This window comes from Pseudoalteromonas sp. S2721, from assembly GCF_005887425.1.
Classification (GTDB): domain Bacteria; phylum Pseudomonadota; class Gammaproteobacteria; order Enterobacterales; family Alteromonadaceae; genus Pseudoalteromonas; species Pseudoalteromonas simplex.
Map to the genome: position 1 here is coordinate 1 of NZ_PNCZ01000027.1, position 105,478 is coordinate 105,478.

The following is a 105,478-nucleotide window of genomic DNA, read 5'->3' on the forward strand; positions in this document are numbered from 1 at the left end:
CAACAATTTGGTTGAGTCACCACGTATGCAGTGACTCGGTATATAAAAAAGCCCAGAGAACACACAAGCTAGACTTTTTGTGACAACAATTCGGTTAGCGCAAACACGCTCAATGGTGTGAAGCTGTTTAGCTTAAAAGCGCTGATGAGTTAACTTTAGAGTAATCCTTCTAATTCGACAAACGATTAAAATAAACCTGATAGATGAATTTTTTTAATCTATTAGCATGTGAAGTACTTTTTATTGCCACAACAATGCCTTAGTGATTAAATAGGGTTTTTTTTAAACATAATAATTATTTAAAATGGATTTTTATGAAACGCTTGACGCTTTACTTATCACTCATCTTTACAGCTCTAAACTTTAGCCCTTTTGGTGTTAATCTATGTCGCGCCGATGAGGGGCGTACAGTCACTCACTCTGAAATTAATTGGTCTGAACTTGCTATAAAAGATGTTGAAGCGGCTTATCAATTATCGGTTATCAATCACCCAGGGATGCATGATGTACGAAATCCAGGCTTTGCTAAACAGCTTGAAAAAGCAAAGCAAGAAGGCTTAAAGCTGGCTGTAAAAGCGCATAGTTCACAAGGTTTTGCTGCGGCTATTGCACGTTTTAGAACTGTACTACAAGATGGTCATGCGGGAGCGATTGATACCTTACCAAGTGAATTAAAACCCCAAAGAAGTTGGCCGGGCTTTTCAACTGTATGGTGCGGTGATGCGTTAAAAGTGTATTACAGCGAATTAGATACAGTTGCCAAGGGCGATAAGCTCGTAAGCTGTGATAATACAGCAATTAATACTTTGCTCGTTGAACGTGTTTTTCGCTATTACGGCGAAGTTGAGCAACCTGGTAGTTGGTGGAATCATGGCTGGCGACTAACTATTGATGACGGAAACCCGTTTTTATCGCCACTTGAAAGCTGCACATTTGAAAAAGCCGACGGCTCTGTTTACAGCTTAAAGTTAAATTGGCGTATTAGGCCTGATGATGTCAGTGGTAAACTTAAACATGCTTACAACGGCGACAAGTTACCAATTGAGCTTAATTGGCCTTTAAAGGATATTGCGTGGATCAGTATGCCAACGTATGCACCCAATGAGCAGCAGCAAGCAGATTACCAAACGATGCTGAGCGCCATTGAACAGCAACATGATAAGTTAATGCAAGCTAAAGCTGTGGTGCTTGATCTTCGCCATAATCAAGGTGGCTCATCGATGTGGAGTGAGCAAATAGCCTCAGCACTTTGGGGTAGCGAACAATTTAAATATGGCCGCTATGAGTTACACAAAAATACCCAAGTGTGGTGGCGTGCTTCTAAAGGCAATACTGACTATTTTGGCGATGTAGTCGCAAGCTATGATAAAGCTAGCCCGTGGTATCAATGGTTAAAGACGACTCACGAAAGTATGCAGTCGGCTTATGAAAAAGGTGAACACTTTTATGTTGAGATACCTGCAGCAGAGCAGCCAGCATTGCCAAAAAACGCCAGCAAGTTTACTACACCGGTTTATGTGATTGTGCCAGGGCAATGTGCCAGCGCCTGTTTAGACGCACTTGATAGTTTTAAATTATTTGCAAACACACAGTTAGTTGGCGCACCAAGTAGTACCGATTCTACCTATATGGAAGTGAGGCTCGAAACCCTACCTTCAGGTTTTGCTAAAGTCATTCTGCCGATAAAGGTCTATGTGAACAGACCCCGAGAAAAAGGCTTTTATTATCAACCTGATATTCAATTCAATGAGCTTGAATGGACAACGCAAGCGCTTGTTAAAATGATTGTTGAGTTGTAATTAAACAAGTTCTTCTTGCTTTTTTATATTATATGAATACGATCTATATACGTTTCATATATAGGTCACATGATGGGTATTGTTAAAATAAGCGATGAGCTACACGAAGAAATCCGTAAAGCAAGCACAGCGATGGTGCGCTCAATCAACTCACAATCTGAGTATTGGATTAAAATAGGGATGCTTGCAGAGCTTAACCCCACCATGACTTACAGCGATATTATCAAAGAGCAACTTCGTCAAGCTGATGTGAAGGCTAAGGATATGAGTGATGAGTAAAGTTGTAATTAAAAATGCAGACGAAATTGCTTTGATGCGAGAGTCTGGTCGATTACTTGCTGATGTATTTGCTTATCTCGACCCTTTTGTAAAAGAGGGAGTGACTACAATGGAAATAAACGATCTCGTTGAGCGCTACATCGTTGAACAGTTACAAGCAAGGCCATCAAGTAAAGGGCAGTACGGCTACCCTTATGTACTAAATGCCTCTGTGAACGAGGTGGTATGTCATGGTTTTCCAAGCGAGAAGGGTATTTTAAAAGCAGGCGATATTGTGAATATTGATATCACTCTTGAGAAAAATGGCTATTTAGCTGACTCGAGCAAAATGTACTTAATTGGAGATATATCGCCTTTAGCAAAGCGTTTGGTAGACACCACTCAGCAAGCTCTTTGGCACGCAATTAAAATGGTTAAGCCGGGTGTGAGGCTCGGAGACATAGGTAATGCGATTGCAAATTTTGCTCATCAACATGGTTATAGTGTGGTTAAAGAGTACTGTGGTCATGGCATCGGCCAGCAAATGCACGAAGAGCCACAAGTATTGCATTATGGCAAGAAAAATACCGGGCTGGTATTAAAAGAGGGGATGACCTTTACAATTGAGCCAATGATCAATCAAGGGGCTGCTAAAGTAAAAACCAAGCCCGATGGCTGGACTGTGGTTACAAGAGATAAAAAGCTTTCTGCGCAATGGGAGCACACTTTAGCAGTAACAGCTGAGGGAGTTGAAGTGTTAACCTTACGCGAAGAAGAGCAACACTTTTTAAAATAAATTGTGTGTTAACAGGCTAATTCAGCAACGGGCTCTTCTGCTAACCAGTTAAGGGCCGCTGTTTTTGACTTAAATACATTCATTATCAAGCCTGCGCGTTTATACAAATTGCAGTAGGTATCACTCAGCAAGCTACCGCCTTCAAGCCCATCTTTTATGACTAAGGCTGTTTTGGCCGGTGCAATGCCCTTACGCTTGAGTTCAACAAAATACACCATTAACTTTTCAAGTGCATCAGGGGTTGCCATACACGAATTTTTAAATTCAACTAATTCAAACCACTGGCCGTAATCAGCGTTGAGCTTATTGATGTAATCCTTTTGCATAAAAGAGTGCGCGTCAATAATCTCTTCATTGAAAGGACCTGTTGCGGTTGTTAAAAGTGTATTTTCACGTTGATAAAACTCAACAAGGCCGTGAGGTTTAAAGTTTTTGAATGGATAATGGTTTGTTGATACTTTTTTATGCATCCGTTCAATCCCTGAATATTTATTGAGCTTTTGATAATAGCAGTGAAATCAACGAATTCAATCTTTTGGTTTGGATTTTCTTGAAAACTAGTGAAAAAGCACTGGTTTTGCTACCAGGTAGAACCTGCTTGAATGTATATAGCATTTTGTTCAGGACCATGGGCTACATCTAAACCAATGCTGATACCGTAATGTTCATCAATCAAATAGCGAAACCCTGCACCCACAGTATCAATGGTTTCAGCCTTTGATAAGTCAGAAAAGCTATCGGCTGCCCAGCCCATACCAGTAAACACATTGAGTTTTATTTTATGTGTGACTTTATAGCTTGCTTCAGCTTCAGTAACAAATACATCTAGGCCTTGATAACGCGTTGCTGACACCCCACGCAAGCTAATACTTGGCGGAATGTAAACCGGTAAGCGTTTCTCACCTCGATTATTAACCGAGTCATACTGCATGCGTAAAGCAAAATTAAACTTATCGGTGTAACGCCAATAGTTTAAGGCGGTTAGCTTTAGACTGGTGTAATCAACCTTACTGCCAATAGCCTCATCAAAATATAAATATTCGGCCTTGTAATTAAAGCCACGTTCAGGGTTAAGCGGGTTATCTCGGCTATCGTATTCCAGTAGCGGACCGATACCTGACGTATTTACATCAAGTGAAAGGTGCTCCTTGATAATGTCGTTTTCAAGTAAAAAATCTTCGATAGGGTTATCGGCTAAGCTAATATCAACTTGGCGATAAATCTGTTTAAAACCGTAAAAGAAGTTACTATCGTCATAGCGTAACTTAAGATTTTGGAACACAGCAGGACCTTCAATATTTAACGATAATGGCGTGAGAAGCTTTATTTCATCGAAGGTATAAAAATCAAGATTGATACTCGCCCAGCCAACAATCCCTTGATAGCGAATTCGGTCTTCATCCCAAAACGTAATGTGGCCAACAGCGCCGCCTTTGGTGCCATTTTTAGTGCCCATAAGGCCAACTAAACTAATGCTTTGTGGTAGGGTAGAGCCCTCTTTTTTCTTCTTTTTAGCCTTCTTCTCGTTGTCATGAAAAAAAAGGCCTACAACACCAAGGCCAGGCCCTACAGCTGGCTCTGTAATAAACGTCGGGATGGGCAAAAATGAAATAGGTTCATCAACTTTTTGTTGTTGATTGCTTAATTGTTGCTCGGCAGGTTTTATTGCATATTCATCGTAACTTGATGCAAAGCTTTCACTGCTTAGTAAACTCACCGCCAACATATTTATTAGTACTACTTTTTTCACTTAATCCCTTACCCTGTAGTTTATTTTTCTTCAAATCTTAATTTATAGTTGATAATTAAACTCGAGACGGTGGTCGCCATCCACAAAGTCAACGTTTTCATTCCAATTTGCAAAATAGCGGAGATTCATTCGCGGGTTTATTTGGTAACTTGCGGCGAATTCATGAGTTAAAATATGGCTTTGGTTTAACCCATAGTAATGGTCTTTGTAGTTATCACTACCGCCGATAGTGGTTAGCCAAAATGGATTGTAGTTAAGCCATATTTTATCGTTAATTGTCACTTTAGCGTACATACCCACTAAACCATAAGCACCCATAATGGAATAACCACTGTCACGACTGCCGTCATCTTCTAGGGTATTTTCACCAAGCGATGCACCCACACCAGCTAACGGATAGAACGTGAAACGTCCCATAGGTTTTAAAGCTTTAATAAAGCTGTACGAAACATCCATACTTTCGTCAGCAACAAGATTGGCATTAAGGTTATAGTTAGCATCAATTTGCGTTGCACTCATAGAGCTCAAATCAACAGAGAAGTTTCGAAAGCGAAACGAGTCGATAGAATCTGTTGTTTTGCTGTCGCTTTCCCAGCCTAGTGCATCGCCATATATGCCTTTTACTTCAATAACATTCATTCCGGCAGTTGTTGCGATACCTGTGTCGTATGCTTGGCCTACTTTTAAGTTTAGCCCTTTGTTAGTGGTACCAAAGCCTATTTGAGTATAAACAGCCAGAGGATCTGACATGTCTTGTACTTCTTTTTGATTATCCGCATAACTGGAAAATGAAACCCCAATACTAATTAGTGTGATGAGGTGATATGAAGTCATGTGTTGTCCTTACACAGAGATAAAAAGGCTTTTTCATTAGTTAGTTATAGTCTATTTTTTGTTCTTGTTCAATCCTAATTGAGGGCGAAAATATGGGGATCCAGTAGTTAAAATTTATGGGGTATTAGTTTTTTAGTATAGCTAAAAAGTTCACTAAGTATTTGTTGTTAGGTATTAATTATTAATTTCAAAAGCGGTTTATAGAAAATAGGTGGTTTTATTGATAGAGGCCAATGTATATAAAGGTAAGTGCTAGAATCGACCGTTTTTTCATCTATACTGATGAAAGCTCATTGTGAGTGAAAGGTATTGCTTTAACTAATAAAGGATGATTTATGAAAAAACTAATAGCGGCAGCTATTTGCGGTTTGGTTTCAACGGTAAGCCTTGCAGCTGATAAGCCAAACGTATTGGCCATAATGGTTGATGACGTTGCGCCAATCTCACTCAGTGCATATTCGCACGGTATGACCTACCCAACCCCTAATATTGATCGCATTGCTAACGAAGGTGCATTGTTTACTGATCATTATGCACAACCTAGCTGTACTGCGGGCCGTGCAGCATTTTTAATGGGGCAGTTGCCTGTGCGGACAGGCTTAACCACGGTAGGTCAACCTGGTAACCCTCTTGGTATAAAAGAAGCCGATCCTACCTTAGCCGAATTTTTAAAAGCTCGCGGTTATATGACGGCTCAATATGGTAAAAATCATTTAGGTGATTTAGATGAGCACTTACCAACAAAGCATGGCTTTGATGAATTTTACGGAAATTTGTACCACTTAAATGTGTCTGAAGAACCCGAGCAGGCTGATTACCCTAAAGATCCTAAGTTTGTTAAAAAGTTTGGCCCGCGTGGTGTGATTGAATCTTACGCCAATGGCAAAATCACTGATACTGGCCCACTTACTCGCAAACGAATGGAAACGTTTGATGAAGAAGTGTTAGAGCGCTCACTTAACTTTATGGAACGCGCAGTTAAAGCGAAAAAACCATTCTTTATTTGGCATGCCACAAGTCGTATGCATGTTTACACACACCTAAAACCTGAAAGCCGAAATTTAGCGACAGGCATTAGTTCTGAAGAAGATATTTTTGGTAGTGGCTTGATGGAGCATGATGGTCATGTTGGCAAGCTACTAGATAAACTTGATGAGCTAAAAATTGCCGATAACACCATTGTTATTTACACCAGCGATAATGGTCCTGAGCAATCAAGCTGGCCTGATGCAGGAACCACTGAGTTCCGTGGTGAAAAAATGACAACCTGGGAAGGGGGCGTGCGCGTGCCTTTCTTGGTACGCTGGCCTGATGAAATACCAAAAGGCTTAAAGCTCAATGGCATTTCATCACATGAAGATGTTTTCCCTACAGTTGCGGCTGCATTAGGTGAAAAGAACTTACGTGAAAAGCTTAAAAAGTCAGACAAAGTGTATATTGATGGTGAAAACAACCTAGCTTATTGGACTGGTAAAGCTGATAAATCTGCACGTAACTATTTCTTTTATTACTATGAGTCACAACTTACGGCGGTACGTTTTGGTCCATGGAAAATGCACTTCGCAACCAAACCAAATGGCTTATATTACGAAGATATGGTAACTCACAGTATGCCTAAATTATTTAATTTACGTAAAGATCCATTAGAACACTATGATGGGGTAACTGGTTTTCATCAAATCATGCGTAAGAGTTGGTTGATGCAGCCGATTATTGCTAAGTTAAATGAACATGTTCAAACCTTTGTTGAATTCCCTCCACGTCAAGAAGCGGCGTCACTTAACGTGAATGAAGCAATCGAAAAAGCAAAATCACTAAACTATGGGCATTAATTATTAACCATAAGTTGAAAAGGGCCGATTAGGCCCTTTTTTAATGATTAATGCTATTCATCATTTCGAGCTGTTTCACAAACTGCTCAACTTGCTGGTTGCCCGGTACCAAGCGGGCTAGGTTTCTGGCATAAAACAGCGCTTGGCTGTAGTTCTCTTCTGCCACATACCACTGTGCCAAACTGTAGCTGATATCTGGGTTATTCGGTGTTAAATTAAATGCGCGCTCAAGGGCTGAGATGGCCGCTGGCATGTTGCCTAAATCTTGTAACAGCAGGGCGTAGGTAAACTGATAGTTTGCATTTTCTTGTGCAAACTGCGCTGCTTTTTGTAAATGGTTAAGAGCGGTGTTTTTTTGTTTTGCGCGAATAAGGCTCATTGCCAGGGCATAATGTATGTCGGCGCTTTCTAGGTTAACGTCTAAGCCTTGTTTTAAGATGGCTTGCGCTGCTTTTTCATCGCCTTGATTACGGTATAAATCTGCTAAATTGACATAAGCGGGAGCAAAAATAGGCTCAACACTGATTGCTTGCAGGTAATGTGCTTTGGCTTGCTCAGGCTTTTGTAATGTGAGCGCCAAATTGCCTAAATTGGTGTGTGAATAGCCACGCTCTGCTTGGTACTCTTGAATGCCTTTGTATTCATCAAGGGCTGCATTTAAACGTTTGCTGTCTTGCTCATTGAGCCCCGCTGGAAATGGTTGAGTTAACATACCTGCAAGTGCTCGTGCAGCTTCGGCTCTGATAGGCAAATTTTCATCATCTAAAAGCGGGTTCAATAGGCGCCAGCGCTGGTTGATATCAAACGGCATCGCCGCCTCAATGGTTGCTTGGCGTTTTAATGGTTCGCTGTCTTTTACTGAACGAGCAATCGCGACGACAGCATTGTTATCTGGGCTTGCGGCTAAGCGGCTTAATGCTGATGCACGGATGATCTCAGGAAAGCCTTTATCTTGCACGATTTTGGTCAGCATGGTTGATGCATTAGGCAAACGGTTATCCGCGGCATAAAACGCCTCAGAAAAATGCGCAGTGCCAAGGTGCTTTGAATGTGGATGCCAGCCTTTTATTTTAGCAACCGCCCACTGCGGCGTCTTATCTTCATGGCAGCTATTACAAGCATTTGGGGCATTGGTTTTTAATGTTAAGTCTGGGCGTGGTACCCGAAAGCTGTGGTCGCGCCTTGCATCAACTTGCATATAGGTGGTGGCAGGCATATGACAATCAACACATTGGCTACCTTCACTTGCCACTTTATGACCGTGATGTTTCGGCGTGTCGAACACCTCTTGGCTATGACATTGCGTACAGGTTTGATTACCCGGTAGCTTTAATTTACCCGAATGAGGGTTATGACAGTTACTACAGGTAACCCCCGCATTGAACATTTTACTTTGTAAAAATGAACCCCATACATAGTCTTCATCCCACACTTGACCATCAACGTGATAAAGCTCTGGAGTGAGTAATGAGCCTTGAAAGTGTTGTAAAAAGCTATGTGGGTCTTTGCGGTCATCAAGCTGTGAGCGGCGAGCATGGCATGTTGCACACACTTGCACTTGCTCGCTTTTTACCAGAGGCTGCACGCTTTGCATACTGCCATCGATTTCTTGGGTAAACAGCGGGGTTTGCTTTTTAATATTATGCGTAAAGCCCTTATCAGCAATACTACTATCGCCATCAGCCCATTTTAAATGCGCTTGTGTGTCGCCATGACACGCTTTACAGCTCACGTTAATGCTTGAATAAGTTGAGTCAAAGCTATTCGTTTTAAGGTCAAATTGCTTTTTGAAATCAGTTGAGTGGCAATCGGCACACATATGATTCCAGTTTTGGCCTTTTTGCGACCAATGAAAAAGGTCGTGTTGTTTCTGCTCAGGATGCAGTACAAACCAGCGCTGACCGCCGTCTGTTTTAGTGCGTGAGTCCCACGCAAATGGAAACAGTTGTATGTGGCCTTTGCCCATTTCAAACATGTATTGCTGCAATGGCTCATAGCCAAATGTGTATAAAACAGGGTAGTCAGTCAACTTGCCATCAAGGTTTGGCATGCTTATAAAAAGTTGTTGGTCTTTTTGAAAAAAGCGCGCTTGCTGGCCTTGATAGTCGAGGGTTTGTTCGTTGAAATTGCCAAGCACTGAAGCGGGAGTGGCTTTTTCCATAGCATGAAAATGATGGGAGGTTTGCCAGTCTGCAACTTGGCTTTGATGACAGTTAACACACTGGGACTCTGCAAACACACTAAATGCGAAAAAGCTACATAACAGCCAAGCCAATCTCATCACAGAATAAATCCTTTTTATTTTTACCACATGCACTTATGAGTTATATCAGTTTGTTACAGATAAGCAAAGTCGGCTTGTTAAAACGGGGATATAAAAAAGCCCGAGAAGCTCGGGCTTAGTAAGTTATAGACTTTTCTTCGGTGGCAGCGCAACGTTAGCGAAGATAAGCCCCGCCACTAATGACATAAATATCAAGAAGGTTTGTTGGCCTATATGCTCCGCATAAACGAAATCTTGACCTTCAATTAACGAGTTCAAACCGATATAGGTTTTACTTCCAGGTACTAAAACAATTAAACCTTGCATGGCTACAATAGAGGCGGGTGCATTAGCAACACGGTTAAACAAGTTACTGAATACCCCAACAGATAAAGCACCAACAAAAGTACCTAAAGTGTAATCTAGATACATGGCCGAACCAATACTTGTACCATACGCGATAAAGCCAGAAGCGATTGACCAAACAGCATGCTTTAGCTTGGTTCTAAAAATAACGATTAGGCTGCTACATAACATGAAGATAGCAAGCCAGGCTGTCCACTTTGGTAATGGTTCCGGTTGCACAAAATCACTTTGTCCAAAAATAGCAAAACCAATACCGATACCAATAAAAGCACCAAAATACAGTTTAAACAGCAGCATGAATGAGTCCATCACCCGAGCTGTACCAGATACTAAATGCCTTGCCGCTAACTCTGCTAAACCGAGGGCTAATGCTAAGCCGGGTATAAATACAATGATGGCTGAAAGTACCACCAGTCGTATGTTTATTTGGGCATCAAGGTATACGCTTACAGCGCAGGCAATCATCGCAGAAACAATGGCAACTAATGGTTCAAGCATATGCGCAACACGCTTAGAGCGTGTTGACCAAAGTACAAATAAATACACCACTAAGGTGATCAGTGCTGACCAAAATACATCATTCCAGCTAGTCCCCATCAACATGGCAAATGCCCCACCTGAGGTCGCAAATGCAACGCCAGTCATAAATTTATTATATGGGTTTGGCATGGTGTAAATAATATCGAGCTGTTTATCGACTTCTTGTAGCGTCAGCTCGCCATTAAGCATTTTGTTTACTAAGTCATCGGTATCTGCCAGCGAGCCTAAGTCATGATCGCCCGGATCAACACGCGCCACATGGGTATACTCTTCTTCGTGACCATCTGTCCAGATCACAAAAGTCACGGATGTTGGCGACATAACAAAAGATGATTTTAAACCGAGGTAAGTCGCAACTTCCATTAAGTGCGCTTCTAGTCGGTATGCAGGTGTACCGTATTTATGAAGCATTTTGCCAAGCTTCACGATAAATTTTCGTTTTTCAGTAAACGTTGCGGTTTTCAAAGGCGTTTTGAACCAAAGGTTAAATTGTTCAGTTAAGGATAGACCAAAATTCAATAAGATATAGTCTAATAGCTAGACTATATCGCTTAAATTGACCAGCGCGATTTTAGCGACAAAAGCCGCTATGTCTAGTGTTATTTACGGCAAAATTACTTATTTTTTGCTTCAATCCACTGCGCCATGTACTGGGTCGAACGCATGGTGTGATGTTTAAGCATTTGGCCGGTAAAATTTTGCTGTCTATGCTGCGCTAATGACTCACTAATGGCGGTGATTTTAGCGATTAACTGCGACTGAAGTTTTGATTTATCATAATATTTTTGCAATAACTGCTGGCCATTTTGCTGTGCCTCATTAAATAACGCTTCATCTTGATAAAGTGCTACTGCAGCACCTGCAAATTGCTGTGCATCTTCACAGATTGCGCCTGACCATGGCTCATCTTGATGCATGCCTTCACTACCAATAGGGGTTGTTACGCTCGGCGTTTGCATGATCATCGCTTCGAGTAACTTACCCTTAATACCAGCCCCAAAACGCAGTGGCGATAAACATACTCGGGCATCTTCCATAACTTGATAAGCATCATCTGCCCAGCCTTTGATTAAGAAGCCGGTTTTTGGATTGTTAAGCGCTGTCGCCTTAGGTGGCGGGTAGGAGCCATAAATATGGAGTTCAGCATCGGGTAATTGTTTGCGGATCAGCGGCCAAATCTGTTGCAAGTACAACACAGCATCCCAGTTTGGCGCATGACGAAAATTACCAATGGTCATAAAGTGCTTACGCTCAGCAAATGCTTTGGTGCTGGTAGGAATATGCTGTAAATCAACCAAAAATGGTAAATGGTGAAGTAGGGCGCTATCAACTTTGTAAACGTCATTGAGTAGCTGCATCTCGTAATGCGAGATAATTAAGCTGATGTCTGAGCGTAAAATTGCCGCGATTTCTCGCTTTGCAATATCGCTGTGTAAATCACTATGGCTGAATTCTCGGCCTGCTTTGTGAGCTTCGTGACGGGCATTTCTTAGGCACTGTAAATCTTCGGTATCAAGAATTTTAAGTGCTTTAGGGCAGTATTTATCGACTCGCCAACCAAACTGTTCTTCCATCATAAAGCGATCAAACATCACAATATCAGGGTTATACGCTTGCACGTACTCATCAAAGCTTGAGCAGTTTAATGCAATGACCTGTGTGGTAATGCCATCTTCGCTGAGATCCACCATGTGTTCGGTTTTTTGCGCTGGGCTTGCAAATTCAACTTGCCAGTTTTCTGCACGAAAGGCGCGCAAGAGTGACATCATGTGGGTGCCGGCTGCCGACGAATTAGGCTCAGGCCATACATAACCGATCACTAACACTTTTTTCATTGACTTGAATCTCGTATTTTTAAGTTAACATCCACCAAGGTGCGAACGGGTGGCGTTGATTTATCTAATAGTTCTTTTAACACCTGGCAGGTGCGTTTACCGATTTCATCGGCATTAATGGCGATGGTTGAAAGAGAGGGCAGCATTAAGCGTGAATCTTCTAGGTCATCAAAGCCAATAACTTTAATGTCTTTACCCGGCTCAAGGCCGTGTTGGCGCATAGCTTCAATCGCGCCGTAAGCAATCACATCATTAAAACAGACAATGGCCTTGGTATTTGGCGCTTGTTTTATAAGGGTATTAAAGGCTTCTCGGCCACCTTGGCGGTTTGTCGGCGCTTGAATAACGGGTTTTTCGTCAGTGATATTAAATTGCTCAAGCGCAGCTAAAAAACCACTTAAACGTTCATGGTAGTCAGATATTTCTGCCGTGCCGCCTAAAAATGCAACTTCTTCTATGCCTTGCGATAAAATATGGCTAGTCGAAATATGTGTGCCTTTTTTGTTATCAGGCAAAATACACGGCGCAGCTGAAAACGGAATTTCACGCATGATATTAATAACCGGAAAACCACTATTTATTAAATCATCTTGCCACTGTTGCTCAGTCCCCGGTGCTGGACACATAATAAACGCCGATACGTTGTATTCTTTTAGGGTTTTCACCACTTGAGTTTGCCTTTCGACACACTCTGCAATATTCACCAGCATTGGCAGCATGCCAAGCTCAAAGATGTGTTTTTCGAGACCAACAGCAAGCTGAGCTGAATACGGGTTGGTTAAGTCATTTATAACCAACGCGACTAGGTTTGATCGCTTGCTGCGTAGGGCTGCAGCATCGCGGTTATACACATAGCCAAGCTTATCAATGGCAGCCAGTACTTTTTCTTTACTTTTTTTACTGACCTTATCACTGTTGGTAAGGACCAAAGACACGGTTGATTTTGAAACCTGTGCTTGTTCAGCAACATCCCAAATTGTGACTTTGCCTGTCGATTTTTTCATTTTTATTAGCAAAAAGTGGCGAATAGAGTGCTCTTATTTTAGCGTAATTTAGCTGTTTAAGTCACTGATTGGCTGCCAAAAGGGTCGAAACTCTTTATGAAATGCTGCAAACATGTTCTACTTGTTTACAGAATCGAAAATAAAAACGAAAAAGGAACGAACATGAAAGCATTTAAACTGCTTTTTGCGCTAGTCATTGGCGCAGCTGTTTGCACACCCAGTTTTGCTAATCAAGGTTATCAAACTCCATCGCCGGCACTGGCTGCTGTGGTTGACGCTAAGCTCGCACCAAGTAGTTATTTATCTAATGATGGCCAGTGGCTGGCGCTATTCGATAGAAAACGCATCGATACCTTACAAGACTTAGCCAAAGAAGAGTTAAAACTTGCGGGCATTAAGCTTAATCCTGCTAATTTTTCGCGCTCACGAGTGCGTAATAAATTTACATCTTTAGTGCTTAAGCATGTTGAAACAGGCTCTGAAATTGTTGTATCTGGTTTGCCTAATGGCATTTTACGCTCACCAAGTTGGTCAAGCGACAGTCAATACTTGGCGTTTGTGGTTGAACAAGCATCGAGTGCTAACTTATGGGTCTATAATGTAAGTACTAAGCAAGCCCGCCAGTTAAGTGATACGCCTCTTAATTCTGTGCTAACGCGCACGCCTTATACTTGGTTGCCAGATAGCAGCGCTATTGTCGCTAATGCAGCGGTCAATATTGGTAAAGCACGTATCAGCAACGACAGCTCGCAGGTTGTGCCTGTTATTCAGCAAAGTAGTGGTGAAAAAGCGCCTGCGCGTACTTATCAAAACCTGCTAACTAGCCCATACGATGAAGCACAATTTAAGTTCTTTGCCCAAAGCCAGCTGACTTATATTCCGCTCAGTGGTCAAGGCCAACCGATTGGTCAACCGGGCTTAATTAAATCGTTTTCGGTCTCGCCTGATTCAACCAATATTTTGGTTGGCATGATTGATGAGCCTTTTTCGTATCAAGTACCTTACAGCCGATTTGCTGCGACTTGGCAAATTTGGGGCATGCGTGGCTATACGTTAGCAGAGCTTGCGAAGCAGCCTTTAGCAGATAACATTCCACAAGGTTATGACAGTGTGCGTACTGGTCGCCGCGAATTTCAATGGCGAGCAGATCAAGGCGCTGAGATCATTTGGGCAGAAGCACAAGACGGCGGTGATATGAAAACCGACGTGCCTTATCACGATCACCTTTATAGCCTAAGAGCACCATTTAAACGTGATGCTAAGTTATTTGCGAAAGTTGAACGCCGTTTTGACTCAATTACTTGGGGCAACGGTAATGTTGCTCTGTTATCTGAATGGCGCTTTAGCGACCGACAAGTTCGCACATTTGTTATTCAACCACGTAATGCAGATAAAAACCGCGTGCTATTTTCTGAGCGCAGCTATAACGATGCGTATAAAGATCCAGGTTACCCAATTTATGAAAAGAATGATTTAGGTGCTGACGTATTAAAAGTTGTTGGTGGGCGTTATCTTTTCTTACGCGGTAACGGTGCCTCTGAACAAGGTAATATTCCGTTTTTAGACCGTTATGATGTAAAAACCAATACCACAACACGCGTTTGGCAATCAGAAGCGCCATATTATGAGCGTGTGCGTGCCATGCTTGATGACGAAGGCGAGCGTTTAATTACGATTCGCGAATCTAAAACTGAGCAACCTAACTTTTTTATTCGCGACCTAGACGATAAAACCCTGACTCAACTTACGACTTTTGAGCACCCTTACCCAGAATTTAAAGGGGTGACTAAAGAGCTAATTCGATACAAGCGTGTTGATGGCGTTGAGCTTAGTGGCACGCTTTATTTACCGCCTGGTTATGATTCGACTCAAGGCCCGTCACCGGTTCTAATGTGGGCTTATCCGCTTGAATATAAAGATAAAGCCGTTGCGTCACAAATGCGCGAGTCGCCTTATGAGTTCACTTATATCGGTTATTGGGGGCCAATGCCTTATCTTGCAAAAGGTATTGCCGTATTTGACGACCCGAAAATGCCAATTGTGGGTGTTGACGGTAAAGAGCCAAACGACTTATTCCGTAAGCAGCTGGTGGCAAGTGCTAAGGCTGCGGTAGATGTACTTGTTGAAAAAGGTGTGGCAGATAAAGATAACATTGCCATTGCTGGTCACTCTTATGGTGCCTTTATGGTGGCGAATTTATTAGCGCACAGCGATTTATTTAAAACCGGTATTGCCCGCAGTGGTGCTTACAACCGCACCCTAACGCCATTTGGTTTCCAAGGTGAAGAGCGTGACTTTTGGCAAGCGCAAGATGTGTACGCGGCGATGTCACCGTTTTTCCATGCTGAGAAAATCAATGAGCCAATGCTGATGATCCACGGTCAAGAAGATCCAAACTCGGGTACCTTCCCAATGCAAAGTGAGCGTATGTACGCTGCATTAAAAGGCCTAGGTAAAGAAGCCCGCTTAGTGATGTTACCTTATGAGGCGCATGGCTATCGCGCTCGTAAGAGCTTGCTGCATGTACTTTGGGAGCAAGAGCAGTGGTTAGAAAAATACTTATTAAGTGACGAAAAACCCGTAGAGCCAGTTGCCGCTGACGGTGTCACTCAGTAGTTAGTTAAATGGTTATATTAGGAATCCCCGCCCATTAAGCGGGGATTTTTGTATTGCCTACTTGCATATTCTTATTCGTAGATAAGCGGTTAGCAAATAAGAGGAAATGTTGTTCATGTTTATAATTCCAGATACCGACAAGAAAATTCGCGCAAAGATATCTAGCTATAAATCTGCTTTTAACCGAGAGATTAGAGATTATGGCTGTATCTCAGATGGTTATGGTAAGCGATATTTAATATTTCCTTTGTTGCTCGTACTCAATGATATGAAAAAAGCTGAGCAACATATACAGTGGCATGATTCACACTTTCCTGATGATATGGGTGAGCCAGTGCAAATGTTGTGTCGTTCGATACTAACGTTTCGTATTGGTAATATTAATAAGGCGTCTTACGAACTAGCTGAAACTATGTTTTCGAATGTATATTTATTGCCATGGCTACTTGATGAAAAAGTAGAACCTATTGATATGTGCCATCTAACAAACTTCTCACTGTTAGAGTATTGTGAGGAAGTACCACACAGAGTTCTCGAAAGCATATCAGAGCAAGAGCTGGAGTGGATTTACAGCTGCTATCATTCAGAGGCTTTTGTAAAAGCAAGAACACGTTATATTGAAATCTACACGCGCTTAAAGCATGTTTCAGAAATGGATGAACGCGTTAAGCTATCTGATGAAGCTGAGAAGTTACTATCAGCTCTAAAAGTTTAGCAGGCAATAGCTTAAGGGAAGGTCCTAAGTGCTTGGTTTCTGCTTTGAATGCTATTTTAGTCAATTAAATTAGGCCTTTGATGCGGTCGTTATAAAACAAGGATGCTCATGAATAAGTTTATAATTCTAATATTATTTTTAATATCGTCTTGCTCATTACATGCAAAACAAACCAAAAGTTTAGAATTTTCTAAAGTGCTAGATAAGGAGATCCCGTTAATTCTTGAAAAAAGCAAAGCGCGTGGTATTGCTATATCGATTGTTCAAGGGAATGAGGTGCTTGGTTCATATTCTTATGGCCATGCTGACGCTGAAAATAGAACCCCAATCACACACAAAACTTTATTCAATGTTGGCTCCATTTCTAAAGTGATTACAGCTTGGGGCGAAATGAAACTAGTTGAACAAGGTAAAGTTGAACTTGATAAACCAATTAATGACTATTTAAAAAGCTGGAAAATACCGAATTCTCAGTTTAATGCTAACAAAGTAACTTTACGTAATATTCTCTCTCATACTGCAGGGCTTTCATTAAGTGGCTACAATGGATGGAGTGCTGAAGATCCATTACCTACTCTTGTAGAGTCATTAGAAGGCAATAACACGGGTGATGGAGCCGTTAAAATTATTCATGAACCTGACACTAAATGGTCATACTCAGGTGGTGGTTACACGATAGTTCAGCTGTTAATTGAAGACCTGACTAATCAATCTTTCAGTAATTATATGACTGAAAACGTTCTTTTACCCCTCGGAATGACAAATTCTTCGTTTGATATCAACCGTATTTCTCCAGCAAAGCTGGCTAGTCCTTACGATGAGAATGGCAACAAAACAGCTATGGTGTACTTTACAGAAACAGCTGCAGCTGGCTTTATAACAACGGCAGATGATTTAGCTAAGTTTAATCAGGCAGTGCTAAAAAATGAGCAAGGTAATTACATTGGTTCAAATATTTTATCAAATCAGCTTATTGCAAATATGATTCAAGCTCAGCCTCACACAGGAGGGCGATGGAGTATGAGTTATGTCGTAGACTCTGAGAATAAGAGTCTAGGTTTTGCAGGGTTTAATAGAGGCTGGACATCCTTAACTCGCTCTGTGACAGATAAAAATATTGGTTATGTAATATTAAACAATAGTAGCGTTGGTGGAGTGAATAATGAAATTGATCAACTCCTGCTGTCTGTAATTAAAGGTAGTTAAACTGAAGCGCACATAGCAAGCATCTTAGCTATGTGTAATCGGTTTTAATTGCTCGCTTAACCAATCAATAAACACTCGGGTACGCCTTGGTAAATGGCGTCGATTTGGGTAGACGATATTCATAGGCATGGGCGGCAAATTATAGTCAGGCAAAACTTGGATAAGTTCACCACGACTAAGCTCGTCAAGAACTCCATGACGAGGCACTTGAATAAGGCCAAGCCCAGCTAAACACGCTGCTTTATAGGCATCAGTATTGTTGACTGTGAGCTGTGATTTCATGGTCAGGGTTTGCCAATCGCCTTGCGTATCTTGGTATTCAAAGCCGGGGTCAAGTTGGCCGAGTGTTTGGCTATAGCGAACAATGTAATGCTCGGCTAAATCGCTAAGTTCAGTGATGTTGCCATAGTTTTTAATATAACCTGGGCTTACACAGTTAATCATAGGGCAGTGGCCAATTTTTTTCGCAATCAGCGATGAGTCTTCTAAATTACCGACTCGCACTACACAATCAAAGCCTTCTTCAATTAGGTTAACTCGTCTGTCAGAACTACTCAGTTCAATCTCTAATTGCGGGTGTGCAGATAAAAAGCTGTCTAGATTCGGCAGCACTAAACGTCTGCTAATTGGCTGTGGCATATCTACTCTAAGACGCCCTGATAACGCTTCGTCTTTTTTATGAAATAGGGTTTGTAGTTCGTCTAAATCAGCAAGCATATCTTTGCAGCGCTGATAAAAAACCGTGCCTTCATTGGTCAGCGTAACTCGCCTTGTTGTGCGGTTTAGAAGCCGAGCACCTAGCGTATCTTCGAGTTGTTTGACCAACTGCGAGACGGATGATTTAGGCATGCTCAGTGCAAGTGCTGCAGTCGAAAAGCTTTTTAGCTCTGCAACCTGAACAAAGGTTTTCATGGCATTTAGTTCATTCATGATTGTTTGTTATTTGCGAATAGTTAATTCAATTCTACATGGTTTATCTGGTTTTGCAGTGTAAATATACTGGTTGCTCACAATTACTTCAAAGCAAAAGGGTAAGCACGATGAGCAACAAAATTGCAGTGATCACAGGTGGTAATCGCGGTTTAGGTAAAAATACAGTTTTAAGTTTGGCACGTAAGAACATTGATTGTGTATTTACTTACAGAAGCCATAAAGATGAAGCGCAGCAAGTTGTAGAAGAAGTATTAGCGCTAGGGGCAAAAGCTGTCGCCATTCAACTTGATGTGAGCGATATTTTAGGTTTTGCTGAATTTAAACAAACACTTGAAAGTACCTTGGCAACACAATGGCAAACATCTCGATTTGATTATTTAATTAATAACGCAGGCCATGGCAGTGATAGTGCATTTGCTGATACCAGCGAAGCTATGTTTGATAATTTGATGAATGTACATGTAAAAGGGGTGTTTTTCTTAACGCAAACACTGCATGAGATGATCAATGATGGCGGGCGTATTATTAACTTATCTTCAGGGCTGACACGTTTTGCATTACCAGGAAAAGCGGCCTACGCCACCATGAAAGGGGCCGTTGAGGTATTAACCAAATATATGGCAAAGGAACTTGCTGGTCGCAATATTGCCGTGAATGTCGTCGCGCCTGGCGCAATTGCCACTGATTTTGGTGGCGGTGCTGTCCGTGATAATGAGCATGTTGCTCAATTGGTCAGTTCATTTACAGCCATGGGACGCGTTGGCCAAGCTGATGATATTGGCCCTATGATTGCGCAGCTACTCGGTGATGAAAACCGTTGGGTGACCGGGCAACGCATTGAAGCATCAGGCGGTATGTTTTTATAACCCTGTTAGCAATCGCGTGTTTGTTTGCTTATTTAAGTGAATGTGATTTAATCGCTTTCTCTTTTTAAGCAATAAACATGTGATTGCATTTATGCTCGATTTAGCAGTACTCGCGGTTTTTATTCCGACCTTTTTCTTTGTTTCTATTACACCTGGTATGTGTATGACGCTCGCCATGACGTTAGGCATGAGTGTAGGCGTTAGACGTACGCTGTGGATGATGGTCGGTGAGGTGTTAGGGGTTGCCACGGTAGCCATTGCTGCGGTGATTGGGGTTGCCAGTATTATGTTTAATTACCCTGACTTATTTGCCTTTTTAAAATACCTAGGTGGCGCGTACTTAATATACTTAGGTGTTAATATGTGGCGCGCTAAAACCAGCTTTAAACCTAACGATGCTACACAGCAACAAATTGGTCGTGGGCAATTGTTTTCGCAGGGTTATATTACTGCCATTGCAAACCCAAAAGGGTGGGCATTTATGATTTCTTTACTCCCTCCGTTTATTAATGTTGATTTAGCAGTTGCTCCTCAGCTTGCGGTATTAGTGAGCATTATTATGCTGAGCGAATTTATCTGTATGTTGATTTACGCAACAGGCGGTAAAAGCTTAAGGCTGTTTTTAGATAAAGGCGATAATGTGAAGTGGTTAAACCGTATTGCTGGCGCGCTTATGATGGGTGTAGGCGTTTGGCTGGCGCTAGGTTAACGCTAAGTTGGATAATACCCATCTGCATATTGCAAATGGCTATTATCCTTTATGAGTCTTAATCAACTAATTCAACTTGCTTAGACACATGGTTAAAGCATAGTTTTAAAGTGTCAATGGCAGTCCTTGTCTTTGCCGCTAAACTGTCTCTGGCTGGTGTTACAGCATAAACAGTATAGTTTGGCATTGCCCATTCAGGTGCTATTTCAACCAGTTCTTTCGATTTTAGTAAATGCCTAACTTCTGGTTCGGGTAACACGCCATAGCCAACACCATCAATCACAAGTTTGATTAAACTTTGCATGTTGTTCACTGTAATTTTAGCCTTTGGCAGTGGTTTGCTTTCTAATGTAGAAGGGTTAAATGCGTTGCTGTCAGCATTACTGTGTCCAATTCTGGCAAACTGGTTAAGATCTTGCCAACGAGCCTGTTTTATTTGACTAATTGGATGATCTTTATGGGCGCATAACTTTAGTGGCCACGTTGCTAATTGCCTTGCTACTAGGTTGGAATCTGTTAATGGGCCAATAGCGATTGCTAAGTCAGCGCCGCATTTAATCATATCAATTGGCTCGTCAGTCAAAATTAACTGAATACGTAAATCATCAAATTCGTTAATTAAGCGCTCCAACGGCTCGCTTAATAATCCTCCACCAAAACCCACTGGCGCCACTAATTTAAGCTCGCCACTGGGCTTATTTTGCAAATGTTGTAATTGCGTACTGGCTTGATCAGCTAGTGCCAGCATTTTTAAACAGCTTTGATAATACAGGTGGCCGGCTTCGGTTAAGGTAAGTTCGCGTGGGCTGCGGTTAAATAGGCTTAATCCGATTTCTTGTTCTAATTGCTTAATGTGTTGACTCACAGCCGATGTGGTCATCGATAACTCTGCAGCTGCACCGCTCATATTGCCTGTCTCTACAGTACGAGAAAAAACGCGTAGTGTTTTTATCAGCTTGGAATTCATAGTTCAGGCCTTCTTAATTCAGTTTTAAGAAATCGTAAATTGTGAAAATCGGGACTTCTCATTAGTATGCAAACGCTAATTATTATCATTAATAAACAAAATGTCACGGAGTATTATTATGACGAGGGTTGTTACGAACATTTTACCATTAACGGCAGCTATACTGGCTAGTTTGTCTTATTCTGCAAATGCAGATGATAAAAAGCAAGACATGGAAGTGATTGTAGTTTCTGCTTCAGGTTATGAGCAGATGCTTAAAGAGGCACCAGCCAGCATCAGTGTTATTGATCGTGAGCAACTCGAAAAGCGTTTTTATCGTGATCTAACCGATGCAATGACAGATGTTCCTGGTGTGGTTGTCACAGGTGGTGGCGACAGAAAAGATATCAGTCTTCGTGGTATGGCAAGTCAATATACTTTGATTTTAATTGATGGTCAGCGTCAAACCTCTCGTGAAACCCGCCCAAATAGTGATGGCCCTGGTGTTGAAGGAGCATGGACTCCGCCTATCTCAGCGATTGAACGCATCGAGGTTATCCGTGGCCCTATGTCGTCATTATATGGCTCAGATGCAATCGGTGGGGTTATCAATATTATTACCCGTAAAACACCAGAAAAATGGTACGGTGAGCTACGCTTAGATAGCACCATTCAAGAATCAAGTGAATCGGGCAATATCAATCAAGGTAGCTTTTTCACAGCGGGTGGCTTAATTCCTGAGTTATTAGGTATGCAGTTATCTGGTCAATTCTCAAAGCGTGACGAAGACGATTTTGAAGCAGGTTTTCGTGGCAAAGAGCAAAGTAATATCAAAGCTAAGTTCATCTTAACGCCTTCTGATAACCACGAAATCATGCTTGAAGTAGGCTCTGCAAAACAAAAACTCGACGAAACATTAGGCAAAACGGTTGCTCCTTTAGCTGAAGGCGAAAGCTGTGGTCGAAATGGCTGTCCTGAGTCATCAACCACAGAGTATGACCAAGAGAGCTATTCACTAAGCCATAATGGTTTTTATGATTTTGGCTCATCACGCAGTTACCTAAAGTACGATAAATTCGATAATACCTCTCGCGAAATGTATGTCGAAAATACCGATGCGCAAACCAGCTGGACTTTACCTTTTACCAATCATAATGCTGCATTTGGTGCATCATATTTAAAAGAAGAGCTGGACGATTACACCAGTAACCGCATTAGTGACTTAACCCATGTTGAGAACGAGCAGTGGTCGGTGTTTGCCGAAGATGAGTGGGCAGCAACCAAGCAGTTTAAACTCACAACAGGTCTTCGTTATGACCATGATGGCAATTTTTCAGGCCATTTCAGCCCGCGTTTATATGGTGTGTATACAGCAACTAAGTTGTTGACGGTAAAAGGCGGTATCTCTACAGGTTTTAGAGCGCCGAATATTCGTCAATCTACCGCAGCGTGGGGGCAAGTGAGCCGTGGTGGTAATATTTACGGTAACCCAGATTTAAGCCCTGAAAAATCTGTAAACTACGAAATGGGTATCTATTACGATGCAAACCGTGATTTATCACTTTCAAGCACCGTATTTTACAACGAATTTGAAGACAAAATTACCCGTATTTCGTGCCCACTCACCCAGTGTACTGATGGACCAAACCAGTTTGGTTCGATGCCAACGACCTATGTCAATGTGGATGAGGCCGTTACACAAGGTTTTGAGTTATCAGTATCTTACGACATTACCAGTGAGCTTGATGTTAGTGCCAATTACACCTACACCGATTCTGAGCAAAAAACCGGTGAATACAAAGGCAGCCCACTTAATCAATTACCTAAACACATTTTACAAACATCAGTTAATTGGCGCCCGGTTGATAAACTAGGCACCTGGTTGCGTGTACATTACCGCGGCGAAGAAAGCCAGCCGACAACAGGTCCGTCACAAGACAGCTTAATTGCGCCAGATTACACCTTGGCTGATATCGGTGGTAACTATGATTTAAGCCGCAGCATTAAGTTAGGGTTTGGTGTTTATAATCTGTTTGACAAAGAAATCACCGAAGCTGAATACGGATATGTTGAAGATGGTCGACGTTATTGGCTATCAGTTGGGTTTAATTTTTAAGCCTACTCCTTAGCAAAAGCAAAGCCAACGAGTTACGTTGGCTTTGTTAATGAAACTGGTTTAAGTTTCGTAAATGACAATAAATCAGGTTGTGGTGCTTTTGGTTTTTTTTGCAATAGATGTATAGCACTATAGTTATAGGTCGCTTTTTGAATAGTTCTACTACATTGAGTTAGTCATCAACTGACAGACAACAATGATAACAACTATAAAGGCGATATATGCAAAAAGTAACACAACTATGTAAACGGAAATCAGCGTCGTTTACTCCGCTCGCAGTGCTCTGTGCTGCTATTTTCTCACAGCCAAGTTTTGCAGGGAGTTGGCAGCAAAATGTCAGCATTGGCGGTTTTAATAATGTTCATATTTACACTCCTGATACACAATCAAGCATAGGCAATGGCCATTCTTTGATGCTGGTACTGCATGGCTGCGTACAACCCATTAATAACTACTTAACTGCGAATCTTGAAGATGCAGCCGAAGCCCATGGCATGGTAATCGCCGTTCCTGATTCGATGAATAAAGCAGGCTATAGCTGCTGGTCATATTGGCAAGGAGCAATCAATCGCAGCTCTGGCGATTATAAGAACTTGATTAATTTAGCTAATGCATTAAGTTCTGACGTGGCGCGAAAAATTGACCCCAAACAAGTGTATATTGCAGGCTTATCATCTGGGGCTGCAATGGCTGCACAAACGGCTTGTGTAGCGCCTGATGTATTTGCTGGGGTTGCACCAAGCGCTGGGCCAACCATCGGCACAAGTTCAAGTGGGGCAATTTCGACCTGTGAAACAGTGTCTGAAAACACCTTTGTATCCCGCTGTGAAAGCTATGCTGGCAGTTATAAAGATCATTTTGCCACACAAATAGCGGTGATTGGTCACGGTACTGCCGATACTACAGTCAATACCTGTTACAACCAGCAAAACGCAGATGGCTTTGCTGCCCTATATGGGGTTAATCAACTTTCAGGTACGACAACAATAAGTGATGATGCAACGCGTACCGCTGAGCAGTCACTTTGGCAAGACAATCGGGTTGTTATGCTGTGGTTTAATAATTTGGATCACTCGTGGTCGGGCGGACAAGGTGCGTCTGGCGATTATGTTGCAGCAAACAGTATTAATTTTGCAACCTATCTCGGTGAGTATTTTGCGGCTAATAATAAACGAGTTGATCGTAATGTAGGCCCTGAAATTAGTAATTTAACTGCCACAGACAGTAATAACCAGCTCACTATTAGTGGCAGTGCAGTCGACCCTGAAGGCAGTGTAACCAATGTTGATATTAATGTGTATAGCCTAGCCAGTGGCGCGGCAAGCTTAATTGAATCACTGAACGTACAAGTCGATGCGAATAATAGCTTTAGCGGGGTGACAAGCGTACTCAGCGATGGACTTTATGAAGTGCGTGTCAGTGCCACAGATAACGAAGCGAAACAAGGTGATGAAGCTAATCTTACGGTACGTGTCGGGCCAGAGCCTGCGGCTACAGCACCACTACTGAGTGATACTGCGGCAAGTGTAAACGGGCAGTGCGCTTCAGTTACGGGAACGGTGATTGATGATAATCAAAACTTAAGTACTGTCGTGGTCAGTTTTAGCAATGGTGATGTGACGGCTACAGTGAATGGGCTTGAGTACTTTGCTGAACAATGCAATCTGGCTGGTGGCAATAATAGTGCAGTGATCACCGCAACTGATGATACTGCGCTGACATCAACAGATAGCATTAGTTTTGTCATCGATGCTGGTGTAACAGGCGATTACAATCTTCATATCAACGAAGGCCATATTAGCTGGGGCGAAGGTTACTCTGCCTGTTATTTAGCGTTTGGAACTGCTGCCTTTACTATGCGCGAGTATTCAGCGGGCACCAATCAATGTCAGTGGATTGCTGATGATAATTCAAGTTGTGCAGGGCCATTACAGGCATGCAAAACCACCACTGAACCGACTAATGACGCAGACAACGACGGTGTGCTCGACGGCGCAGATAATTGCCCAAATGTAGCGAATGCTGATCAAGCTGATAACGATAATGACGGGATTGGTAATGTGTGTGACAGCACTCCTGATGGTGAAACGAGTGACTCTGACAGCGATGGTGTTAGTGATAGCCTAGATAACTGCCCGCTGGTGGCCAATAGTGATCAACTGGATAGTGATGCAGATGGTGTGGGTGATGCGTGTGACTCAACACCGAATGGTGATTACCAATGCACTGAAACCACCTCAAGCAACTATGCACATGTGCAAGCAAATCGCGCAACCACGAATGGCTCTTACGCCTATGCAGTGGGTTCAGGTGATAACCTTGGTCTTTATAACACTTTTTATACCAGTACCTTAGCGCAAACTAGTGCAGGGTATTATGAATTAGGTAATTGCCCTAATTAATAAATGTGTGTCGCCCATACGGGCGACATAGTTTTAGTTACTCTTATATTTAAACCATTACCGCCTACGTTAAAAATGATTACAGGGTTACCAGTGGAATTGTTGAAACAACTAGTCACGACGCTTTTTGCTGTTTTCAACAATATTTAAATGCTTCAAATTTGTTTACTAATTTAAGCTGGTTGGCATGATTGGTCATAAAGATGATTTTAGTGTTCTTACCAATTTTATGTTTTTATGTTGCACCCTCATCTCAAAATTTTCTCAAACTTATCAATTCCCGTAAATAATCAAATAATCTAATAAAATTAACTAATTAAGTTAGTAAATAATTTTACTTGATAGCTTTTATTTTTATCGCGACAGACTTTTTTGAATATTGGTCAATATTCTTTTCTTTTTTTGTAACGCCAATTGGTTGACAATGCAATTTATTGGTAATAACTTATGTTGTTATTGGTAACCTTGTTGTGCCAGTTTGTGTAAGTGCTGCTATTAAGATGTAGTGCTGTGAGATTTAAAAAATTTAACTAGGCGCACTTTTCGAAATGGTTAACTTCATTCAAAAGTGTCAATTTATTTAGGAGTTCTACATGTCAAAACCAACGATCGGTTTTATCGGCCTTGGCCTAATGGGTGGCAATATGGTCGAGAATCTACAAAACAAAGGCTATCAGTTGATTGTGATGGATCTTAATAAAGAAGCCGTTACAAAATGTGTAGAGCGAGGTGCTCAAACAGTATCGACAGGTAAAGAGTTAGCCGCTGCTTCAGACATTGTTATGCTTTGCTTAACAACATCAGATATCGTGGAAAAAGTAGTTTATTCAGATGAAGGTTTATTGGATGGATTAAAAGAAGGATCTGTTTTAATCGATTTTGGTACATCAATTCCTGCCTCAACTAAGAAAATTGGTAAAGACCTTGCTGCAAAAGGCGTAGGTATGATTGATGCACCTTTAGGGCGTACTCCAGCGCATGCAAAAGATGGCTTATTGAATATTATGGCTGCAGGTGACTTAGAGACGTTTAATAAAGTGAAGCCTGTATTAGATGATCAAGGTGAAAATGTGTTCCATTTAGGGGAGCTTGGCGCAGGTCATACAACAAAGTTAATTAATAACTTTATGGGTATGACAACGGTATGTGCGATGTCTCAAGCATTTGCTGTTGCTGATCGTGCCGGCGTAAATCGCCAACAACTTTTCGACATTATGTCTACGGGACCATCAAATTCACCTTTTATGCATTTTTGTAAAAACTATGCGGTGGATGGAGTGAGTGATCTTGGGTTTTCAATTGCAAATGCAAATAAGGACTTAGGTTACTTTTTACAGATGGTAGAGGATCTTGGCACTGTGTCAAAAATTGCTGAAGGCTCATCGGCGAATTTACAAGCGGCATTTGATGCGGGAATGGGTCAAGGCAATGTGCCTGAGATTTTTGATTATTTCAAAAGCTTAGTTAAGTAAAGCCATTTGCCAAAGCGCTTCACATCGTGAAGCGTCTGAACACACATAATAAAGCTGATGGCGTTTTTCGTCGAAATATCAGTAAAAATGAGTTAACTATGCGATTGATTAAACTAAATATAATAAAGCTTAGCCTAGTTATTCTTGGTTGTTTTTCGACAACGATTGCAGCCAAAGACTACTTAATAGACAACAAACAAGCTTACGCAAAAATAGCCAACACGTTACAAGCAGGTGATACCGTAATTTTACAAAATGGGGTGTGGCATGACTTCGAAATTGTTTTATCTGGTCAAGGCTCTAAACAATTACCGATTAGATTAAAGCCGCAAACTAAAGGTAAGGTTATTTTATCTGGGCAGTCAAACCTTCGTTTAGCAGGGCAGTATTTGCATGCCAGCGGCCTTGTATTTAAAAATGGTTATACCCCGACATCCGCGGTTATTGAGTTTCGTAATGGTAAAGAACTCGCATTTAATTCGCGTGTCTCTGAAATGGTAATCGATAATTATAACAACCCAGATAAGCGCGAATCTGATTATTGGGTAGCGCTTTATGGTCAGCATAACCGTTTTGATCACAACCACTTGGAAGGTAAACGAAATAAAGGAGTAACAGTTGCGGTTCGGTTGAACTCTGAACAAAGTCAGCAGAATTACCATCAAATTGACCATAACTATTTTGGCTATCGTCCTGTATTTGGCTCTAACGGTGGAGAAACGTTACGTATCGGGACGAGCCACTACTCGTTGTCCGATTCGCACACATTAGTTGAGAACAACTATTTTGAACAAACCAATGGTGAGGTCGAAATCATTTCGATTAAATCAGGGAAGAACCATATTCGAAATAACGTTTTTTATGAAGCTCGCGGCACACTTACACTGCGTCATGGGAATGGAAATATCATCGAAGAAAATATTTTTTTCGGTAATGGTGTAGAGCATACTGGCGGCATTCGCGTTATCAACAAAGATCACATTATTCGTAATAATTATCTCGAGCGATTAACGGGATTTCGTTTTGGCAGTGGCTTTACGGTGATGAATGGTGTGCCTAATTCGCCCATTAACCGCTATCACCAAGTTGAAAATGCGCAAATTGAAAACAATACCTTTATAAATGTTGAACATATTCAGCTTGCTGCTGGCAGTGATGCTGAGCGCAGTGCTGTACCAATTGATAGTGTGATGAACAATAACTTGATCATTAACGACTCGCAGCAACCGTTCACAGCTTTTGATGATATTAGTGGCATTAAGTTTAGTAACAACATTGCCAATACAGCCGTATTACCATCGCTTAGCAAGGGAGTTAAGCAACAGCAAGTTAAGTTAAAGCGTAATAAAGCGGGCTTACTTTACCCTGTTTCAGAGTCAGTTTTTGCGGGGGCTAAGGCTGATTTAACTGTACTGAAAAAAGCAGACACAGGAGTGAGCTGGTACCCTAAAAGCCCTGCAATTGTGGCTTTTGATTCGGGAAAAACCCATCGAGTGGAAAATTCTGAGAAGGATCTCCTGCTTAAAATTGAACAAGCGCACTCTGGTGATGTACTTGAACTATCAGCAGGAGACTATGACCTCGCAAAACTGGTCGTGATTGATAAAACCCTTTCTTTTAAGGCGGCTCAAGATGGCGCTGTGAATTTGACCTTTGAGCGCTCTAGTTTGTTCGAAATTCATGATGGCGGCAGTTTAAAATTAGAAGGGTTAGTTATATCTGGTAAAAACAGCCCAGACTCAGCGGGTAATTCGGTTATTCGTACTAAAAAATGGGGCATGGTTGAAAACTACCGTTTGATTATGGAGCGTTGCCAATTAATTAATTTAGATATTAATCATACCTTTGATTTTTTTAAAACGGGTAAAGGTGCACTAGCGGATGAAATCACTTTAATTAATAACCAGTTTAGTCAGGTTACTGGTGATATCTTGCGCCTTGACAGCGAGATTGAAAACTTAGGTGTGTATAACGCAGAGTATGTCACCTTAACAAATAACCATTTTGATAATGTTAGCGGTGCGCTAGTTAAGCTTTATCGTGGCGGCACTGATGAAAGTACGTTTGGTCCACACTTTTTGTTAAAGAATAATACACTGAACTCAGTGGGTTTAGGTAAGCGAAATAAAACTAATGCCAGTGTTTACTTACATGGTGTGCAAGTTACCGAAATCGCCGAGAACGCGTTTACCAATTCTGCGCCGATTGTCGTTGAACATACAGTTGGTGAACCGCAAACGCGTATTATCTCAAACACGTTCACTAATACAGCAAAACCACACATTAAAGAGCTAAATATTGCAGGCTCGCATACGGCTATTTTAAAAAATAACCAAGTGATTCAGAAGTAGGGAGCAAGCATGAAAATATTTAATTTTTACACAGGCTTAAAAATAGCGGTAACTGCTCTGGCTATTACCACATGCAGTGCTTTTGCGACGCACCCAAATTTAGTAATCACCCAATCTGATGTTGAGAAGATGCGCAGTGCGCTTAACCAATCGGGTCGCTTTAATGATCGGTATCTTGAGCTAAAGCAACAAGTAGATCAGCAACTTGCTTTTGGGATTGTTGTGCCGTTACCTAAAGATGGTGGCGGTGGTTATAGCCATGAGCGTCATAAAAAGAATTATCAGCTGATGTATTGCGCTGGCATAATTTACCAGTTAAGCCAAGAGCAAAAATATGCCGATTTTGTGCGCGATATGTTACTTGAATATGCCGCACTCTATCCAACGTTAGATGTGCACCCCAAACGTAAAGTTAAGTCGCAAAACCCAGGAAAATTATTTTGGCAAAGCTTAAATGAAGCTATGTGGTTGGTATACACAATTCAAGCTTATGATTTGATCGTTGAGACACTAACAGATCAAGACATTAATGACATTGAGCATAAGCTATTAAGACCTGTGGCACTCTTTTTATCACAAGGACAGCCTTCTACTTTTAATAAAGTACATAATCACGGCACTTGGGCTACAGCTGGAGTTGGCATGGCAGGCTACGTGTTAGGTGAGCCACAGTGGGTTGAAAAGGCGCTGTATGATTTAGATAAATCTGGTAAAGGTGGCTTCTTAAAGCAGCTTGATATGCTTTTTTCACCTCAGGGGTATTATAACGAAGGCCCCTATTACCAGCGCTTTGCGTTACTCCCTTTTGTTACGTTTGCCCAAGCTATTGCACATAACGAACCTGAGCGAAAAATTGCACACTATCGTGATGGCATTTTGCTAAAAGCCATAGATACTACAATTCAACTAAGCTATAACGGTTTGTTTTTTCCGATTAATGATGCAATTAAGAGCAAAGGGATCGACACCATTGAACTTGTGCATGGTGTGACGGTTGCTTACGGTTTAACGGGTGATACAGGCTACTTAGATATTGCTCAACAACAAGGGCAAATTATTCTTTCGGGAGATGGTTTAGAGGTTGCAAATGCGTTAGATGAAGGATTAGCAACACCCTATCAGTTCAGGTCCGTCGCATTTGGAGATGGCAGCCAAGGAGATGAAGGGGCGCTTGTGATCATGCGCAGCAAACCCAATGGCGAACAGGCATTACTCTTTAAACCTGCTTCTCAGGGATTAGGGCATGGCCACTTCGATAAGTTAACCTGGCAGTTTTATGACAAGGGACAAGAAATTGTTTCTGATTATGGTGCTGCGCGTTTTTTAAATGTTGAAGCCAAATTTGGGGGTCGTTACTTACCGGAAAATAACAGCTATGCAAAACAAACCGTAGCGCATAATACAGTCGTTGTGGACGAAATCAGTCATTTTAATTCAGATGTAAAGCAAGGAAACAAACATGCTCCAACGCTAAATTTCTTTGAAACCTCGGAATACGGCAGTGTATCGAGTGGTCAAATAAATACAGCTTACGAAGAGGTTGAGCTTGAGAGAACGCTTGCTTTGGTCGAACTTAAAGAACTAGGTAGTACTATTGCTATTGATTTATACAGTGTCAACGCATCACAACCTCACCAACTAGATTTGCCTTTGCATTATAAAGGGCAATTTATCGATAGTAATTTTGATTTAAATACGCAGAGTCAACAGATGACGGCGCTGGGTAAAAAGAATGGTTATCAACATCTTTGGTTAAGAGCGCAAGCTCGTCCTGAGAAGGGGTTAGCTAAGGTCACATGGTTAAATGAAAATGGCCGCTTTTATACTTTATCAAGCTTAGTGAATGGCGAAGAGTCGTTTTTATTCACGCAAGTTGGTGCAAACGATCCTAATTTCAATCTACGTAATGAACATGGTTTTATCCGCCGAGTGAAAGGTGTAAATAGGCATCAATTTATTTCAATACTAGAGCCTCATGGTGAATATAACCCGAGCAAAGAATATACCCTCGTTGCACAAAGCCGATTATCTGCCTTGTCTCACACACAACAGGGGGAGCTTACGCTTATTGAGTTAACTGTGGCAGATAAGCCTTATTTAATTGCCATTAATAACAACAAAGGCGCTAGTAAAAGATCATTTAAATATAAAAATCAATCATATTCATTAGACGGCCACTTAGGCGTTTATTTGATGACCAACATTTAGGAATAGTTGCCATGACTAAACAAAGTGAACATTTTACATTTGCAAGCGACGCTGAAGTTGAAGACCTAGGGAATGGCCTAAAACGTCAAATGCTTGGTTATAACGAAGAACTAATGGCCGTTAAAATTTGGTTTGCTCAAGGTGCTATTGGCTATAACCATGCTCACCGTCATTCACAAGTTACTTATGTTGTTGAAGGTGAATTTCATTTTAATATTGATGGTGTTACCAAAGTATTAAAAGCAGGTGATAGCTGTTTTATTCCTCCTTTTGCAGATCACGGTGCAACTTGCCCAACGGGCGGTATTTTAATTGATACCTTTAGCCCTGCTCGTGAAGACTTTTTAGAGGATGAATAATATGAAACTTCAAGGTTTACGCTGGTGGGTAATTGCTCTAATAGCACTGGCAACTATTATCAATTATATCGATAGACAAGCGCTTAGTGTGCTATGGCCTGATATTGTTGAAGAACTGTTTCCTGATGAATCAGCTTTAGAGCGAAAGCAAATTTATGCCAATATTTCGATTGTTTTTGTATTTGCTTATGCATTTGGGCAAGCAATTTTTGGCAAAATTTTTGATTGGGTTGGTACGCGCTTTGGTTTTGTTTTATCAATAGGTGTGTGGTCGCTAGCAACCGTGGCTCATGCATTTGCCCAAGGAGTAATGAGCTTAAGTCTTTTTCGCGCTATTTTAGGCGTTGCAGAAGCTGGGAATTGGCCGGGAGCTGCAAAAGGCAATGCTGAATGGTTTCCAACTAAAGAGCGTGCCTTAGCACAAGGAATTTTTAACTCTGGTGCTGCAATTGGCGGCATTATTGCAATCCCTCTTATTGCTTATTTAACTGTCTACTTTAGCTGGCAAATGGTGTTTGTTGTGGTAGGTGTTATGGGCTTCTTATGGCTAGTGCCTTGGCTTATTCTAGTGAAAGCTCCACCAGGCTCTCATCCATGGATCAGCGAAGAAGAAAAGCAATACATCTTAACCGGCCAACGTCAGTCTACAGCCGATAACACCAATGATGAAGAATACAACCCAAGCACGACTGAGCTTTTAAGTCGTAAACAAAGCTGGGGCGTTATCATTGCATCAGCAGCAATTGACCCTATTTGGTGGTTGTTTGTTTTTTGGATCCCAATTTACCTCAATGAAGTCTATGGCATGGATGTTAAGTCAATTGGAATTTATGGTTGGGTGCCTTATGTAGGCGCTATGTTTGGTGCATGGTTTGGTGGTTTACTTGCGCAAAACCGTTTAAAAGCCGGATGGAGCACGGATAAAACACGTAAGCTCACCATTACATTAGGCTGCTTAATTATGTTGCCAGCCTTAATTGCCATGGCAAACCCAGGCGCGCCCGTAGTAGCTGTATTGATTATGGCTGTGATTTTATTCGGTTTTCAAACAGCGATTGGTAATGTGCAAACGCTACCGAGTGACTTATTAGGGAAAAAAGCAGTCGGCACCTTATCGGGTATTTCTGGTATGGCTGCAAAACTAGGTGCTGTAGGTCTAACGTCATTGGTGCCTTACTTAACTGCCGGCGGTAATTACACACCTGCATTTGTGATTGGCGCATCGCTTGCGATTATTGCGATGTTGGCTGTTTGGCTATTGATCCCAAAAATTGAACCACTAAGCAGTAAAAAGTAACCCAAATAAAGGCTTTTTAGATTCTCTAAAAAGCCTTTTTAATTACAGGATAAAATAATGAAAAAAATCTTCTTTTTGGGTGAATGCATGGTTGAGTTAAAAGCTATTTCAAATAGCACGCTAAATCAATCATTTGCTGGCGATGTTTATAATTCAGCGGTGTATTTAAAGCGTTGTTTTAGCTCACTTGAATGTGGGGTTGTAAGTGCTATCGGTACGGATGCGCTCAGTATTAAAATGCGGCAGCGATTTGTCGAAGAAGGCCTAGCGACACAGCTTGTCTTCACACATGCTAATAAAGTACCCGGTATTTACTACATTGAAACTGATGAGCAAGGGGAGCGCAGTTTTACCTACTGGCGACATGACTCAGCAGCCCGTAAAGTGGTGGATTTTTTTAACCCAAGTGTTGAAGAAGAATTAGCCAGTGCAGATATGCTGTTTATCTCGGGTATTTCATTGGCTGTCATTGAACCAGCAAGCCGAGATTTATTTTGGCAAATCGTGCAGCGGATAAAAAAAGCGGGCGTTAAAATCGTTTTTGATCCCAATTATCGAGCCCGGTTGTGGCAGAGTGAGCAAGAAACTAAAGGGCAATACACTATTGCATTCGAACTAGCTGATATTTGTCTACCAGGTATTGAAGATTTAACGACACTTTATGAGCTTCATAGCGCACAAGCCGTTATGGACTATTTAGCGCAATTTAATATCTCAGAAGTCGTTGTTAAAAATGGCCCAAGCTCTGTCTTTACAAAAATAAATGGTCAATTGTTTGAGCATCAAATTACACCAGTTACACATGTTGTCGACACCACATCAGCAGGCGATGCATTTAATGGTGCTTACCTAGGTGCCAGAATGGCAGGTATGGATGAACATAAAGCTGTACAGCTTGCTGCAAAAGCCGCTGCTGTGGTGATCCAGCAGCCAGGAGCAATTACACCAAAAGAACACTTTGTGAAGGCCATGCAGAGTACTTAATTTCAAAACTACCTTTTAACTGCTCGTTAGCAGCAACTTGATCTTTACCAATTAATTTAAAGAGAGAACGAACATGATCCGCTTTTCTGAACTGATGTCAGGGCAAACACTGCTGCCTCTTATTCAAGCTGAGACACCTGAACAAGGGGTAAAAATAGCCAAAGCAATGGCTGATGCAGGGCTAGGGCTGGTTGAAGTTGTACTTAGAACGAAGGCTTCATTAGCGACTATTTCAGCGATAAAACAACAATTGCCCCAACTCACGGTTGGTGCAGGGACGGTTATCAACGAAGGTATCCTACAGCAAGCAATTAAAGCAGGTGCAGATTTTATTGTTACACCTGCTGTGTCAGCAAACTTACTTCAAGCGCTAAAAAACTGTGGTTTACCGGTTGTTCCCGGTGTGTCTAATACTGCAGACATTTTACTGGCATTAGAGGCCGGCTTTACTGAGCAAAAGCTATTTCCAGCTTCTTTATCAGGAGGGCCGGCGTTTTTAAAAGCTGTGTCGAGTGTGTTCCAAGATGTTCGCTTTTGCCCAACAGGTGGCGTGAATGAGCATAATAAAGATGAATATTTAGCATTAGATAATGTAATTGCAGTAGGAGGCACGTGGGTCGCTAAACAACAATGGGTTGAGCAACAAAACTGGCAAGCGATTACCGATGCATGTATTGCAGCGAATAAAGCATAACGGAGGCTGAAATGTCGTTGTTAGATACAGCTGTTAAAGCAGGGGTGGTTGTTGGTAGGGATGTTGCAAAACTATACGATGATGCTAGAGAGAACCACTATGCCTTACCGGCAGTGAATGTGGTGGGGACATCATCAATCAATGCAACACTGGCAGCTGCAAAAAAGGTGCAGTCTCCGGTTATTATTCAGTTATCAAATGGGGGCGCACAATTTTTCTGTGGTAAAGACTGTGGCTTGGAACCGCAACATGCTGCGGTTGTAGGTGCTGTCAGTGCCGCGCACTATGTGCATGGTGTTGCAGCGCATTATGGTGTGCCAGTTATGTTGCACACAGATCATGCCGCAAAATCATTACTACCTTGGATAGATGGCTTACTAGATGAGGGAGAACGTTACTTTGCAAAAACGGGCAAACCTTTGTTTAGCTCTCATATGATTGATTTATCTGAACAGTCCTTAGAGGAAAATATCGAAACATGTGAACGTTACTTAGTTCGTATGGCAAAAATAGGAATGACACTTGAAATCGAGCTGGGCTGTACTGGGGGCGAAGAAGATGGGGTTGATAATAGTCACCTTGATAGTTCAGCGCTTTACACCCAACCAGAAGATGTTGCTTATGCCTATGAAAGACTCAGTAAAATTAGTCCTAATTTTATAATTGCCGCCTCGTTTGGCAATGTGCACGGCGTGTATAAACCGGGTAATGTAGTATTGACCCCGCTTATTTTAAAACAATCTCAGCAGTTTGTAGCCAAGAAATTTAATTTGCCACATAACAGTTTGAACTTTGTTTTTCATGGCGGTAGCGGTTCAGAACCAGCAAAAATTACTGAGTCGCTAGGCTATGGTGTGGTAAAGATGAATATCGATACTGATACACAATGGGCATGTTGGGATGGGGTGTTAAATTATTACCGCCAACATAGTGCCTATCTGCAAGGTCAAATTGGCAATCCAGACGGCGACGATAAACCAAACAAAAAGTATTATGATCCAAGAGTTTGGTTGTACCAAGGCGAGCAAGCAATGACAACGCGGTTATTGCAGTGTTTTAGTGATTTAAATTGTATCAATAGGTACTTACCATGCAACGATTGATCCCTGTATTAAAAGAAGATGCTGTCGAGACTGAGCTGATCATGCTGATCAGAACTATTTTAGCGGCATGTAAAGAAATTGCTTTTCGCGTGAGTCAGGGAGAGTTGGCAGGGGTACTTGGCTCCACCTTGGATGAAAATATCCAAGGTGAGGTGCAAAAGAAGCTCGATGTAATCGCAAACCAATTACTTAAAGACATGTTACTTGAAGAAGCATCGGTTGCGGCTATTGCATCTGAAGAAGAAGATCATGCCGTAGCTGGTAACGCTAATGGCCAATATATCGTTGCTTTTGACCCCCTTGATGGCTCTTCAAATATTGATGTTAATGGCCAAATTGGCACTATTTTTACTATTTATCGCAAACGTGATGATGTTCCCTTTGATAGCGATGAACAATTCTTACAGGCTGGTGAAAGTCAGGTATGCGCAGGTTATGTTTTATATGGAGCATCGACGTTATTGGTTATGAGTACGGGCGGACCAACTCGCTGCTATACCTTGGATTTAACCCATGGAGGCTTTTTGCTAACAAAACAGCAGATGCAGGTTGCAAATACACGTAATGAGTTTGCTGTAAACATGGCTAATTATCGCTATTGGCATGCTACGGTACAGCATTACTTTGACCAGCTTCTATACGCTGATGAGCAATTTGACAAAAGCGCTATGCGTTGGAATGCAGCCATGGTAGGAGATGTACACCGGATTTTAACGCGAGGTGGCGTTTTTATGTACCCAGCAGATCGCCGAGTGGGTAATGAGAATGGTAAAATACGACTACTTTATGAGGCAAACCCATTGGCAATGTTAATTGAAAATGCACAGGGACAAGCCACTACTCAAGGGCAGAGAATTATGTCGATAATGCCAACTAATTTACATCAACGAGTACCCGTAATTATTGGCTCACCTGAGCAAGTAAAAGGGTTTAATCAGACTGTTTTTGAATAAACTAATTTAGAGAGTAGGTTATGTTAGGATTCATTCGCGGATTAGCATTTGGGGCAAGTTTCGCAAGTTTCACATTGTTCGCACAGGTGAATATTCCACAATCTCATCTGCAATTAGCCTCAGGAGTGTTACTAGGTGATTTTAGCAAGTTAGATCCGACTAAACCTCCCAGTGATAATTTTGACTTACGCGATTGGTACTTAACCTTACCCACAGATTTAAATAAAGATAAAAAAGCCGACACCGTGTTAGAGTCAGCACTCAGTGACGGTTTTGTACTTGCTCCGTTATTTTATACCGCGCAAGATGGCGCAATGGTGTTTGCCTGCCCTAACCAAGGGGCAAAAACTTCTAAAAATACTAAATATGCGCGTACTGAGCTTCGTGAAATGCTTAGGCAAGGCAATACCCGTATAAAAACAAAAGGAATAACTAAAAATAACTGGGTGTTTAGCTCTGCTCATGGCTCTGTAAAGCGAGAAGCTGGGGCTATTGAGGGCAGCTTAGAGGCCACGCTTGCGGTTAATCGTGTATCAACAACGGGCGATATTAAAAAGGTTGGTCGCGTTATTATCGGCCAGATCCATGCCACTGATGATGAGCCGATCCGCTTGTATTACCGCAAGTTGCCAAATAATGAGCGAGGATCAGTGTATTTTGCACATGAAATTAATGGCGGCGATGATATTTGGGTTAACCTTATAGGCTCACGTTCACATACCCTTGATGATCCTGAAGATGGAATTAAGCTAAATGAAAAATTTAGCTATAAAATTACGGTCGAAAATAGCGTGTTATTTGTTACCTTGATCCGCGAAGGTAAACCTGTAATAACAAAACACTTGGACATGAATGACAGTGGTTATAACAAAAATAACCAATATATGTATTTTAAAGCGGGTGTTTATAACCAAAATAACACAGGAAACTCAAAAGATTTTGTACAAGCCTCTTTTTATCACTTAGCTAACTTGCATTAATTTATCTACTCTTAATCTTATACAAATTGTAGGCTCTAAACTAGCTGGAGCCTACGTTATTGCTATGTTCTAAATTTCTTCCAAAGTCATCACATGTCGTGTTTGCTAGATGACTGCTGTGTCTCCTTGTTTATAAAAATAGTTAAAAACTTAAGTTTTGGTAAGTTTTAAAAGTTTTTTGTTATTACCAATTTTTAGTGTTTGGTAAGTTTTATTTTGTCATTCTTTCTAAATGTGGTGGTAAAATTTTTTTTGCTGTGTTTATATACTAAAAATGGTTAACAATTATTGCAGTTTGTTAGTTTTTTGGTAACAACAATGTTGGTTTTTGGTAATAAAGAACACGCGATGCCAAATTCCTCCCAAGGAGAATGATATCATCATGAACTTACGACACTTTACACTTTGTTCGGTTGCAGCCGCATTAGTTGGCTGTAATGCAGGTGATGAGAATAAGAATAATAATAATATCGGCTCAGTAGTGCTGTCTGGCTCAGCAGTTGTTGGGCAAACTTTACAAGTTTCAGTGAGTGATCCTGATGGTATCTCAAGTAATGTAAGTTATTACTGGTATGCAGATGATCAACTCATTGAAGGTGAAAATGGTGAGTCGTTGCTGATCACACAACAGCAAATAGGCATGCAATTGTCAGCACAAGCTAAATATACCGACAATGGCGGTGTGAACGAATCACATATTACAGACAAAACAGCTAACGTGGCAGCGCTTGCACATCCATCATCAGTCACGATTAGCGGTGATGCATTGATAGGTTCAACACTGATGGCCACTGTTACAGATGATAACGGTTTTGATCCTGAAACGGTTATTTTTGAATGGCAAGCTGATGGGGCTGTTATTGAAAACGAGCTATTATCTAGCCTTTTACTTACCGAGCAACAATTTGGCAAAGTGATTACTGTTAGAGCAAACTTTGAAGATAACCAAGGTTTTGATGAAACAGCAATTTCAGCACCAACACTAGCTGTTCAACGTGTTAATGAACAAGGCGTGGTGAGTATAGTTGGTGCGCCAACTGTGGGTAATGTGCTCAGCGCTGAGGTGACAGATGCAGATGGTATTTCTGGTGAAATTAGTTACCAGTGGTTTTTAAACTCAGAAGTAATTACTGAGGCAACACAACCTAGCATTACGGTCAACCAATCTCACCTTGGAAAGTCATTCACTGTTCAAGTGATGTATACCGATGATCATGGTTTTAGTGAAGATAATCTTTCTGAGGCCACCATCGAGGTATCAGAAGTAGCGGTAGATCAAGCTGGCAGTATCGCTATTATTGGCACCGCTCCTTATCTTGCTGATGTTACGCTTAGTGCCGAAATTGCTGATAATAATGGCATTGATGAGGCAAATGTTAGCTATAGCTGGTATCACGATGGCGAAGTCATTGCAGATGCAACAGCAAAAACGTTCACTCCAACAGACTACGCAGGCGCTATTATTTCTGTTTCTGCCACTTATACTGATAATGATGGATTTGCAGGGCAAGTATCAACAGCGCTTGATTCTATTGTTTATTCACAGGTGGTGAGTGACAAAGCGGCGTTAAGTGCCGCACTGAATGCCCCAGTTGATGGCTCAGTTATTGGTTTAAACTCCGGTATCTACGCTGACTTAGCTGAAATTTTGCTAACCTCAGAGGTTACAATTCGTGCGGTTGAACAGCAAACTCCAGTGATCAGCGGTGATGTATGTATTCATGTTGCCAGTGATGTTGATGGCGTACAATTATCAGGCCTGACATTTAAAAATCTCGACACGCTAGCAGGGTCGTACTGTGATTCGCAAGAGCAAGCAGTTATTTATTCAGAAGCGGATAACTTTGTTTTTTCACATAATGTTATGGATGGCGATCAGACTGATTTAAATAACGAAACCTACCACTGGCTGGTGGTCAAAGGAAACAACGCACTAATTGAGCGCAACACCTTTGCAAACCGTAACAATGCTGAAAAAGGCGCTGTTGTTAAGCTGGCATCATCAAGTACAAATCACATCATACAATATAACTTATTTAATAATAGTGCGGCTAACGCAAGTTTAGATTCAAGCTTAATGGTCATTAATGTGGGCAGCAGCACTGGTGAAGATGCTGCGCAGTTAAGTAACTTTAAAGTTCAATATAATCGAATCGATGACTTTGTGACAGGGCGCCGTGTTATGCGGGTACAAACCTCAGGCGCTAGTATCAACGGCAATACCATTATCAATCCAAATGGTGCTATATCGTTAGAAGACGGTGGCTTCAATACAGTAAGTAATAACGTAATTATCCGCAAATCAGATATTGCACAAAGTAACGATAGGCCCAGTGGCGTACTTATAACACCTTTAGGGCACTCAGTGACTAATAACTACATTGCAGGTATCCGTGCCGACGGTAAAGAAACTGGTGGTATAGTTTTTACCGCAAACCCGTTTTCACAGGCCTCAGGTGGCGTGCCTAACGCTGGCAACCAAGCGGTGCTTGATAGCGCTGGTGATTTTACCCTAGATGTATCAAATAATACGGTTTTAAACTCGATACAACCGATTGTATTTAGCACTGAAATAGGCTCTAAAGCCCCCGTAGGTGATTGCGACGAACTCACAGCCGACAATGCCCCAGTGTTGTATGGGTTAACGAAAAACTTCTTCAAGATTACTTTTGATGGCAATTTAATCGCCAATGGCCTGAATGACAACCAAGAAACACAAGGGCTATTTTTACCTTTTGATGCTAGCAGCAGTGATCATTCCTTTGAGTATGACTGCGATTTAATTAATCACACCCAATCTGTGTTCTCTAATAGCTTTGGCTTTAGTGACAGTTACGCTTCAGGTGATGCCGAAGATGATTACTGGGTAGATATAAGAAAACTCAATGGCAACGGAGATTTTGATGCCGATGGGGCTATTGATCAAGACCCTGCTGCAAACTCAAAAGAAGTTCCTGAATTTGTGACTGCTGACAATGGCTTACTTGAAACTGATGTAAGTGGAGCACAAGCGCTTGCTGGTGCAAAAGGACTGTACCTGATTAAAGAAGAAGATGTAGGCGCAGGCTCAACGTGGCAAGCAGAACAACAATAAATTGACAACAAACTTAAAGCGACAAGCAGTCTAAAAACTAATGGAGAATAACCATGTCGTTGAATAATGAACACAATAAAAATTTAAAACACATGCATTTATTGCTAAACCCTGTGGCACGGTTGGTTAAATCAACCTTGCTAGTTGGGGTTGCTGGTACCTTTACGTTCTCAGCGTATGCTCAACAAGCACAACAACAAGAGCAGGCTGAAGAGGAAGCTGGGATTGAAATTATTAGCGTGACTGGCTCGCGTAAAACTATTCAAAACCAAATTTCAATTAAACGTGAAGCAACCACTGTTGTAGATGGTTTATCTGCTGAAGATATTGGCGATTTACCAGCACTTTCGATTGGTGAAGCGCTTGAATCAATTACTGGCGCAGCATCGCACCGAGAAAATGGCGGAGCTACAGAGATCACCATTCGTGGCCTTGGCCCCTTTCTAAGTGCCACGCATATCAATGGCCGAGAAGCAACTAATGGCAGTGGCGACCGCTCGGTTAACTTTTCTCAGTTTCCATCTGAATTAGTCAAGAAAGTGGCTATTTATAAAACCCAAGATGCCTCAATGATTGAGGGCGGAGTTGCTGGTGTAATTGCCCTAGAAACAGTACAGCCTCTGGATTTTGGTAAGCAGCGCCTGCAGGGTGAGGTAAAAGTAAACTATAACCCTGACGAAAGTAATGTTGATAATTCACTGCAAAGTGATGTTGGTTTTAGAGGCACATTTAGTTATGTGGATCAGTTTGAATTTGATGGTGGTCAAGCGTTAGGGGTGTCTTTTGGGCTACAGCGTCAAGATATTAGCCAACCTGAGGGCGAATACCGTAGTTCTAGTCCTACAGGATCATCTTTATGGGCATGTTTGAATGATCCTAATAATACCAATGAAGGCTTTTATCGCGGCGAAGCCGGTGATTGTGAGGATCAGGTTAGTGGCAGTAAAAACCAAGGTTATAATACGCAGATTGACCCAGAAACAGGCAATGCAATAAGTGCAGGAACACCCTATGCCTGGACCGGAAGTAGTCGTAGTTTTAGACAAAACGAAACATCAGATGAACGTGATGCGTTCTTCTTAGCGTTGCAATTTCAGCCATCGTCAACATGGGATATAAATTTTGATGCTCAGATATCTGATCGTATTCAGGCTGAGGCTCGCCATGATCTTATTTTTTTACAAAAACGTGCCACGCCCGGAGTTACAGGGCCTTCGTTGATCACAAATAATGTTGGTGGCATTTTACATTGGCAAGGTGAGGAGCGTATTGAGTCTGCTGGGGAGCAATTTTCTCGTGAAGAAAACTACCAAGGCTATGGCATTAATGTAGAGCACTATGCCACCGATAGATTAACCCTAAAATTTGATGTGTCGTACTCACAAACACAACGTGAGGAGCTACAGATCTCTAACCGAGGCCGTACTTCAAGCCGACCTTTTTTCTCTTGGGATATGGGTGAGCACATTCCGCATTTTAGCATAACGGACTTTGATGTTACTGATATCGCAAACTTTACAGACAGCTTACGCTCACGAATGGATCGTGAAAATGTACGAAAAAATGAAGTGGTTGCAGCACGTTTTGACTTTGATTACACCCTGAATGACAGTGCTTTTACAAGTATTCAGGGGGGAGTTAGAGCCTCTGAAATGAACTTTATCCAATTTGGTGGTAACCAAGGTAATGGTTCAAGAAGTGAATTTACGTTTTCTTCGGAGCAATCTGCAATTGATATTCTTGAAAGTTGTCAAATTGCTTTCCCTGAATCAGGCTTTTTATCGGGTGTTTCAGATGGTGATTTAATTACTCAGCTGGATAGTGACGGTAATGCAATTGCTAGCGGCTCATCTTGGGCAACCTATGATAATGTGTGTTTTGCTCAGGCACTTGCAGGAGACGACTATGCTTACCCCGAAGTTGAGTACATCAATGCAGGCACCAAAGATGTAACCGAAAAAACGACCTCAGCGTATCTGATGGCAAATTATGATACTGAAATGTTTGGTAAGTTTATTCGCGGTAATGTGGGTGTTCGGTTTGTTGATACTGACGTAACATCGTTAGGATTTAGAAATGAGTTTGAAATTGTTACTAACCCAGATGGTACCTTAACCCTTGCATCGGGTGATGCCTTAGAGCAGGTATCTGGAGGAGGCGGTTATACAGAACTACTGCCTAGCTTTAATCTAGTTGTTGACTATAACGAAGATATTTTAATTCGTGGTGGCATTTACCGTGGGATGTCCCGTGCCGATCCCTCAGACATGGGATATAGCCGTACATTCCAAACTGATGATGATGACGCACCAACCTCATTATCAGATTTAATAATAGGTGTTAATGGTTCGGGAAATCCTAATTTACAACCGTTGATGTCATGGAACTATGATGCAGCAATTGAGTGGTACCCAAATGAAGATGCGATATTTGCATTTGGTTTTTACTACAAGCAATTTCAGGGAGGCTTTCAACAGCAAACCGTTCTTGAAGAGTTTATTATTGATGGTGAGCGCTTTAGTTTACCAGTCACCAACTCAGTAACAACTAGTGATAAAAGCGATTTGTATGGCTTAGAAACATCTATTACTTATCGTTGGGACAGCGGCATAGGAATTAAAGTAGGCTACAACTACGCAGATACTGACTTTGAGTTTGAAGACAGTAACTATGGTGATACCTTTATTACCGATGTTGAAGGTAACACAACGCAATTAACACAAGGGATTGTGCCGCCGGGATCTGTGCCAGGGTTTTCTGAGCATGTATTTAGTAGCCAAGTGTATTACCAGATTGGTGATTTAGATACTGCTATCATTTATAAATATCGCAGTGAATATTTTCAACCATATACATCAAACGGTACACGTTTACGTTACGTAGATGCTGTGGGTACTTGGGAGATGCGTGCTTCATATAAAGTAAATAAACATGTAAAAGTTAAAGTTGAAGCAATCAATTTATTCGGTGCGCCTAAATCGCAAGATTTCTATACTCAAGGAAATCTTGGTGAAGTAAATGATTATGGTCCTCGCTTATTTGCAGGAGTAACATTTAAGTATTAACTGATTTTGTGAGAGTCAAAAGAGCGGATAGCCGCTCTTTTTTTTGCTTAAAACTAATTGGTTAACCAATTTTGTTGTGTTTATAAATGTTGGCTTAATGTTTGAGTAGTTGGCGAGTGTGTCTGTAAATGTGTTGTTTTTTTAAGTAATTGTTTTAATTGAGTTTGTTTTTTTGGGGCTTCTTCTATATTTATTGGTAATAACTATGTTGTGGTTTTTTTAAATAAAGTTATTACCAAAAGGTTGATCTTTTTTGTGGTGAGTGCAATTATTTGGTTAACCTTTTGTGGGGCAGTTAGCAATTTTACAACAACAATTATTTACATCATGCGTTTGAATACACAGGAAACACTATGAAACACACACTCTCTAGTATTACGTTAGCGATACTCTCAGCAAGTACACTCAATGTTGCATTTGCGCAGCAAGAACCAAGTCAAACAAAAACGGAAGAAGAATTTGAAGTGATTGAAGTCTCAGGAATTAGACAGTCACTTACTAACGCACTAGCGGAAAAGCGCTCAGCGGACAGTTTAGTTGAAGTCATTCAAGCCGTAGACATAGGTAAATTACCAGATCAGAACTTAGCTGAAGTACTAGAAAATGTTACTGGTGTTCAAATTACTCGCCAAGCAGGTGTTGGTACAGGTGTTCAAATTAGGGGAACTAATGCTAATAGAACAGAGATAAATGGTGTATCTACTGTTGGCTCAGGTTCAGGTCGCACGGGCATTAGCTTTGAAGATGTGTCTGCCTCAATGATTTCTGCTGTTGAAGTTATTAAGTCACCGGAGGCGAAGACCATCGAAGGCTCAGTAGGTGGAACAATTAATCTACGTACAATTCGCCCTCTACAACTCAATGAAACACTTGCTGCAATTCGTGTTCAAGGTGAAGATAGTAGTTTATCTACCGATGGTATGAAGCCTAGAGTCTCAGCATCATGGGGCGATAATTGGGAACTATCTTCTGGTGGTGAGTTTGGTGCTGTTTTTAGTGCAAGTTATGCGGAGCAGGATGTCACGGCTTTTAGACCTCGTGCAGATAGAGATAACTCTGTAGCTGCCGAGAGTGGAGCTCAAAGCGCTCAATCATTTGACTTTCTACCAATTCAGTTCTTGATCCAAGATTACGATAATTACGAGTCCGAAACCGTAAACTTTGCAGGTACACTCGAATGGGCGCCAAATGATAGTACAAAATTTTTCTTTGATGCTGTTGTAAATGATCAAGATCGCCGTCAAGAAAGCTCTCGTGTTCAGGCTTCTGGTGTGAGTGATCTTAGGAATGTATCTGTTCCAACGGAATTTGAAACGATTCATTTTGGCACCTTAGACGGTCAAGACCTTGGTAGTATTGAGGCTGCTCTAAAGGGCGTTATTCCAGTAGAAGATGGCGGAGCAGATCCAAATCTTCGATTCTCAAGTGATACAAACTCACGTCAAACTGATAGTCAGATTTTCCGTTTAGGCGGCCAGTGGCAAGGAGATGATCTATTTGTTAGCGTTGAAGCATCTACATCTCGTTCAGATTCAACGACTCCAAGTTTCAATACAACATTGAATTTTATTAACCCGAATGTTGCTACAAATGACTCTAATGAAAATGGAACCCCCTTTGAGTATGACTTAAGTGGTGGTGCTTTATCCTTTGGTATTGCCCAAAGTGAAGCAAATGCGCCAACCAGCTCACAGTTACTCGACCCTGCAAATGTCGTCTTACGCGATGTAAACCAAGGTCGTGACACAACTGAAAATCAAGAAGATGCATTTCGCACTGATTTTGTTTATTACCTCGACGGTATCGTTACATCAGTTGATTTTGGTTATCGTTACAACAAATCTACAAGTACTTCAGACCAAATTCGCAACAATGTTGGTCTTCGTAAAATGGCTGACAGCCCATCGGGTGACCTATTCGCAGAACTTTTAGTTGCTGGCCCAGATAATTTTAATGCTGCAGATGGCCGCAAGCTATACATTAAAGATTTTTTACTTATTAACCCTGAATTAGCAGGTTCAAATCCAGACTACGTATTAAGCGTTTTAAATGATGCAATTGCGGCTAATAATGCCATTACCGGTTCTGATCGCGCACCAATCAGCTCGCCAACTTCACAAGTAAGTGCGTTTTTTGATATTGAAGAAGTTACTCATGCTTTGTATGCACAAGCTAATTTTGAGTACGAAATGTTTAGAGGCAATATCGGTGTTCGATATTTACAGACAGATATTACCTCTGTAGGTAATTCTGTCACTGTTGATGATGAAGGGAACCAAGTAGTATCGCAAATTGTTTCTGAAGCAGATTATGATTTTATTTTACCGCGCCTTAACCTAAGCGCGAATGTCTCTGAGGATGTGATTGTTCGTTTAGGGTGGTCAAAGGATATTCGTCGTCCAGATTACGATGACCTATCGACTTCAGTTTCATATAGCACAAGTCCGAACAGCGCGGTGTCAATTGGCAACCCAGGTCTTGAGCCAGAGGAAGTAACTTCGTTTGACATCTCTACTGAGTGGTATTTTGCCCCTTCAGCATTAGTGAGTGTTGGCTACTTTCATAAAAAACGAAAAGATTTACATGTAACTCGACAAGTTGACCCTTATGAAGACCCAGCTACAGGCTACCGTGATACCACAGGACCTGTTTGTGAAGAAGGTGGTACTTTTAATCCGATCGCCGATATTAATGTATTTGGCCCGGAACCAGGGGTTGGGCTTTGTGTGCCAACACAAACTACGATTAATGATTCAGATACGCGAACACAGCAAGGTGTAGAACTGGCATTTCAATATGACTTGTCAGAGTTTGAGAATGATTTAGGTTGGGCTTCAGGTTTTGGCGTCATGGCTAACTATACCTATCAAAAGTCTTCTGGAGGAGAGGCTATAGATACGGCTACGAGTAGAGCTAATGCCATTTTCGCATTAACAACGGGTATTGAAGATATTACCGTTTCTGCTAAGCAGCCATTAATTGATCTTTCTGAAAACGCGTATAATTTTACTTTATATTATGAAAAATATGGGTTTTCAGCTCGTGCCCGCTACACGTGGCGTGAAGGTTATCGTTCAGAAGACTTTGGTAGTACATCAAGCTATCCGTGGGGTTTCCCGGTTGTTCAAGAGGATCGTGGACAATTAAATGCGAGTGTTAGCTATGATGTGACAGAACAACTTAATTTAGCTGTTGAAGCAGTGAATTTAACTGAGTCAGAAGTTAGCCAATCATGTGTCAATGAAGGGGCTTTACTTTGTTATCAAGGTTTAACTGACCGCCGTATTACATTTGGGGTAAGTTATAAATTCTAACAGTTCGATTTAGAAAAAAAGCAAGCTGAGTAGCTTGCTTTTTTTATATTTAATTAGGGGTGTTTGAAACTTTTTAAGAATCCGCCTTAAAGTTTTGCTTATCTTTATTGAGTTAAATGTGAGATCGAATACAAACCACGAGTCTCATTCGTTTTTCTTCTGATCTCTTCAAGTGCTTTCTTTTCACTTGCCGCAAATAGTGAGTTAATTAAACGATTAAAGTGGTTGTGCATTGCTTTACGAGCCGCAGATGAATCCTTATTCGCAATTGCCTCGTAAATACTTGTGTGCTCTTGAAGGCGTTGCTCATCACTTTGCGAACAAACATCTTCATAGGCAGCGATTATTTGTGGCTCAGAACGTCTTAATTTCCATAAGTTCTGAATAGACATCACAATGGCATTATTTCGAGTCGATTTAGCAATAATTTCATGAAAACGCTGATCAGCTTCAATTGCCATATCGGGCACTTTCATATCTTCTAAACTTTGCTTTAGCGCAGCAAGTTCTGGTTCTTGAATTGTCGCAGCTGCTAATGCTGCTGCTTCAGCTTCAACCAAAGCACGAGCTTGGGTTAGCTCAAATGCACTGATTGGTTGATCTACAGTCTCTACTTTGCAGTTATCGGTAACAAATACACCAGAGCCAGTTTTAACTTCTACACGGCCACGAACTTCTAACGCGATAATTGCTTCACGTATTGTTGGTCGGCTTACTTGATGAGTGTCGGCTAATTCGCGTTCTGCAGGTAAGCGACTCCCTACAGGGTAGATCCCACGATCTATCTGAGACTCTAATTTATCAACAACGGTCCAAAAACGTCTCCGTCTTTTCATTATATCTCTCCCGATCTTCAAATTAGTCATAACTATAAAAACGATTTTGAGTCTTAGATAACTAATGCGAAGAACGCTTATTAATTGGTAAGTTTTCTGGTAAAACAATAATTATAATTGGTAAATTACATACCTAAGCTAATCTTGTCAATTTGCTTTTATAAATAACTGAAAGTGCTGATAGGTAGTGGACTTTTCAATACACAAACTGATTCTAAATTTTAGTAATTGGCAATAATAAAACCGGAGCAATCAATGCAAAACTATGAAGGGTATCTTTTTGATATGGATGGCACATTGGTTAATTCTGAGCCGCTTAAAGCAAAAGCTTTAGCAATGACATGCTTAGAATTTAACGTAAAAATCAAAGCTGAAATATATAAAGAAGTAATGGGGCAAAGTTGGCAAGCTGTACTTGAATATATTTTTAGCCACGCAAAAATTAGCAAAGTACCAGAAAGCTTCAACCCGTGCTTTGAAAAAAACTACAAAACGTTATTGAGAGCAGAGCTAAAATTAAATAATGGAGCTAAAAGGCTCTTAAACGATGTTAAGAAAAATGAAAAAAAATGTGCTTTAGTAACCTCAGCGTCGCAGTGGATGGTCGATACTGTTTTATCATTAATAAATTTAGAGGATGTTTTTGATGTGATAATTACTAATGAACAAGTGACAAATTTAAAGCCTCACCCAGAAGCGTATCAACTCGCATTAAAAAAATTAGCTATAACCAGTAAACAAGCCATTATTTTTGAAGATTCTAGGTCTGGAGTAATTGCAGCACAAGCAAGTGGCTGTGAAGTAATAGGCTTTCTGCATAACTATAATCAAAAGCATAATCTTGCGGAGTTAGTCCCGTGTATTGATAGCTTTAACAACTATAGTTTGACTGACAGATAGATAAGTGTCGCCTACGAAGACGACACTGTTCTAAATAAGGTTTAAAACTTATAAGTCAGGGTGAGGCTACCGTTTGTTGGTGCGCCATAATAACCTACAGTTTGCAAGCTATTGATGTACTGCTCATCAGTAATATTATTAACGTTAGCCTGTACTGCAACTTGGTCATTAATATTCCAACGTGCGAAGGCGTTTAGCAGCGCGTAACTACCTTGCTTAACATTGTAATCAGTGCTTTCGATTTTAGATTGCCAACGGCCATTTAAACCAACCACCACTGCATCTGTTAGTGCATAATCCACTGTTACACCGACAACATCGCGAGGTGCCCATTTATTAGTGTCATCACCATTTTCATCTGTAACATCAATATGCGTATAAGATGCAACGATATTCATAGCATCGGTGATTTTACCTGTAACTTCAAACTCATAGCCTTCTGACTCGATAGACACGCCTTCATAGTAATAAATACCATCTTCAGTCAGGCCTGCGTATTGCGCAAAGTTATCTTGCTCAGCAGTAAAATAAGCAAATGTTGTCATTAGAGCATCATCAAACCAAGAAGCCTTAACACCGGTTTCAAAGTTAGTGCCTTTGGTAGGTGCTAAGTATTGGCCGTTGTAATCAGCTTGTTCTTGCGGCTGATAAATATCTGAGTAACTGGCATATAGGTTTAAATCGTCGTTTAACTTATAGGTAAAACCGACATATGGGCTTGTCTCGCTTTCGTCATTATCGATTGATGCACCGGCATTCATACCTGAGCGTTCAAATTCAATAGCGTTAAAACCAACCACGGTAAATAATTTATCAGTAATATTTAACTGAGCAGAGCCAAAGTAACGGGTTAGCTTTTGTTCAATATCTGAATACAGAACCGGCGTTAACCATTCAGGTTCTGGGATCGCATCTAAATCGTACGGGAACGCAGGCGTTGGTCCATAAGCTGGTGTATTTGCAAAATCAAACGGGTGTTGATACATCACATCATCACTTTTTGCATGGCTTACCCCAAAGCTTGCTTGGTGCTCTTTACCAAACAATTCAAAGGCACCAAATGCTTTGATTTCAAATAAATCAGCATCTACTTCGCTGTCGTAACGACCCGGCCAACCACTTAGGCCAAGATTGGTGTCTTTATCAATGCTGCCGCTGGCATAAAATAGTTTGTCTTGCTCTTCAAAGCCACGGAAGTTGTAGCTCGCTTGAAGTTGCCACGCGTTTGCAAAAACATAGTTGTATTCAACAAATGCAGAGGTGTTAATGGTGTCCCACATTGTCCATTCTTGGGTGGTTGTGTCGCTTTCGTCCCATTTAGCTTGTGTGCCATCTGTGTAGTTATAAACAAGGCCGCCCCAAGTATTGCCATCGGTGTCTGCATCTTGATATGAATATCCCACAGTAACCGTTGAGTTATCTGTAAGCTGACCATCTACTACCGCAGAGAAAAACTCGCGGTTGTTTTCAAGTCCATCGAGATATGACTCTTTATCTTCAGCTGCAGCCACAAAGCGTGCAGCCCAACTACCTGATTCGGTTAATAATAGTGAATAGTCAGCTTGTAGACGTTTAAAATCCCAAGAGCCAACAGAGACACCGATTTCGCCGCTGTTTTCGTTTTTAGGGCGTTTGCGCACATAGTTAAGCGTACCCGAAGCATTACCTACACCAGTAAGTAAGCCATTGGCACCACGAATAACTTCAATTTTTTCATAGCCGTACGCTTCCATTGCGCCAGTGACAATACCCCAGTCATTCGGTAAGCCAACACCATCGATTTGTGTATTCTTAATTTCAAAACCACGTGATGTATAGTTAGTACGGTTAGTTTCCCATTCTTCAACATTGATACCAGGTGCTAAGCGTAAAGCATCATTGACGTTAAAAGCAGAGTAATTTTTTAATTGCTCAGCAGAGATCACACTAATTGATTGCGGAGTTTCATCAATTTCGAGCGCTAAACCTGTCGCGCCTTCACTAATACGGTTCTGACGTATGCCAACAATTTCGATTTTTTCGACATTGGCTTCTGTTTCAGTTATTTGCTCTGCATAGCTGATTTGAGGGTAAAGTGTATAAGCGATGGCTGCGGCTACAGGCAACTGGGTGAACTTCATTATGATCTCCAAGGGGTTATGATTTTTATTATTTTAATTGGTATTCAATACGGCATTTTGCTTACGATACGAATTAAAATAATATTTTTATTTGTAATATAATAACTTTTCAAAATGTATCACAAGTGATAACTATTATCATTATTTATTTGCGGTATTTTTGCGTTTTTTGGGAAGGTGGGTGAGGGCTGCTATTACGCAGCCTTCACTAAAACTTACTGTGCCTTTCCAAGGCATAGTGCAGTTAATAGGCCTATCAGGAGGAAGCTTGCAATGGCGATGAAAACACCTGCAACTACACCATAAATGAGTGTTAGTAATATTGTTGCAATAATTAGTAAACACGGTGATAAGAGGTTATAGGTTCTTATTGTGCTTCTAAGCAGTAAATTACTACCTAAAAGTAATATTATTGCGGCAATAAGGAGAAGTAAGTTCATACTGTTAACTCCTGTTCTAACTTTTTCGTTTTAGAGATATCTTGAATATTCACTTTACAAAAAGCGCCATATAACACGGTAAAGCCGATTACAAAAAAGCTCATATCAACGACACTCACTAACAGGTTAGCTGCGCTAAAAGCGTGACTGGATGAAAGTATTAGATTAAGAGGTAAGATGGCCGAACATGCTACACCAATGACAATAAGCGTGATTTGTAAAAAGCGCTGATAGTTCAACGGTAATAGAGCCAATAAAGACCATACTAACCAGCTATAAAAGAATAATGGAGCAAATACCTTGTTATGCAAGGTACTATCGACCAGGTTATTTAATAGTATTTGAGCAGGGAATAAAATAGCACACGCTAATACAAGGCCACCGCAAGTACCAATAATAACTCTGTTCCAGCGCTGATACGCTTGTTGACTGAGTGTGGGGTTATTGCCCCGACTGCGTTTGGCAAGCCACATCATCATACCTGATAGCGGTAACAACGCAGTGCTCAGCCCTAGCAATACCCAAACTAATTTAACAAACAAGCCTGCAAAATTACCAAAATGAAGCGGAAACAATAACTCTAGTACTTTGATTGATGCCCCTGGTATATCGCCAAAACTGCTCATTGATTTTACAAACTCACCAGAGCCATGGTATTTCAACAATTGTGAAGCCACTTGCTCACCACCAATTAGTCGCATGTAGACTTCTGCATTTGCATCATTATGCGCCATTATAGTGAGATCAATTATCTTTGCTTTTGGGTAGCGTACTTGTGCATCTAGCAAAATGGCATTTATATCTGTGGCTTGAAATTGTTCGCTGATAATGGGTTCTGGAATGGCGGTGAACTTTTCAATCAATTTCTCTTGATCGCCGCCAAAGCTAACAAATGCCGCTGCGGGTAGCAAAATAACGGTAGCAAGCCCTAAAAAAGCACCTGTAAAACCAATGACTGCATGGAATAAGCTGCCCCAAATCCCCATAATTTTATGGCCATCGTTAATAATGACATCAAGCGGTTTTTTGCGCCTAAATGTGAATAGCTCCTTAAAAAATTGTCGATGTATAAATAAACCAGTCACTGTAGAAACAAGCAACGTTAACCCTAAGAATCCGGTTAAAATTAAGCCTATAGGTCTACCTAAATGTAGGTCTGCATGAAAATGCCCGATAAATGATGGGGCATCTGTTTTTCTGTGTTCGTAAAAGTAACCCGTTGCCCCATAGTATTCATTCACTAATTGATAATTACGCGGATCAAACTGATAAGCATAAGCAGCCGCTTCGCTGTAGTTTTCATCTCCATGGTGTGATTCAAACAATACGGTTAGTAAATGTGTATTGTGCCCCGTTGGTAAATACACATGAATATTTTCGCCAAACTCTTTCGGTACAGTTTTATGGTATGTATTTATTATATCTGTGATTTTTTCGCTTGGAAGTGTACTGAGTTGATGTAGCTCTGGATTCGCCCAAATCTTTAGTTCTGGGCGGCTTAACACTGCTAACGCACCAGTGAAGCAAACAATAAACAGCAAGATGGCAGTCACTATACCGACCCAGCTATGCATTAAGAAAAGTTTTTTCAAGCTGATTGATTTCATGACTGCCCCCCAGTCAATGCTAAGTAGCTCAGACCACCATGACTTATCAAAATAAATACCATCAATGCAAAAGGGTGCCACGCTTTTTCAGCCATATAGGCATAGATAAACAAGGCTGTCCAAATTAAAGGAAACAACATTATTGGAATAAGTATTTGTTCTTCAATCGCAAATGGAAGGTATGTTGTCATTCCTGGGATCATTACAATCGCAGTCAGCAAGGCAAGTAAACAAGCCATAAAATGGCGCCGCTTAGTTGCAGAGAAGGTGTGGTTTTTAGTCATTTTTATGCCCCTCAAAAAGGCGGCCTTAGCCGCCGCATTTTATTAAAAGCTTACTTCGAAACGAATACTCGCGGTTCTTGGTGAGCTTAATGTTTGATTGTTAAAACCAGCTGGTTCAAGTGCAACGTATTGTTCATCAAGTAGATTCTCGATTAGTGCATAAACGCCATAATTATCCCATTGATAACCAACTCGCGTATTTACTAACCAGTAGGCTTCATTTCGTGGATCAATAAAAATGCTGTCACTTGTTTCTTTGGGAATCGACAAGCGTTGTGAGCTTCCTGTATAGCTTGCATTGATATTTGCAACGAAACCTTGTTCGTTAAAGTAATCTAAGCCAACAAGTGCAGTCCACTCTGGTGCCCCAGCGAAAGGACGGCCTTGGTAATCTTCGTCTGAGCCATTGACGTCAGTAACAAACTCATCAATTTTGGTTTTTGAATAACCTAACCCACCATAAAAGTTAAGGTTATTTGTAAGTTCATAACTAATTTCTGTTTCAAAGCCTTGAACGTGTGATTTACCGACATTGCGAGTTTCTCTATCGTATTGATTACCTGATAGATAAACCGCAATTTGTTGGTCGGTCCAATCAAGGTAGAAAATATTGGCGTTGACTACTAACTTTTCATCTAACCAGACTGAGCGAAATGCAAGTTCATAATTCCATGTATACTCAGGATCAAAAGTAAATGGTGTCGCTTTTGCTACATTGGTGCCGACACCGCCTGAGCGATAGCCTTTTTGTACTGTGAAGCTTGTAGAAATATCTTGATTGAAGCGGTATGTTGCCCCTAGCTTTGGTAGCCATGAGTCAAAGTCAGCATCCTCTACAGGCTCATCCCCTGATGCGCCATCTGCCATTGCAAAAAGCTGCTGGTTAATACCGGCTACCAATTGGGCAAGCATAGGGTTGGTTGCGAAGTCTTCTGGGTTTGGCAGTACAGCTTGAGTTTGCTCTGTGATATAGATGTCTGCAATTGTACCGTTGGCTTGCTCTTCTTTGTCGTAACGAAGTCCGGCAAATATATCCCAGTTGTCGTTAACTTCATAAGTAAAATCAGCAAACAATGCTTTAGTTTTTACTCTTTGAATGTAATCAGAGTTTTGGCTAATAAAAACAGGATCTGCTGCGGCATAAAATTGCAGTACTTGATCAGCTAATGCTGCAGGTAAACCTAGACCACCGAATTCAGCCGGTGCAGTTAATAATGAACGCACACCTAAATCTGCAAATGTAATGCCTCGCTCACCACCACTACTATCAAAAACATCAAGATCTGAATAATAGAAGCCAATCAAACCAGAAAGTTTATCGCCATCATAAGTAAATCGCAGCTCTTGTGTTTTTGTTTCGTCTTTTCTTACATCTGTTAGAGTCGATTTTGGTGGATTCATACTCGCATCACCATCCCACTCATAACCATAGGCAGCGTCAGAGTAAGTAGTGATAGATGCAAATGACCATTGATCATTAAGATCGTAATCAAGGTTTAAAATGTATAAGTCAGTATCTGTCCATTCATAAGTCGGCGAATCTAAGTATACGTACCTGTCTTTGTAGATATCATTAATAGGGTAGTCTTGATGACCACTTTCAACCATAACCCAGTCGATACCTTTGTCATTTTCGCTGTGCATAAAACTAAATTGTGCTTCAAATTCAGGTAATGCAGAGGGGGTATAACGCAGCTTCGCACGATAAAATTCGTTGTTATCAAAGTCAGATTCTTTGCCTGTTGCAACATTAGTATTGTAGCCATCAAAGTCACGTTTTTCACCGCTAACACGAAATGCTAACTCGTCTTCAATTAAGCTGCCACCAAAAGCAACAGCGGCCTCTTGTGTACCATACTCGCCAACCCCTAAGCGACCTTTAAAATCAAATTCATGCATAGCATCACGAGTTTTCATTACCACTGCGCCTGCTAAAGAATTACGCCCTTGCAAAGTTGATTGCGGACCTCGTAATATCTCGACTTGGCTAATATCCCATGTTGAGAAGCCGCCTTGTTGCATCATTCGATAAGACACAGGGGCACCATCAATATAGACACTTGCTAGCCCACCAGAGCCGCCGCCAGTGACATTAAATGCATCGATTCCACGAATATTAAACCCAGCACCATCGGTGCCTGATGTATTAGGTGTTCGCGCTAATACATCGTAAAAATCATTTAAGTTTTCACGCTCTACTGTTTGACTCGTTATCACGGCAACACTTGCTGGTGTTTCTTGTAAGGTTCGGTCTATTTTTTGCCCTTTTACAACAATTTTTTCAATGTTGGCGTCATCCGCAGACACAGCCGGAGAAATAATAGTGCTGGCTATGGCAATAGCGAGAGCCGTTTTTTTTAGAGAGGTCATTGCAGGTTTCAATTGGTTTTACAAATGTTAATTATTTTTATTTGCATTATATAGGTGAGCTTTTGATTAACAAGTCTTAAGTAGAGTAAAATATCTAATAATTATCATTTTTTACCAAAAAATGTGTAATAACCGCGTTTAAGTAAACGCTCTTCCTTTTTTGGGAACGGATAGAGAGTAAGGCTAATTAGAAATAAAAAAGGCGCCCTGAGGCGCCTAAATTTAGGGGTTATTTTCTGCGGATACTAAAGTTATCAGGACCTCTACTTGTAATAGATTGAACAAGGCTTACTTCCTCAATATCTATTACTATTACCTGCTCTTTGGTATGGTTGATCTCTTCATCCTCAGATTGTTCCTCGTGTATCAGGTAGAAATGCTCACCAATTTGGCCACCGTTATGATCTATATCTGCTTGATGTAAGCTATATTGCTTATTACCAGCACGAGTCTCAAGAGTACCTGTTGTGCCTGAGCCAGGAAGAATTGCAAAATAAGCAACACGTTCATTCCAATGACCTTCATTTAAAGTATCTTGTTCAAAAAATGCGGCACTAAAACCTGTATTATTTAAGCTTGTAACTCGCGTATATACGGTATGTGGGCCATTAAAGGTTTGTGTTTGCAAAAATACATGTGGTTTTGCAGTAAATTCTTTGCTAAACACAATATCTTTAAATTCTTTTGTACCATTTAGAGTAAAGGTACCAATTTCAACGATAGTGCCATCGCTCATTGTGTAACGACCTTCGTCCATAGTTAAAAAGTCAAACGACTCAATATGAGGGTGACCATTGCCATTTTGCAGATATTGCCACTCTTGGAAAGATACTGAATAACCCACAGGTGTTACATCAGTTAAACGGTTTGTACCACCGTGTTTACCATTAAATGTCGGTGCCGAAGTAAATACCGCAGGAGCTATAAATTCTTGGTTGCCAAAGTCATAGCTCTTCCAGTTGCTATCAAGCTGTTTAATCACTGCTTCTGAGTAGTAAGGGATTAATTCACTTGGTAATGAGCAACTAGGTTCTACATCACATGCCACAGCATTAAGCGTATTGGTCGTTAAGTCGTTAATGCGAACTGGCAATGTTGCAGCAAGACAGGTTTCGCCTGAATATGGATTTAAGCGGTATAGCTTTGATTCGTTCTTATCGCCATGGTCGTTGATGACAGAGCGGCTGATCACAAGGTCGCCATTTTTATTAACAGTCGCACCACCTACCGCGATTAAATCGTGTTTTGAAAGCTCTGTAGCCATAAAGCTTGTGCGGTCAATACTATAAACTGAGGTTGAGGTTATTAGCAAAAGCTCGCCATTTTTAACGACTAAATCAGCGCGGCTCAAGCCCTCAAGGTCGCTGTAATCAGCTAATACAGTTGCTTCGCCTGTGGTTTTATTAATGCTATAAAGCTTGGTAAAACTTACTGCAAGTAATGAATCAGAGCTTGCATCATATGTCATACCAATTACAGATTTAGTTGTTCCAACCACAACATGTTCACCTGTAACATGATCTAAATAGGCTAAGCGACTATATTTGAATTTATCGGCACGAATTGGTAGGTGAGAATACTGCTCATCACTAACATCTAGATGGTTTACATCAACTTTGTACTCTAACGGAATGGGTGATGAAGCATAGTAGGTACGATTTGTTGAGGCATCATAAGCAATGGCTGCAGAACTAAATTGGGCGATTGAGTGTGCTGTAGCCGACTTATTTTGCTCGTCAAGGCTAAATACAACACCGGTTTCACCACGGCCTGAGTTCATTGCAAAAATTTCGCCTTGGCAGCTAGCAGCCACAGTATTTGTTACAGCTAATGTAGTTGCAACTGCAAGGCTTGAAAGTAACAAGTTAGTTTTTATCGACATAAGTAAATCCCACGATTAGGTTTATTACGACACAAAGAGATAAGACCACTTTGTATTAATAGTGAGCATTATAGTGAGCCACTTCACTTTACGAATGCCGATAAAAGCTGTTTTTGAGTCTAAAGCTCAATCTTTAAGTATTAAAAAATGTATATAAAGTGTTAAATTACCTATTTTTCTGACTTTTCTGATCTTCAGAATTGCTTGACATCGAACTGCCAACCGAAGCGGTAATCACTAATAAAATGGCCAGCCATTGCCATACACTTAAAAATTCAGAGAGGATTATAAAACCAGCCAATGCTGCGATCGCAGGCTCTAAACTCATCATGATGCTAAAGCCTTGGGCGGGCATATTGCGAAGTGCCACCATTTCTAACGTATAGGGTAGTGCGCTAGACATAATAGCTACTAAAATACCAAGTGGTAATACTTCCCAACTCAATAATGCAGCGCCTTGCGAAACGGCGCCGTAAGGCACAAGCACAATCGCGGCGACGCTCATCCCCATGGCTACAGTCATCCCGCCAGAGCCTTGGTTTCCAGTTTTTTTGCCAAACAATATATAAAACGCCCAACATGCACCTGCTGCAAGGGCTAAAATAACACCAACAGGGTCGAGGCTGTCTTCGCCTTTCATGTCAGGTAGCAATAAAATAATGCCAGCAATGGCGCAGGCTACCCAAAACAGATCGCGCTTTTTACGAGATGAAAGTAGGGCAACTGCAAGGGGGCCAGTAAACTCCAGAGCAACACCAATGCCTAAAGGAATGCGCTCAATCGCGTAATAGAACAGGATATTCATGCCACCTAAACTCAGTCCATAAACGATGATCGGCATGCGTTGCCCTATCGGCGGAAAAGCTCGCCAAGGCTTAAAAACCAGGCACAAAATAGCAGCTGAAAAACCTAATCGAAGTGCTGTGGTACCTTCAGGGCCTATTAAAGGGAATAATTGCTTTGCAACAGAGGCACCAGATTGAATGGTAACCATTGCAAGAAGCACGCAAATAACAGCAATAAAAAACGGTGGAATGGTGCGCTGCATCACTGTCCTTATGAAAGTTAATAGTTCAAGTTTGCGGCGATTCTACTGATGTTTTGAGGGAGAAGAAATGTTTTTCGTTAAACAGACACAGATTTTCGATAAAGCAAAATTATGGGTATCAAATTGCTTTGATACCCATAAAGAGAGTGCTTAACTTTGTCCTGCTTGTTCAAAGGTCGGCATGATGGTTTGCGTGGCCTGTTTTTGCTGCTGGCGTTTTGCCACTTTAAAGAAAGTAGCCGCAAAAATAGCAGCGACAATATCAACTAAATAGCTTGAGTAAAATAGTGAATTGGTGTCGCTGGCAAGTTTTACTAGCGTAGATAACACCATTAATGCACACAGACTTGCGAGTAAATAAAACCCAACCGTGGTTGCCTTTTGCACAGGTTTTAAGAAGCTATATATTACAAAAACAAAAAAGGCTGCATAGTAACTGTATAGGGTAGCGTAGTTTGTGTTGCTAACAAATGCAGGTAGCCATTTGGCAGCGACGAGTGTAAAAGCAACGGCAATCATAGACCCTAAACAAACGCCAATGGTGAGTTTTGCCATAAACAAGGTACTGCGTTTATTAGGATTTTTTTTGAAGCGTTTGTCTATCCACAATAAATTACCTGAATAGAATAAGAAGGCGCCAAGTAATCCCATAATGAAGTAACCCCAACGACCCCAGTCTCCTCCATAGGTGCCAAAATGAAGTGAGAAAATACTGGCAACCATGTTACCCCACACTGCATCTTCGCCTTGCGGGTAGCTTGAGTTAACCACTTCTAGTGTGTACGGGTTCATGAATAGGTAATCAGTATCTGGTCCACGCACTACCGCATTATTGTTACTCATCATAAACACCGCAGAAGGTGATGCTGAATTTAAATTACTATAGCGAATATGGATTGGCTCATAGCCGGGGGCATAGTTTTTCGCTGCGAGTACTTGCTCATCAATGCGTGGCAAGTTTTCAATATGAAAACTTTGCGCCGCAGGCGTAGGGCGCTGAAATAGCGGCTTACCATCATAAAATTGTGCTAAACCACCATAAATAAAATCATGAAATGCAAATACCACCACGGTAAAAGCAATGACTAAATGAAATGGTAAACTGGCTATACCGACAAGGTTATGGCTATCAAGCCAAAATCGACTAGGCCCTTTTTCTTTTCGCAGTGCAAAAAAAGTTTTAACTAATGTCGGCAGTAAAATAATCACTCCTGAGACCAAAGCTAAAAAATACAAAATACAGGCAATACCAAGAATATACACCCCTGATTGATCATGACCAATTTCGCCTATAAAGCCTGCTGTACGGTGTAAATAATCAACTAAATCAGCAAGTTCATTTTCGGTTTGTACGCTGACGTTTAAACTGCCATCAGCATTTAGGTGGGCGAAGTTCAGTTGTTTATCAAGCTCCATGCCTCGGGCATTGCCTTTGATATACCACGAAAGAGGCGCATTTGGGGTATGTAAATCGAGGTTAAAACCTTTGGCCAGTTGCTCACTATGTTCATTAATTGCAGTATCTACAAGCTTTTGGTAGTCATAACTAGAGCTGGTGACTTTAGGAGCTTGAATGGGGGCAGCCCATTGCTGAAGTTCGTGTTTGAACATGGTCAAGCTGCCAGCATAAAAACCTATGAATAGTACTAAACCTGCAATGATGCCTGTCCATGTGTGTACTCCTTGATAGGTGCGAAGAATATCCGATCTGACTTTCATAATGCGTTCCTTAGCATAAAAAATACGCCATAAAGCAGCACAGTTAACCCACCAAGTACAAGCCAAGCTTGCTTTGCTGAGTTGAACAAATAACTAAAACTAAAAATGGTTAGCCAAACCGGCGTGATCATCCACATGTTAAATTGCACTTTATCGCGAGCATCAATGCCTCCAGGGCCATACCAAGCAAAAAAAGCAACGAAAATAAATGAAAGTGCTAGCCCTAAAATTGTACCTGCTAGCGTTTTCCCTAACCAAGTTGGTTGGCGTTTAGCTGAACTTGTCATGAGTTATCCTTTTCTTTGCAGCAGGCTCGCAAAAGGGAGCAGCATCAACATTAGCATCACACTAAAGATGATGTAGAACACGGCCGCTGTGACTGAGAATTGTTGAAGGGCAAGTATTGATGCGCAAATAGTTAACGCAATTGAAAGTAATCGCCATTGTTTTTTAATTGGTTTTTTTAAGAATCGCTGCTGTTTTCTGGTGCAATATAAAATACTGACAGCGAAAAAGATAAGCAGAGTAACAGTAAAAATGAGCATGAGATTATAGTTGTAGTAAACGTTAAATCTCATTGTAAATGATAACTAAACTCAATTGCAATAACATTAAGCTTGTGTTAATTTCCTAGCGTTTTTTATCAAACGCAATTTGTTTAATTCTAATAATCTCTTACGGGGAAAGGACATTGGCTACAGCATTTAAACTTAATTCACTCACCAAAGTTATGCTTGCATCATTACTTGTTACGCAAGGCTCAGCGTGGGCCGACGATGATCAAAACAGTCGAAAATCAATGGATACCATTGTTGTTACAGGTGAAAAAACTGAGAAGTCACTTAAAGAGACGATGTCGTCAGTGGCGGTTGTTGATAAGTCGCTATTAGAAAACGGCCAACTTGCATCTATATCTGAAGCGCTGTCAGAAATGGCGAACGTTGTTGTGTTAACGGGCTCGGTGCCAGATATGCGAGGTGTGTCTGGTAATGGTGGCGCAACGGGTTTTAACTCATTTAGTGGTGGTTCAAAGGCTCGTGTTTCAACCTTAATCGATGGTGTAAGCCAGCCGTTTGTAGCTGATTTAACTGGTGATACGGGTCTGTGGGATGTAGAACAAATTGAGGTTTACCGAGGGCCGCAATCAACCAGCAATGGTCGTAATAGTATTGCGGGTGCTGTCTACATGACAACTAAAGCGCCAACTCAAGATTTTGAAGGCGCTGTGCGCGTCGGTTATCGCAACCAAGATAGCTATCTAGACACTGCCGCAGTGGTATCAGGAGCGTTAGTTGAAGATGTATTAGCATTTCGTTTATCAACTCAGTACGTTGATGGCGAAACATTTTCAAATCCGCCGGTATACGAAACAAACCCAACTGATCGTGAGTTAAACAAGTTAAATACCAGTAGCACACGCGCTAAATTACTTTACACACCAAGCCAAGATTTAGCAGTACAGCTAACATATTCAACTTATAGTGAAGAGGGTAACTCGGGTCGTAAGTACTTTTTAGCGGATGAGCCATTTGATTATGAGCCACTATATCAACGTATTATGGATACTGAATCTGACACCACGCAAGTGAATGTTGATTACAAAATTAACGATGATTTTTCGCTAGATGTTTTAGTTGCTTATATGGATTATAAATGGGGCTTTGAAGCATACGAGCCACTTGAAAGCGCAGAATCTGATGTATCAATGGATGAGAGTAACATCACTGTCGATACCAAATTGAACTTTGGTTTAAGCAATGATTTTTACTCTGGTTTTGTGGGTCTTGCCTATTTTGATCGCGACCAAGACTTTGAAAGTGTAGGTGCAACCAACTATTACGGTGACGATAGTAGTAAATCGACGGCAATATATGGTGAAACAAGCTTTAACTTAAGTCGCGATTTCACATTAACAGCGGGTCTGCGCATTGAGCGTGAAGAACAATTACGTAATTTTAATATGACATTTCGTGGTGATATGCTGGTTGAACAACTTGATAACTCTCACACACTGCGTTTACCAAAGCTCGCGATTCAATATGACATTAGCGACGAAACGACTTTATTTGCTAGTGCTCGTCGTGGTTACAATGCAGGGGGCGGCGCCCTTGATTTTACCGCAGAAGATTATTACTACTACGATGAAGAAACGGTTAATACCTATGAAATTGGCTCACGCAGCGTTTTAAATAATGGCGATATTAATATTAGTGCCAACGTGTTTTACAACAACTTCAACGGTTATCAAGCGCTAAGCTCTGAGCGTAAAATCACTAATATCGAAGATGCTCATAGCTATGGTTTAGAAGTTGAAGCTTACAGCATGCTGGGCGAACAGTGGCAATTACATGGCGGTTTTGGTTTATTGAAAACTAAAATAGATGAATCAATTGCGTTCCCAGAAGCCGTTGGCAATGAACTAAATTCTGCGCCGGAGTTAACCGCGAGTTTGGGTGTATCTCACTGGTTTACTGATAGTTTAAAAGTAAATTTAAGTGCTAATTATGTTGATGAGTTTTATGGCGATTTAACGAACACTGAAGAGCGCGTTGCAGGTGATTACACCATTACGCGTTTATCGATGAGCTACGATACCGAACAGTGGCTGATCAGTGCTTTCATCAACAACGCCTTAGATGAAGAGGCGTATACTGCAAAAGAGCCTGCTAGTGGCCGTTACCCACAAGGCTACGTTGCAGTTGTAAACCCACAAACAATCGGTGCATCTGTTACTTACCGATTTTAAATAAACTAATCGCTAGTCGCTGAGCAGAACCAGCGACTAGCCCAATTTAAAGCGGTTAATCTGCCCGTTTAAGTTATTTGCTAAGTTAGCCAATTTGCTTGAAGAATCTGAAATACTTTGTGTTTGTTGCTGCGACTGACGACTTGTATCTTGGACTTCGTTTAAACGCTGGGCTATTTCTTCGGTCACTTGAGATTGCTGCTCAGATGCAGAAGCTATGGTCATATTGGCATCAGAAATCGCTTTTGCTTGAAGGCTAATTTCATCAAGCATATGGCCTACTTTTTCTGAATTGAGCACCGCCTCTTTAATTTGCGCATCGCTTGAACGGATCCTTTGCGTTACTGCATTGGTTGCAGATTGTAATGAGTCAATTTTATCTTGGATCTCAAGGGTTGAGCTCTGTGTGCGACTAGCCAATGTTCTTACTTCATCAGCAACCACTGCAAATCCTCTGCCTTGTTCACCCGCTCTTGCGGCTTCAATTGCAGCATTCAGTGCTAGTAAATTAGTTTGTTCGGCAATGTTACTTATTACACTTAAAATAGCAGTGACTTCATTTACTGAGGCTTCCAGTTGATTAAGATCTGTTAGCGATTTGGTTAAGGTGTCGGCCACTGACTCAACAGAGCTTACCCCTTGTTGGACAACCTGTAGGCCTTCTTTGGTTTTTTGATTAGCAGCGGTGGCACTGCTTGCCGCTTCTGCACAGTTTTGAGAAACCTCTTTAACGGCCGTTGAGTTTTCATAGACTGAGCTTGAAATTACCTCAATAGCTTGGCTTTGAATATCATTGAGTGTTTTAGCTTGCTGTGATATTTCATCTAAACTTTTCGCTGCCACTTGTGCTTGCTCTGATTGATTATGTATTTCTTTTAGAAGCTGGGAGAGCTTATCAACCATAATGTTGAAGCTGACCGCAAGTTGGCCTATTTCATCATCAGCTTTATGGTCAATATAGCGAGAGAGATCTCCTTCAGAGATACGCTTGGCCTCATTAATTAAAGCATGAGTTGCTTTAATCACTTTTTTCTCTAATTGCCAATAACACACTATCAAGGTAGCAATGATGGTTAGAACTAAAGCGGTGCTAACTAGGCTTAAAGTTACCACACGGTCATGATTATTTTTTACCTCTGCTGCACTTTTTTCCTCAATTGAATTTAAAAAGGCCTGTACAGGCTGCTGAATTTTCTCAACTTCGGCCATGTAAGCATCGTTGGTTAAAAGCCTAATAGCTTGCACCCATCTTTTATGCTCGCTGACGGTTAAGTTGTTAGTATCTCGACCAAGTAAATCACTGACTAAGCTAAATGCTTTTTCTTCTGTTTCGACTAGTTTGAGTGATAAGTCGTTGGATTTTTGTAATAAAGCCAAATCATCGGTAGCGACATTAAAGGCTTTTAAGCGCTGCACATAGTTTTTTTTCTGACCATTGAGCCAAGCTGCTTTTCCTTGAATTTGGTCAACAAGATGATGGTATTCAACTTCATAGCGAGGATCTAAGGTTACGACATGTTGACGAGCAAGCTCAGTAAGGCGAATCGAATTTGAAGATGAAAACTGAGCAAGATGGCTTAGCTCATAACGCTGTTGAGCCGACTCCATACTCTCATCTTGGCCTGATTGTAAAAATAAAATAATGAAGAGAAGTCCGGCTGCAAGGGTAATGGTTGCTGCGAAAACGGTTCTGAGTAAAAAGCTTATAGTCAAAGTATTACCCTTCATATTGAAAGTAAGTACTATTAACCATAGTACAAAATTTTTGATTCAATAAAAATTACGGGTAAGTTATTTAGAGGTGGTCATTTTAGCTTATGTTGAAAATGAAAAGGGCAGAGTCAACCACCCTTGAGTAATGCATTTATTGGTCTGCTGGATACACAACGCCAAGCTGATTTCGTGCTTCATCAAGTACAGCCATAACTTGTTTTGACAGTGTATGAGTATTAACAGATGACTCAATTTGTCCTGCATTCGCAGCTTGAATAAAGTGGCTGACCTCATGGCGCATAAAGTGATCATCAAATGGCTCAGACAGTTCTTCAACCGTGCCATTGTTACCAATAAATTGCATGCGCTTTAATAATGACACCGCTTCAATACGTATTCGGCCTTTCTCACCTTGAATTTCAGTAAAATTATCGCCTTGCGAGATTTTCGAATAGCTGATCACCGCTTGCTTATCAGCGTAATTCAAAAGCACATCGCCAGCGCCATCAACACCAGTTTCAAGCAACACACCACTGGCTTTTACACTCTGAGGCGCACCCCATAATGCGAGTAAAATATACAGCGGATAAATACCTAAATCGACTAATGCACCGTTAGCAAATTCTGGCAAGAAGGTATTTGGGCGTTCGCCGTTTTTATATTTATCGTAACGCGATGAGTACTGACTATATTGGCCAATATATTTGCGGGGTGTGCCAATCTTTGCCATGGCACTTTTTAAGCGTGCAAAGTTTGGTAAATGGGTAGTCATCATCGCTTCCATGTATAAGCGTTGATGGGTTTTTGCTGCTTGCACGATTGACTCAAGCTCTTTGCTATTCGCAGCAGAAGGTTTTTCGCCTAAAACGTGTTTACCTGCTTTTAAACACATGACGGCATAATCTTTGTGTAAGCTATTTGGTGCTGCAATATAAACGGCATCGACTGATGGGTCTTCGCATACTTGCTCAATATTGGTAAACACTTTAGCGTTTTGAGCATCGTGCTTTATAAGGAAAGCCTCGCCTGTTTGCTGCTCTCGAGAGCACACACCATATAAGGAGAAATGTTCAATTTCTTTAGCTGCACTCAGTAGTGTATCGCTTATAAAATTGGTACCTACAATCACAAAGTTCATGGTTACTCCTCGCTGTTTTGTACAAGCCATGCTTGCCAATTCTGTTCAAATTTTTCCATTTGTTTATGTTTTTTGCTTAACAAATGTTTGTCTTCATCTTCTTGGGCCATATAAGGGCCAACGCGGCATAATGCACAGTATTTTTCACCTAAATAAGCAGGAAAACTAAGCTTAGGGGTAATTTCATTGTTAGTTTTTTCGCTAAATACATAGGTAATGCCGCTAGTATCTTTAACGTGTTTATCGCGATCAACATTGCGAATTTTATAGCCCGGAAACACGCTAATATCGAATGGCATTTGGCCAAGGTATTGGCAATTAAGCCCTTGATTTAAGCTGCCCTCAATATTCCATTCGCGGTAAGGTTTTACATCTTTAGAGGTGATGTAACATAACATCAGGCCGTTTTTATCTAATGCAAACTGGCTAGCGTAGTCTAGGTAGCGATGCAACAAAGCACGGTTTAATACATTCATACCACCTTGTTGGGTGTGTGCTTTAAATGCGGCTTCACCTTTAAATGCAGGTATCAGCGGAAATTGAAAAATAACCACATCGAAACAAGCGCCATCTAAGCGCTGCCATGAGTCTGGCCTTGTTACATCAAACTCAGTGAGTGTTTCAATATTAAGTTGTTGCAAGGCGCTAAGTGCATTGTCGGCATATTTTTGTTCTATGGTGTTTGCATCATCATAAGTTGAAGCAACAAGCTTGGCTGGTTTTATATAACGAGCAACAGAGTGTGAAAATGATAAATCACCATCGCCTACCGTTAATATGCGCCAACTAGGGTCTAAATACATGGGGTTATTTGCCTTGTTCTGGCGCTATTTCAACTGAAATTTTAGGGCAAAGGGCTAAGCGAGTTTTAAGGCCTTCTATGGCTATTTGCTTAAAAATTAGATTGAAACTAATTAAAACAGCAATAACGATATGAATAGGGCCATGGGTAAAACCTGCTTCTGTATCAAAAAGCATTAAGCCGAATAACAAGAACATGGTAGCTAAAAATATTTCAATCAGCTGATTTGAGTATAGCTTTAAGTTGCCTTGGTTTTTATGATCTTTTTTGATGTGAATTGCACAAAAAAATGGGATCACTTTTATTTTAAAGTGAGCGTTTTTTTCTACGTAATTTTCACCTAAGTGATCTAGTTTAGCGCGCAGTTGATCTATCATAGCAAGTCCTTAAAAAACTGAGCCGCGGATGTTACCGCAAACGCAAGAAAAGGGCTACTCAGGATAGATACTCATGCCAATTACAAATATGTGGCATACAAACACAACCGAGGTTAAAACGAATCGCATTTTTTGATAATCAACGTGATAGGTTTGCCACTGCGGTGTGCTTTTCTCAAACAACAGCACGAGCCAAAAGCTCGCAGCAAGCCAAGCCAGTATCCAGCTTGACGGTAAAAAGCTTAAAAAACCAATCGGTAAGATAGGAATAATTGCTTTGATGGCATCAGCATGCGTTTGCTGGCCTGCATGCCATAAATTACCAGCCATAAAGGCTAAAATGGCGATGCTATAAAAAGTGAAAAAGTCTAAGTTAACAGCATTACTACCTGCTATAAGCGGCCAGCCTACACAGCCTAAAAAAGGCAGTAAACCTAAGTAACCAAGTTGAATGTGATTAATAAACTTTTCCATAATGACCTTTAAACTACCTAACTGGTATAAAATAACTCGTAGTTATTTTATACCAGTTAGGCGGCTAAAACGATCGCTTTATTGCTGACGTAACTCTCGACGTAGAATTTTGCCAACCGTCGATTTAGGCAATTGTTCCATAAAAATGATTGATTTAGGCACCTTATAAGCACTTAAGTTTTCGCGGCAGTAGTCACTCACTTGTTGTTCATCAATCTGCTCTTTTAAAGTAATGTAGGCACACACACGCTCACCGGTTTTTTCATCTTTTGCACCAATAACAGCCGCTTCGCAGATAGCCGGATGCTGACAAAGTATGTTTTCAACTTCGTTAGGGTACACGTTAAAACCAGAGACAATAATCATGTCTTTTAATCGGTCTACAATTTTGTAATTACCACTTGGTAGCTTCAGACCCACATCACCGGTTTTGAAAAAACCACGTTTCATGCATTTATCGGTTTCATCTTGGCGTTGCCAGTAGCCCATCATTACTTGCGGGCCTTTAACAACTATCTCGCCAGACTCACCGTCTGCAACGGGCTCGTCGTTTTCATCCCAAATTTCCACGGTGGTGTTTGATAGTGGGAGGCCAATGCTGCCAATTTCTTCATTTTGAAAATCGTTTAATGTCACAACAGGCGAGGTTTCTGATAAGCCATAGCCTTCTGTGATTGTACAACCTGTGGTGCTCATCCACGCATCAGCTGCAGCATGCGTTAAAGCTGCTCCTCCTGACACGGTCATTTTTAGGTTTGAAAAATTTAGAGCTTTAAACCTTGGGTGCATACACAGACCAATAAACAAGGTGTTAATCCCTGAAAAGTAATTAATATCAAAAGGTTCGATTTGTTTAACTAAGGCATCTAAATCACGAGGGTTTGGAATAAGTACATTAAATTGCCCCATGGCAAATAAGCTAACCATGTTCACCGTAAAGGCATATATATGATAAAGCGGAAGCGGGCAAATACCGGTTTCTTGACCAGGCGTTAAAATGTTGTCAAAGCGCTCATTCATTTGCTCGGCATTGGCTAAGATGTTGCCATGACTAAGCATCGCTGCTTTGGCAACTCCTGTGGTACCACCGGTGTATTGTAAAACAGCAATATCGTCACGACTTGCTTGATGAGCGTCAAGAGGGGCAAGTCTTTCACCTTGGCGAATGAGTTCGTTTAACGAAAATTGATTCTCTTGTAATGCTGGCTCAGCTAAAGCGGCTGCAACAATAACGGTTTTAATGGATGTATCATTAATAATTGTTGCTAATTTTTCGCTAAGGGCATCAAGAATAACAATGGCTTTTACCTCTGCATCATTAAACTGGTGTAGCATTTCACGGGCAGTATAAAGCGGGTTGGTATTGACTACGATTAATCCTGCACGAAATGCTGCATAAGTTACGATAGGGTAATCAACAATATTAGGTAGTTGAATAGCAATTCTGTCTCCTGCAACAAGACCACTTTGCTGTTGAAACCACTGGGCTAAATAGCGAGATTGTTGTTCTACTTGAGAAAAAGTGAATGTTCTTCCCACACTTGTGTAGGCAGGAAAGTCAGCATAAGTCTTACAACTATGCTCAATTAATTGCGTGAGGTTATCATGTGTGTTCATGGTTATTCCTTAGCTTGTTTGACTAATGAATATATACAATTTGTTAACGTGAAACTTAGCTTTAAACGACTTGTTTTTGACTTTTTACGCCATTAATGGGAATGAAACTTGCGGTAATCTCTAGGTGGAATACCATACCAACGTTTAAAAGACCGAGTAAATTCGCTGTAATTAGAAAAGCTCAAGATATCTGATATGTTTGATAAAGTGAGGCTAGATTCAATTAAATATTGATGTGCCAAATGACAGCGTACGTCATCGACTAATTCACGAAACGTTGTGCCATGCTTTGTTAAGTGGCGCTGTAAGCTACGGGTACTCATCGATAACTTTTCGGCTACAAGGTTTACCCCAAACTCCTCGTGTAGTAAGTACTGCTTAATCATCACTTCAACATGATCTGAGATATTTTCACGTTTGGTGTTTTGAATCAGCCCAAGCTGTTGGCTGAGTATAGAAAACAACTGCTTATCTGAGTTCTTAATAGCGAGTTTAAGGTATTTTTTTTCAAACACGACTGCTGTGTGTGCACAATTAAACACAGGAACTTGACCTAATGCTTGGCGATAAACACTCGGATTTTCATTACAACTATGGGGAAGTTCCAAACGGTGCAGTTTTATTTGATCATCGGTTAGTTTCTTTAATAAATTAACCCCAACACTCAGGGCTAGATCAGCGCCATGATAGACACTCACTTTTAAGCTACTACGAACTAAAAATGATAGTTTTACATAGTTTTGGTCTACTTCAAGGAGTAAATCAGCGCTATTTTGATGAATGTGATAATACTTAGTTAAATTTTTAAGTGCCGATTCAAGGGTGTCGCAATTACCCACCAAATAACCAACAGAGCCCAAAATGTTCAAGCTTTGCCAACGCCCTAATTCTAACCCAAAATAGGGCAGGTTTAGTTCTTTCGCCGTGGTCTCTAACAGTTGAATGAGTTGCTGATACTGCACAAAGCTATTGGCATCTTGTAGTTGTTTTCTGTTTAAACCAACGTGTGATAAAAGTATATCAGGGTTCACCAATTTGCTTTCGATCAGCTCAATATAGCCATGTAGAGCAGATACTCTAATTAGATCAGGTGCTTGTGTTAATCGGGGCATAGTATGCTCTTTTTTGTGCTCTGGCGTAAAAAGTAAAAAAAATTGCGTGCAAAGTAAAGTAATACAGGTCATTAAAGTTTAACAATTTATTAACGTCAACAATACGCTGATTTACTAACACGCATTAAAGAGGGCACACACATGGCATTACCAGATATTATTAATCATCAAGATTTTTTACTCACTATTCATACCAATGATGAAAAGCTAATTAAAAACGCTTTACCAGGCGTGCACATTTATCCACTCATGCTGGATTCTGAGAATGGGGTATGGGTTTTACGCGTTTTATTTGAACCGGGTACAGTTTTGCCAAAGCACTTTCACACTGGTGTTGTGCATTTATATACCATGGCGGGCAGCTGGCACTACACAGAATACCCAGACGATTTACAAGTAGCGGGTAGCTATTTGTTTGAACCAGGTGGTTCGATTCATCAATTTCAAGTCCCAGCAGACAACACTGAAGTGACCGATACCTTTATGATAGTAATGGGAGCTAATATTAACTTTGACCCAGATGGCAACTATATGAACATTATGGATGCAGGTTGGATTGAACAAGTGATGTTAGCAGCTGCAAAAGAGCAAGGAATTGAGCCTAACTACATAAAACCAAAGAGTTTATACGGTTTTAGTAAATAATTTTATTCCCTGAAGTGAAGGCCCTTGATTGCATAAGTGATTGAGGGCTTTGTAGTTTTTGCTATTTCCAACCTTTTAATCTAAAAAACAAATCAATTTAATCTAAACAATCAATTTTATTTTAATCGCTCAGGCCTCTATTGTATTAATCAAGCAGACGCAAGGCTGCGTTAATTAAACTTTTTAAATACATCAATGAGGAATATTATGAGCACTTCATTAATTAACACAAAACTACAACCATTCAATGCAACAGCTTACCACAACGGTGACTTTGTAGAACTAACAGAAAAAGACGTGCTAGGTAAGTGGTCAATCTTCTTCTTCTACCCAGCTGACTTTACTTTCGTATGTCCTACAGAGCTTGGTGATGTTGCTGATTACTACGAGCAACTTCAAGAAATGGGCGTTGAAGTTTACTCAGTATCAACTGACACGCACTTCACTCACAAAGCATGGCACGATACGTCTGACACAATTGGTAAAATCAAATTCCCAATGATTGGTGACCCTACAGGTCGTATTACACGTAACTTCGGTGTGATGATTGAAGACGAAGGTCTTGCTCTTCGCGGTACATTCGTAATGAACCCTGAAGGCGAAATCAAAGTAATCGAAACTCACGACTTAGGTATCGGCCGTAGCGCGAAAGAGTTAGTACGTAAAGTACAAGCTGCACAGTACATTGCTAACCACGACGGTGAAGTATGTCCTGCATCATGGCAGCCAGGTGAAGAGACACTTGCTCCTTCACTAGACCTAGTTGGCAAAATCTAATTTGCCACAGCATTAAACGATAGCAAAGCTTTGCTTTGCTATCTCAATGCAACCCTAATTGCCCATCACAACTCACATTAAGCACATTAGCGGGTGATGGGCAGTTATCTCTAAAATTTTTCTAGATTATTTATTCTGAACTCAAGGGCTAAGCCATGTTAGATACGAATATCAAAAACCAATTAACAAGCCACTTTGCTTCTATTACCAGCCCTGTTGAGCTGCTTATCGCCTTGGATGACAGCAATAAATCAACAGAACTTAAAAACTTAGCGAACGATTTAGCATCGTTAAGCGACAAATTCTCGGTGCGAGATAACCCTAACCAAGACGTACGTCGTCCGTCTATGGTGGTGTCTTCACCTATTAACAATACGCAAATCACATTTGCGGGTGTGCCTATGGGCCACGAATTCACAAGCTTGATCCTTGCACTTCTTCACACTGGTGGTCATCCAAGCAAGGCATCAGAGACTGAAATTGAACAAATTAAATCATTGCCTGGGCCACTCAACTTTGAAATATATATTTCATTAAGTTGTCAAACATGTCCGCAAGTAGTGCAAGCACTTAACTTGATGGCGGCACACAATGAAAATATTACGGCGACTATGATTGATGGCGCCTTGTTCCAAGACGAAGTGAACGAGCGTAATGTGTTAGCAGTACCGGCTGTGTACTTAAATGGAGAGTTATTCAGCCAAGGCGCTGTTAACCTGACCGACATTCTAAATAAAGTAGATACCAAAGCGGCTGCACGCCAAGCCGAAGCACTGAACGATAAAGAGTTATTCGATGTACTTGTTGTTGGTGGTGGTCCGGCAGGGGCTTCTGCGGCAATTTATTCGGCGCGTAAAGGCTTAAATACCGGTGTTGTGGCAGAGCGTTTTGGTGGTCAGGTTTCAGACACGTTAGCAATTGAAAACTTTATCTCAGTAAAAGCGACCGAAGGTCCTAAATTAGTTGCTCAACTTGAAGAACACGTAAAAGAATACGACGTAGATGTGATGCAAAACCAACGTGCGGCATCGCTTACTAAACAAGGTAATTACCAAATCACGCTAGAAAATGGCGCGGTGTTAAATGCTAAGTCAGTGGTATTAGCAACTGGTGCACGCTGGCGTGAAATGAATGTACCCGGTGAAAAAGAGTATCGCGGTCATGGCGTTGCTTACTGCCCTCACTGCGATGGCCCGTTATTTAAAGGTAAAGCGGTTGCGGTTATCGGTGGTGGTAACTCAGGTATTGAAGCGGCAATCGACCTTGCAAACATTGTTGAGCATGTCACTGTGCTCGAATTTGCTGATACCTTACGTGCTGACGAAGTACTTATTCGCAAAGCAAATAGCTTAAACAACATTACGATTATCAAAAACGCGCAAACAACAGAAGTTGTTGGTGATGGTAAACGAGTAACAGGCTTAAGCTATATTGACCGTATCTCTGGCGATGAAAAATCACTTGAGCTTGCAGGTATCTTTGTGCAAATCGGCTTGGTGCCAAACACTGAATGGTTAAAAGATTCAGAACTAGCACTGACTCGCTTTGGCGAAATCGAAATTGATAGCAAAGGTGCAACATCTTTACCGGGTGTTTACGCGGCAGGTGATGCAACAACAACGCCGTTTAAGCAAATCATTATTGCCATGGGCAGTGGTGCAACGGCAAGTTTAGGTGCATTTGATTACTTAATTCGCCACAGCGATGAGATTCAAAACACCGAAGATGCAGCTTAATTAGCGACTCTTGATTAGGCAGCTCACACCCATAGCTGCCGCTTTAAAGCCGCCCTCTCCAAAGGCGGCTTTGTTTTTATTCATCCAGCTACTGATACTGTGCTGCAGTTATAAATTCCTCAAAACTTTCACACCAAATAATCACAGTATTGTAATCGCTGACATCAATACCTTGTGGCACAACTAATTTAAAGCCGTTGAACGAACGCACCCCTGCAACACGCTGCATGGTGCCTTTTTGTGCTAAAAAATCGGTTTCATTATCAATAAAGTTTCGCGACAGATAAAGTTGATAGTCAGGCCCTGGTGATAACGTGCCTTGCATAGAAATAGCATCATTCGTTAGATACACCATACCATCACCATAATGAAGGCGATCTGAGCCTTTAAGATCAGGTTTAAACTCTGCACTAAACAGAGCTCTCGTTTGATGTTGTTCAAGAGTCTTGATTTCAGGGGCTGGTTGCTCAGTTAAAATTGGCAAACTGTATATCCCAGCCATAAAGCCCGCAGCAAAAATAGCCAATGCTATGATGAAAATTAACAGTGCTTTTAGCATTATTATTCCCTATTTTTTAAGTTTATGATGTGGCGTTGACTTAAAGAAAATTGCTTTTCAACATCACCAAAGTGTTGTAAATAAAGCTGCTCAAGTTCACCCGATTGCTGTATCTTTTGCATGCCTTGTTCTAGCAAATCCCTAATATTTTGATTTTCTTTACTTAAGTAAAAGTAATAGTCATTGGGGTATTGCAACATAATGTCTGGCGCAATGACAAAGTTTGTTTGTTGTAGTCGCTGAAGTTCTACACCTATTGCTAATGCAGAACGAGGAAAGTAATCTGCTAGACCACTTTCAAGTGCTTTGACCATTCCTGCGTAATCAAGCTCTCCATTTACAGATAAACCATTTGCTTTTAGCACATCATAATCTGACCAGCTTTGTTGTTGCACAGCAAGTAGCGGTCTTAATTGTTCCAAGTTTTTGATAGCTTTAAATTTTAGTTGCTCTTTTTTATGAATAATTAGTAGCCGCTTACCGTGTAAGCCTTTATAAATAGGAATAGTTGTTTTTACTAAGGTATTACTTAACTGAGAAGGTAAAGACAGCCAGGCGAGAGTTATAGCTTTGTTGTGGCTAAGTTGCTCTACTATTCGTTTATCATTCATTGGTTGCGAATCATATCGGATGATAATATCAGCATTTACCGCGGCAAAGCTTTTCGTAAGTATTTTATGAATGTATTGCTGTTTGACTGCATCAGTATAAATAGGTTTAGCAAGTTGGATTACAATTTGACTTTGCGCGATTGCGTAAGAACAATGCAAAGCTAAAAATAATAATAACAGGCGCCAAATTGTAGTCATTTATTAGGTTCTCTGTGTGCAAAGTAATCAGTTGCCCATCATACTTTGAATACATGGACCTGTTGCTGTAATCGCGACGCTAATGAAGCTAATTCTTGACTTGCTTGAGCGTTTTGCTGCGAGCTTTCGCTAACTAGTGAAATACTACTGCTAAATTCATTTATATTACAACTAAGTTCGTTGGCAACGATTGTTTGCTCATCTGTTGCGGTAGAAACTTCGTTGTTCATATCGGCAATAAGTGCCATTTCTTGAGTGATTTCAGTCAGTAATTGTGATGAGCGTTCTGCGTATTCAACACTTTGTTTAGCACTTTCGTCGGCATTGCCCATGGCGGTCACTGCTTGCTGCGCCATTGCTTGTAGTTTACTGATCATTTCGTTAATACTCGCTGTGGCTTTTTGCGTGTTGTGCGCAAGTTGCCTTACTTCATCAGCCACCACAGCGAAACCGCGACCCGACTCACCTGCGCGTGCTGCTTCAATGGCCGCATTTAACGCAAGTAAATTTGTTTGTTCAGCAACCCCTTGAATCATCATTACCACTTGGTTGATATCTGTTGATTGTGTATTTAACTCATTGATAAGTTGAGTATTGGTATTAACTATATGCGACAAGTGGTTAATTGCATCGATATTTTCTTGTACAGACTGTTGGCCAAGCTTCGCTGTCTTATCTGTGTGGGTGGCTTTTTCTGAAGTCGCAAGCGCATTAGCTGCAACTTGTTCAATAGCACTGCTCATTTGCGTAATAGCAGTAGCAATCATTGCCGATTGTTGTTCTTGTTCAGTGGCAGTGCTGGCAACTTGGTCGCTAATTGAGTTCATTTGCTCAGCGGCAGATGAGAGAGTAAGTGTTGCGCTGGTTACATCATTTACAAGAGCATGAATGCGCTCCATCATAGCGTTAAAGTGGTTTGCTGCCTGAGCTATCTCATCATTACCATGGGTTTTTGCGCGGAGCCGTAAATCAGCGTTTTCAGAGATTGATCCTATTGTTTCGCTCAGCGATAACAGAGGGTTGTGAATAGAACGATAAATAACAAAGGCAATAAACAACAAGATAATTATTAAAATAGTTATCGAAGCTGTCATTGCGATAGTGACTTGGGAAAAGTCTTTATCTGCCGCATTTTTAAATTTGTTGGCTTCATTGATCTGTAAATTAATCAGACCTTGATAACTTTCACTGAGAGGGTCAAACACGTCGTAAAGTTCTTTTACAAACACCTCATTAGGGATCGCTTTTAGCTGGTTACTGTTAACTTGGTTTAAAAACCTGCTAAGTTCACTTTCGACTACAGAGAGATTCTTTTCAACAATATTAACTAAGCGTTGTTCTTCGGAAGTGAGTTTTGTTGCTAAATAGCTTTTCCATTTATTGTCAGCAACATTCTTTGCGTTTTCAACTGCGGCTAGAAAGTCAGCTTTGGAGATTTGATCAGCGCGGTATTTATGAAATAAATCAACAATGTTAACAGCGTAATTGTCCGATACTGTTTTTATTTGCTCTAACGGGAGTACTCTGTCTCTATACAAACTATCAATTCCTTTGACCATATTAGACATCATCGACATCGTGAAAATAGATGTGATCACAAAAACAGCAACTGGTAACAAAGCTAAGACAGCTAATCTCGTACGAACAGTGTAGTTATTTAACATGAGCGAGCAAACTTTTGTAGGGACTTATTATTAAAACTAATAGAGAAATGGTTTTAAGCAAGTTTTTGCAATTGTTTGATGGGTTTTTCTTTTGATAGACCTCATTTAGTTAGTAAAGTCACCATATGCAGCCTTTATATTGTAGGCAACAAAGCCAATTTTCACGTTGGCTTTGTTTTGTTCCTATTTTTACATTAATGGCCGCGATTAGGCATTTGCCTTGGTATCTGTCTTTGTGTATTACGGCGCATTTGTTGACGCTGCATACCTTGCTGACGTGCTCTGTTCGCGCGATTTAATTGCTGCATACGATTTTGCTGCCTGTTTTGCATATGCTGACGCTGCTGTAATGTTTGTTTCGCTTTACTTTTATCTATGCTTTGCAATTTATTTTGCACTTGCTGGCGGTCAATGTTTTGTGCCCGATCTTTGATTTGTTGCTGTTTATCAGAAGGTAATGTTTGCCATTTTCCCTCAACACGTTGTTGCCATTTATCGGCATCACGCTTGAGCACGTTACCTTTTTGATCCGCAAACACGTTGTTTGCTTTATCGCGTTGGCTGATGGCGGTTTTTAAATCGCGTTTCACTTGCTGCTTTGAAGCTAAACGAGATTTACTTTGATCGCGTTTATAAATGTTATGTCTTGGCTGTTTATTAAGATGACCAGGTTTATAGCCGACATTAATTTTGTTACCAATATTGATGTTGCCATTATTAATAAAAACTGGGCCGCGGTAACCACCGCCATACCAGCCATTACAGCAATGATAAGGTCGATAATGGGTTGGCCAGCCGACATGCCAATTCATACCTAGATTCAAAAAGCCATTGCTCCAGCTCAAGCCAAACGACCAACCTGTCCAGTTGTTATAGCCAATATTAAAACCCCAAGTTGGTGGGCGAGGGTAGTAGTAGCCACCGCCCCAATATGGCGGGTAATACCAACCCGTTCCATACACTGGCACGCCATAATAAGGGTATGACCACATGTAACCTGGGTAATAACCAACATACACCACCTCAGGAGTTGACTCGTATATCTCGACGTAAGTGGCGTTGTAAACTGGGGAGCTTGGAGGAATTTTTGCTATGTCGTCTTTTGGAATGCTATCAGCAACAAGCCAAGGCCCTTGTGCGGAATCTGCCTTAAACCACACCGCATTATCGACTGCATAATATTTGCCTTTAATTTGCAGCACTTGTGCATCGGTATTAATAGCATAAGAAACTTGCGTGCCCGGGATACGTTCAAACTTAGGTTTGCCATCATAGTACACAGTTAAACTGGTATCTTTACGGCTGATAGCCGCTGTTTGCGGCACTTTTGCATCTAGTACAGCTTCGTCAGCTTCTTCTGTGCCGGCAACTGAAACTCTTAGACCAGCTAAATCTGATTCAGGTGGAATATTGGCAAAGCTTTCGGGTAGTTCGTCGCCGCGTACAAATGTCCACGGGCCTGTTTGTTGTTTTGCGCGATACCAACGCCCAGATAACAAGACATACATGTTATTTGTTTGCATTTCACGTAGCCAAGGGGTTTCAGTGTTAAACACATACATGAGCTCGCCACCGGTTAAGCTTTTCCATTTAGCTGCGCCATCAGTTGCAATAAGTTCGGTGGGTTTAGTGGCTACAACAATGGCTGGTGGCGCACTAAGACCTGAACTTTCAGTATCTTTAGGGAGCATTTTTACAAGTTCGGTAGGTGGCGTTTGAGTGAATTCATAAGGCCCTTTGGCTTGTTTTGCCTGATACCAAAATTGCCCATCGGTGAGATAACAAAGTTTACTTTTGCTATCTTTAATCACTGTCATGGCGGTGTTTAAAGCACGCTCATATTGGCTGTTTTCAACTTTACTAAACTTAGGTTCACCATCAAAACTCAGCAGTACCGACAGTTGCTCTTTGAATATAATCGTTGGAGGGTCGGTTTTTAATTGCGTTAAACTCTGCTCTGCCGCTTCTGCACTTTCAAGGCTGGCGGTGAGTTGCGAAAGCGAGGTTTCGAATTGACTGGCTTTTATTGCTTCATTAACGACAGCAGTAAATTTTTGTTCTCCAGCATCTTTTGATTCAGGCCAGCGTACATCGGTGACTGTCATATTGCGAACGGTGACGGTATCGTTTTCGCGGTCAGTATCTAATTTAGCTCTAAACCAAAACACGCCGAACACAGCATCATTGCCTGAAAGCGAAAAAGACATTGCTGCACGGGCTGTTAAAGTATTACCGTTTAGTTTCTCGGGTTGTGGCTGGTAAACAATGAGTGTGCCTTGGTTTGTTTTTACTTGTTGAGGCCACTCAATAGCTTTGCTAAAAAATGAACATAAACATAAAGAAGAGAGTATTAATACCCTGAAGGCAGTGATAAAAGGTAGGAAGAGTTTCATGGTCAATCCTTGGCTAACGTAACTCTTTAAAGTATAGCCAATGGCACCGAAAACGCTTGAAAACAGCGCCTATTTTTAAAGTGTTAGCTTAGGCGCCTTGAGTTAAAAATTGCGAGCCCGCATTTAAGCCCATTTCATAGCCTGCACTGAGTTTTTCAAATGATTTCGTTGTTCGACCAACAGCAAAGTCGGGTGGTGGTGCAATAATATTAATTTTACAATCGCTTGGTGGGTTGGCAATAAAATCAATACTTTGATTGTAATTTTCTGCACGTCTTAAGGTGGCTTCTGCTAATGCCGGGGTGTTCTTATAAAGACGTTTAACAAACCACGGCGCTTTTGAAGGCTTTTTCTTATAGCCAAGAGGCTGAGATAAAATCACGGTGATTTCTTTATTGCCCATTTCGTATGCTTTACGAATTGGAATCGAATCTGCCACGCCGCCATCAGTGAGTTGTAAATTATCGATAACGGGAAATTCTCGATAAGCAATGGGTAGTGCGCATGAGGCTTTTAATTGCTCTTCAAGAAGTGTTGTACTTGCTTTTAAATACTCAGCCTGACCAGTTTTTATATTGGTTGTGACAATATAAAACTCACTGGCTTGTTTTTCGAAAGTGTCGAGATCAAGGCGAATTTCACGCATGGTTTCTTGCCACAGCCAGTCTAAATCAAATAGGTGACCACCTCTAATAAATCGAACAAAGTCGATGAACTCAGGTCTGCAAGAGTAATCGGTGATCACCGCATGGTTACGTTTGTATTGTGCGCACAAATAAGCGGCAATGTTAGTGGCTCCGGCAGAAACACCATAGCATTGAGTAAAAGGTTGGTAATTAGCTTGAATAAAAGAATCCAGTACGCCAGTGGCAAAAATACCACGCATTGCGCCACCTTCTACAACGAGAGCCCTGTTATTGTTCATTTTCGCAACCTTGCTTGTAACCGTGAATGCTTCTAACCATAGCAAACACGGTTACAAAACTAAATAGAGTTTTGACTCTAAGTGAAGTTTGACGCTAGCTGAGTTATATCGCCTCTACCCAAAGTACACCGACTTGTTTGTCGGTCACTTTTACAGTGCTACCGGCCGCAATGGGAGAGTGACTTTTCAATTGCCATGTAATCCCCGAATACTGATGCGTGGTTAAACCTTTATCATCAACATCAGCGTTAACGACAAAGGTAAGTTCAGCAAAATCGCTATGTATTGGTGTTGTATCGGTTTTATCTTGCATGCGTTTGAGTGGTTTCCATAGCACGAGTGCAAAACCAAGAGTAAATACAATATTGCTCCAAAGCGCGGTGGTGTAACTTGTATCAAGTAGGCCTATATTCATTAGTAAGCCACTAGCAAATAAAGATAAGCCTAAAAACAGTAATACATAAGTACTCATACCTAGTACAGCAACTTCAACAATGAGCGCGATAACACCTATAATCATCAGTGCTTCGGCTAAATGGGTATCTAAAAATGCCATTAGCTCACCTAACTTTGTTGCTTTTTATTCAAAGAGTTAATAATAGACATGCCTTGAGCTACAAGCGAGCTTGCATCTGTGCCACTCTCTGGCAGTAATACCACAGATGACTCACGAGCAATGGCTTCTTTAGCGGCAATGGCTTTAGTGGCAAGGTCGAGCTGTATTGCTTTTTGGCCTTGATCTGTATCGGCGGCTTCACCTACTTTACGTAGTGCATCTGCTTGTGCTTCAGCAACGGCGATAATCGCTTTTGCTTCACCTTCAGCACGTAAAATTTGCTCGGCTTTTTCAGCTTCTGCTGCAAGGACTTGGGCTTGCTTTTTACCTTCTGCCACATTGATAGCAGACTGACGATCACCTTCTGATTCTAAAATTTGTGCACGTTTTACACGTTCTGCTTTCATTTGTGCTTCCATCGCTTCCATGACAGAGTTAGGTGGCACAATATCTTTAATCTCGTAACGTAAAACCTGAATACCCCAAGGCTCAGAAGCTTGGTTAATCGCGGTAACTATGTTGGTGTTTAACATGTCGCGCTCTTCAAAGGTTTTATCTAGCTCCATTTTGCCAAGCTCAGAGCGCATTGTTGTTTGTGATAGTTGAGTAACCGCAAACACATAGTCATCAACACCATACGTGGCTTTATAAGGGTCAAGCACACGGAAATACAGCACACCATCGACGATGAGCGAGATATTATCTTTCGTGATCGCAGACTGCGAAGGTACATCTTGCGCTTGTTCTTTTAAACTGCGATCAGCGGCTATACGGTCAATAAATGGCACAATAAAGTTTAAGCCGGCTTCTTTAGTTGAATGGTACTTACCAAAACGCTCGATTAACCAAGCACGGTTTTGTGGTACAAATTTAACGCTGCTTTTTAGTAGCACTAAAACAAAAATTAGAAGAAAGACTTCTACATTTAACAACAGGTCTAAAATGCTAGAAATGGGATCCATGTACTTTCCTTAGATACAATTAAAATTATTTTTCACAGCTCAGATTACCACCACAAAGCAACCTGCGCCAATGATTTATAAGGCTAAATTAGCGAGTAATAGTAACAGCATATGTCACTACATTCAGAAAGCTATACATCAGATAGATAGATTTTAAGCAGTTTATAGTCATTAACTACATTGGTACTTTGCTCGCATATCTGCCACAACTTTAATTAAGAATTGCTCAAGCGCATTTAGATCTATATCGCTGAGTTTATTAATGTAAAGGCAAGATTTAGCGTGCTTTATTTTGCCTAGCGTTAAAAGTTCATCACTGAAAGTGCTAAACCCTTGCATTACATATAGGGTTAACTTACTTTTTCGCGGCGAAAAGCCAGTCATCAACCAGTTGTATTCACCTTTTGAGTTGCGATAACTGTAGTTACCAAAACCGATGATTGAGTCGCCCCACATGACGGGAGTTTGTTTGGTTACTTTACTAAATAGTTCGAGTAACACGTTTGCATCTGCCTTTCTGGTTGGATGTTCAATACGGCTAATAAATGTATCTACATTGGCATCATTGGGTTGTGTTTTTAATTCGCTCATTAAATTTTTGTCCTAAAAACTAACAATTAGCATGGTGAGGCAAAGTTCGTTTTATAAGGTACATTTTTTGGTCAGCTTGTGCGACAATTTCATTGGCCGATTTTTGAGTTCCAAAAAACATTGTAACCCCAACACTCGCAGAGCCGAAGTAATTGACATTTTGGTATATAAATTGGGTTTCAATTGCTGATTGTAGTTTATCGGCAACACGATGAGCGTTTTTTTTGGCGGCTTGTTCATCACGGCCAAGCCTTTCAAGCATGATTACGAATTCATCCCCGCCGATGCGCGCTAAACAGTCTTTGTCGCGAACGACCGCTTTCATCCTGTTAGCAACTTCTATAAGGTATGCATCTCCAATGAGATGACCATATTGGTCGTTTAACTCTTTAAACTTGTTAAGATCGATAAAGATGACAGCACCATAGTTTAGGTCTTGTTTACTAACTTGTAACGCAAGTGATAGGCGAGAATAAAAATATCGGCGGTTTAAGAGTTTTGTTAAAGGATCTGTAGATGCATCATAGAGGAGCTGTTTTTCAAGTTGTTTTCGTTCAGTAATATCTGTCGAAATACCTAAAATCCCAATAACCTTATTTGGCTCTGTGTCACAAAAAATTGGAGTTTTTACTTCCCAAAAAATATATTTGTTTCCATCAGGGAAATTTAACTCCACTTCTTCTCTTGTGCGCTCTCCTTTGATCACACGCGAATCGATTTTAGCTAGTTTCTTAACATCATTAAGCGCAAAGAAATCTTTATCGCTTTTGAATTGAAGTTCCTGTTCTGTGCACGCCAGTAGACTGAGTGTAAGTTTATTAGCATATACATAATGGGATAGTTCGTTTTTTATATAAACGTATGCAGGTACGTTATCAAGTGCAAACTTTAATTCAGCAATATGGACAGGCAATTTAGTGTTAGTAAGTTCGGCCACAATATGTCCTTATATGACAAGCCATAAATTGATAGTGAATGAAAAAATGCTATTAAACAAGACTGACCACAGTGTTAATCTCACAACTAATAATTTAGGTATAGTTTTGAAAAATAAATAGAAAGTTATTAGTTAAGATGGTTGATGAACTTTGTTATTACTTTTGGAGGATGTGCTCTTCATGCTAAAAACATCCTTGTTTTTAGTCATCACTTTTGGCTTTTAAGCTTTGTTGAGAATGGCAAGGTGCTTTGTATGATGCGCGCTAAATAAGCGACAAAAAATATAACCCGTTACAAACATAGATAAGCTATATGTTGCACCAGGAATGGCCATCGCGGCATTATTGATTAAGGTACTTGCAATTAAAATGGCAAGGGTGCCATTTTGTAGCCCAACTTCAACCGCAATGCTCATTTGTTGCTTGTGATCTAAGCCCGATATTTTTGCAAAAAACAGCCCAAGTAACAGCGTGCTGAGGTTTAATGTCAGCGTTGCAATGCCACTGGTCGCAAAAAAGCTCAGCATTTGGTCAGCATTTTTATGAATAATGCTAAGTACTATCACAATTAAGAATACACTCGAAAAACGACGAATAAAGGGTTCTATTTTCAAGCTCAAATGGGGTTTAAAGTGATTAAATACCATTCCTAAGCAAACAGGAAGTACCGTTATCATTAGCATTTGCACTATGGTTTTAATCACTGGCAAAGCGAATTCGTGGCCCGGCACACTCATTGTTTGCATGGCAAAATGCATAATTAGTGGCAAGGTAAACGGTGAGATAAATGTTGCTAGCGTTGTTAGACTTATTGACAGCGCAACATCCCCTTTGAATAAATAGGTATAGAGATTTGAAGTCACACCACCCGGGCAGCAAGCCACTAAGATCAGGCCTATAGCGAGCTCAGGGGTTAGGGTAAAACTCATTGCTATTAAAAACGCAACGCTTGGCAATAACAGTAGTTGGCAGCTTAAGCCTATTGAAAGTGCTTTGGGGCTAATAAATAATGCCCCGAAGTCTTGCTTTTTAAGCCCTAACCCCATGCCAAACATGATGATAAATAGTGCTAAAGGCAGCACTATTTTAGTCATGATATCAATTTGCATGGTGTATCCTTATTGATCGTAACCCGGGCTTTTATTGTCGAGTAAGCGCAGCAGGGCAGGCCAAGCAATTGCGCCACCCAATCCCTTTGTAGCAACCTCAGTTTGCCCTTTGATACCATCAATAATCGCGCTAGGTACTTGTACGAGTTGTTCGGTATTTTGTGACGTACGAGTTTGTACAGCGCATGCCGCTTCAAAAACATACATAAACAAAAATGCATCAGCGACCGTTTTACCCACAGTTAATAGGCCATGATTACGTAGCATTAAAAAGTTATTAGAACCTAGGTCATTCACTAAACGGTCTTGTTCTGCAGGATTAAGAGCAATACCTTCGTAGTCGTGATAACCCAGACCTGAGTGCACAACAACAGCTTGCTGAGAGATAGGCAATAAGCCGTCTTTGTTGGCAGACACTGCCGTGCCATTGAGTGAGTGGGTGTGAATAATGCAATGGGCATCATCACGCGCCATATGAATACAGCTATGAATATTAAACCCCGCAGGGTTAACTGGGTATTCGCTGTCATGCAGCTTATTACATTGTTGATCTACTTTGATAAGACTTGATGCGGTAATTTCGTGAAACATCATGCCATACGGGTTTATCAAAAACTCGTTGTCTGTGCCGGGAACGCGCATTGAAATATGGGTAAAAATTAAATCATCCCAGCCATATAAAGCCACTAGGCGATACGCGGCAGCGAGCTCAACACGGGCTTGCCATTCTTGTTCTGATACTGTGTGTTTCATGGTCATGGTGTTTTCCTAAAATGGTACTTTGCGAATAATAATGTCTTTAAACATCACCCAATCACCAATAAAGCTATAAAAAGGGTGTGTAAAAGTAGCGGGGCGATTTTTCTCAAAAAAGAAATGACCAACCCAAGCAAAGCCATAGCCCACAACAGGGCATAAAATTAACCAGCTATATTGCTGCTGATAAATAGCGGTAAACAAAATAGCCAAAACAACCCAACTGCCAAAGAAGTGTAAGCGTCGACAGACTTTATTTTTATGTTCTTGTAAGTAGTAAGGGTAAAACTCTTTAAAGCTCGCGAACTCGCGTTTACTTGCTACAGTGCCCATATTGTTGTCTCCGTTGTTAATTACAGGTTAACAATAGGCTTTTATTCTTTTATTTACTTGATAGTATAGGTCATTAAATTGTTTGTTTAGGACGCGCATGAGAACCTTATCAAGCTGGTGGCTTCGTGCTATGGCTGAGTCGTTTAAATGGCAGGGCTTACCAATTAATGAGTTGTTTGCAGCGGCAAATATTCCTTTAGCAGAATTAAGTAGCCAAACAGCCCGATACCCGCAAGCGAGTGTCAGTATGCTTTGGAAGCAGGCGCAAGCGATGTTACCAAACACGCATTTAGGTCTTTATGTTGGCAGTAACATGAATGTACGGGCTATTCCGGTAGTAGGTATGGCTATTATTCAGTCAACACAGCTATTGAGTGCTTTTCGGTTGATATTGCGTTATCAAAAATTGATGGGCGATACACATAATGTGTCTTTGATCGATCACGGTAGTGAGTATGAACTTCGCTTTAACTTTAGTGATGGTGAGCGGGATATGTCACTGCTAAGCTACGAGGCACCCATGGCGTTTTGTGTGAAAATAGCGCGCACTGTGAAGGGAAAAGATTGGCACCCAACGCGAATTTGCTTGCAACGTAAAGAGCCTCATAGTGAGATTAATGCGCACTTTAATTGCAAAATTGAATACGGCGCTACGACCCATAGCCTATTTTTTAGCGAAAATACCGATAGTGAACCTGTGTTATCAAGCCAGATGAAACTGGTGACGCAAACGAATGTGACGCAGGTGCTGAGAATTTTACTTGAAGAGCATTTAATTCAAGGCCAAACCACCAATAAAGCAATGGCAAAAGCACTTAATATGAGTGAAAAAACGCTGCAACGACGTCTTGCAAAAGAGGGCACAAATTTTAGTAAAGAATTGGCAAGATTAAGACAGCTAAAAAGTGTGTCATTGTTAAACGAAACAGACTTATCAGTCACAGAAATAGCCTTTTTATGTGGCTACTCTGAAATTAGTGCATTTCATCATGCATTTCATCGCTGGTATGGCATGTCGCCAAAAGTGTACAGGCAAAAAAATTAATGCCATAAGTCGAGTGCATTGCTGCACTCGACAAGGTTTTAAAAACTAATTAGAAGCTATAACTAATGCTTGCAGAAATACTACGACCAGAACTTTCGAGCCCTTCTAAGCTATCTGATGCAGAGTGGTTCGCAAGGCTGCCATGCTGATAATAAGTTTTGTCGAACAAGTTGCGAATAGCTAAGTTTAGATTAGCTTGACCAATGCTTGCTCGTGCTAACCAATCAACCGTACCATAGCCTGGTGTTTCGTAATTGCCTTCGTTCACTTTGGTCATTTTTTTAGCAAAGTTAACGATTAAATCACTACCCAATGTGTCACCTTGGAAGCTCACACCCAAGTTACCTGATAGAGGGTTGATTGAGCTGATGTATTCATCGGTTTCGTCATTTTTACCGTCTTGATAACTTGCATTCAAAAACACAGAAATAGCATCTGTTGCATAGTAAGTTGTTGAAAACTCTGCGCCTTTGATGGTTACTGAGTCAATGTTCTGATACTGATATTTATCGTGGATATATCCAAATGAGCCGTCGTCATTAAATACAGTTTCACGATCTATTAATTCGGTTGCTAAAAAGTCATCAAACTTATTGTGGAATACCGCTGCTGTAACAATAAAATCGCCTATGTGGCCACGTAAACCAAGCTCGAAAGTATCGCTTTTCTCTGGATCTAAATCATCCGCAGGTAATACTTCATAAATGTATTCAGCGGTAGGTTGGTTATAATGCTCAATGTAAGCTAGGTCATAAGCAGGTACTTTAAAGCCTTGCCCGTATTGCGCATAAGCGCTCAACATATCATTGATATAATATAAGCCACCTAAATTAAATGAGAGGTTGCTTTCATCAATTTTAGCGTATTCTTCACCATCTGTTTTTAAAGCGCCGTTTGGATCCATACTGTAATAATCAAAACGAACACCTGGCGTTACAACCAGTTTGTCGTTTAGTAATGAGATTTCGTCATTGATGAATAAACCAGCACGAAGAGTATCATTTTTAGGGAACTTATTGGTGGTATCGTCTTTGGTTGTTTCGCCTTCAACTTCACGATATTCATGCACAGTGCGTAAGCTTTCGGTTGTTTCAACATCAATACCATAACCAAGAGTGTGTTGTTTGTTTAAGGCTTTACTAGCATGGGAGATCAGGCCATAGGTTGTTTGCTCATAGGTGCCTGTTTTCCACATGTCACGCATTTCAACGGTACCAAACATTGGCGCATTGATGTCTAATAACGCATATTCTTGGTCGTCTTGGCGGTTATTAGTGTAGTAAAGGTTAAACTGAGCGCTATCCCATAAGCGATTGGCTGAATTATTGTTGTAACTAAAGCGATATGAGTCGCTGTCTTTTTCGGTTTGCGTGTTTTCGGTGGCAATATTGTAGCCATATTCTGCTAAGCCACGGAAATAGGTAAGTAGGCCATCAGCACTGTCGCCATTGACATCTTGGCGCCACAGATCAGCAGAGAAGTTAATGTAATCTTTATCGTTTATGTTGTATTTAAGTTTGTAAAGAAGGCTTTGTGAATCAATTTCGAATGGCGCATTGCTTTGGTGTTTATTTTGCTCTTCCTCGCCATCACGAGCGGTTACACTTAATAGGTGATCAAAGTTACCATGCTGAGCATACAGTGTTGCACCTAAACTGGTTTGATCATCTAAGTCGCTGTAACCTAATTTCACACGGCCGCCAAACTGCTCACCGCCTTGTAAATAGTCGCTTGCATCTTTAGTTGTAAACACCACGATTCCGCCCAGTGCATCTGAGCCATAAAGCGAAGATGCAGCACCCTTTGCTACTTCTACCTGCTTTAAAGTATCGGTATCAATAAAGCCACGACCCACAATATCGTTCAAGCCGTTTGCACCGTAGCCTTCGTTCATTCGCATGCCGTCTTTAATCATCAGAATACGATCAGAACCCATACCTCGTACTTGAATGTTTTGTGCACCGCCAACACGGCCAGTTACCTGAATACTTGGGTCATATAAGAATAATTGACTCATATCAGTAACAACTTGTTTTTCAATATCGTCACTTGTGATTACAGAAATACTCGCAGCAACATCTTTTAATGGTTTTTCAGTACGCGAGCCACTAACAACAATTACTTCTAAATCGTCAGCTTTGATTGATTCATCAGCAATGCTAGGTGTTGCAGAAGCTGCAAGAGTCGCAGCGATTAAAATGCGTAAAGAATGTGTTTTAGCTAGGCGCATTATTGGTTTCCTTTGGAGCTTTATATTATTTGTGTACAGAGAACTGTTTAATTTTTGCCAGAATAATACGCCTATTTTTATAAAGATCAATATAAATGCAAATTGTTCCTATTTGCATTATTGTAATGGTGTGTGTTTTCACGTACATTTGAGCCCGTCAAATTTACTGGGGCAATAATGTGAATATCCAAATAATCGAACAACTTATGGCTGATGTGTCAGCTCTTCTAATGGCACCTGTGATTTTAGTGATTGCAGTGCTCTTTGTTTATGCGTTTTTCGCAGCAGGGAGGTTTGTATCTGAATATCTAATCAGAAGAAAAAATCAGCTTGCTTATCAGCGAGATATCGATACTAAAACGGCCACGAATTACAGAGGCTTTTATGTCCATAATTACTATGTAGCGAATCCAACTGCATCTGAGGATGAGCTTGAAGTGTTTGCGTTAAAACAACTAGAAGTACTTAGAGTTGTTACCCGTATTGCACCTATGCTTGGACTAATTGCGACGATGATCCCAATGGGACCTGCATTAAAAGCCCTTGCCGATGGCAACATTCAGGGGATCAGCGAAAATTTAATCATTGCCTTTGCAGCGGTTATTTGGGGCTTGGTTATTTCGACCCTAACGTTTTGGCCAGCTTCGGTTAAAAAACGTTGGTGCGCTCAAGAACTTATCAATATTCGTAAATTAAGAGGGCAATAACATGCGCTTTTTAGACGAAGATGAAGAGTTAAACCCAATTGTCAGTGCCGTTAATCTGGTTGATGTATTTCTGGTGATTATTGCTGCACTTCTTATTGCAATTGCACAAAACCCACTCAGCCCTTTTACGGCAGAAAACGTGACTGTTGTTAAAAATGCCGGTGAGCCAAATATGGAAGTAATTGTTAAAGAAGGCAAAGAAATTAAACAATATAAATCTAACGGTGAAATCGGTTCTGGCGAGGGCATGCGCGCTGGTGTGGCTTATAAAATGGCTGACGGTAGCTTTGTATATGTCCCCGAAAGTGATGGCTCAGCAACGGGCAAACAAGAGAATACACAATGATAAGAATAATAATGTATGCGCTGCTTTTATTGAGCGCACTGATTTCACATGCAGCACAAAAGCCTGAAGTGCTTATAATGATGTCGGGTCATGTGGCTAAATCGAAAGGGGCATTGCTAACAAGCCTTGCTGAAGATCAACCGTTCACCTTTACTAATTTTAGTACTAAAGGCAAAACAGACGAAGAGATTAAACAAGCTTGGCAAAATGCTGAGCTGATTTTGTTGGATGGTATCAACCCTGCGCTTTCAAAATATATGTTTGCTAAGTATCAGCCATATTTAACTGAGTACCCCAATGTGCCAGTTATCTCACTCGGTGATATGGATAACTCAGCAATGAATAGCGGTTTATCTGAGCTGCAACATATTCACCTTGGTGGTTATTACAATAATGCTGGGCGCGATAATTATCGTAATATGATGCTATATATTGCAAATGCCATTTTTAAACTCTCAGGTGTGCCAGCAGAGCCAGTTAAAGTCATTCCAAACGTTGGTTTATATCATCCTGAGTTTGACGGCCATGTTAGTGCTGATGAAACACAGTTTTTTAATTGGTTAGATGCTAAGCCTTCTCAACCAGTTATAGCGATAGCGATTCATCGTTCAGTCATTGATTATGAACAGCAACAAATAGTTGATGCATTAATTACTGGTCTTCAGAACAAAGGGGCGAAAGCATTGGCGTTTTTCTTTGAAGGCAATGACGAAGCATTAACCTACTCAGAGTTACTCAGTGATGAAACCGGTTCACGGGTAGATTTAATCATTAACTATCGTTCATTACACTATGTTGAGAAACGCCGCGCAGAGTTTATGCAAATTGGTGTGCCTGTTATTCATGCACTTAACTATACCGAAGGCGATGAACAGGCTTTTAAAGAAGATCATGCGGGTGTATCACCAGCACTCACTCCGTTCTTTCTTGTAATGCCAGAAGATACGGGTAGTACCGACCCAATTATTATTGCTGCCAATGAAAAGGGCAGTAAGGTGGCAATGCAAGCACAACTTAATGCGTTGGTTGAACGGGCATTTAATCATGCCAATTTAGCGCACATTAAAAACACAGATAAAAAAGTCGCCACTTTTATATGGAACTACCCGCCGGGTGAAAAGAATATTGGCGCTGCATTTTTAGATGTACCAAGTTCGATTGCTAACATCGCAAAAGCGATGAACGAGAAGGGTTACCAAGTAAAGCAAACGGATACAGCCACGTTAGTTGAGCAAGCGGGTAAGTTGCTTCGTCCTTATTATCGTGGTGAAGATGCTGAGGCTTTGGTAAAACTCGGACTCGCAGATTATTTACCGCTAAGTATCTATCAAACTTGGTTTGATAGCCTGCCTCAGGATGTCACTCAGCCAATTATTGATAAATATGGCCAACCAAGTGAAAGCGGTATGTTGCGTATGCACAATGGCGAAATGATGTTTGTCATTCCGCGCATGGAACTGGGTAACATGATTGTACTTCCTCAAGGTGTGCGTGGTGAAACGGCAAAGCAGCATGCTGCCCAGTATCACAGTACTAAATCGGTCATCAATCATAGTTACTTAGCTATTTATCTATACGCACGTGATGTTTTTAATGCTGATGCGGTGGTGCATTTAGGTACTCATGGTTCACAAGAGTGGCTAAGTGGTAAAGAGCGAGGCTTATCGGTTTATGATGCGCCAAACTTAGCGATAGGCAATATTCCTGTTTTCTATCCGTACATTATTGATAATGTCGGTGAAGCGATGCAGGCAAAGCGTCGTGGTCGTGCCACTATGATCAGTCACTTAACCCCAGGCTTTGCAAAAGCAGGGCTATACACTGAAGTGGCAAAATTAAACGAACTGATCACCAACTATTTAATGTTGGATGAAGGGCAAACAAAATCAAATACGCAGCAAGAAATAATTAAGCTTGCTAAGCAATTGAATATGTTAAAAGACCTTGATCTTGATGAAGCTACTTTAGCTGCTCAATTTGCTGACAAGATTACCGTCTTACAAGATCACTTGAACACACTGGCACAGATGAGCCAGCCGCTGGGAGTTCATATTTTTGGTGAGCTACCAATCAATGCCCATCTTTACAGTACTATTTTGCAAATGCTTGGTGATGATTTCACTAAACATGCAGGTGAATTTGAGCGAGAAACCGGTATTGCTATTGGCGAGTCTGAACGTGAAGACGAACGTAAGGTTGTAAAGTTAGAGGCATTAGAAGGATTTCAGTTACTAGCGCGAGTGCTGGGTGAAAATAGTAACTTAGCCATCCCTGAGTCGTTACAAAGTGATATTGCGACAGCAAAAGAGTACTGGCAAAACTTTCACAAAAGTGAAGAAATCACCGGTTTGCTAAATGGTTTAAATGGTCAGTATATACCAGTAAGCCACGGTAATGACCCTATTCGTAATCCGGCGGCTGTACCAACAGGTCGAAACTTAATTGGCTTTAACCCAGCGAAAGTACCTTCAAAAGAAGCTTATCAGGCGGGGGTTAAGATGCTTGAACAAACTGTACAGCAGTATCAAGCGGAACATGGCCGCTACCCACAGAAGCTTGCTTTTTCACTTTGGTCACTTGAAACAATGCGTCATCAAGGTGCGTTAGAAGCACAAATTCTCCATGCAATGGGGATAAAGCCGAAGTGGAATAATCAGGGCAACATTGTTGGCACAGAAGTGATCCCATACTCAGAGCTTGGCAGGCCACGTATTGATGTAGTGGTCTCTGCGACAGGCTTGTACCGTGATGCATTTCCTAATGTCATGCTATGGATTGCTGAGGCAATAGATAAAGTGGCAAAGATGAAAGAAGATAATAACTTTGTTTATCGTCATTCAATGACCCTCAAGCAAACACTATTAGAGGAAGGTAAAAGTGAAGAAGATGCAGATTACTTATCTTCTGTACGTATTTTTTCTAATGAAAGTGGAGCATACGGTACAGGGCTTGCGGGAGGAGCGCTTGACTCTGATAGCTGGGAAAATGATAGTAAGCTGGCTAATTTGTATTTAGATCGAATGGGCTTTGGTTTTGGTAAAGATGAGGCTCGCTGGAGCGAAAATTTATCAGAAACAGGGCTATACAAAAAGGTGTTGTCGGGCACTGATGGGGTGGTGTTTTCTCGTTCAAGTAACCTTTATGCACTCATGACAAATGATGATCCGTTCCAATATTTTGGTGGCATTGGCCTAGCGGTTCGTAATATTGATGGTAAAACACCACAAATGTATGTCTCTAATTTGCGCCGTAAGGGGCAGGAGAAAATTCAAACTTTAGATCAGTTTATCAGTAACGAGATGCGCAGTCGTTATTTTCACCCTCGCTGGATTAAAGCGATGCAAGATTCAGGTTATGCTGGGGCTACTGCTATTTTAGACCGTATGAACAACATGTGGGGCTGGGAAGTTATGACCCCCGACGCGGTAAGAGATGATCAATGGCAAGAATTCTTTGCAGTGTATGTGGATGATAAATACGATATGCAAATGCGCGAATTCTTTGAGCAACATAACGCTGAAGCATTAGCACAAATCATTGAGCGAATGTTAGAGGCTGTTCGCAAAGGTTATTGGCAAGCTGATGCCGAGACACTGAAAAAAATGCTTGAAACCTACACTGAAATTGCTAATCAACATGATGTAGTTACAGACAATGAAACATTTACCGAATTCGTAAAAGAGCAAAATGCTGGCTTAGGTCTTGCTCCTTTAGTACCTGGGCAAGCGGCACCAGAACTTGTCAACAGTGTAAGTTCTGCTAGCCAGCAAGTGAGTGGCCAAAAACTCGAACAGGTTGAACAAGGTAAACAGACAGAATCTGACTATACATTATGGTGGCTATTAGGCGGGATTTTCTTTACTGGAATGATTAGCCCCTTTATAAGAGTGAAACAATAGCATTACCTTACAAGAGGCGGTCGAGGCTAGGTTTTTGGCCGCCTTTCATAACTTTTTAGTGCGTTTAGCTGCGTCACGTATTACAATTGCGACTTTATATCATTTCCATCTCCAGCGAATAGGTTTTCCACTTCTTCATGACAGATATTACAACACATCAAGCTTCTAGACGCCGCTTGTTAATTGCTTTAGCCATAACGTGCTCGTTTATGGTTATTCAGATCATTGGTGCCTATTATTCTAATTCGCTTGCTGTACTTGCTGATGCTGGGCATTTGTTTGTTCATAACAGTTCTTTATTTATTGCACTTATTGCTTCAAGCATGGCGATTTACTTTGCAAAAAACTTTAACGATGGTTACCAACGAGCTGAACTGACCGGTGGCTTGATCAATGGTGTTTTGTACTTAAGCATTAGCTTAGTTATTCTTTACGAAGGTGGAGAACGTTATTTCCATCACAGTGATGGGCATGAACTACAAATCAATAGCTATTTGATGTCAGTTATATCTGCTATTGGATTTTTGTTTCATGGCGCAGCTGCATGGGTTTTGTATAAAGGGCGTAAGGCAAGCATTAATGTATATGCGGTATTTCTCCATTCGTTCTTTGACTTAATTTCGACAGTTTCTACTTTCTTTGCTGGAATTTTAATCTACTTAACCGGGTGGGCAGAAATCGATATTATTTCGAGTATGCTCATAGCGATCTTTGTATTGTTCACTGGGGTTAAAGTGATTATTCGCTGTATTAAAGGGTTACTGGAAAACCGTAGTAAGCTTCCTGATGTAGCAGCTATTGAGCAAAGTATTGCATCAATAGAACACGTTCAAAATGTGCATAATGTAACGGTAATGCGCCAAGACAAAGATATTGTTGTGGGAGCACATGTGGTGTTAAAGCAGCATTGTACCGTGGAAAAGCATGATGAGGCGTGTCGACTTAAAGTAGAACAGCTATTGCTTTCACGCTTTAAAGTAAACAAAAGTGTTTTACAAATCGAAAGTCATGAATGCCATTATGTTAATTAAAGTGGCAAAATGTTTAATTTTCTTTTAATTTAAAGGTATCGCTAGGGTGTTAGGATGCCTTTTTTGCTTCAAAATAAGCCATTTTATATTAACTTTTTAGCTGCGCTGTTGCTTGGTTGCATTGCAGGTCTAGTTAATTTATTGCCAGTATTTTTTTTGGATAGCTCTGAGTTTCTGCTAGGGCAATTTTTTGTCATTTTAAGCCTGCTTTTACTCGGTTGGCGCTATGCAATTATCACCTTTATCATTAGTACTGGCTTCATATTCTATCGCTGGGGCCATGCTTGGCCATCCATTGTTTTTGCCTTAGAGCTTGTATTTTTACAATTATATTGCCTGTCTAAGGCGCGTCCTGTCTTTTTAAGAGGGATGCTTTTTTGGTTTGTTATAGGTTCACCCATTCTTTGGGTATTTGGGCACTATTTTTTAGCATTACCCACACTCACTCTGTTGATAGCATTGGCTAAGTACTGTTTAAATGCAGTTATTTACTTGTCTGTAATAGATTTATTAAGCTTTTTCTTTAGTCGATACTCTTGGCACAAATATTATTCCTCATTGGATAAAATACTTAATTACGTGGTTAGCTTGTTAGTCATTTTAGTGGTAATACTCACTTCAATTGTTTTAACTAACAATCACTATGCTCGCATAGAGTATGAGGTTAACGCTCAACTTAATGAAAAAGCGAATGAAATAGCGCGAGTTATCGATTCGCATTTAGAGCACCATAAAAAAGGAGTGGTTCTAACCGCAAAAAGTATTGCTCATGGGCTACCCAAACAGGTTGCACTTGAGAATATGGCTAATCTGTACCCAGATTTTAGAACTCAAATCATCACTGATGCTTTTGCAGATGTTACTCATTTTTACCCCCAATCATTAGCTGTAAGTTTGCAGCAGTCAAACATTCGCGCAAATGTTTCAGATCGTGATTACTTTATTCATGCACCGTCCAATAAGCAGGGTTATATCTCGACTATTTTTAAAGGGCGTGGTTTTGGTTCTCTGCCCATTGTTGCGGTTTCAGCGCCTATTTATATTGAGGATACGTTTACTGGCGTGGTCGAAGGCTCGCTGATGTTTGATTACTTTGCTAGTTTACGTCCAAGTTTATTTAGTCATCAAGGTGATTTACTAATACTCGATGCGGCTAATAAAGTTGTGTTTAGCACCATCGATGATTTTAAAGAGATGCAACAACTAAGCAATGAAGAGATTGATTCATTTGCGAATGAAGAGCGTTTTATCATATTTGATGCACAAAATGAGCAGCAATATTATGCTAAGCAAGCGCGCTTAGCTGACCATAATTGGATGGTTATGACCATGCTAAACCGAAAACATGCGAATGATGTCGCTGTAAATGCATGGGGACAATCATTGGTTATGATCATTTTTATTATTTTACTAACAAGCGTTTTTATCACTCAACTAAGTCGTTGGCTTACAACACCGATACGCAAACTTGCTGAACAAATTGATAAATTTGAGCCAGAAAATGCTGATACTGACACGTATTTACCGCAAACTTGGTTAGAAGTGAGCCGCTTGCAATCACAATTTTCGAGCCTTGCGAATAAGCTCGCAATGAGCTTCAATCGTCTACATCAAGCGAACCACGAAAATGAATTACTAAACGTAAGACTGAAAGACTTTAATGCACAACTAGAAAAACAGGTTGATGATAAAACCAATGAGTTGGTTGAAGCAGTAAGGGCTGCAAATAATGCTAACCGCACTAAATCTCAGTTTTTGGCTAATATGAGTCACGAAATTCGAACTCCGCTAAATGGTATTTTAGGGATGACTCAGCTGTTACTAGATAATAAAGATTTAGCAGAAGAAGAACACGAAGAATTAGTGATGATCCATCAAAGTGCGAATAACTTACTGCTGATTTTAAATGATATTTTAGATTTCTCCAAAATAGAGGCGGGTGCTTTAAAGTTAGAGTATCGTGCAGTTGAAATAACTAAGTTACTTGAACAAATTGCCAAGGTGTTTAGTAGTACAAGCGTAAAAAAAGGGGTGACATTTAAGCTTAACATTAGTGACTCTGTACCAAGTTGTATCAGTTTAGATCCTTTAAGGTTTAGCCAAGTTATAAATAATATCTTGAGTAATGCCGGCAAGTTCACAGAGTCGGGCGACATTACCATGAGCTGTACTATGGTTAATGACCGAATGCAGATCAGCATTCGTGATACAGGCATCGGGATTTCAAGTGAGCAGCAGGCAAAACTGTTTACCGAGTTTACTCAAGCCGACATTTCTACCACACGTAAATATGGCGGAACGGGACTTGGGCTAACCATTAGTAAGCGAATTATTGAGTTAATGGCAGGGGAGCTTAAGCTAACAAGTCAAGAAGGCGTTGGTAGTGAGTTCACCATCACGATGCCTGTAATTATTAGTAATTCAGCCTCAGTGGATAACCAAAGTACTGCGACGCCCCAATTAGCAGGTTTGAATATCTTACTAGTTGAAGATAACCCTGTTAATCAAATTGTATTGAAAAAGATGCTGCGTTCCACTCAGTGTAATCTCAAACAAGCAAATGACGGCCTTGAAGCACTTGAGATACTGCAGAGTTATCAAGCTGATATTATCCTTATGGACTGCCAAATGCCAAATATGGATGGCTATCAATGTACAAAAGAAATAAAACAGAACCCGCACTTGTATGGTCAGGCTATAATCATTGCCATCACTGCGAATGCATTTGAAGAGGATCAGCAGCGTTGCCTTGTTGCTGGCATGGATGATTTTATCTCAAAGCCAATTAATAAAGACCAATTATATGCGTGTTTAAACAAATGGCTTAAAGCTCTTTTAAACGAGCAACAATAGATTGCAAGTTTTGTTCTGCAAGTAGGTCTTCAGAAAGCATAGGTTTTGCAAAGTAGTAACCTTGAAAGTCATCACAGCCCATGTGTTGTAAAAATTTAATTTGCTCAATAGTTTCAACGCCTTCGGCAATACAATAAAGGCCTAAATTAGCGGATAACGCATGGATTGTTTTGATAATTGATTCGTTACTTCGATCATGCCCAATATTGCGCACAAAACTTTGGTCTATTTTAATGACGTCAATTGGAAACTGACTGAGGTAAGTCAGTGAAGAATATCCGGTACCAAAGTCATCAAGTAATAGTTTAAAACCCGCATTTTTTAACTTTCGTAGCTGCTTTGAGGCTTTATCTTTGTCTTCTAGTAATGTGTTTTCAGTAATCTCTAAGCGCAATTGCGCAGGCTTAATGCGAAAATTATTCAGGATCAACAAGAGTCTTTCGGTTAAGTTCGCCTTTAATATGTGCGTTGGCGATACATTTAAAGAAAGGTAAAAACGAGGGTTTGATCTTAAAATTGGCTGCAATTCTGTTAAAGCTCGATTTAAAGCCTGTTCTGTAAGTACATCGATTAAACCAATTTCTTCTGCAATAGGGATAAACTCAGCAGGTGAAATAAAACCTTGTTCTGTCTTCCAGCGCATTAATAATTCAACACCATTAATTTGCTTCGTTTTAGCATTAACAATTGGCTGATAATTATTAAAAAGCTCATCATCTTTAAAGGCATCTTTTAACGCATTTTCGAGTAATAACTTTTTAGTGAGCTGGTTATTCATCTGCTCGGTAAAGTATTTGAAATTGTTTCGCCCAGATTGTTTGGCATGCATCATGGCAATATCAGAATTGCGTATTAACTCATCAGCTGTTTTAGCATCAAAAGGATAGAGTGCAACCCCAATACTGGCTGAAATATTGATAGAAAAATCGTCAATAATGACTTTATTTGCTAATTCTTGTGTAAGTTGCTTAACTAATTCGCTCAACGTTTGAGGCGAATGAAGATCTTTGACTAACACTAAAAACTCATCGCCACTTTGTCTACCAACCGTTGCATTATTAGGTAAAAGTAAACTTACACGTTGCGTAATATTGCACAGCAATTGGTCACCAACAGCATGGCCAAAAGAGTCATTCACTGGCTTAAATTTATCTAAATCAATAAATAACAAGGCTGCTAACTTGTTATGCTTTTTAGAATGATTTATACAATTATTGATTTTTGAATGCATTAATGAACGATTTGGTAAGCCCGTTAATGGATCGTAATTCGCTAAATAACGTAACTCATCTTCAGCACGCTTTTGTTCTGTAAGATCTGAAATTACAATCACATAATGACTAATCGCTTGATTATCTTTCGCAACTGCAGTAACACTGATATGAACAGGGTGGGATGGATTTTTTTGAGTGTGTATATAAGCTTCTGTTTTCCAGTTTTGTTTTGGTTTTAATGTTTTTAACACATTGATGTATCTTAAGAACTGAGCCCTACCTATTGTGCGAACAAAGTCCTTAATTGTTAGATCAGTTATATTGCCTGTAATAGCAAATGTATCACTGAAGCTTGTATTTGCTGAAAATGGTTTTAACTGGCTGTCTAAAATTAAAAGCCAGTCATTTATCTGGCTGAAAGCTTCACCGAGCACACTTGCTTGTAGTGCATTTGCTCTTTGTTCGGTAATGTTGGTATAGATACCTGTTACTTTTATTGGCTTATTTGCTTCATCAACTTCGACGACACGGCCAATGTCCTGATACCATAACCACTTACCATTTTGATGATTTAAACGGTAGGTGATATTCCATTGTTCTTGATTTGATTGTTTTGCAAAGGCATTCCAATGGTTTAAGTAGGCACTACGGTCTGCTGGATGAATAAAATCAAGGAACTCAATGAGGGCTAAACTCTCGTTACTCTTGTGGTAACCCAGCTCTGTCACAAAGCGATTATTTAAAAGCGTTTGCTGGCTTAAATTGGCTTCCCATACCCCACTTTTGTTACTGCTCAGTGCTAATTCAGTTTGTTGTTGCGATTTAACAACATCAGCATGCGCTTTATTCAGTACTTGTTGACGTGCTCTGTACTGCCAAAAAAAGAAAAAGAGTATGGCAAAAATGAGCAGCACATAACCTGTTATAGCAACTGGTGAAGACCAAGGTGCATAGGCAATATTAAACTGTAATTGTCTTGTTGCTGAACTGACTTTGGAGCTCTCGGAGTTAGAAGCAACAGACAAGATATATTGTCCGGGAGGTAGCTTGGTAAAAAATACTTTGTTAGTGGTTAATTTGTCGTAATTTAATGACGTTGGTCCCTCTAAAGTTACTTTATAAGTTGTTTTATCCTTATTGATAGTATCAAAGTTAGAAAAGCTAACCTCAAGACCGATGTCTTCAGCAGTCATTTGAAGAGGGTTATTGATATATTTGTATGGATGATAGTTCAGCTCGCGAGAGAGCAAAGAAACATGAGTAATTTCAGTATTTATCGCATCTAATTCTGTTGGTGAAGTTAAAAAGTCTTCAGGTGCGATTAACAATAAGCCCCTTGTCGAACCAAAGCCAATTTGGCCATTGTCTAGCGTTGCATCGGCATCAACATTAAACTCATTAGCTGAAAGGCCATCACGGATAAAATACGAATTGACACTTCTTGAACTTAAATCAATTCTATACAGGCCATTTTGCGAACTAGCCCATAAAAAACCAAAGCGGTCGATTTGTAAGCCATACACTGATTTTGCATTGAGACCAGATTGAGTGCCTAAGCGATGTTTAACAGCGTAGGAGTGAGAGTCAACAGCAATTAACCCTTCGTTAGATGAAGCCAGCCAAAGTGTATCATTGTGGTCAATAACCCAATCATCAATCACAGAAAATGTGAGTGGATTGAAGTTTTCGACTTGATAAACAAGTGTCAACTTTTCAGTTTGCTCATTATAACGATACAAATGGCCAGACATACTTAACAAATAGTCGTTAGGGTGACTCGAGAGTGGCTTTAAAAAAGAGTGCGCATTGATAATATCGACTTGTTCTTTTAGTCCCTTAATAGTTCGTAATTCACCTGTTTTACCATTGTAGCGATAAAAATTTTCTTGAGTAATAAATGCAAATTGATCTGAGCCTAAAGCATGAAAGCCCCAACTAGGCTCATTTTCTAATATATTAATCACTTCTTTAGTGCCTTTTAAAGGCACTAAATCACCGCTGATCTTATCAAAGAGCGCTAAGCCTCTGTACTTCATAAGCCACAGAAAGCGTTCAGATGGTTCTATTTCTGCCTGTGCAATGCCATATACAGCATGTTCTCCATGAAAGGCTTTTATATCTTCATTAACTAGGTAAGGGCTGATGGAGTTTGTTAATTGGTTATACTTCAGCATGCCATTTTCGGTGCCGATCCAAATAATGTTTTCGCTGTCTTGCAATACCGCCCAAACACTATTGTTGACATTACCAGAAGTAGACGTTGATTCGATATGCTTAAAACGCCTTGCTAAGGTGGACCATGTAAAAACTCCCTGCGAACGAGATGCAAGCCATAGCAATCCTGTTTTATCAATCATCACGTCGACAATTGTATTGTCGGTCATTAAAAATTTACTTTGCTCATAGCTCAAAATAAATTCGGCGGATAGAGTTTCCCTATTAAATTCGAATAAGCCTTTTTCAGTGACAATATACTCACCAAATTTACTAGATGCGAAATCCCAAATATTTAATTCAGGAACCAATAGTTTGGTTTTATCTACTGCGAGAAGTTTATCTGCATTAAATGGAATGTTGTACATTCCTTCGACTGTACCAACTAACAGACCTAATTGAGGATCCAGATGCAAAAATTTTGCGTTTTTATTATCGTTATTTAATTTATTTTCATCAGCAAGCTCAATACGAGAAACATGATCATCCACTAAGTTTTTTGAAAAAAGTCCTGCGGTTGTTCCAATGTATAAAAAATTATCATGCAGAGCTAAAGCACGAATAAAGTCATCTTGCTTATCGATTGAAAACTCATGCAAAAACTTTTTGGTTTGCTTATGGTAAGAATAAAGGTGCTGATTGATTGCGAAAAAGAAATGACTGTCATCTTCTTCGAGTGCAAGAATAGGGGAAAAATAAACATCTTCAGGGGTTAGTTTTCCTGAATAGACTTTTTCGACACTGAGTGTTTTTGGGTTTATGAAGTAAGCACCTGAAAACTCAGTACTCACAAAAATCTTGCCATCACTGGTTTTAGTCATAAAAGTGATCTGTCGTTGATCAAGCATATATTCGCCAGCAAAAGCGGCTACTTGATAGCCGTCATATCTATTTAATCCTTGATAAGTGCCAACCCAAATAAAGCCTAAATCATCTTGCACGATTTTAGTTACACTACCTTGGGTTAACCCTTCATCTGTAGAGATCCGCTGCATTTGCAAAGCATAGTTTTGTGCATTCACTGAAAAGGTGAGTGTGAAGAACAGCAAATTGAAAATCAAAAGAAAAAGTTTAGGCACCGACTGATTAACCCTAAATTATTATTTGCATATAATTTTTAACAAAATATAGCACAATTATGAATGTTATTGAGTCAGCTGAAAAGATAAATTAGTAAATGTTTAATTAAGGTACAACATAGTGTTAGCTGTGCTATAAATAGCCAATAGGCAACCTAAGGGAAAGTTATGCGTCATTCATTTATAAGTCAAAAGAATCATGCCTTGTTATTAATTATTGACCTTCAAGCAGGGCTTGAGCCTGTCATAAGCAACTTTGGCCAAGCTGTTAATTATACCGAAAAGTTGATAAATGCAGCTAAAGCTTTAGACATTCCGTATTTATTTACTGAACAAAACCCAACCAAGTTAGGTAAAAGTAGTGAACAGCTTTTACCCTTCATAAATGGTAATAATTGCTATCACAAAATACATTTTAGCGCATGCCAAGAGATTCAATTTAACCACCAATTAGCTGGCTTTAATCGTAAGCAAATAGTGGTGACGGGTACAGAGTCGCATGTGTGTGTACTGCAAACCTGTTTAGACTTAATTGCCAATGGCTATCAGGTGTTTGTGGTTGAAGATGCCATTGCCTCACGTAATGAAAAACACAAAGAGTTAGCAATTAAGCAGTTATTGGCTGCAGGTGCTATTATTACATGTACAGAAAGTGTGATATTTCAATGGCTAGAAAAAGCAGGGACCAATCAATTTAGAGCATTATTGCAATTAATAAAGTGAACCACGATGCGGTTCGAACCGTATTGGCTCGATTAATTGTATTCTTGTAAAGTATTTAATCATTAAGGCTTTATCTATGACGAGTGTGCGCCGCCTTTTTACTTATTTGTTCCTTTTATTGTTTGTTGAGTCTTTGGTTTTAGGCTTTATCTACTCGACCTTGATAACGGGTGTAGTAACTGGTTTATTATTGCTGTCTTTACCACTTTGGATGCTTCATCAATACCCAACGAGCAAATTAACGGCTCATGTTGTAGCTGCCGGTTGCATGATGTTTTCGTTTTTACACATCCAACAAAGCTACGGCCTTATTGAAGTACATTTTGAAATTTTCATTTTAATGGCCGTATTGATCATGTTTGTTGAATGGCGCGTGTTTATAACTGCACTTGCTTTTGTGGCCGTTCACCATTTGAGCTTTTACTTTTTACAGATTAACGAAGTAGGCTTATACGTTTTTGACCCAGACAGATTATATTTTAGCACCGTACTTATTCATGCCGTGTATGCCATTGTTGAAGCAATTGTAGCGGGTTACATTGCTAAAACCTTACATCGTGAACGTAGTTCTGGCTTATCGTTAAGTACAACGACTGAGCAAATAATGGCTGACGAAAACAGCATTAATATTAGTTTAAGAGCAGACGACTCCCACAGTGAAGCCGTGGCGGGCTTTAACCGCTTACTGGGTTTTGTGTCAAGTGTGATCGGTGATGTTCAAAGCCAAAGTAGTGTTTTAAAAAATCAGTCTAAACAATTGCTTGAAGTACACGACGAGTTACATGAGCAAGCACTTCATCGTGAGCAGTTATCTGCAGATATCGCGCAGTCAGGTGAACGAGTCGCCGAAGGCTTTGCTCATGTGGAACAAGAAAGTAATGAACTGCAAACACAATTTGAACAGCTCCATTTAAGTGCTACAGAGGCACTCAATGAAGTGGCGAATACCGATAGCAAAACAGCTGAGCTTGCTAATAACCTTCAAGAGGCTGATCAAAACATTAGCCAACTGGTGAGTGCATGTTCGCATATCTCAGAATTACTTAATGAGATTTCGTCAATTGCTGAGCAAACGAATTTACTTGCGCTTAACGCTGCAATTGAAGCTGCACGTGCTGGTGAACAAGGCCGCGGCTTTGCGGTAGTGGCTGATGAAGTGAGAAACTTGGCAACGCGTAGTAAAAACACCACAGATAAAATAACCAATACGCTTGAAAGCTTGATGCAAAACAGCGCCTCATCAACCAAGTCGATGCAGGGTAGTGTTGCGCTTATAGAGCAGTTGTCGGCCATTAGTTCGCAGATGAAACTGCAAATTACCGAGATGACAGAGCAGGTGAATGTTGCTGCAAGTAGCTCACAATCGGTTGCACATGTAGTGCAAAATCAAGCGGGTAATACGCGTGCTATTGCCGATAATTCACAAGCCTTAATTGCTAATCAAGCCAACGACAACCTGATGATTGAAAAACTCACCGATCGCGTACAGTTAATTGATGTGAGTATCGATGTACTGGAGCAAGGTATTGCTAAATTCAAATAGCAAATGGCTGATAATGGCAACTCTACTTTGGGTTGCCTCTGTGGCATTAGCCTTGGTATTTGCTTATTCTCAACAAGCAAGCACCTTTGATCCAGATAAAAAGCTGGCAACAGCTAACTGGCTGACTAGATTTCAACAAAGTATGGGACTTGGCATCACCCATACAGATACCTTGTACATTATTGATGAAAATACCTGTGTATGCTCAGAGCGCTCACAACCGCACATAACAAGCCTTAGCAGCTATGCAGCAGAGCAAGGTATTGAAGTAATAAAACTTAAACCAACATCTGCGGTTGCTGCAATATTACCCGCTCAACCTGCCGCAGTACTTGTTTCTGAAAATCAACAGCTTGTGTATGCAGGGCCATTATCAAAAGGACTCGCGTGTTCAAGTCAGAATGGCTTTGTTGAGTTAGTAATTGCAAACTTACGAGCGGGTTTTAATAGCCAATTTATTAATTCAGACGCCGAGGGATGTTATTGTGAAATTAATTGAGCTTGAAAGGTAAGTAAAAGAGGCCAAAAATATTGGCCTCTGACTCTATAAAATTATTGAATTTGGCCTCGTATCTCACCGCTTGGGTTTGCAGGGGTATGAATGTTTACATAATGACCGCCTGAAACTAAAACTGAAAAGATATCGGCGTCTATCATTAAGCCTGTGCTACTCATCCAGCGATTCATATCATCACTGTCTTGTAAAAGTGGAGCTAACACAGGGCCATTTTCACCTGCTACGCCTGTATGAATATGGGCAGCAGTTGCATCGCTTACACCTGATGTAAGCACTTGCAACTCAACACTGTAATCATTGGTATTCACTAGCGCATAACCATCGCCAGACGCATCCGTTGTGACCGCAGGTACTTCTTGTTCACCACTTAGCGGAAAGGTGACAAACACGTAGTTGTCGGTAAGGATTTGACCGCGAAGTTCGCCACTTGGGTTAGCAGGAGTATGCACATTAACGTAATGACCACCTGATGCAAGTAC

78 protein-coding genes are annotated in these 105,478 nt (G+C 40.7%); 38 read left to right on the forward strand and 40 right to left on the reverse strand.

All coding sequences use genetic code 11. The features are described 5' to 3' along the window. Positions 1-314: 314 nt before the first annotated feature. The 3 genes from CWC02_RS11120 to map all read left to right on the forward strand — a co-directional run bounded on the left by CWC02_RS11120 (position 315) and on the right by map (position 2,853). Entirely contained in the window at positions 315-1,799 is a 1,485-nt protein-coding gene (locus tag CWC02_RS11120; RefSeq protein WP_138618262.1) for a S41 family peptidase, read from the forward strand. Positions 1,800-1,871: 72 nt separating this feature from the next. Further along, a complete protein-coding gene (locus CWC02_RS11125; RefSeq protein ID WP_138618367.1) occupies positions 1,872-2,078 on the forward strand; it encodes a ParD-like family protein in 207 nt (68 codons plus the stop codon). Then, on the forward strand, positions 2,071-2,853 hold the full coding sequence (gene map / locus CWC02_RS11130) for a type I methionyl aminopeptidase (protein ID WP_138618264.1): 783 nt from the start codon (positions 2,071-2,073) through the stop codon (positions 2,851-2,853). The genes CWC02_RS11125 and map overlap by 8 nt, the downstream gene beginning before the upstream one ends. 8 nt (positions 2,854-2,861) lie before the next feature. Here map and CWC02_RS11135 read toward each other — a convergent pair whose 3' ends face one another. From CWC02_RS11135 to CWC02_RS11145, 3 genes are all read right to left on the reverse strand, one after another. Continuing rightward, positions 2,862-3,323 (reverse strand): hypothetical protein, encoded by a 462-nt coding sequence (locus CWC02_RS11135; protein ID WP_054553999.1) that lies wholly within the window; start codon positions 3,321-3,323, stop codon positions 2,862-2,864. A 110-nt stretch (positions 3,324-3,433) separates the two neighbouring features. Further along, complete coding sequence (locus CWC02_RS11140) at positions 3,434-4,603, reverse strand: BamA/TamA family outer membrane protein (RefSeq protein WP_249364100.1); 1,170 nt, start codon at positions 4,601-4,603, stop codon at positions 3,434-3,436. A gap of 42 nt (positions 4,604-4,645) precedes the next feature. Next, positions 4,646-5,437 carry a hypothetical protein gene (locus CWC02_RS11145; protein ID WP_138599386.1) on the reverse strand — a complete coding sequence of 264 codons (792 nt, stop codon included), beginning with the start codon at positions 5,435-5,437 and terminating at the stop codon, positions 4,646-4,648. 335 nt (positions 5,438-5,772) lie between these two features. On the opposite strand from CWC02_RS11145, the gene CWC02_RS11150 reads away from it, so the two are divergent. Beyond that, positions 5,773-7,269 carry an arylsulfatase gene (locus tag CWC02_RS11150; RefSeq protein WP_054553996.1) on the forward strand — a complete coding sequence of 499 codons (1,497 nt, stop codon included), beginning with the start codon at positions 5,773-5,775 and terminating at the stop codon, positions 7,267-7,269. Positions 7,270-7,309: 40 nt separating this feature from the next. Here CWC02_RS11150 and CWC02_RS11155 read toward each other — a convergent pair whose 3' ends face one another. The 4 genes from CWC02_RS11155 to CWC02_RS11170 all read right to left on the reverse strand — a co-directional run bounded on the left by CWC02_RS11155 (position 7,310) and on the right by CWC02_RS11170 (position 13,277). Beyond that, a complete protein-coding gene (locus tag CWC02_RS11155; RefSeq protein WP_138618371.1) occupies positions 7,310-9,550 on the reverse strand; it encodes a tetratricopeptide repeat protein in 2,241 nt (746 codons plus the stop codon). 126 nt (positions 9,551-9,676) lie between these two features. Then, positions 9,677-10,903 carry a threonine/serine exporter family protein gene (locus CWC02_RS11160; protein ID WP_082389304.1) on the reverse strand — a complete coding sequence of 409 codons (1,227 nt, stop codon included), beginning with the start codon at positions 10,901-10,903 and terminating at the stop codon, positions 9,677-9,679. Positions 10,904-11,052: 149 nt separating this feature from the next. After that, positions 11,053-12,273, reverse strand: coding sequence for a glycosyltransferase (locus CWC02_RS11165; protein ID WP_138618267.1), 1,221 nt, complete (start codon positions 12,271-12,273; stop codon positions 11,053-11,055). Continuing rightward, entirely contained in the window at positions 12,270-13,277 is a 1,008-nt protein-coding gene (locus CWC02_RS11170) for a LacI family DNA-binding transcriptional regulator (protein ID WP_054553993.1), read from the reverse strand. The genes CWC02_RS11165 and CWC02_RS11170 overlap by 4 nt, the downstream gene beginning before the upstream one ends. A 162-nt stretch (positions 13,278-13,439) precedes the next feature. Between CWC02_RS11170 and CWC02_RS11175 the strand changes: the two genes are divergently transcribed. The 3 genes from CWC02_RS11175 to CWC02_RS11185 all read left to right on the forward strand — a co-directional run bounded on the left by CWC02_RS11175 (position 13,440) and on the right by CWC02_RS11185 (position 17,814). After that, positions 13,440-15,893, forward strand: coding sequence for a S9 family peptidase (locus CWC02_RS11175; protein WP_138618269.1), 2,454 nt, complete (start codon positions 13,440-13,442; stop codon positions 15,891-15,893). Positions 15,894-16,008: 115 nt separating this feature from the next. After that, positions 16,009-16,608 (forward strand): hypothetical protein, encoded by a 600-nt coding sequence (locus CWC02_RS11180; RefSeq protein WP_138618271.1) that lies wholly within the window; start codon positions 16,009-16,011, stop codon positions 16,606-16,608. Positions 16,609-16,716: 108 nt separating this feature from the next. Continuing rightward, positions 16,717-17,814 carry a serine hydrolase domain-containing protein gene (locus CWC02_RS11185; RefSeq protein WP_249364101.1) on the forward strand — a complete coding sequence of 366 codons (1,098 nt, stop codon included), beginning with the start codon at positions 16,717-16,719 and terminating at the stop codon, positions 17,812-17,814. Positions 17,815-17,838: 24 nt separating this feature from the next. Here CWC02_RS11185 and CWC02_RS11190 read toward each other — a convergent pair whose 3' ends face one another. Further along, positions 17,839-18,744, reverse strand: a complete 906-nt coding sequence (locus CWC02_RS11190) for a LysR family transcriptional regulator (RefSeq protein WP_138618275.1) — start codon at positions 18,742-18,744, stop codon at positions 17,839-17,841. Between the two features lie 110 nt (positions 18,745-18,854). Here CWC02_RS11190 and CWC02_RS11195 point away from each other — a divergent pair, with 110 nt between their 5' ends. Further along, a complete protein-coding gene (locus tag CWC02_RS11195; protein WP_138618276.1) occupies positions 18,855-19,613 on the forward strand; it encodes an SDR family NAD(P)-dependent oxidoreductase in 759 nt (252 codons plus the stop codon). 91 nt (positions 19,614-19,704) lie between these two features. Further along, positions 19,705-20,322 carry a LysE family translocator gene (locus tag CWC02_RS11200; protein WP_138618373.1) on the forward strand — a complete coding sequence of 206 codons (618 nt, stop codon included), beginning with the start codon at positions 19,705-19,707 and terminating at the stop codon, positions 20,320-20,322. A gap of 58 nt (positions 20,323-20,380) precedes the next feature. Here the strand turns inward: CWC02_RS11200 and CWC02_RS11205 are convergent, their stop codons facing one another. Next, on the reverse strand, positions 20,381-21,289 hold the full coding sequence (locus CWC02_RS11205; RefSeq protein WP_138599394.1) for a LysR family transcriptional regulator: 909 nt from the start codon (positions 21,287-21,289) through the stop codon (positions 20,381-20,383). A 118-nt stretch (positions 21,290-21,407) separates the two neighbouring features. On the opposite strand from CWC02_RS11205, the gene CWC02_RS11210 reads away from it, so the two are divergent. The 15 genes from CWC02_RS11210 (at position 21,408) to CWC02_RS11280 (ending at position 47,660) form a co-directional block, all read left to right on the forward strand. Further along, complete coding sequence (locus CWC02_RS11210) at positions 21,408-23,384, forward strand: ligand-gated channel protein (protein ID WP_138618278.1); 1,977 nt, start codon at positions 21,408-21,410, stop codon at positions 23,382-23,384. Positions 23,385-23,605: 221 nt separating this feature from the next. Continuing rightward, a complete protein-coding gene (locus CWC02_RS20845; protein ID WP_212751477.1) occupies positions 23,606-25,786 on the forward strand; it encodes an extracellular catalytic domain type 1 short-chain-length polyhydroxyalkanoate depolymerase in 2,181 nt (726 codons plus the stop codon). Between the two features lie 593 nt (positions 25,787-26,379). Continuing rightward, positions 26,380-27,258 carry an NAD(P)-dependent oxidoreductase gene (locus tag CWC02_RS11220; RefSeq protein WP_138618280.1) on the forward strand — a complete coding sequence of 293 codons (879 nt, stop codon included), beginning with the start codon at positions 26,380-26,382 and terminating at the stop codon, positions 27,256-27,258. Between the two features lie 98 nt (positions 27,259-27,356). Beyond that, the gene (locus CWC02_RS11225) at positions 27,357-29,609 is read left to right on the forward strand and encodes a polysaccharide lyase 6 family protein (protein WP_138618282.1); all 2,253 of its coding nucleotides are present in this window, start codon (positions 27,357-27,359) and stop codon (positions 29,607-29,609) included. 9 nt (positions 29,610-29,618) lie between these two features. Further along, positions 29,619-31,817 (forward strand): heparinase II/III domain-containing protein, encoded by a 2,199-nt coding sequence (locus CWC02_RS11230; protein WP_138618284.1) that lies wholly within the window; start codon positions 29,619-29,621, stop codon positions 31,815-31,817. A gap of 11 nt (positions 31,818-31,828) precedes the next feature. After that, positions 31,829-32,176 carry a cupin domain-containing protein gene (locus CWC02_RS11235; RefSeq protein ID WP_054553983.1) on the forward strand — a complete coding sequence of 116 codons (348 nt, stop codon included), beginning with the start codon at positions 31,829-31,831 and terminating at the stop codon, positions 32,174-32,176. Position 32,177: 1 nt separating this feature from the next. Next, the gene (locus CWC02_RS11240; RefSeq protein WP_138618286.1) at positions 32,178-33,473 is read left to right on the forward strand and encodes an MFS transporter; all 1,296 of its coding nucleotides are present in this window, start codon (positions 32,178-32,180) and stop codon (positions 33,471-33,473) included. 57 nt (positions 33,474-33,530) lie between these two features. After that, positions 33,531-34,457 (forward strand): sugar kinase, encoded by a 927-nt coding sequence (locus tag CWC02_RS11245; protein WP_138618288.1) that lies wholly within the window; start codon positions 33,531-33,533, stop codon positions 34,455-34,457. Positions 34,458-34,530: 73 nt separating this feature from the next. After that, positions 34,531-35,151, forward strand: coding sequence for a bifunctional 4-hydroxy-2-oxoglutarate aldolase/2-dehydro-3-deoxy-phosphogluconate aldolase (gene eda, locus CWC02_RS11250; RefSeq protein WP_138618290.1), 621 nt, complete (start codon positions 34,531-34,533; stop codon positions 35,149-35,151). Between the two features lie 11 nt (positions 35,152-35,162). Next, the gene (gene fbaA, locus CWC02_RS11255) at positions 35,163-36,254 is read left to right on the forward strand and encodes a class II fructose-bisphosphate aldolase (protein ID WP_138618292.1); all 1,092 of its coding nucleotides are present in this window, start codon (positions 35,163-35,165) and stop codon (positions 36,252-36,254) included. Beyond that, entirely contained in the window at positions 36,242-37,207 is a 966-nt protein-coding gene (locus tag CWC02_RS11260) for a class 1 fructose-bisphosphatase (RefSeq protein ID WP_138618294.1), read from the forward strand. Before fbaA ends, CWC02_RS11260 begins: the two co-directional genes overlap by 13 nt. Before the next feature lie 20 nt (positions 37,208-37,227). Next, positions 37,228-38,187 carry a polysaccharide lyase family 7 protein gene (locus CWC02_RS11265; RefSeq protein WP_138618296.1) on the forward strand — a complete coding sequence of 320 codons (960 nt, stop codon included), beginning with the start codon at positions 37,228-37,230 and terminating at the stop codon, positions 38,185-38,187. Between the two features lie 382 nt (positions 38,188-38,569). Then, positions 38,570-41,281, forward strand: coding sequence for a poly(beta-D-mannuronate) lyase (locus CWC02_RS11270; protein ID WP_138618298.1), 2,712 nt, complete (start codon positions 38,570-38,572; stop codon positions 41,279-41,281). Between the two features lie 53 nt (positions 41,282-41,334). Continuing rightward, positions 41,335-44,346: a TonB-dependent receptor gene (locus tag CWC02_RS11275; protein WP_138618300.1), complete on the forward strand. Its 3,012-nt coding sequence runs from the start codon at positions 41,335-41,337 to the stop codon at positions 44,344-44,346. Between the two features lie 353 nt (positions 44,347-44,699). Next, entirely contained in the window at positions 44,700-47,660 is a 2,961-nt protein-coding gene (locus tag CWC02_RS11280) for a TonB-dependent receptor (RefSeq protein WP_054553976.1), read from the forward strand. A gap of 104 nt (positions 47,661-47,764) precedes the next feature. Here the strand turns inward: CWC02_RS11280 and CWC02_RS11285 are convergent, their stop codons facing one another. After that, positions 47,765-48,496: a FadR/GntR family transcriptional regulator gene (locus tag CWC02_RS11285; RefSeq protein ID WP_054553975.1), complete on the reverse strand. Its 732-nt coding sequence runs from the start codon at positions 48,494-48,496 to the stop codon at positions 47,765-47,767. A 255-nt stretch (positions 48,497-48,751) separates the two neighbouring features. Here CWC02_RS11285 and CWC02_RS11290 point away from each other — a divergent pair, with 255 nt between their 5' ends. Beyond that, positions 48,752-49,396, forward strand: a complete 645-nt coding sequence (locus CWC02_RS11290; RefSeq protein ID WP_138618302.1) for an HAD family hydrolase — start codon at positions 48,752-48,754, stop codon at positions 49,394-49,396. A gap of 41 nt (positions 49,397-49,437) precedes the next feature. Here the strand turns inward: CWC02_RS11290 and CWC02_RS11295 are convergent, their stop codons facing one another. From CWC02_RS11295 to CWC02_RS11330, 8 genes are all read right to left on the reverse strand, one after another. Then, positions 49,438-51,516, reverse strand: a complete 2,079-nt coding sequence (locus CWC02_RS11295) for a TonB-dependent siderophore receptor (RefSeq protein WP_138618304.1) — start codon at positions 51,514-51,516, stop codon at positions 49,438-49,440. Positions 51,517-51,952: 436 nt separating this feature from the next. Continuing rightward, the gene (locus CWC02_RS11300; RefSeq protein ID WP_138618306.1) at positions 51,953-53,563 is read right to left on the reverse strand and encodes a PepSY-associated TM helix domain-containing protein; all 1,611 of its coding nucleotides are present in this window, start codon (positions 53,561-53,563) and stop codon (positions 51,953-51,955) included. Then, positions 53,560-53,847 carry a hypothetical protein gene (locus tag CWC02_RS11305; RefSeq protein WP_138618308.1) on the reverse strand — a complete coding sequence of 96 codons (288 nt, stop codon included), beginning with the start codon at positions 53,845-53,847 and terminating at the stop codon, positions 53,560-53,562. The genes CWC02_RS11300 and CWC02_RS11305 overlap by 4 nt, the downstream gene beginning before the upstream one ends. A 42-nt stretch (positions 53,848-53,889) precedes the next feature. After that, a complete protein-coding gene (locus tag CWC02_RS11310; RefSeq protein WP_138618310.1) occupies positions 53,890-56,217 on the reverse strand; it encodes a TonB-dependent receptor in 2,328 nt (775 codons plus the stop codon). Positions 56,218-56,446: 229 nt separating this feature from the next. Beyond that, entirely contained in the window at positions 56,447-58,099 is a 1,653-nt protein-coding gene (locus CWC02_RS11315; protein ID WP_138618312.1) for a hypothetical protein, read from the reverse strand. A gap of 166 nt (positions 58,100-58,265) precedes the next feature. Next, positions 58,266-59,147 (reverse strand): EamA family transporter, encoded by an 882-nt coding sequence (locus tag CWC02_RS11320; protein ID WP_138618314.1) that lies wholly within the window; start codon positions 59,145-59,147, stop codon positions 58,266-58,268. Between the two features lie 150 nt (positions 59,148-59,297). After that, entirely contained in the window at positions 59,298-60,866 is a 1,569-nt protein-coding gene (locus CWC02_RS11325; RefSeq protein ID WP_138618316.1) for a PepSY-associated TM helix domain-containing protein, read from the reverse strand. After that, on the reverse strand, positions 60,863-61,153 hold the full coding sequence (locus CWC02_RS11330; RefSeq protein ID WP_138618318.1) for a hypothetical protein: 291 nt from the start codon (positions 61,151-61,153) through the stop codon (positions 60,863-60,865). The genes CWC02_RS11325 and CWC02_RS11330 overlap by 4 nt, the downstream gene beginning before the upstream one ends. 443 nt (positions 61,154-61,596) lie before the next feature. Here CWC02_RS11330 and CWC02_RS11335 point away from each other — a divergent pair, with 443 nt between their 5' ends. Further along, positions 61,597-63,612: a TonB-dependent receptor gene (locus CWC02_RS11335; RefSeq protein WP_171043842.1), complete on the forward strand. Its 2,016-nt coding sequence runs from the start codon at positions 61,597-61,599 to the stop codon at positions 63,610-63,612. Between the two features lie 36 nt (positions 63,613-63,648). Here the strand turns inward: CWC02_RS11335 and CWC02_RS11340 are convergent, their stop codons facing one another. The 7 genes from CWC02_RS11340 to CWC02_RS11370 all read right to left on the reverse strand — a co-directional run bounded on the left by CWC02_RS11340 (position 63,649) and on the right by CWC02_RS11370 (position 70,845). After that, positions 63,649-65,325, reverse strand: a complete 1,677-nt coding sequence (locus tag CWC02_RS11340) for a methyl-accepting chemotaxis protein (RefSeq protein WP_171043839.1) — start codon at positions 65,323-65,325, stop codon at positions 63,649-63,651. Positions 65,326-65,476: 151 nt separating this feature from the next. Continuing rightward, the gene (locus CWC02_RS11345; RefSeq protein WP_138618324.1) at positions 65,477-66,463 is read right to left on the reverse strand and encodes a Gfo/Idh/MocA family protein; all 987 of its coding nucleotides are present in this window, start codon (positions 66,461-66,463) and stop codon (positions 65,477-65,479) included. 2 nt (positions 66,464-66,465) lie between these two features. After that, positions 66,466-67,266 carry a class I SAM-dependent methyltransferase gene (locus tag CWC02_RS11350; protein WP_138618326.1) on the reverse strand — a complete coding sequence of 267 codons (801 nt, stop codon included), beginning with the start codon at positions 67,264-67,266 and terminating at the stop codon, positions 66,466-66,468. 4 nt (positions 67,267-67,270) lie between these two features. Further along, positions 67,271-67,642 carry a hypothetical protein gene (locus CWC02_RS11355; protein WP_054553963.1) on the reverse strand — a complete coding sequence of 124 codons (372 nt, stop codon included), beginning with the start codon at positions 67,640-67,642 and terminating at the stop codon, positions 67,271-67,273. A 54-nt stretch (positions 67,643-67,696) separates the two neighbouring features. After that, the gene (locus tag CWC02_RS11360; RefSeq protein ID WP_138618328.1) at positions 67,697-68,116 is read right to left on the reverse strand and encodes a DUF3429 domain-containing protein; all 420 of its coding nucleotides are present in this window, start codon (positions 68,114-68,116) and stop codon (positions 67,697-67,699) included. A 78-nt stretch (positions 68,117-68,194) separates the two neighbouring features. After that, positions 68,195-69,733: an AMP-binding protein gene (locus CWC02_RS11365; RefSeq protein ID WP_138618330.1), complete on the reverse strand. Its 1,539-nt coding sequence runs from the start codon at positions 69,731-69,733 to the stop codon at positions 68,195-68,197. Between the two features lie 92 nt (positions 69,734-69,825). Then, positions 69,826-70,845, reverse strand: coding sequence for an AraC family transcriptional regulator (locus tag CWC02_RS11370; protein WP_171043840.1), 1,020 nt, complete (start codon positions 70,843-70,845; stop codon positions 69,826-69,828). A gap of 141 nt (positions 70,846-70,986) precedes the next feature. Here CWC02_RS11370 and CWC02_RS11375 point away from each other — a divergent pair, with 141 nt between their 5' ends. The 3 genes from CWC02_RS11375 to ahpF all read left to right on the forward strand — a co-directional run bounded on the left by CWC02_RS11375 (position 70,987) and on the right by ahpF (position 74,003). Continuing rightward, entirely contained in the window at positions 70,987-71,490 is a 504-nt protein-coding gene (locus CWC02_RS11375; protein ID WP_054553959.1) for a 2,4'-dihydroxyacetophenone dioxygenase family protein, read from the forward strand. A gap of 207 nt (positions 71,491-71,697) precedes the next feature. Further along, positions 71,698-72,267 carry an alkyl hydroperoxide reductase subunit C gene (gene ahpC / locus CWC02_RS11380; protein WP_054553958.1) on the forward strand — a complete coding sequence of 190 codons (570 nt, stop codon included), beginning with the start codon at positions 71,698-71,700 and terminating at the stop codon, positions 72,265-72,267. Between the two features lie 155 nt (positions 72,268-72,422). Continuing rightward, the gene (gene ahpF, locus CWC02_RS11385) at positions 72,423-74,003 is read left to right on the forward strand and encodes an alkyl hydroperoxide reductase subunit F (RefSeq protein WP_138618335.1); all 1,581 of its coding nucleotides are present in this window, start codon (positions 72,423-72,425) and stop codon (positions 74,001-74,003) included. An 88-nt stretch (positions 74,004-74,091) separates the two neighbouring features. Here ahpF and CWC02_RS11390 read toward each other — a convergent pair whose 3' ends face one another. The 12 genes from CWC02_RS11390 to CWC02_RS11445 form a co-directional block, all read right to left on the reverse strand. Continuing rightward, complete coding sequence (locus CWC02_RS11390; RefSeq protein ID WP_138618337.1) at positions 74,092-74,562, reverse strand: DM13 domain-containing protein; 471 nt, start codon at positions 74,560-74,562, stop codon at positions 74,092-74,094. 2 nt (positions 74,563-74,564) lie between these two features. Beyond that, on the reverse strand, positions 74,565-75,371 hold the full coding sequence (locus tag CWC02_RS11395; protein ID WP_138618339.1) for a substrate-binding periplasmic protein: 807 nt from the start codon (positions 75,369-75,371) through the stop codon (positions 74,565-74,567). 38 nt (positions 75,372-75,409) lie between these two features. Beyond that, the gene (locus CWC02_RS11400; protein WP_054553954.1) at positions 75,410-77,035 is read right to left on the reverse strand and encodes a methyl-accepting chemotaxis protein; all 1,626 of its coding nucleotides are present in this window, start codon (positions 77,033-77,035) and stop codon (positions 75,410-75,412) included. Positions 77,036-77,229: 194 nt separating this feature from the next. Next, complete coding sequence (locus CWC02_RS11405) at positions 77,230-79,428, reverse strand: DUF3300 domain-containing protein (RefSeq protein WP_138618341.1); 2,199 nt, start codon at positions 79,426-79,428, stop codon at positions 77,230-77,232. An 88-nt stretch (positions 79,429-79,516) separates the two neighbouring features. Next, positions 79,517-80,353, reverse strand: coding sequence for a patatin-like phospholipase family protein (locus CWC02_RS11410; protein WP_138618343.1), 837 nt, complete (start codon positions 80,351-80,353; stop codon positions 79,517-79,519). A gap of 103 nt (positions 80,354-80,456) precedes the next feature. Further along, the gene (locus CWC02_RS11415; RefSeq protein ID WP_138618345.1) at positions 80,457-80,909 is read right to left on the reverse strand and encodes an NfeD family protein; all 453 of its coding nucleotides are present in this window, start codon (positions 80,907-80,909) and stop codon (positions 80,457-80,459) included. 8 nt (positions 80,910-80,917) lie between these two features. Further along, positions 80,918-81,871: an SPFH domain-containing protein gene (locus tag CWC02_RS11420; RefSeq protein WP_138618347.1), complete on the reverse strand. Its 954-nt coding sequence runs from the start codon at positions 81,869-81,871 to the stop codon at positions 80,918-80,920. A 171-nt stretch (positions 81,872-82,042) separates the two neighbouring features. Further along, positions 82,043-82,462, reverse strand: coding sequence for a DUF1801 domain-containing protein (locus CWC02_RS11425; protein ID WP_138618349.1), 420 nt, complete (start codon positions 82,460-82,462; stop codon positions 82,043-82,045). A gap of 19 nt (positions 82,463-82,481) precedes the next feature. After that, positions 82,482-83,399: a sensor domain-containing protein gene (locus tag CWC02_RS11430; RefSeq protein ID WP_138599411.1), complete on the reverse strand. Its 918-nt coding sequence runs from the start codon at positions 83,397-83,399 to the stop codon at positions 82,482-82,484. Positions 83,400-83,621: 222 nt separating this feature from the next. Continuing rightward, the gene (locus CWC02_RS11435) at positions 83,622-84,509 is read right to left on the reverse strand and encodes a bile acid:sodium symporter family protein (protein ID WP_082389296.1); all 888 of its coding nucleotides are present in this window, start codon (positions 84,507-84,509) and stop codon (positions 83,622-83,624) included. 9 nt (positions 84,510-84,518) lie between these two features. Next, positions 84,519-85,268 (reverse strand): class II aldolase/adducin family protein, encoded by a 750-nt coding sequence (locus CWC02_RS11440; protein WP_212751202.1) that lies wholly within the window; start codon positions 85,266-85,268, stop codon positions 84,519-84,521. Positions 85,269-85,277: 9 nt separating this feature from the next. Then, entirely contained in the window at positions 85,278-85,598 is a 321-nt protein-coding gene (locus CWC02_RS11445) for an Mpo1-like protein (protein WP_054553946.1), read from the reverse strand. Between the two features lie 97 nt (positions 85,599-85,695). Here CWC02_RS11445 and CWC02_RS11450 point away from each other — a divergent pair, with 97 nt between their 5' ends. Beyond that, complete coding sequence (locus tag CWC02_RS11450; protein WP_138618351.1) at positions 85,696-86,643, forward strand: AraC family transcriptional regulator; 948 nt, start codon at positions 85,696-85,698, stop codon at positions 86,641-86,643. A gap of 49 nt (positions 86,644-86,692) precedes the next feature. Here CWC02_RS11450 and CWC02_RS11455 read toward each other — a convergent pair whose 3' ends face one another. Beyond that, positions 86,693-88,873 carry a TonB-dependent hemoglobin/transferrin/lactoferrin family receptor gene (locus tag CWC02_RS11455; protein WP_138618353.1) on the reverse strand — a complete coding sequence of 727 codons (2,181 nt, stop codon included), beginning with the start codon at positions 88,871-88,873 and terminating at the stop codon, positions 86,693-86,695. 179 nt (positions 88,874-89,052) lie between these two features. Here CWC02_RS11455 and CWC02_RS11460 point away from each other — a divergent pair, with 179 nt between their 5' ends. The 5 genes from CWC02_RS11460 (at position 89,053) to CWC02_RS11480 (ending at position 97,709) form a co-directional block, all read left to right on the forward strand. Beyond that, complete coding sequence (locus CWC02_RS11460; protein ID WP_054554592.1) at positions 89,053-89,580, forward strand: MotA/TolQ/ExbB proton channel family protein; 528 nt, start codon at positions 89,053-89,055, stop codon at positions 89,578-89,580. A 1-nt stretch (position 89,581) separates the two neighbouring features. Further along, positions 89,582-89,926 (forward strand): DUF2149 domain-containing protein, encoded by a 345-nt coding sequence (locus tag CWC02_RS11465; protein WP_054554591.1) that lies wholly within the window; start codon positions 89,582-89,584, stop codon positions 89,924-89,926. Continuing rightward, complete coding sequence (gene cobN, locus CWC02_RS11470) at positions 89,923-93,825, forward strand: cobaltochelatase subunit CobN (protein WP_138618355.1); 3,903 nt, start codon at positions 89,923-89,925, stop codon at positions 93,823-93,825. Before CWC02_RS11465 ends, cobN begins: the two co-directional genes overlap by 4 nt. Before the next feature lie 137 nt (positions 93,826-93,962). Further along, complete coding sequence (locus tag CWC02_RS11475; RefSeq protein ID WP_054554589.1) at positions 93,963-94,856, forward strand: cation diffusion facilitator family transporter; 894 nt, start codon at positions 93,963-93,965, stop codon at positions 94,854-94,856. Positions 94,857-95,435: 579 nt separating this feature from the next. Further along, a complete protein-coding gene (locus CWC02_RS11480) occupies positions 95,436-97,709 on the forward strand; it encodes a response regulator (protein ID WP_249364103.1) in 2,274 nt (757 codons plus the stop codon). Here the strand turns inward: CWC02_RS11480 and CWC02_RS11485 are convergent. Beyond that, positions 97,681-102,216: an EAL domain-containing protein gene (locus tag CWC02_RS11485; RefSeq protein WP_249364102.1), complete on the reverse strand. Its 4,536-nt coding sequence runs from the start codon at positions 102,214-102,216 to the stop codon at positions 97,681-97,683. The genes CWC02_RS11480 and CWC02_RS11485 overlap by 29 nt on opposite strands. Positions 102,217-102,384: 168 nt before the next feature. On the opposite strand from CWC02_RS11485, the gene CWC02_RS11490 reads away from it, so the two are divergent. The 3 genes from CWC02_RS11490 (at position 102,385) to CWC02_RS11500 (ending at position 104,981) form a co-directional block, all read left to right on the forward strand. Then, positions 102,385-102,939 (forward strand): isochorismatase family protein, encoded by a 555-nt coding sequence (locus tag CWC02_RS11490; RefSeq protein ID WP_138618359.1) that lies wholly within the window; start codon positions 102,385-102,387, stop codon positions 102,937-102,939. 76 nt (positions 102,940-103,015) lie between these two features. Next, positions 103,016-104,482: a methyl-accepting chemotaxis protein gene (locus CWC02_RS11495; RefSeq protein WP_138618361.1), complete on the forward strand. Its 1,467-nt coding sequence runs from the start codon at positions 103,016-103,018 to the stop codon at positions 104,480-104,482. Between the two features lie 13 nt (positions 104,483-104,495). Further along, positions 104,496-104,981, forward strand: a complete 486-nt coding sequence (locus CWC02_RS11500; protein ID WP_138618363.1) for a DUF6436 domain-containing protein — start codon at positions 104,496-104,498, stop codon at positions 104,979-104,981. 53 nt (positions 104,982-105,034) lie between these two features. Here CWC02_RS11500 and CWC02_RS11505 read toward each other — a convergent pair. After that, the coding region (locus CWC02_RS11505) for a CHRD domain-containing protein (protein ID WP_138618365.1) at positions 105,035-105,478 on the reverse strand (444 nt) is incomplete at its 5' end.

What these genes read in the sequence shown, in the direction of transcription:
- CWC02_RS11120 (WP_138618262.1), top strand. Translation starts at nt 315, where the DNA reads ATGAAACGCTTGACGCTTTACTTATCACTCATCTTTACAGCTCTAAAC.
- CWC02_RS11125 (WP_138618367.1), top strand. Translation starts at nt 1,872, where the DNA reads ATGGGTATTGTTAAAATAAGCGATGAGCTACACGAAGAAATCCGTAAA.
- map (WP_138618264.1), top strand. Translation starts at nt 2,071, where the DNA reads ATGAGTAAAGTTGTAATTAAAAATGCAGACGAAATTGCTTTGATGCGA.
- CWC02_RS11135 (WP_054553999.1), bottom strand. Translation starts at nt 3,323, where the DNA reads ATGCATAAAAAAGTATCAACAAACCATTATCCATTCAAAAACTTTAAA.
- CWC02_RS11145 (WP_138599386.1), bottom strand. Translation starts at nt 5,437, where the DNA reads ATGACTTCATATCACCTCATCACACTAATTAGTATTGGGGTTTCATTT.
- CWC02_RS11150 (WP_054553996.1), top strand. Translation starts at nt 5,773, where the DNA reads ATGAAAAAACTAATAGCGGCAGCTATTTGCGGTTTGGTTTCAACGGTA.
- CWC02_RS11155 (WP_138618371.1), bottom strand. Translation starts at nt 9,550, where the DNA reads ATGAGATTGGCTTGGCTGTTATGTAGCTTTTTCGCATTTAGTGTGTTT.
- CWC02_RS11165 (WP_138618267.1), bottom strand. Translation starts at nt 12,273, where the DNA reads ATGAAAAAAGTGTTAGTGATCGGTTATGTATGGCCTGAGCCTAATTCG.
- CWC02_RS11170 (WP_054553993.1), bottom strand. Translation starts at nt 13,277, where the DNA reads ATGAAAAAATCGACAGGCAAAGTCACAATTTGGGATGTTGCTGAACAA.
- CWC02_RS11175 (WP_138618269.1), top strand. Translation starts at nt 13,440, where the DNA reads ATGAAAGCATTTAAACTGCTTTTTGCGCTAGTCATTGGCGCAGCTGTT.
- CWC02_RS11180 (WP_138618271.1), top strand. Translation starts at nt 16,009, where the DNA reads ATGTTTATAATTCCAGATACCGACAAGAAAATTCGCGCAAAGATATCT.
- CWC02_RS11185 (WP_249364101.1), top strand. Translation starts at nt 16,717, where the DNA reads ATGAATAAGTTTATAATTCTAATATTATTTTTAATATCGTCTTGCTCA.
- CWC02_RS11190 (WP_138618275.1), bottom strand. Translation starts at nt 18,744, where the DNA reads ATGAATGAACTAAATGCCATGAAAACCTTTGTTCAGGTTGCAGAGCTA.
- CWC02_RS11195 (WP_138618276.1), top strand. Translation starts at nt 18,855, where the DNA reads ATGAGCAACAAAATTGCAGTGATCACAGGTGGTAATCGCGGTTTAGGT.
- CWC02_RS11200 (WP_138618373.1), top strand. Translation starts at nt 19,705, where the DNA reads ATGCTCGATTTAGCAGTACTCGCGGTTTTTATTCCGACCTTTTTCTTT.
- CWC02_RS11205 (WP_138599394.1), bottom strand. Translation starts at nt 21,289, where the DNA reads ATGAATTCCAAGCTGATAAAAACACTACGCGTTTTTTCTCGTACTGTA.
- CWC02_RS11210 (WP_138618278.1), top strand. Translation starts at nt 21,408, where the DNA reads ATGACGAGGGTTGTTACGAACATTTTACCATTAACGGCAGCTATACTG.
- CWC02_RS20845 (WP_212751477.1), top strand. Translation starts at nt 23,606, where the DNA reads ATGCAAAAAGTAACACAACTATGTAAACGGAAATCAGCGTCGTTTACT.
- CWC02_RS11220 (WP_138618280.1), top strand. Translation starts at nt 26,380, where the DNA reads ATGTCAAAACCAACGATCGGTTTTATCGGCCTTGGCCTAATGGGTGGC.
- CWC02_RS11225 (WP_138618282.1), top strand. Translation starts at nt 27,357, where the DNA reads ATGCGATTGATTAAACTAAATATAATAAAGCTTAGCCTAGTTATTCTT.
- CWC02_RS11230 (WP_138618284.1), top strand. Translation starts at nt 29,619, where the DNA reads ATGAAAATATTTAATTTTTACACAGGCTTAAAAATAGCGGTAACTGCT.
- CWC02_RS11235 (WP_054553983.1), top strand. Translation starts at nt 31,829, where the DNA reads ATGACTAAACAAAGTGAACATTTTACATTTGCAAGCGACGCTGAAGTT.
- CWC02_RS11240 (WP_138618286.1), top strand. Translation starts at nt 32,178, where the DNA reads ATGAAACTTCAAGGTTTACGCTGGTGGGTAATTGCTCTAATAGCACTG.
- CWC02_RS11245 (WP_138618288.1), top strand. Translation starts at nt 33,531, where the DNA reads ATGAAAAAAATCTTCTTTTTGGGTGAATGCATGGTTGAGTTAAAAGCT.
- eda (WP_138618290.1), top strand. Translation starts at nt 34,531, where the DNA reads ATGATCCGCTTTTCTGAACTGATGTCAGGGCAAACACTGCTGCCTCTT.
- fbaA (WP_138618292.1), top strand. Translation starts at nt 35,163, where the DNA reads ATGTCGTTGTTAGATACAGCTGTTAAAGCAGGGGTGGTTGTTGGTAGG.
- CWC02_RS11260 (WP_138618294.1), top strand. Translation starts at nt 36,242, where the DNA reads ATGCAACGATTGATCCCTGTATTAAAAGAAGATGCTGTCGAGACTGAG.
- CWC02_RS11265 (WP_138618296.1), top strand. Translation starts at nt 37,228, where the DNA reads ATGTTAGGATTCATTCGCGGATTAGCATTTGGGGCAAGTTTCGCAAGT.
- CWC02_RS11270 (WP_138618298.1), top strand. Translation starts at nt 38,570, where the DNA reads ATGAACTTACGACACTTTACACTTTGTTCGGTTGCAGCCGCATTAGTT.
- CWC02_RS11275 (WP_138618300.1), top strand. Translation starts at nt 41,335, where the DNA reads ATGTCGTTGAATAATGAACACAATAAAAATTTAAAACACATGCATTTA.
- CWC02_RS11280 (WP_054553976.1), top strand. Translation starts at nt 44,700, where the DNA reads ATGAAACACACACTCTCTAGTATTACGTTAGCGATACTCTCAGCAAGT.
- CWC02_RS11285 (WP_054553975.1), bottom strand. Translation starts at nt 48,496, where the DNA reads ATGAAAAGACGGAGACGTTTTTGGACCGTTGTTGATAAATTAGAGTCT.
- CWC02_RS11290 (WP_138618302.1), top strand. Translation starts at nt 48,752, where the DNA reads ATGCAAAACTATGAAGGGTATCTTTTTGATATGGATGGCACATTGGTT.
- CWC02_RS11295 (WP_138618304.1), bottom strand. Translation starts at nt 51,516, where the DNA reads ATGAAGTTCACCCAGTTGCCTGTAGCCGCAGCCATCGCTTATACACTT.
- CWC02_RS11300 (WP_138618306.1), bottom strand. Translation starts at nt 53,563, where the DNA reads ATGAAATCAATCAGCTTGAAAAAACTTTTCTTAATGCATAGCTGGGTC.
- CWC02_RS11305 (WP_138618308.1), bottom strand. Translation starts at nt 53,847, where the DNA reads ATGACTAAAAACCACACCTTCTCTGCAACTAAGCGGCGCCATTTTATG.
- CWC02_RS11310 (WP_138618310.1), bottom strand. Translation starts at nt 56,217, where the DNA reads ATGACCTCTCTAAAAAAAACGGCTCTCGCTATTGCCATAGCCAGCACT.
- CWC02_RS11315 (WP_138618312.1), bottom strand. Translation starts at nt 58,099, where the DNA reads ATGTCGATAAAAACTAACTTGTTACTTTCAAGCCTTGCAGTTGCAACT.
- CWC02_RS11320 (WP_138618314.1), bottom strand. Translation starts at nt 59,147, where the DNA reads ATGCAGCGCACCATTCCACCGTTTTTTATTGCTGTTATTTGCGTGCTT.
- CWC02_RS11325 (WP_138618316.1), bottom strand. Translation starts at nt 60,866, where the DNA reads ATGAAAGTCAGATCGGATATTCTTCGCACCTATCAAGGAGTACACACA.
- CWC02_RS11330 (WP_138618318.1), bottom strand. Translation starts at nt 61,153, where the DNA reads ATGACAAGTTCAGCTAAACGCCAACCAACTTGGTTAGGGAAAACGCTA.
- CWC02_RS11335 (WP_171043842.1), top strand. Translation starts at nt 61,597, where the DNA reads ATGCTTGCATCATTACTTGTTACGCAAGGCTCAGCGTGGGCCGACGAT.
- CWC02_RS11345 (WP_138618324.1), bottom strand. Translation starts at nt 66,463, where the DNA reads ATGAACTTTGTGATTGTAGGTACCAATTTTATAAGCGATACACTACTG.
- CWC02_RS11350 (WP_138618326.1), bottom strand. Translation starts at nt 67,266, where the DNA reads ATGTATTTAGACCCTAGTTGGCGCATATTAACGGTAGGCGATGGTGAT.
- CWC02_RS11355 (WP_054553963.1), bottom strand. Translation starts at nt 67,642, where the DNA reads ATGATAGATCAACTGCGCGCTAAACTAGATCACTTAGGTGAAAATTAC.
- CWC02_RS11360 (WP_138618328.1), bottom strand. Translation starts at nt 68,116, where the DNA reads ATGGAAAAGTTTATTAATCACATTCAACTTGGTTACTTAGGTTTACTG.
- CWC02_RS11365 (WP_138618330.1), bottom strand. Translation starts at nt 69,733, where the DNA reads ATGAACACACATGATAACCTCACGCAATTAATTGAGCATAGTTGTAAG.
- CWC02_RS11370 (WP_171043840.1), bottom strand. Translation starts at nt 70,845, where the DNA reads ATGCCCCGATTAACACAAGCACCTGATCTAATTAGAGTATCTGCTCTA.
- CWC02_RS11375 (WP_054553959.1), top strand. Translation starts at nt 70,987, where the DNA reads ATGGCATTACCAGATATTATTAATCATCAAGATTTTTTACTCACTATT.
- ahpC (WP_054553958.1), top strand. Translation starts at nt 71,698, where the DNA reads ATGAGCACTTCATTAATTAACACAAAACTACAACCATTCAATGCAACA.
- ahpF (WP_138618335.1), top strand. Translation starts at nt 72,423, where the DNA reads ATGTTAGATACGAATATCAAAAACCAATTAACAAGCCACTTTGCTTCT.
- CWC02_RS11390 (WP_138618337.1), bottom strand. Translation starts at nt 74,562, where the DNA reads ATGCTAAAAGCACTGTTAATTTTCATCATAGCATTGGCTATTTTTGCT.
- CWC02_RS11395 (WP_138618339.1), bottom strand. Translation starts at nt 75,371, where the DNA reads ATGACTACAATTTGGCGCCTGTTATTATTATTTTTAGCTTTGCATTGT.
- CWC02_RS11400 (WP_054553954.1), bottom strand. Translation starts at nt 77,035, where the DNA reads ATGTTAAATAACTACACTGTTCGTACGAGATTAGCTGTCTTAGCTTTG.
- CWC02_RS11405 (WP_138618341.1), bottom strand. Translation starts at nt 79,428, where the DNA reads ATGAAACTCTTCCTACCTTTTATCACTGCCTTCAGGGTATTAATACTC.
- CWC02_RS11410 (WP_138618343.1), bottom strand. Translation starts at nt 80,353, where the DNA reads ATGAACAATAACAGGGCTCTCGTTGTAGAAGGTGGCGCAATGCGTGGT.
- CWC02_RS11415 (WP_138618345.1), bottom strand. Translation starts at nt 80,909, where the DNA reads ATGGCATTTTTAGATACCCATTTAGCCGAAGCACTGATGATTATAGGT.
- CWC02_RS11420 (WP_138618347.1), bottom strand. Translation starts at nt 81,871, where the DNA reads ATGGATCCCATTTCTAGCATTTTAGACCTGTTGTTAAATGTAGAAGTC.
- CWC02_RS11425 (WP_138618349.1), bottom strand. Translation starts at nt 82,462, where the DNA reads ATGAGCGAATTAAAAACACAACCCAATGATGCCAATGTAGATACATTT.
- CWC02_RS11435 (WP_082389296.1), bottom strand. Translation starts at nt 84,509, where the DNA reads ATGCAAATTGATATCATGACTAAAATAGTGCTGCCTTTAGCACTATTT.
- CWC02_RS11440 (WP_212751202.1), bottom strand. Translation starts at nt 85,268, where the DNA reads ATGACCATGAAACACACAGTATCAGAACAAGAATGGCAAGCCCGTGTT.
- CWC02_RS11445 (WP_054553946.1), bottom strand. Translation starts at nt 85,598, where the DNA reads ATGGGCACTGTAGCAAGTAAACGCGAGTTCGCGAGCTTTAAAGAGTTT.
- CWC02_RS11450 (WP_138618351.1), top strand. Translation starts at nt 85,696, where the DNA reads ATGAGAACCTTATCAAGCTGGTGGCTTCGTGCTATGGCTGAGTCGTTT.
- CWC02_RS11455 (WP_138618353.1), bottom strand. Translation starts at nt 88,873, where the DNA reads ATGCGCCTAGCTAAAACACATTCTTTACGCATTTTAATCGCTGCGACT.
- CWC02_RS11465 (WP_054554591.1), top strand. Translation starts at nt 89,582, where the DNA reads ATGCGCTTTTTAGACGAAGATGAAGAGTTAAACCCAATTGTCAGTGCC.
- cobN (WP_138618355.1), top strand. Translation starts at nt 89,923, where the DNA reads ATGATAAGAATAATAATGTATGCGCTGCTTTTATTGAGCGCACTGATT.
- CWC02_RS11475 (WP_054554589.1), top strand. Translation starts at nt 93,963, where the DNA reads ATGACAGATATTACAACACATCAAGCTTCTAGACGCCGCTTGTTAATT.
- CWC02_RS11490 (WP_138618359.1), top strand. Translation starts at nt 102,385, where the DNA reads ATGCGTCATTCATTTATAAGTCAAAAGAATCATGCCTTGTTATTAATT.
- CWC02_RS11495 (WP_138618361.1), top strand. Translation starts at nt 103,016, where the DNA reads ATGACGAGTGTGCGCCGCCTTTTTACTTATTTGTTCCTTTTATTGTTT.
- CWC02_RS11500 (WP_138618363.1), top strand. Translation starts at nt 104,496, where the DNA reads ATGGCAACTCTACTTTGGGTTGCCTCTGTGGCATTAGCCTTGGTATTT.